Here is an 87,701-nt window from a genome sequence, read left to right on the forward strand (position 1 = left end):
TCTGCGGCAGCAATTTTATCAATTGTAGAATTTGTATCATCCTTATCGACGCATCCCTTAGAGCATTGACAGACACCACATCCCTTTTGATCAACTATACAACGAAATTTATGTTTGAAAAAAGAAGTAAAGAATTAGGAACATATATGCTTCTTGGCATTAAGAAAAAAGAAATTGCCCACTTAGTTGTAATTGAAAATATACTGTTGGGAATTTTAGCATTTGTATTAGCTATTCCTATTGGCTTTTTATTCAGCCAGTTTGTGTCGTTAGTAATTGTAAACTTACTGGGTATTCCAAAAACTCTCTTTATTTCTTTGAATTTCGTTTCTATTGGACTATTGATAATTTATTTTTTAACTATTTATGTTTTGGTTTTGCTTAATCTATTAAGAAGAATAAGTAAAATGACGATACGTGATTTTCTTTATTTTGACAAACAAAATGAAAAGAAAATGTTCCGTGACAGTAAAAAAAGAAATGTCATTTTTGTTTTAAGTATTATTCTTGGTGCGATTTCTCTTTTTCTCTGGAATTCACGTTGTACTATGGATAATTTTAATAAGCAAGAAACACTTACTTATTTGATGGTAAGCGTAATCATGTTGATTATCAGCATTTATGGTATATCTACAACTTGTGCAGATATGTTCTTGACTGTTATCTTAAAATTTTGTATAATAGGAATTGAAGTTAAATTAGATGCTAAAAATTTGTAATTAAGAAGGAGGGATTCGTCATGTTGGTATTCCAAATGCGTAATGTAGATAAAACATCTACTGTTTTGAAACAGACTAAAAACAGTGATTACGCAGATAAATAAATACGTTAGATTAATTCCTACCAGTGACTAATCTTATGACTTTTTAAACAGATAACTAAAATTACAAACAAATCGTTTAACTTCTGTATTTATTTACAGATGTAATCACTTCAGGAGTGATTACATGAACAAAAATATAAAATATTCTCAAAACTTTTTAACGAGTGAAAAAGTACTCAACCAAATAATAAAACAATTGAATTTAAAAGAAACCGATACCGTTTACGAAATTGGAACAGGTAAAGGGCATTTAACGACGAAACTGGCTAAAATAAGTAAACAGGTAACGTCTATTGAATTAGACAGTCATCTATTCAACTTATCGTCAGAAAAATTAAAACTGAATACTCGTGTCACTTTAATTCACCAAGATATTCTACAGTTTCAATTCCCTAACAAACAGAGGTATAAAATTGTTGGGAATATTCCTTACCATTTAAGCACACAAATTATTAAAAAAGTGGTTTTTGAAAGCCGTGCGTCTGACATCTATCTGATTGTTGAAGAAGGATTCTACAAGCGTACCTTGGATATTCACCGAACACTAGGGTTGCTCTTGCACACTCAAGTCTCGATTCAGCAATTGCTTAAGCTGCCAGCGGAATGCTTTCATCCTAAACCAAAAGTAAACAGTGTCTTAATAAAACTTACCCGCCATACCACAGATGTTCCAGATAAATATTGGAAGCTATATACGTACTTTGTTTCAAAATGGGTCAATCGAGAATATCGTCAACTGTTTACTAAAAATCAGTTTCATCAAGCAATGAAACACGCCAAAGTAAACAATTTAAGTACCATTACTTATGAGCAAGTATTGTCTATTTTTAATAGTTATCTATTAGTTAACGGGAGGAAATAATTCTATGAGTCGCTTTTTTAAATTTGGAAAGTTACACGTTACTAAAGGGAATGGAGATAAATTATTAGATATACTACTGACAGCTTCCAAGAAGCTAAAGAGGTCCCTAGCGCCTACGGGGAATTTGTATCGATAAGGGGTACAAATTCCCACTAAGCGCTCGGGACCCCTTGTAGGAAAATGTCCTAAGTGTGGCAACAATATTGTATTAAAAAAATCGTTTTATGGTTGTTCAAATTATCCTGAATGTAAGTTTACTTTAGCTGAACATTTTAGAAAGAAAAAACTAACCAAAACGAATGTAAAAGAATTACTGGAGGGAAAAGAAACCCTGGTAAAAGGAATCAAAAACAAAGAGAAAAAGCCCTACAATGCCGTTGTAAAAATTGGGGAAAAGGGATATATTGATTTTATCTCTTTTTCAAAATAAACATAAAAGCCCTTTAAAGAGGGCTTTTCAGACTGTAGACAAAGTCCCGGCATTGCCGGGATTTTCTATTGTATACACCGTTTTTCTGGTATAATGATCTTATCAGAAAGGCGGTGTTTTTTATGATGACAAAAAATGCAGATAAAAAACGTGAACAGATGATGATGTTTAGCATGGATGACATGGTGCCACAAAATCATATGCTTCGTTTGATAGATAAAGCAATCAACTGGAACTTTATTTATGATCTGGTAGAAGAAAAATACTGTCTGGATAATGGTCGTCCCAGTATGGATCCGGTCATGCTGATAAAGATACCTTTTATTCAGTATCTTTATGGAATAAAAAGTATGCGTCAGACCATAAAAGAGATTGAAGTAAACGTTGCTTACCGCTGGTTTCTTGGACTGGATATGCTGGATCCTGTTCCTCATTTTTCTACATTTGGAAAAAATTACACCCGCCGTTTCAAAGATACAGATCTTTTTGAGCAGATCTTTTCAAAGATTCTGGAAGACTGCATGAAATACAAACTTGTAAATACAGATCAGATTTTTGTTGATGCAACACATATAAAAGCCTGTGCAAACAGCAAAAAAATGCGCAAAAGAATTGCACGTGAACAGGCTCTCTGGTATGAGGAAGAGCTAAATAAAGAAATCGAAAAAGATCGTCTGGCGCATGGAAAAAGGCCACTAAAGAAAAAAGATGATAATCAGCCGCCAACATCAGGAGGTGCTGGAGGTGCTGGAACTGCCCCACTTTCGGAACCAGAAGAAATCCCAGAAGGTGTGAAAACACAAAAATGCAGTACCAGTGATCCGGAAAGCGGGTGGTTTCGAAAAGGTGAGCATAAACATGTTTTTGCGTATGCGGTAGAAACTGCCTGTGATAAGCATGGCTGGATTCTTGGTTACACAGTACATCCTGGAAATGAACATGACAGCCGCACTTTTAAAACTTTATACGATAAGTTGAATAAATTAAACCCGCAAATGATAGTTGCAGATGCAGGGTATAAAACACCGGCAATCGCTCATCGATTGCTGGAAGATGGGATTAAGCCGCTGTTCCCGTATAGCTGTCCCAAAACAAAAGATGGATTTTTGAAGAAACACGAATTCGCGTATGATGAGTACTATGATTGTTACATATGTCCAGCATCACAAATATTAACTTATAGCACGACAAACAGAAACGGATATAAAGAGTATAAAAGTTGTGGCGAAAAGTGTGCCGGATGTCAATATCTTTCACAATGTACTGAAAGCAAAGATCATGTAAAGCTGGTTACACGTCATGTGTGGGAAGAATATATGGAGGCAGCGGAGGACATCCGGCATACGATCGGGAACAGACAGATCTATCAATTAAGGAAAGAAACCATAGAGCGGATTTTTGGCACAGCCAAAGAACAGCATGGATTTCGTTATACACAATATACAGGTAAAGCACGGATGGAAATGAAAGCCGGGCTTACCTTCGCGTGCATGAATTTGAAGAAGCTGGCAAAAATACTGGAAAAACGAGGCTGGAATACAGCCGGATTTTTGGCTTTTTTAAGAAAAATAAAAAAGGAATTGATTATTAGCGAAAAATGGTGCTGGGCATAAGACCCAACACCAAGTTTGTCTACAGTCTGAAAAGCCCTTTAAAGAGGGCTTTTATATATTAATCACAAATCACTTATCACAAATCACAAGTGATTAATCACAAATCACTTGTGATTTGTGATTCTTAATGATACAATATTACTATGTTTTAGCTTTAAAGGCTCGTACAGACTATATGTTTTGTGCGGGCTTTTTTCATACCCGAAAAAATTTAAAAAATTTTTCAAAAGAGGTCATTAAATCACACCTAGCTGTCCTTATATGGTGCGGAAAGAGGGATAAACACTTTTCAAATCATAAAGGAAAGGAGGTGAGATTGATGAAACCGTCTGACTTCCAGAAAACAGTTCAATGTCGTTTTGAAAGTTGTTTAAAGAAAGTTGTCCGTAGTGTCGTGAAAGATTATTACAAGGAATTAAACCGTCGTAAGAATAAAGAAATATCTTTCAGCGAATTGCCAGATGTCCTTGTTGATAAAATGGCTGTTTGGGACGACTACGAAACAGATTATACAATCTTTTCAGTATGTGGCATTGATATTCGTGTCCTTGATGATGAATTGGCAGAAGCCTTGAAGAAACTTCCAGAAAGAAAACGCAATACTCTGTTGATGTATTACTTCTTGGAAATGACAGAAAGTGAAATTGCCAACTTGCAGAAAATCACGCAAAGCGGTGTATTTAGAAACCGACATCACGCTTTGGAAACTATGAAAAAAATACTCAAGGAGGAACATTAGAAAATGAAACAGTTATTTAAGAAACCGTCTTATTACTTGATTTCATCAGCTATGGACGGAAACGAAAAAGCGATTGAAAAATTACTGGCATTTTATGACCCTTACATATCAAAGTGCTGTTTGCGTTCACTTTATGATGAATACAACTAAAGGAATCAGACCCATCCAATCGGTAATCGTATAAATTGTCATATTAACATTTGTTAAACGATGAAACCAGCAATTGAATGTTGCAAATCCAATATTCGTTGCATTCTGCCCCAGTGGCTGCACGTCTACCATCTGGATCAAAGCTGTCCATATTGCAAACGCTATAATAAATATACCTCCTAAAAATAAAACTTGTTTTCCATTCTTTTTCATCATTATACGTCCTTTCTATATTGGTTTGTCTTTTCGACGATTTCACCTTATCAAAAAGCGTAAAATGACGTAAGAATCGCTCTTTCACATGTATGACACGATTCGTATCATCCCCACAAATGCGTGATTTTCTGTATATTTTCCGGAATACCTATTCCTACAAATTTCGATTTCTATTTTTGTTTCCATAGCATGGTGTATTCTTTTTCACCAGTAGCTTCATCCAAACCTTCACATTGAATAATGAACCCTTCTCTTTGGTAAAAAGAAATTGCTCTGGCATTCTTCTGATATACATTTAATTGTAATCTAACTTTTTTATCCTTAATATAATCCAATAAAAGCTTACCGATGCCGCACGACTGCATTTCATCAGAGACAAAAATACCTTCGATATATTCATCATTTAATCCTACAAATCCTTGAATCATTTTATCATCTTCATACACATAGACTTCGGATTGTAACATCATTTCTTTCACTAATTCATAATTACTTTTCCAGTATTGATTGGAAATAAAATAATGTGTTTTCAGATTTGTCTTTAACCATATGTCAGCAACTCTATCGATATCTCCGTTCAGTAATTTTCTAATCATAACAAATATTCTCCACAACTACATACTTTATGCTTTTCTCTTTTTTTCATTCTATCACAAGCTCACCATTAATCATTAATTTTTTGATATTTTTTCTTTTCCCCCACTGTAAAACAGTCTCTGAGCGTTTCGTTATATAGAGGGATAAAAATAAGAGCAAGATCCACCCGTGTTTAACAGTATTGCCACTTGGCATCCTGTTCTCCTATGGGTTTTATCTTGATGGGGATCTCCCCATACCCTCTTCATAACAGACGTTTCACTTGTCTGTTGGTTTCACCTAAAGGTGTTCACAGCACTATTTCTAATATCGGAAGGGACAGCCGATATTGAAATACGTGGACTCCCAGTGGGCGGAATAGTAGCAACGGAAGGAGGAGTATGAGAACAAAAAACAAAGATAAAGAACTAAATCACAGACATTTTGTTGCAGTACGACTGACAGATGTCGAACTCAATTTGCTGGATCAAGGAGCTACTTGTTTTTCAATCTCACGATCTGAATATCTGAGAAAACTTCTGCTTGAGAAGCAAATCAATCATCAGATTAAAGTTGTTGCAGACATGAACGATCTCAGAAAACTGGTCAGTGAATATGGAAAGATTGGATCGAATCTCAATCAGATTGCCAAGCATTTTAACAGTGGTGGCAGTCAGTCACGTGCTATAGAAAATGAGATTCATCAGTGCATCACGGACTTATTCCTATTAAGAAAAGAGGTACTGAAACTGGCAGGTGGTATGAATGGCAATCGTAAAACACATTAAAAGCAGAAATGCAAATTACTCGGCTGCTATCAATTATCTTCTGTTTGAACATGATGAAAAAACCGGGAAAAAGATTGTAGATGAATCCGGACGAAGCATCCTGCGAAAAGAGTTTTATATGGATGGACTGAACTGTGATCCGATGTCTTTTGACAAGGAATGCGAACTGACAAATGCTCATTTTCACAAAAATAAGAAACGTGAAGATATCAAAAGTCACCACTACATTATCAGCTACGATCCAGCCGATGTTACAGAAAATGGACTTACCGGCGAGAGAGCACAAGCAATCAGTTTGGAACTTGCAAAGCAGATGTTTCTTGGATATCAGGCACTGGTAGTTACTCACACCGATGGCCACAATGAATCCGGAAATATCCATACTCACATCGTCATCAACAGTGTGAGGAAGACTGCAGTGGAAAGGCAGCCTTATATGGATAAACCACATGAAGAAGTTGCCGGATACAAGCATCGTTCCACGGATAAATTCATGAACACTTTTAAGAAAACTGTCATGGATCGTTGCCTACAGGAAGGACTTCACCAGATAGATCTTCTTGCTCCGGCTGAAAGAAAAATCACTCAGAAAGAGTATATGGCACAGAAACACGGCCAGCAAACAATAGATGAGATCAATCGGAAAATTATCGAAGATGGTCTCAAACCAACATCCACCGTATTCCTTACGCAGAAAGAATATTTGCGACAAGCGATTGATGAATGTGCTGTCACTTCCAGTAATTTTGATGAATTCCAATCTAAACTTCTGGAACTATTTCAGATCTCTGTGATTGAGCATCGTGGCAGATACAGCTATCTTCATCCTGATCGACAGAAGCGGATTTCTGAACGTGCACTTGGAACACGATATGGAAAAGAACACCTGGAACAGACCTTCTTACGCAAGGATCCATTGGCCATTCTCTACGTCAGATCTCACCTGTGCCTGGTTGTAAATCTCCAGACAAATGTGAAAGCAATGCAGAGCCCGGCTTATGCTCATCGGGTAAAACTTTCTAATCTGCAGCAAATGGCAAATACCATTATCTATGTGCAGGAACATGGATTTGATACGCAGTCAGATTTGAAAAACACACTGCTTGCATCAAAGCAGGAATTGAAAGAAATGCAGACACAGTTTGCTCAGCATCGGTCCAATCTAAGGACTCTCAATGATCAGATCCGCTACACCGGACAGTACTATGCAAACAAGGAAGTTTATTCCCAATTTTCAAATGCAAAGTACAAAGGAAAGTACCGGAAAGAACATGCGAAAGAAATTCAGAAATATGAAGAAGCCAGAGATTGGCTGAGATCCTTTTATCAGGATGGAAAGATGACAAGCCTAAAAACCCTGACTTTACAAAAAGAAAAACTGCAACAGCAGATAGCTTCCGAAGAAGAAGCAATAAGCAGCTTGAAAGAAAAATTAAAAGATCTGGACACTGCCGATCAGAATGTTGATGCCATTCTTCAGATGCAGATTCCAGAACCAGTGAAATCAAAAACCAAAGATCTCGAACGATAACTATTACAAAACAAAGGAGGAACTATCACATGACACAAGAAGAATTTAATGTTGTATTTGAACTTCAGATGAGAAAGTGTGCCGATATTCTGGCACATAAAAAGAAAGAATATACCGGTGATAATATTGACCGCCTCAGTGCATTCAAGATTGCTGCCGCTTTACAGAACTGTGATCCAAAAGCAGCACTGGCCGGCATGATGTCGAAACATGTCGTATCCCTTTACGATATGTGTTATTCCACTCTGTTACATTTTGACATGGAACAGTGGGATGAAAAAATCACAGACTGCATCAATTATCTGATCCTTTTAAAAGCTCTGGTAAAGGAGGAACAGGCCTATGGATCACATTGAAACAGCTATCTTAAACTGCTATGGAATCCGGGAAGCAGAACAAAATATGGTCTTTGCTGCCAGGCTCACACAACACGGTCATACGATTCAGAGCATGGCAGATCTGATGGACCTTTACCATCAATCCTACAGTCAGAAGACCGTAGAAAACATTGCGGGGCTTCCACATCCAACCGTACAGAAATTCATGGTCATTACCGTGGCTGTTGTTGGTGCAAGCAGACGCTTCCTGGCACAGATCACAAGGCATCAGAACGAAGTAAAGTACATGAGTGCATCTCTGCAGTACAGCAATTATTCCGGTCATGCTGCATTTGCTATTCCATATGGGATCATGAAAGCAGATAAAGAAATCCAGGATATTTACAAAAAAAGCTGTCAGTCAGATCTGGACCACTATACAGAACTCTGTGCCTTAGGCATTGATCATGATTCAGCCGGATATGCCACACCTCAGGGACTTCGAAACGTACTGATCATCAGTGCAACGCCTTACCAGTGGAAGCATATGATCGGTCAGAGAACCTGCAGAAGAAATACGGATGAAACAAGGATTGTGATGCTACAGATCTGGCAGAGATTGTACAAATTAAGCCCGATTCTTTTTGCACCGGATCTGACCGGTCCATTCTGTCAGAGAGGAAGCTGTATGGAAAAACAGATGTCCTGCCAGAATCCTATTTCAAAACTTTGGATACCGTCAGATATCTTAAAAGCAGATTATCCATTGCTCATCAGAAGGGAGGTGAGCAGCCATAAAGATTAAACTGATTGACTTTGGTCTGAAAGCAGATCATTATCCCTTCCGGCCACATGAAAATGATGCCGGTGCTGATGTATTCATGCCTTATGATTGCGTATTAAAACCAGGTGAGGTTGCAAGAATTCCACTTGGATTTGGTCTCATCATCCCCGATGGATTTGCCGGATATGTCTTTCCACGAAGCAGCATGGCAGCAAAAGGACTGGTATGCGAACTTCCACCGATCGACTCCGGTTACCGTGGTGAGATCCATGCCATTATCAGCAACGTAAGCACATCTTCTCAGACCATTCATAAAGACACACGCGTCGGTCAGCTGGTGATTACACCAGTCGTGATCGCAGATTTTGTCCTGGACCTTGGTAATGAACGAGGAACCGGGGCTTTTGGAAGTACAGGAGAATAATACTATGATTACATTTGGAAGAAAATTAAAACACTTAAGACAGAAAAATCATCTCACCCAGAAAGAACTCGGCATGGCTGTTGGATTTCCAGAAAGCTGTGCTGATGTCCGGATTTCTCACTATGAAAGCGATGTCCGAACACCGAAAGAGGATCTTATGAAACTCTTCGCATCAAAACTCGGTGTTCCGGTTGAACTCTTTACCGTACCGGTACTCTCAGAACCCAGGGAGTATGAGGCAGCGGAGTATTGGAGGTATGAGTTAGGGGCAGAACTAGATTAAGTGTCATAATACTGAAATGAGGCAACGGCTTTTCCGCTGCCTCTCTCTTATCATTTTTTGGGGTAATAATTGAAAATATCCTGCGTTGAGCAATCCTCTTTTTCTGCGCTTTATCTGCATATCTATATATTTCATTTTATTTCTGTTCCATCGATAAAAAGAACATATTTATCTAGATTATGAACAATATCATAATCTTTTCCATATTCAATCGGTCTAAATTCTATCTGCATAATGGATTTTCCATTTTCGATATCTTCTTTCCAAGAATATACGGTCATATCAAGGCTGGTTGCATATCCATGATCTGTAGAAAATTTTATTGAATGAAATGAATTCTCTTTGTACATTTTTAAAAGCAGTCTTGCAAATGCTTCTTTATCAGAAATATTTTTTCTGTTAGCAACTACTGTAAGATTTTCATCTCTATTCATAGAAAAACTGCCAACTACATCTGGCTCACCTTCTTTATACTTTAATAAGCTTTTTCCAATTATCATTCCAACAATAATCGAAAAAACGATAGCAACAAATACAAGTGTTATATTATTTTTCTTCATTTTATTAAGTTCCTCAGAATTATATATAAGTCTTTAGAACTACTATATCATATTTTCACGTTAAACCAAATAAAAAAGAAGAGCAATAAGCCCTTCCATCTTCTTATTCATGTATTTATTCCACCAATGCCCTCACCGCATTGATAATTCTCTGTTGCTTTTCTTTAGGTAGTTTCTCTATCATTTCAGATAATTCATTCGTAACGCCAGTAACCGAATGTGTCACAACATCAATCAATAGTGTATCTGCTGAAACATCTAATGCATTTGCAATCGCAATAAAGGTATCAAGTTTTGTTACTTTCAGTCCTCTCTCTATAACACTTACATGAGTTGGACTTAAGCTTACCAGTGCTGCCAATTCTTCTTGTGTAAGATTCTTAGCTTCCCTTGCAGCTTTTATTCTCTGACCAACCGCCTTTAAATCCATTGTGACACCTCCTTTAGAACGATAATTCGGTCTAAAACTAGTATAACGATTGATCTTTAAAACATACAGAATCTACAGATTGTTAACTTGTTCTTTAGAACTATTTTAAATTAAAAAGGCCCAAAAGGGCACTTTCCCTTTTGAGCCTATACACTTTATCAACTAACGTATTTTGCTTTCATTTTTCCTCATGGTCATGAGGCTTTTTTCTCTTAAATCGCATTCTATGAATCCTTTGATTGTTCTTTCTGTTCTTCAATAATTCGTTCGGTTGCTTTATGAATCCTATCCTTGGAATAGGGTGGTCTTAAATTCAATGATAACCGTCCCTTTCTGATCATATACGTTTCACTGCCATCTTCCGAAGCTCCTTTCAACCAGCAATCATCCGGACACTTCTCAGCAAAGGATCTCAACCGTTTCTGCAAGCTCTGATTGAAGGTATACACATCATAGAATCCGTCATCTTCATTGGTCAGAATAATCGTTTCTTTTTCACACTTTAACCTTCGCATATTCTACCCCCGCTTTCTTTCCATTTCCTGATCCAGGTACTTTGGTATCGGCTTTCCGGACCGACGAGCAATAGCAATCTGTTTCTGATGCAGTCGTTTAATCACGGATCTTCGTTTCTTAGGTTTGCCATCCTGTTGATTTCTGGGAGTCTGTTTGTTGCTGCGGGCATTAGAGATCTTTTCTGGATTCTTCTTCTGATTATTTACCAGACCGTCCACCATATCATAATTGGCTTCGGTACCGGATTCTCTGCTTCGTTCATAAGTGCCGTTCTGGTAGAACTTCTGGTAATGTTCCAGACGGATTTTACCATCTTGTTTTAACTGTTCGACTGAATTTAGCGGTGCCTGCTGTTGAATGTAATTATGGATCTTTTGTTTTGTTTTTTCGTCGAATTTCTTACATTCTTCGACAACCATTTTTCCATAGGCATCCAGGATAACACCTTGAGCCTGATCCCGGTATACTTGATGCTCCATCAGATAAAACTGTTTCCCGTTGATGATGATGGTGTCTGTTGCAATCCAGTTCCCTTTTTTTCCGTCAATTTGATAATTCTCAGTCTCCATAGTGATCAGTGCGCCCGATGTATTGATACGAATGAATCCGGCCAGATACTGTGGATAGTTCTCATCTACATAGTAGCAGTTGATTTCTCCATCCCTGTTCAGTACAAGTACGTCACTGACTTCGCATTGCTTTTTCATTCGTTTCCAGATGTCAGCGACTTTTTCTTCTTCCTGCATTTCATGAATCGAGATTACTCGGTAATTTTCGACAGTAATCGACACATTCTGCTGTCTTGCCTCTTGATATGGCAGATGCCACAGTGCTTTTCCTGCTGTCTGCTGATCTACTCGGTAGACTGCAAATTGATTAAGCTTCATAGGCATCGTCCTCCAAGTTATTCAGATAATAATTCAGATCCAGAGAATAGTAGTATTTGTCTTCGATCTGCTGTAATTTTCCAACTGTAGAATTGATGATCTCAATCATTTCATCATTCTCAGGATCACTTTCTTCCTGTTCCAAAACTTCCAAAGCTTCTTTCAGTGTTTGGATTGTTTCTTCCTTTGTGTGCTGCTGGAAGATAGCAGTAATAGTCAGTTCGTTTTCTTCCAGGTTTACATTTCTCATAGGCTCATTTCCCCCCTTTTCTTTTTCGCTATTGGTTTCATCTGTATATTCAGCTCCTTCTCGTTTTTTTCTTCGCTTATATTTTTTTCGTTATCCACTTTCTTATTGGATTTCGGAGGATTTTCCACATTTGGATGTCTTTCTTCCAAGTACTTTTCCACACGACTGATTGCATTTTGCACATAAGAGTTTTCTCTAAATCCAGGAATCGAATTCAAAAATTCTTTCTGTATTTTTCCTTCAATCATCAGGCTCTGCATCCCTTCATAATCACTTCCGTCTTTCAAATCAAAGCCAACACATTTCAGTCCATGCATACGTTCTGATGGGATTTTCTCATAAGCTTCCAAGGCTTCCGGTAATGTCAGGTCATAATGTACTTCACCCATTACAGGAAATTCAGCACATTCAGCCGCATAAAAGCTGATACATGTAAGATCATTTTCATAATCCACATTTTCTATTTCCGGGACAATATCGAGTATTTTTTCTCTTTGTGCTGCAAACTCTGAAAGTTCTGCAAATCCAAATCGATCCACGTAATATGCCTGCATATCCCCACCACGGTTTGTAATGATAACATCACTGACCGACATAGAATGTGCTTTATAATCTGCCGGTGGATTATCGTTGAATACGGCATACAAATCATCCAGCTTTTCATTTTCATGTAATCTGCCAGAATAGACACACTTATAATTTGCTGCATCGATTGTAATGCCATCTTCTTTGACCATTGCCATATTCATAAATAAATGTTGTTTTCCCGGTGTGTCTTCATCCACATGATAAATCGCATAGCGGTCACCATTACCTCTGAACATTTCTTCCTCTAGGGTATAATCAAACTTAAATGGATACAAAGCCCGATCAACTCTTTCCGAAATATCCGTTCCTTCTGCAATCGTATCTTCCAGCCAATCTTTGATATCTTCCCATGATTCAAACTGCAAATACCCAGCAATTTCATGTGTCCCATCCGGTGCCAGTACAATATGTCCCGGTTTGCTTTCCCGATAATCATAGCGGTATCCGGCTGCTTCCAGTGCATCTACCAGAATGCCGTATTTTTCATGTAATTCTGTTTTTTGTTTTTCTTCAAGAATGATTTCCAGTTCTTCTGTAAGCTGATCGATCATTTCACCGGCTGTCTTGCGGATCACATCCATAGATGCTTTCATTTCCTTCATTTCCCGGCTGCTGCTCCAACCTGCAATATAAGGAAAACTGTAATCCGATGTATCCAAACCAAAGGAAGAACACACACAGTAAGCAACGGATTCTGCTTCAACCTCTTTTGTCAGACGGTCTTTTTCTACACCCAGGCTTTCCATGATTTCCTTGTCATGCAGTTTAGCATGGGCTGTTTCATGAATAGTAGTCTTTAAGGTCTGACTTTCACTGAGCCCTTTTTTGATCACGATTTCCTTGTCTGCATTGTGATAATATCCATTGGCATTGCCATCGATCTCATCGAATCGAATCGGCACTGGGGATATTTTCTGAATAGCCTGCATGAAAGAATCAAAATCCTGTACAGCTGCAGTCAGTAATTCCGGTGCTAGTGTCTGGATTGGTTCCCCGGATGTCTGAGCAATATCAAAGACGGTAACTGCTTTAAAATGTGGAACTGTAACTTCCACTTTTTCAGTCTTAGGTTTTCCATCAGTTCCCATGATTGGTCGCTGATTTTCATCCAGAACCTCTTTTTCCTTCATTTTCTTATATGGTGCCGGTGCAATGATTGTAATTCCTTTTTCCCCTTTCATGACCTGTCTACCCATGGACTGCCAGTTTTTGTAACTGGTAACAAGTGTGGCATCCGGTCGTTGCATGGCGATCAGCATTGTATTATTAAAGGAATAATTGTGAAACTTTGCCATGGTTTTAAGAAATTCCTGATAGCGGTTACTTGTAAAAAGTTCTTCCACACCGGATTCCAGTGACTGCATAATGCTGTCCATATCTTTTCCCTGGACCGGCAGTGGAATAGTAGTAGTTTTTTTTTGTTCTGTCATAATACTCCTTTCCAAAAACGCCCTACGACATTGTGCTTATGCCGCAGGGCTTTTTATTAGTTGATGAGATGATTATTTTTTATTAGAGTTCCATATCGTGCTTCTTTGTTTTCGGTTTCTGATCCGGCTGTTCTTTTCCAACTTTCTCTGTTTTTGCAACCTGCGCTTCTTTTTCTTTCTGACGTTCTGTGAACCTGTCTGCCTTTTCAAAGACGTGATCCTTTGTGTCAAAGTGATATACATCATTGGTAAGGCGTTCTGCTGGTGCTACCTGAGTGGCATTAACTTCTTTTACCATATCTCTTAACATTTCCGCATCCACTTGACCGTCATCCGGCAAGATCAGCATTTGATGGATGGATGATGGCAAAATGAAGAAATCATTTCCCAGAAGTTCCCCCATGTTATCCATGAATTCCGGATAAAAGATCACACCGGCTCCATCAATTCTTTCTGTATTCGTAACAACAAAGAATGTCGGCATCTCGCTTGACTCCTGCAATGTTTCTAGCAGCATTTCACGTTCATCTGGTGTCAGCATGAGAATATTTTTCTGATATATTTCATCTATCAGTACACCTATACTTGATACCTCTGGGACCATGACACGCGGTGAACTTTTCATAGCGTCTTCATGAATCTGCTCCTGTGTCACTCCATATTCCTTCATCATTTCATTTGTAATCAGCATGGAACTTAATCCATCCTGATTCTTGCCTACTGCCACATGATAGGTAATTGCAAGATCTTCCTTTAACTGGTGTGGCACAATTTCGAGGACTTCCTTATTTGCTTCGGCTGATGACACACGGATAAACAGCTTGTCCTTCACATCTTCATAGTTTAAAATAGCTTTCAGATCAACCTGTATCGGTGCCTCAATAACTATATCTGCAATCTTTCTGCATACAGTTTCCATTGTTACGCCAGGCTGTGCTTTATATGCTTCATACAGCCGGTTAAGATTGATCGTCGGGGTAAGCATCTCACCTTCTTTTCTCACCATCAGTCCCGTATAGGCACGGTTCAGTTTCTGACACTCCATCGTTGATACCTCTGCATTCTCATAATCCCTTGGTAAAAAGAGTTTGATATTGTCCTTTACTTCATTTACAAATTCATTAAAATTCATTCTTCGTTTCCTCCTCTAATCTGTTTTCTTATTTCTTTTTGCTTTTGTTTTTTGGTTTCTTTTTGGGAAAGGATAAAGAAAAATTCACCTTTCCGGTTTCATCTGTATCCATATGGAGATCTGCCTCAAAGTACATATTTTTCTTTCTGGAATACAGGTCTTTCACATGCACACTTCCGTTTTTTAGAAGTTCTGCAGCCATCTTTTTATCCATGGTTTTTTCCATGCTCTGCAGATAGCGGTTGTCTTTCCAGAGAGCAAAGTGACAATCATGGTTGCTGCAATAGAAGTTGGTTTTACTTTCATATACCAGGCTTCCACATACCGGACAGGTTCCAATGCTTTCTCTGGTCTGAAATCTTCTTGTTTCTTCTTCGGAAATCGCATCGCATCCATTCAGCATCATGGTCAGCATGTTTTTGATCCCAGTCATAAACTGTTCCGGTGCAATCTCTCCATGCTCCATCAAAAGCAACTGGTTTTCCCATTCTGCAGTCATACTTGCAGATTTCAGGAAGTCTGGCAGGATCTCCACAAGGACTTTTCCATCATCTGTTGGAAGGATCTGTTTTCCTTTTCGGGTGGCATATTGGGAATAGATCAGTTTCTCGATGATACCGGCTCTTGTTGCCGGAGTTCCTAATCCTTTCTTTTCCGTATCTTCATCGAATTCCTTATTTCCAGCTGTTTCCATTGCCGCAAGGAGAGTATCTTCGCTATATGGTTTTGGTGGGGACGTAAAATGTTCTGTCTTTTCTGCAGCTACAGCATAGAAAGTCTGTCCCTGGGTTACTTTCGGCATTCTCTCTTTCATTTCCTGATCCGGATCTACGATTGCCATGCGATCCTTATTTTTGAAGCAGTTTTCAAAGAGTTTCCATCCATCCTGCAGAACAATCTTTCCTTTTGCTTTGAAGATTTCTCCCTGGCATTCCACTTCAATCTCTGTTTCCTGGTAAATGTGATCCTTACTCATTGCCATGACCGTATGGACTGCAATTAGAAACAGTATCTTTTCTTCCCAGGATTTCAGTTCATCCAGATGACAGGATGCAAGCTCCATCGTTGGGATGATTGCATGGTGATCTGTCACTTTGCTGTTATTCATGACCTTCTTCACATCCGGCTGTTCCGGCTGATCAAACGGACCTGTCAGTTGATATTTCTCATAAATCTGACGAACCACATTTCTTGCGGTCTGTTCCATATCTTCGGTCAGATACTGGCTGTCCGTTCTTGGATAAGTGATCAGTTTCTTTTCATACAGGCTCTGGGCGGTATCCAGTGTCTGTTTGGCTGTCATTCCGTAGATACGGTTTGCTTCTCTCTGCAGTGTGGTCAGATCATAAAGCTTTGGTGCTTTTACTTTCTTTTCCGTTTCTTTTACTGCTGTGACAATAGCTTCACTTCCTTGGCATCTGCTTCTTAACTGTTCCGCCTCATCCGGATCAAAGATCTTTGGCTTTACAGCCGGAATTCCATCACAATCGAGTTCCACATTGAAATACTTTTCTTTCTGGAAATTGCTGATCTGTCCGGCACGTTCCACCAACATGGCAAGTGTCGGTGTCTGAACCCTTCCAACGGTCAGCTTTTTGAAGTACTTTGTGGTGTAAGCTCTGGTTGCATTCATTCCTACCAGCCAGTCAGCCTGAGAACGGCATACAGCAGCTTCGGCCAGATGTCGGTATTCCTCTGCGGATCTCAGATGCTGCATTCCATCAAGGATTGCTGAATCTTCCAGAGAACTGATCCATAATCGTTTCACCGGCTTTTTACTTCCGGATAAGTCATAGACATGTTTGAAGATTAATTCTCCTTCACGTCCGGCATCACAGGCATTTACGACGTATTCAATTTCCGGACTGTTGAGCAGTCTTTTTAAGATATAGAACTGATCTTTCTTATCTTCTGAGACTGTAACTTTCCAGTCTTTCGGGATGATCGGGAGATCTTCATATCTCCACTGGCTAAATTTCTCATCGTAGACATCCGGTGAAACATACTCGACCAGATGTCCGAAGCACCAGCTGACCATACAGTCGGTTCCTCTTAAATATCCGTCTTCTCGTTCCTGTGCTCCAATCACTTCTGCGATTGCTCTTGATACACTTGGTTTTTCTGCAATTACTAAATACATGATGTATTACCTCCTTCATATAACGAAACGGAGAGAGCATATTTTACAGCCCCCTCCACTAAAAAAGTTTATTTATTTTTCATTTTCTTCAAAATCTTCGTCTTCAGACTCTTCCTCATCCGAAATTTCTTCCAGTCCATCTGTTTCCAAACCTTCCGGCTGATCATCCTCATCTTCCTCTTTTTTAGGCTTATAGATCTTGAAGTAGTAGTAAGCTGCCACACCGCCGAGAGCCAAAATCAGGATTGTTGCCATTGCACCCATATTGGTTTTGGTAGATGCTGTTTTCTCCGGATCAACGGTAGCTTCCTTGTCTACATCCTCATTATTTGTTTCATCCAACACTACCTTTGATGTATCCGGCTGTGGTGTTACGACAGTAGAAGTGCTGTCTTTATCCAGAAATTCAGACAGATCATTCTCATCAATCTGGGATAACATATAGACATTCTGGGATGTGGCACTGCGGTCGATCACGATATAGAAAGTGTTATTATTCTTCGTTGTAACCGTAAGAAATTCCTTTGTGGAATCATCGGTAATGTCATCCTTGACTTCGCCATTTCCTGGTGTCGTAAAGGCAGTTCCCTTGTCTGTTCCATCTTCCGGCAGCACCTCACTTGTACTTGCCACCTCATCCTTTTTGTCATCTTTTTTCTCTTCTTTGTCTGTTGACTGCTCTGTCTGAGTTGTCTCTACTTTGGATGCCTCTGCTGATTCATCCACATAGGCAAATGCTGTGGTTGATGCTGTAAAAAGCATCATGACTCCCAACAACAGTCCTGCCATTTTCTTATTCATTTTCTTCCATTTCACCATTCTGATTTTCCTCCTTATTTTTTTCTGTGAATACAAAGGAGCCTGAACCTTCTTCGTCAGACTCCCTGCTTACCTGAAATTTAACTGTTCCACTCTGGATACCATCCAAAAGATCATATAACTGATCATTATCCATCTTCATACCACGGATGCACCTGATCATCTCATTGTCCTCTTCCTGCTTTAATGCAGCCTGGACACCCCTAAGATATTGCTGCAGATCCGCGATCTTTTTCTCTGTCTTGACAATCTCATCCAGATATTTTTTAATCTTTTTATTCAAACTTTCACCTCCCTTCGTTCACCCCTTTATGGCAGTCTTCCAAAGCACATGAAATGTTGCTGCCAGTAGGATGTGCTGATATTTGAGTAATGGATCGGATCCCCGCAATGGATCATCATATTGTTACCGACATAGATACCCACATGGCTTGCACCGGATGTGTTATACGTTCCCTGGAAGAAAATCAGATCTCCTGGTTTTGCTTCTCCCGGTGATACATAAGTACATACGCCTCTTAATCCTTCTGCGGTCAACCGTCCATAGTTCCAGCCATTACCACAATGGTTAATGACATAGGATACGAAACCTGAGCAGTCAAATCCAGATGGAGAGTAGCCACCCCATACATAAGGTACTCCCAGATATTTTTCTGCTTCTCGGATCATCCGGGCAAATTCTTCATCCTGCAGTGCTTCCGGTGGAATCTCATAACTCATTCCATTACCGCCTGATCCACTGGTCACATTGTTTACATCCCACAGATAATTTCTGTTTCCATAGGTCGTATTTAATGCATTATAGATGATCAGCTGCTCCGCATTCAGATTGGCTCTTGCCACAGCGTCAAAGCTTCCATTTGTCAGTGTCACATATAGAATCTTCTTAGTGCTTGTACTGGTAACCGTTACTTCCTGACTGCCATTGTCATCTGCGATATAGGCTTCCCAGGTCTGATGTCCATGAGCAGAAGCGGCAGCATGGTTATCATAGTAAACGTCAAACTGCACACCATATCGTGCAAAGGCTCCGGTATCCTCAACTGTGTATTCCACACCATTCATTACTACCTTAGTGCCAATCGGCACAAATGGATTGGAAGCATCTACAGCAATGGTATGGTTTGCAGTTGGATATGCACCACTAGCAGTTGGACCTCCGGACCATACACCACAACAGATTCGACAGTTACAATATCCGCTGGTCACTACCTGTCCTAATGATTCTCCGACTCGAACATTTCTGGTTTCTGTCACCGTTTCTGTTCGACCTTCCGTATTCAGATGATATTGTGCTTCAAAAAGAGCTTGCAGCTCGTTTTCAACATCTGCGTACGTCCAGTCCCCATATTTTGCGGTAAGATACGAGATAAGATGGTATGGATTATGGCCGATCTCAGCAATGTTGTACTGATACTCGTCATAATTCGGATGTCTTCGTTCCATCTCATTGATCTGCTGGTTCAAGGCACTTTCCAAAGCAGCATATCTGTTTTCAGCAGCATAGATATCCTCATCCGAACTTGGATACGTTGTAATACCGATCACAGATCCAGCTCCCTCTATAGAGGCACTGCAGCTCCCCAGGGATACCGCTATGACAAGAAAAAGAAGCGCAAAAATACCGATGCCTGCGAACATGGCACGATTACGCTTTATGATCTCTTTCAAGGCGATCTTTGCTTTTACCGTCATGTTCTCGACACCGGCAATGGTTGTTGCTCCACCCAGACTGCCAGCGGATTTTCCGGCTCTGGCTGCTCGGTAAGCATCCTTATATCGTTTTTTCTGGAAGAAGCGGTTATAGAAATGTCTCTTTTGTTCGGCTTTCTTTACCGTTTCTGCATTCTTGACTCCTTCCATACTTTCTGCAGAACCAAATTTCAGTTTCTTTTCTACAGTAGCCTCACGATAACCTCTGCGATGGGTTTTCACATCCGTCCGTTTGCTGCGGATCTGAGCATGACGCAGACCACGTAACGCATCTTCTGTTTCACGCTCTACAAGTCTGGCACTTTCCACACCTGCATTTTCATCTGTTTCTTCCTCTTCGGAAGAGACTGCTTTCATGCCAGATATAACAGCTTGTGTAGCAATGTATTTCCCGGCTGTCCCTCCCGGTTTCATGCCAGCACCTTTCACCATCTGATTTCCTTCATCATCAAAAGATAATCTTCCAGCTTTTGCCTGTTCTTTGGTCATCTGTTTTTGCAACTGTTTCTTCCGAATGGATTTCTTTTGGCTGTTCAGATTATTATCATCATCCGGGATTTTTTCATAACGATGCAGTTTCTTTCGATATCCGGATACTTTTTCTTCCGGTGTAACTTCAACTGTATCCTCAACAGCTTCCTGCCGGACAGAAGATTTACGGACTTTCTCCATCTGCAGTCGTTTTCCTTTTCCCGATTTTGAATCTTCATTCTCAGCCTTTTTCCGTTCCCGTTCAGGAACAAATTCTTCTTTAGTTTCCGGTCGCCCACGGCTCCTGTGACTGATATCTTTTACACTACCATCATGGAGATTTTCTTCTGTCAGACCATCTCTGGTCATCTTTGCGACCTTTTTATCTTTGCCTTTAAATTCTTTTCCAGCTATAGGTCATCACCTCCTGGCACAACTTTTCTTTCTGTACTCATTCAGTTCCTGGCGTCCTATAATCGGGATACCAGGATAACCATCTGCCTGTGTCCTGATTGCTGGAGAGCTCGCCTGAATATGAAATACCCAGTTCAATTCACTCGGATCTCTCGGCCAGAAACCATTGATCAGCATAGCCTCCTTGAACTGATTGTTGTGCAGATGGATCTGGGTACGTTTATACAAAACTTCTTTCAGATCATCACTGGTAAGATGCGGATAGATTTTCTGTGCCGGATAAAAATTCCAGAATACCCAGTCAAGGATAATATTCTGTGTTTCCAGCGGAAGTTCATACAGATGATGATCATCATTGACTGTATGAACACGGTATCCTGGCTGCACATTTTCCAGATTTTTCATCTGAATGTAAGGATTATCCTGGTTCCACTGCCTGATTCGGATCTTATCGATTTCCTTCATGTTTTTCCGCCTCCATTTCTTTCTCTCGTTTTTCAACTTCTTCCGGTTTTGTAGTCATCAAACTGTACAGCTTCAAGGTCTTATCGAACTTGTCCTTAAATGGAATAATTGTTGTTCCATAGAAAAGAAGTCCTTCTCCTTCCCCGGAATTCGTCACATAAGACAACTGATATGGGGAAATATTCAGCTGTTTTGCGAGGATCTGTCTGTCACCTGCCGCCTGGTTCAGCATCAGGATAAAATCACTGTTCTCAAAGATATTTTCAATCTCCCTGCTGGCAAGAAGATCCTTAATGTTCTGAGTGATACCAGTCGGTACACCTCCCCATTTACGGAATCTCTTCCAGATTTCTACGGAATAAGCTGCTGTCTGTTCTTCTTTGAGCAGAAGGTGGAACTCATCGATGTAGTACCTGGTGGATTTGATGCCACGGTTGATCGTAACTCTGTTCCATACCTGATCCTGGACGATGAGCATTCCGATTTTCTTCAGCTGCTTTCCAAGCTCTTTGATATCAAAACAGACAATTCGATTATTCAGTTCCACATTGGTTCTATGGTTGAATACTTTCAGTGATCCATTTACATAGATTTCCAGTGCTGTTGCAATTCTCTGGGCCTGTGGTTCTTTCTGCTTTCTGAGGCAGTCATACAGGTCACCGAGGACCGGCATGTTTTCCGGTTTTGGATCTGCAAAGTACTTCTGATACACCAGTGGAAGACAACGGTCGATCACTGATTTTTCCTCTGCTTCAATACCATCCCTGCTTCCCATGATCAGCTCACATAAGGACAGGACAAAATCAGATTTCACACCAAGTGGATTGTCATCATCGGAATAATCCATATTGATATCCATCGGATTGATATAATCCTTACTGGTTGGTGAGATGTGTACTACCTGTCCGCCAAGTGCATGGACCAGCGGGTAATACTCGCCCTCCGGATCTCCGATGATAATGTCATCCTTCGTAACAAAGAACGCATTGGTGATCTCTCTTTTTGCTGCAAAGGATTTACCGGATCCAGGTGTACCAAGGATCAATCCATTCGGGTTTTTCAGCTTTTTACGATCCACCATAATCATGTTGTTACTAAGGGCATTCAATCCGTAATATAAGGATTCTCCCGCCATAAATAGTTCCTGTGTCGTAAATGGAACAAAGATTGCTGTGCTGGTAGTCGTAAGAGCCCGCTTGATCGGGATATGATTTACTCCCAACGGAACACTACTCATAAGTCCTTCTTCCTGCTGATAATCCAGACGTTTCAGTACACAGTTATATTTCTGGGCGATACCGGCAGTCTGGAAGATGGCATTATCCAGTGCCTGCTTTGTCTTTGCGGTATTTAAAAAGAGCGCTGTTACAAGGAACATACGCTCATTTCGTGACTGCAGGTCTTCCAGAAGCCTTTTCGCTTCTCCGCCATACGTGTTCAGATCCGATGGGATAATATCCATATCATATCCGGCCCGGACTGCTTTTTTCTGTTCTTCGATTTTCATACGATTGATATCCGTCACTTTGCTTTTTACCAGCTTGATTGCCTTCATCTGATCCACCGACTGCACATGCAGGTTGACGATCAGGTTCTTATCAATATCCAGAAATTCTGCCAGCATCTTATCCGTAAGCTCCGGCGCCAGGATCTGCAGATAGGAGACAGCCCCGATGGTATTTCCCATCTGGAATGTATTTCTGTCCCGGAACACAAAACTGGTCGGTGCCACATAATCCTTTGTATTGAGTCCTGTCCGGATCATGGATCCATAGTCAAACTGGAAATCTGTCATCACATCCGGATTGAATGTCTCATATAGGATCTGCAGACGTTCCACGCCATTCAGCGGATATGCCGGAACTCCCAGGATCTTAAAGTTATTCAGGATATCCGACTCGATACGTTCCAGCTTTGGTTTTGCCTCCCGGATATTTTCTGCTTCAATGGCAAATGTGATATATTTTGACTTCACCAGACCGTTGTTTCCTTTTGCCAACTGCTGTTTCAACATCTTTGCATATTCCATGCGAACATCATCAAAAGCATCCTCCTGTGGCCGGATCTGGATCACCTGCTCAAACTCCTTCATGCTGCTCTTATGATTGATAAAGCTCAGCTGAAAATGGATACTGGCATCAAAGTAATTGAGGAAATCACACCAGTTTTCAAAGATTGCATTTTTATCTTCATTCTGAGCCAGCTGGTAGTTGATGTCATAAAAGCGGATACACTTAGAATAAGTTTTTCCCTGTACCCTGCAGATTCCATCTCTTCCCATTTCCTTATAAGCGATCGACTGCTGGACGGACAGTTTTTTCTGCCTGCGTTTCTCTTCCTGCTTTTCTTTTTTCTTTTTCTCTTTTCTGTCTACTTTTTTGTATCCGGTATCTGCGACAGTTTTCTTATTTTTCTTTTTTCGCAACCGTTTTTCCTCCTTTCGATTTTCCTGCATCCGGAGACTGTCTGATCTGTTCCGGATCTGTCTCATAATAGTTTTCAGTTTCATATTTTCTGACGGGCGGACGAAGAAACTTCACCCGGATCATATGCATCAGAACATCTTCCAGATGCATCCCGTCTTTTTCGTACATGGCAAATAAAAATGGCGGTAACATTAAAAGCACCATGACCGTTGCTGCATTACTGTTTCCCATCACATTACGCAAGAGAAAATAGCTTGGAATTCCCATTGCAGCACCTATCCCGATACAGATCAGCTGTCTTTTGGTCAGGTTAAATGCTACTTTATTCTTTACCTTCGTTAAATCTTTCGGTACGCTGACATATGCCATGATTTTCACTCCTTCCTGTAATTTAGTGCGCGTTAAATATCGACTTACTTAAGGATGCCGTCTTAAAGAGGCTGTAACATAAGATCACCGTGTAAGCCATAACGCCAAATAATGAAGAACTCAGATTATCTGAATACTGGATACCTGCAACAAGCACTGCATAGATTGCAACGCATACCATCATCAGAAATGCCTGGAAAGCCAGGGCAAAGAGTCCTCTGAAATAATTCGTGCCGATCTGTCCCCATTCTCTGTTACTCATAGTTGCGAATGGAATCGGCGCAACTGAGGTATATAGGTAAATCTCTATCATACGTCCATACATAATCACTGTGATCAGTACAGACAGGATTCTCATACAGAAGCCGGCAATAAGGGTTTCTAACGCCAATACAACAAGTTCTCCGATTTCCATACTTTCCAGGGTTGCGGAAAGATCCGTCAATGCTGAAGAAATATCAATGGCGGTACTTCCTGTGATAACACCGGCCGCAGAATTAACTACGTGCTGGCCCACATCGAATACCGCCATTGTGATCGTAAATGTGTTACTCACCAGATATACAGCGATCCACATTTTTACGAAGTACTTGAAAAACATCCAGGTATCAATATCATGCATGTTGTTGCGCTCGGTCAGCATAGAAATCAATTCATAACAGAGTACGAGTGTGATAATAATACCTGCGATCGGCATGATCACAGAATCCGATAGGTTCCGGATCATACTGAATATGCTGCCGTTCCACCCTTGCGGGGTCTGTCCAACCTGGGTGGCGATCTCACCGGTCTTTTGATTGACATCAGTAAACATCGTATCTAGATTGGAAGTGATCATCCCGGTTAAGAGTTCCCTCATCCATTCCTCAATCGCATCAAAAATCTGACTGAACATGGATCTCTACTCCTTTCTCTTAACCAAATAATCCACTCAGAAGCGGGATCAGCTGTGTTCCGATCAGGATAACACCACCACCGCTCATCAGCTGCTTAATTCCCTGGGATTTTGCTTATGTGTGATAAAGAAGTAATAGAAGTGTAAAAAATTTTGCCTTTCCTATCCGATACTCAGCTCTGGTATCGGATAGGGCAGGCGGTCATTCGGGCAAGTCCACCTTGCCGACGAAAGAATAGTAAATCTCAATATCCTGTCTGCGTGTGCCGTTTTCATCGTAGCTGCACTCATGCACAACGATTTTCTCTACAAACTCACGTAAGAGGGTGTGGGTCAGTTCTTCAAAGTTCATGTGCTTGCGGACAATGTTCATAAACTTTTCTGCGTTTACGGTAGCTTCCTGTGCTTTGGAAAGCTCCGCCTGTATTCTGGCAACACGCTCTTTCAATTCCTGCTGTTCGGCTTCATAGTCTGCCGAAAGCTCCGTGAAACGCTCGTCAGAAATGCGACCGCTTACGCTGTCCTCATACAGCCGCTTGAAAATAGCGGAAAGTTCACCGATACGCTTTTCGGCAGCTTCCAGTTCCTTTTTCTTGGCGGCGTTCCGGCGTTTGCCGCCGTCCTCGTTCTGCTCGATCAGCAGCTTCATAAAACGGGCTTCATGCTTTGCCGCATAGCTCGTCACTTTCCGTAGATTGGAGAGAACGCCCGCAGTCAAAAGGTCGGTGCGGATAAAATGTGCGGTGCAGTCATGGGTGCGCTTCTTGTAGTTCCCGCAGATATAGCAGTCCTGTTTCCGCTTATCGGTCTGGTAACGCTGCTGATACATGACGCTGCCGCAGTCCGCGCAAAAGAGCATACCAGAGAACAAGCCCACTTCATCATAGCGGTTCGGACGCTTGCGCTGTTTGCGTAATTCCTGCACACGCTCCCATGTCTGGGTGTCGATGATAGGCTCATGGTGGTTCTCGAAAACTGCCTGTTTCTCAATGGGATTTTCTATGCTGTGCTTGGTCTTGTAGGACGGTTTCTCCGTCTTGAAGTTCACCAAACAGCCCATGTACTCCCGGTTTTCAAGGATATGCACCACGGTATTTGTCGCCCATTTGCACTCATAGCCGGGGTGATAGCGGCGTGTGCTGCCCGTCCTGCGGTATTCCAGCGTTCCCGGCGTTGGGATTTCCTGCTCGGTCAGCATACGGGCTATCTTGGTCGGACCGTTCCCGGCAAGGCACAGACGGTATATCTGCTTGACCACGGGTGCGGCTTCCTCGTCAATGATGAAGTTTTCGTCCTCGTCCATGAGGTAGCCGTACACGGGTTTGCTCGTAACAGGCTTGCCGCTCATGCCTTTTGACCGTTTTACAGCTTTGATTTTCTTACTCGTATCTCTCACCAGCCATTCGTTGAAAATGTTCCGCAGAGGGGCAAAATCATTATCGCCCTGTGCGCTGTCCACTCCATCGTTAATTGCGATAAAGCGGACGCCTTTTTGTGGGAAAATCATCTCGGTATACATTCCCACCTGCAGGTAGTTTCGCCCTAACCGTGACATATCCTTTACGATAACGGTAGCCACTTTCCCGGCTTCAATGTCCGCAAGCATGGATTGAAAGCCCGGTCTTTGGAAGTTCGCACCAGAATAGCCATCGTCCGTGTACCAGCGCAGATTGGAAAAGCCGTTCTGCTTTGCGTAGGTTTCAAGGATACGCTTCTGGTTGGAAATGGAATTACTTTCGCCTTGCAGCTCGTCCTCATGGGATAGTCTTGGATAAAGGGCAGTGATTTTCTGGGTGGTCTGTCTTAACATAAAATCCTCCGTTTCCGACAGCCAGCCCCACTATTCCGTATTTCGATTATACCACATGGGGCGGCTGTCTGTATAGCGGCTTCTGCTTCTTTACCGCCCGGTAAAATGACGATTTTTCTGTGCGGCTTGTAGCGTTAGGGCGAAAGCTGGGCTTTGTGTCCTGCGGCGGCTTCCGCCTCCAGCACTTTCATCATCTTATCGGCTGCGGTGTCGGTGGTATCTTTTTTGAAAAATCCGGAAACGACAAGGACGGTGTTGCCCATGCGGATCTCTGTCACGCAGTCCGGGCGGCGTTCCGGGGTGGTGTTCTGCTTGTTCTCTGCCATAGGCAACTCCTTTCATTTCATCAATTCTTTTAGTCTGTTCAGCTTGGCTTGCGCCGTTTCACGGCGGAAGTTCTCTCCCGTAAAGAGGATAGGGGCGCACATTTCCAAAAGGCGGTCATAAATCCGGGCATGGGCGGTGTCCAGCGGATTTTGCAGGCTGTCCAATGTCAGATTGGTGGTAACGATTAAGGGCTTGCGGCTGCGGTAGCGGCTGTCAATCACATTGTAGACCTGTTCTAAACCGTACTCTGTGCCGCGCTCCATTCCAAAATCATCAATGATAAGCAGAGGAAAACGGCAAAGACGCCCGATATACTCGTTGCGCCCCTCAAAGCTGGCGGTCAGGTCATTCAAAATCGCAGAGAAGTTCGTCATGCGGACAGCGACTTCCTGCTCCATGAGGGCATTAGCGATACACCCGGCAAAATAGCTTTTTCCTGTGCCGACCTTGCCCCATAGCAGATAGCCGATATTTTCCTCGCGCATGGTTTCCCAATGCTCCACATAGAAGTGTGCAATCTCTATTTGCGGGCATTTCCCGTTGTCGTTGGCGAAAGTCCATTCCTGCATGGTAGGATTGGTAAATCCCCGGCGCTTCAAGTCCTCCACGGTGTCAAGGTGCTTTCTGCGCTGTTCGGCGGCTTCACGCTCCAAACGCTGGGCTTTCTGGCAGTCACATTCTGCCGGGTGGCGGTCACGCCCAAACAGGGCGGCTTGCTTTTCCGGGAAGTAGGCTTCTTTCGGAGTGTAACACTTGCCGCAGTAAAGCAGTCCGTCCTCGCCCGTGTAGTCCTCCGGCTGTGGGGTAACAGCCGCCATATTCAAAACTCGTTCTGTAAACAGATTACTCATAAGCTCTCGCCCTCCTTGCAGGTGTATTCGGGTATGCCCTGTTTCGGGGCAGCCTTTGCGGTATCGTCTGCCGCCCATCTGCGGATAGTGGCGGCGTGGTTTTTATATTTCTTGCCCGTGGACGCGATATAGCCGGAAAGCCGCTCAATGTAGTACGCCCATTTTTCGGGCAGCTCCGCTTGCAGTTCGGAAAGCTCCGTATCAGTCAGAAATACATTCTCATATCTGCCATAGCTGCGGGCGATGGCTTGTCCCTTTAACTCTCCCTCTTTTTCTAACTCTATATCTATCTCTTTCTTTATCTCTATCTCTGGTGGACGAATGTCGGACAAATGTCCGCCATTTGTCCGCGGCGGCAAAAGTGCCTTATTTTCAAGCCTTGCGGCGCGTTTCCGTTCCGCTTCGGTAGAGGATTGACCGATCATCAGCTCGATGTCGGTCATATAAAGCAGCCCGCAGTCAAGCTGCTCCACAAGCCCTAACTGCTGGAAGATGGCTAATGCCCGTTCCACCGTCCCGATTTGGTGACGGGTCAGCGTGGCTATCATCTGGGCGGTATAGGGGATATGCTCGTCAAGCTGCAATCTGCCGCCATTTTTCAGCGATTTTAAGTACAGCTTCAAGAGGATATTGGAATACAAAATCCCGTCTTTCATGTCCTCCAACAGCACAATGGAATCGCTGTCGAAGAAGTTTTCTTTCAGTTTGAGGTAGTAATATTTGCGGTTATCTGCCATTGGCGGTGTCCTCCCTGTGTTTCCATCTCTTAGAGAAATACCGGGGGCAGAGGACGATAATCGCCCGGAAGCTCTGCTTGCAGCCGTGTGTGCAGCCCCGGCAAAGGTCATTGTAGGTAATACGGTTTCGGTGGTTGAGGAAAAAGCTCCATTCCAACCGCCGCTTTTTGCTCATGCGTGGCATTTCTCGCTCCTTTCTGCCGTTTCCGCTGGTATAAGCGGATAGGTCGGTAAAAATGTAGTTTCTCGGTGTCATTTTCGGGGATTTCCTGCGCTGTGCGCCCCGTTTCAAAGGTGGGCAGTATTGCGGATAGGGTGCAGGGCATATCCCCGTTTTGGTATCGTTTCGGGGCGGTTTTTAACGCTCATGTTCGTGCTTTTTCTCTCTGTCTTTCTCGCCTTGCAGGATTTGAGAAAGATTGCTTTTCACGGTATGCAGCTCCTTGACACGGGCTTTTTTCTCCCGGTATTCGTTGTAATGGGCGTTCTTTTCGGCGGTAAGCTGCTCGATTTCCGCTTGCAGGGCTTTATGGCTTGGCAGCTTGGAAACGCCATGCGCCCGAAAATAACGGGTGGCTGCGTCCGCTATGATAAAATCGCTTTCGTGCCGTTCCCGGTAGGCGCTGCGGGCTTTTTCCGTTTTCTGCGCTTTCAGACCGTCACGGGCAGGCTTGGTCTTGGCATAGGCAAGCACCTGTGTCTGAAGTTCCTTTTTCTCCCGGATAGCAGCGTCCAGGGCTTTCAGCTTGGCGGTGCTGTCCTGTAAATCCGCATTGGCGGATACAAGGGCTGCGTCCAGCTCCTCCGGCGAATAGCCGTACTGCCCGTAGGCGGCAACGGTAGCCGCCATTTGTTTCAGATTGTGGACTGCCGCCCAGCGGTCATAGCCCGCGCCCTTTCCCTCCGCTCGCTTCGCTGCCCGGTCAACCATGCGCTGAATACCGTCCTTTTCCGGGGTGGTTTGGACAGCTTTTTTGCCCTGCAAACGCTCCCTTATGTTGCGGGGGTATTCGGGTACGGTTGCGGTCTGCTCGGCGGCTCTGTGGGCGTTCTGTTCCAAAAGGGCAAGAACGGCAGCGCGGTCAAAATCATCTCCCAGCTTGCGGGCGGTAATGGGCTTTGTCCTGTCCGGCGTGAGGTAGGATAGCCGCCATCGGCTCTCCTTGACAGTCACGCCCTGTTGCAAGAGAACGGCGGCGAACTCGCCATAGCTTGCGGCAGAGGACAGCGCGGTGCGTATGGCCTGCCGCAATTTTTCCTTGTCTGTTTCAAACTTCGTGGGCTTGGCTGGCTGCTCCTCGGCTGGCAAGGCGGCAGCTTCCTTGTCCAGCTTTACCTGCCCTTTCCGCTGCGCCCAATACTCACGCTCGGTAATGCGGCTTTTGCTGCCATGCAAAAGGTCGATTTGATAGAGATTTTCCCGGTGGCACAGCTCCATGACTTCGGCTTTGAAGTATTCCATCGCCGCGTCTGTGCAGCGGTGTTTGCACCCGGCGCGGGTGTCTGCCGGTCTGTCCATATAGGGCAAGAATGGAACTTCGGCTATCCGCAGAGAATTGATAACGATATGCACATGGATATTGCCGCTGTGGTTGTGTCCGTCCGGGTGGGTGCAGACAATGGCTTGGTGTCCAGGAAACTGCTTCCGGCAAAATTCCTCGCCCAACGCCTGCGCCCGGTCTACGGTCAAACCGTTGTCCACCGCGTCCCGTGGGTCAAAGCTGATAATGTAGTGGTGGCTTTTTACATCTTCCCGCTTCTGGTTCTTCCCATAGCGGAGATTGGAGCGCATACAGGCAACGGCAAAATCCTCGTCGCCGCAGTTCAGCGTGGCTATTCGATAGTCCTCCCTGAGCATGAGCCGCCCGTTTTCATCAAGGGTGGGCTTCATGGTAAACTCGTCATGTTCAAAGGTGAGGTACTGCTCGGCTGCGCCATAGTCCGCATTTTTAGAGCTGATATGTTTGAATGTTGCCAACAGCGTCACCTACCTTTCGCAGGACTTCAAACTTCAAGGCAGCAAGGTCAGAAATGGCGGCGCGGACTTCAACGGACAGGGCGTTGTATGGTGTGCCGTACTCGTTGAGGGCGCGGGCAATCTGATTGAGGTTGCCACCGATTTTTCCATATTCGGCGGTCAGCCTGCCAACGGCGGACAACAGTTCATCATTGACCGGGGAAACGGTAACGATGGGGCGAATGGTCGCCCGTGTAATGGCTTGCCGGATAAATTCGGCTTGGCTCATGTCATAGTGTTTCAGCCGCTCGGTAAAGTCGGCGTATTCTTCCTCGGTCATGCGGGTTTTGACCACATGGCAGCGGTGGGGCGTGTTGTATTTTTTCTTCAAGCGTTGACCTCCTTTCTCGCCCGACAGGGCGCATGAGCAGGGTTTGGGGAAGGCACTCCCCAACAAGATTTACCAAAGGGGGCAAAACCGCAGATATGCGGATTTTGGCACCGTGGTAGAATCTTGCTCTAAAAAACTACCGCTTTCCTCGGCGGCTCTGGTTTGCGGATATACTGGCTTGCTCCACCAATATAGCGATTGCGGCGGCGTGTTCTGCCCGCTGTTCACCACTACAACGGTGAAAAGGGGTCGTTTTGGCAAACGCAGCGGAAATTTTTTTGTTTTTCCTGTCTGCTCCCTACAACAATCCGGCGGTGTGGTTTGCCAAAGATTTTTGAAAATGGGCGCAAAAAAAGCAGTAAACCTTTTCAAGATTTACTGCTTATCTGCCGCTGTGATGGGCGGCGGTATTAAATTGTCAGCCGTTTTTCAAATGGAATTTATCTGCAATCGCTTTCTTTCCGCTTTCCAATTCCTTTTCTGTAATCTTCCATAATCCTAACGCAATGATCTGCTATCTTTTGCATTCCGAGTTCTTCAAAAAAGGCAATTTGTATTTTCATCAGTTCTTCACAAACAGTCAACTTCTGCTCATCCATATTGCTAATAGCAAGCCATGGGAACGCTTTATATTTCTTAGTGTCCCCAATGAGAAAATTGTACCCTATCAACTCATTTTCACGGAAAACGAAATAGAATTGTGGGCCTGAACCTGGAACTGACTTTTCCATAATTTGCTGCATTGTTCTCACGCCGCCGTATGCCGGAAAAAAACCTATTCGCTCAAGAGCATTTAATATGTCAATCCTTTTATCTGTGGGTATGTCTCTATAATTGATAATCTGTTCCATTTGCTCTACCCTCATTGAAGTTTAATTTGTCAGGCTCTAATTATACAACTTTTCTGTTTAGCGGTCAAAGCGGAACTTCAACAGGCTTTCTATCAGTTGCCTGACGATATGCTCCTGCATATCCGTGTTAATCTGTCCGTCCATTTTCGCACAAGAGCGGACATATCCCGCATAATGGGATAGGACGGCGGCAACAGCTTCCGGGTCGCCCTCGCTTGCCTTAACGATTGTCTCATAGGGAAGTAGCTGGCTCATAGGACAAACCCTCCAACTCTGCCCGTAGCCGCCGTAAAATCATCTGAATACGCCGCCCGGTTGTGTTGCCAGCCCGTCCATATCTCCGTCCAATCTCCCTATGCGTCAATCGTTGGAAGTAGTACAAGAAAATGATTTCCTGTTCCATCTGTGATAGTGCGGACAGGGCTGCGGCAAGCTCTGGACTTTCCAAAAGCACCATCTGACCACAGACGAAAAGCGGATAGCTGGTCATGCCGGATTGCTCCGCAAAGTATTTATCTGTGGTACTGAATGGATAGTGTTTTTCTTCTATCAGATATTCAAGCGAGATTTCCCGCTTGCGGCGGCTCCGTATGCTCCGGGCTGCGTCTATGGCAGCGTGGCGAATAACAGTCTTGCAAAAGGCATCGTGTGTATGCCGGATATGTTCTTGATACTTTTCGTGTTCGGTCATGGAAAATCCCCCTTTCTGAATAATGGCAGAGGGCGGCAGCGTCTTGTGCTGTCGCCCTCTTGATTACCGAACAGCAAAGACGGGCGGGGCTGTCAACGGCGGCACATTTCCGCCGTTCATCTTGACCGTTGACAGGCTCGGCTGGATTTGCTATTTATTTCCTCACCATTCCTGTGTCTTGGCTTCCTTCCGGATTTTCATTATCTGTATTTGATATATACTGCCAGGAATTACAGAAACCAACGCAAAAATACCAAAGATTATAGACTGCTTTGTAACTGCGAATAGTGCAAACATGAGCAGTAGAAATAGCCACGGATTGCGTAAGTTGCGATAATATTTTTCTTTATCGTCATAAGAGGTATGGAGTTCAAAAGGCTTTCCATCATTTGCTTTTTCCACAATCAAGATTTCTCGATTAAAAGTTGTTGTGTTTGTCGCAATACGACCGCCCCTTTCTGCCCATGGGCGCCAGCGAACTTTTCCAACAGAATAGTTTAGATTGATATTTTTAAAAAACACCTTATATCCCATATCCTCCAAAAAATTAGCATAATCTATTGAACTCTCTTTTGATTTTTCTCCGATAAACTCTACACAATAGGTCACTTCATCGGGCTTACATTTTTCAAATTCGTATAACAGTTTTCCTGTCCGAACAAGTCGATAACCCTTTTCAGACATTTTGTTTAGCCATTTTTCCTGCGTATTTAGCAATCCGCCAAAAAAGCGATAACATTTTTTACTCATACTGCACCTCCAATAATTTCACTTGCAATGCTTACAAGTTCATTTAGTCTTGCAAGCTCTTTTTCTGCAATTTCTTTTCCCTGTGCTGTAATATGGTATTCTTTTTTTCTTCCCTCACTATCTCCATAAGGTTCAATCCACTTCTTGTCCTGCAAAGAGTTTAATGCTCCATATAAAGTGCCTGCGCCTAACGAAAGCCGCCCGCCCGTTTTTTCTTCAACAAACTGCATAACGGCGTATCCGTGTTTTGGTGTATAAAGAGAGAGTAAAATATAAAAGGTCACTTCTGTAAGTGCGCCACTTTTTGCATTGTCTCTCATAGTCCAGCCTCCTTATTACGGTTACTGTAATAAATATATCACTAACCGTAATATAAGTCAAGCAGATTCAAGGAATTTATTTAAGGGGCATGAAAATGGAGCAGCAACATTTTCGTGTTACTGCTCCACTTGATACAGAATAGTAGGGTACGCTGTTCTCAATTTGTGTTGTTGCTTCTTTACCGTATATGAGCATTTGCACCCGGGTTGTCGTTTCCATAACCTTCCATCAGGTTGATTACGCCCCAGACACCAAGACCGGCACCGATTGCAACGACCAGTGTCTGAAGGATATTGATTGCACTGCTAAAAAAAGCCATAATCAAATGTATGAACAAACGCTTTTCTTATGGTCTGTAAGCGTTTGGCTCTACTCCTTTCCCTTTTATTCAGACCTTTTTGTATCCTTATCAGTAGTAGCAGGGTGCTCGAATTCTTTCTTTCATATCAGTCCTCACCTTCCTCAGCTTCAATCGCTGATACGTCTTCTTGTGTTACAGTTACTTCATACATTTCAAATTCTGTATCTTCGGACATCACCAGTCGGTGTGCCAGATACTTTTCGACATCAAACGCATTATTCTTATTAAAATCGGCAAGCTCTTTGTACCGTTTATGCTTTGTGATGTCATATTTGTTGCTTAAAAACGGCCGGACTCCACGAAGCTGTAAGATACATTTTTCTCCATCCATGACCGCCAGCTCATCTCTACTCATCAGTTCTTTTCCAGTCTTTTGATAATTCAGCCCATAGGACCGGTTGCTGCCTCTGGTGTCTGATGTGTTGTAAAGATCTATGGTTTCCTTTCCCAGGGTTTCTGATATTTCTTTCAGTGTGGAACTTTCCTTTCCACCCAGGAAAAGAACGGTGTCACAGTTACCCGTGATCGTCTCAGCCGCATCCTTATAGATTGTTTTCAGCTGAGATTGTGACTGCAGAATGATAGAAGCGGAGATTTCCCTGCTTCGGATCGTAGCAATCAATTTGTCGAATTTTGGGATCTGTCCGATATTGCTGAACTCATCAAGAAGCAGTCGTACATGATAGGGAAGCCTGCCTCCATGCTCATCATCCGCTTTATCACAAAGCAGGTTAAAGAGCTGGGTGTACATGATTGCTACCACAAAGTTGAATGTGTCATCTGTATCACTGATGATGACAAACATAGCTGTTCTCTGATCACCGATCATATCCAGTTCCATCTCGTCATAGGACATGATTTCTCTTAGTTCCTGAATATCAAATGGTGCAAGTCTGGCACCACAGGAAATCAAAATCGATTTTGCAGTTTTGCCGGCAGCAAGCTTGTACTTGCGATATTGCCTTACTGCAAAGTGTTCTGGATTTTCTGCTTCCAGCTCTTCAAACAATTCATCCACTGCATTTTTAAATTCTTCATCATCCTCCCTGGTCTCACTGGCATTGATAAATTCCAACAGAGTAGAAAAGTTCTGTTCTTCCTCTGGTGCCTCATACCAGATGTATCCGATCAGTGCAGAATACAAGAGACGTTCCGCTTTGACCCAGAAATCTTCATTGGATTTTTCGCCCTCACCCTTGGTATTCGCGATAATGGTATTGACCAGCTTCAAGATGTCTTTTTCACTCCGGATATAATGGAACGGATTGTAATGCATGGACTTTTTAAAGTTGATCGTATTTAATACCTTGATCCGGTATCCTCCATTTACTAGCATCTTCCCGCATTCAACGATGATCGTACCCTTTGGATCAGTGACCACATAGGATACGTGGTCCGTCATCTGCATAAGGTTGGGCTTCACATAGAATCTTGTCTTACCAGATCCGGAACCACCGATGACAATCACATTCTTATTTCGGGCATACTTTGGTGCTTTTGGTCTGCTGTTCATGGTCAGACGTTCCGTTTCTGTGAGGATGACATTGTTTTCAAAGACCGGATCCATGAAGGGTTCGATATCTTTTCTATTTCCCCATCTGGCCGATCCATACTCCACACCTTGTCGGAACTTCTTTGCATTTTTTGAACGATAGTAGACCACCAGTTTTAATGCACCTGCAACCAGAACACCTACTGCAAGGTCCTGCAAAGCGACACTTGGCAGCCAGCTTAAAAATGCCAGTCGGAAATTGACTAACATCACGCCAAGTCTCTGGACCATGCTTTCTCCCAGGCAATGCCGGTACAGCCAGGATCCTTTATCTGCTACATAGAAAATAAAGAAATATGGGAGATTTAAGACCACCAGCCGTTTGACCTGGATCTTCTGTAATTTTTCCCTAATCATCGTTCCTGACCTCTGGATTTTTGTCTCTGCTTCACACGCTGGCGGTGCTTTGCTTTTCTTTCTACAGATTTCTGCAGTTTCTTTCTGACAGATGGTTTCTTCACCTGTTTCTTTTTCAGTTCTACTCCGGCATATTCCCGGAAAGCCGCTGTCATCACATCCACGTCTTTTGCCTTAAAGAAGACCAGATATTTCGGTGGATCAGCACCAACTTCTTTCTTCAAGCTGTAATCAATGCCGTATTTTCTTGCCACACGGTCAAAGGATTTGATATTTTCATCTGTGATCTTTAAGTTGGAAAGCTGTACTCCCTGTGCATTCAGCTGCTTGATGGTCTGCTTTCCATGCGGCTTTTTCTTTTCAATCTTTTTTCGGGCTTTTTCCCTTCCTTTCTCCTGAGCCCGTCCGGTCTTTTCTGCCATTTTCACCTGCGTTGCTTTCTGTTTCCTGCGGTTGTCCATTTCCAGGAACTTCCGAAGGGCTGCTTTTAGCACACTGGCAGTGATCTTGACTCCCTGGATGCTCAGGCTGATCACTTTCTGATTTACTTCTTCCTGCAATTACCCACGTCCTTTCTTTCCTTTCATCTCAGAATAAAGACGGGCAATACAATATCCGATGCATGGAACATGTTTTCCATACGGACAGCCACCACATGGTGTTGTTTTTACTGCTTTTTTCTTTTCCGGAAGCAGATAGTGGCACTGTTTCAAGCTACAGCCTTTCTTTTTGCCTCCCCACCAGTAACAGTACTTGCAGGACCATGGCTTTTCTTCGCTGTACTTTCTTCCCTCAATAGCTGCATTTGGTTCTATGATCAGATCTTTATTAGTCTTCATTCTGTTCTTCCTCTTTTCTCATGATTTCTGTCAGTTTTTTCTCTGCCTGACTTCCGGCAGCAATGAGACAATACAAAACTGTAAATATTGCCGCTGCTCCCAGAAGAGCAACAAAAATAATGATATTTCTCATGGTTTCTCCCATCTAAAAAAGCGTCCACAGATTCCTTTCGGTTTCCATGAACGCTCATTCTTATTTAATTAGTGTTTCTTTTTTCTCATAAATGCAAGGGCTCCTGTACCAGTCGCACCAATGCCGAGAAGCATAAACCACAGCCACAGATTGGTGTTATCCCCAGTCTTTGGTGAATCACTGACAGGTTTTCCACCTTCCGGTGTCTTTTCTGCCGGTTTTTCCTCATCCACCATGGTTACATGCTGTACTACACTGGTATCCTTTACTTTGAATTCCACATCTTTTGCAACCAGATAGCCATCCGGTGCTGTTTCTTCACGGAGAGTGTATTTTCCGATCGGAAGCATTTCGATGTAATGTGCTTTCTCTGTACTGGTCCAGCTTTCCACAACTTTTCCATCCTGATCAAGGATTGTGAGTTTCGCTCCCGGAAGTTCTTTTCCGGCGATATCCTGTTTGGAGATTTTCACCTTCGTTACATCATCCTTCATCTCAACTTTCTGCACATCGGCAGTATCTTTGATCGTGAACTTCACGCTTTCAGCTGTCACGTAACCATCAGCAGGTTTTGTTTCAACCAGTGTGTATTCTTTTCCGACAGTCAGCTCACGGATCACATGTGCTTCTTTACCGGAAGTCCATTCATCCACGATATTTCCATCAGCATCTACCACTTTCAGCTTACATCCTGGAAGTTCTTTTCCGGTTGTCAGACTGGATTTGGTAAATTCTACAATGGTTGGCTGATTCTCAAAGGTAAAATCATAGGTTACAGTCGGCTGATCCTCACCTGCATACTCAAACGTAAATTCCTTTACTTCATCGTTGGTTACGAATCCGTCCGGTGCATAGAGCTCTTTTACATAGTAAGTTGCTCCTATTGGAAGATCTGCAACAAATGTGATCTTTCCTTCTTCATCCGTAGATTTCAGTTCAATGATCTCATCGGCTTCAATCAGGACTTTACCTGTTGTCTCAGACTTAATGTCTTCTTTGGCAAATAATCCAAAGATAGCGCCTTCCAATGTACGGTCAGAATCTTTTTCTTTCTTAAGTACAGTGACTTCTACTCTCTGGCGGTTGTTCTGCCAGTCTTTGTCATAGACTACAACTGGTGTATTCTGATCCACGTAAGTCAGATCTACATGACGGATCTCACCATCCAGTACATGACCGTAAGCAGTTCCTGTTTCTTTCACATAGTATTTACCAAGTGGAAGATTTTCCAGTTTTGCAATACCGGTTTCATCTGTCTTGATCGTTGCGATCAGTTCATCCTTTTTATAGTAATCGTCACTGACGCCATCGGCAGCCTTAATGTCTTCCTCAGCATAGACTTCAAACGTAACATCTGTCAGCTTTCCGGTTACATAGTTGAAAATGTGTTCCACCACACCTTTGACCTTATCGGCCAGTGTAACAGAATCCAGGAATTCTCCCTTTTTGTTGATGATGAGTTCACCAACCGGTACCTCGTCCTTCATTTCCACTTTCTGAACTTCTCCGGTATCTTTGACTGTGAATGTCACATTATTGGCTACCAGATAACCATGCGGTGCAAACTCTTCATGTAGGGTATAAGTCTCACCCACTTTCAGATATTTGATCACATGCGGTGCATCTTTGGAAGATGTCCAGCTATCTACTACATTTCCATCTTTATCCGTTACTTTCAGATAAGCTCCATCCAGTTCTACACCGGTTGTTGCATCTGATTTTGTGATCTCAACAGTTGTCGGCTGGTTCTTCACTGCAGATTTCAGTTTCACTGTCTGTACTTCCTGACCCTGATAAGAAGCATCAAATCTCAATACTTCCTCAGATAATACAAATCCGTCCGGTGCTTTCAGTTCTTTTACATAATAGCTTCCAAGTGGTAGATCCAGCGTACAAGCTGCCTGACCTTTTTCATCAGAAGTCATTTCCTGTAAAAGAGTATCTGCTTTGACGATCACGTTTCCATCTTTTGTCTGGATGTCTTTTGCGTTATAAATACCGAATACTGCTCCGGCTACTGTATTGCCTGTCTCGACATCCTGTTTTTCGACAGTAATCGATACTTTCTGTCGTTCATCTGTGACAGAGATTTCTTTCTCGATCACTGCAGTATCCTGATCCGCATAAGCAAATTCGACATTTTCCGACACAGTATTTAACACATAAGTGTCCGGTGCATTCTTCTCTTTGACATAGTATCTACCAAGCGGAAGATTCTTTACGGTTGCATAACCATCTGCATTGGTTGTGACGGTTGCTACCAGTGCATCCTTTGCAAAATACAGAGTTCTCTGTCCATCTGCATCTACCTGATGATCGGCAGTATAGATATCCTCTGCCGCATAGACTTCAAATTCTGCACCTGCAAGGCCAGCCATTTCATACTGGAAATCCTTCTCAAATCCCTTTAACACTTCACCCTGTTTATAGATCTTTAACTGACCTTTGACCGGGGCATTGGTATATTCCACATCAATGACTGCATCTCCTGTGACAGGATCTGTCAGATAAGCAGTATCTGTATCAACAGCGACTGTCACATAGTTTTTGGATATTGTGTACCCATCGGGTGCCGTCACTTCCTCAATCCGGTAGTTGCCAGGTTTCAGATTCTTTGGCAGTACCAGGTATCCTTCCTCATTTGTGAAATAGGATTTGTGTACCGTTGGCTTCGGATAGGATGTTGTCTGTTCCACATATTTTTGGTTATCCAGGTCGTATACCTTGAACTCAGTATTGGCCAGGAGTACCGATTTCTGTGTTTCTGCATCCTTTTTGATGATCTTTAATTTTGCTTTGAATTCTTTATCCAACAGCACTCGCCATGTCTGCGGTGTATCCGGATGATTCTCTGTGATCTTCACTACAAAATCATCAACCGATGCATAGTTGTGTTTGCTTGTGGTTTCTCTTACCACATAAGTTCCATATGGAAGCGGAATCGATCTTGCATATCCTTTTTCATCGGTAAACATTTCTGTCTGACCATCTGCAGTCAGTACAACTGGTCTGGCTGAGTCAAAATCATAACTTCCATCTGCTTTTACTTTCAGATCACTAACAAGCCATGCTGAAAAACCGACTCCCTGCAGAAGATCTGCATCGGTCTTTCCATTGTTTGCGGCTTTAATGATCTGGAACGGCTGCTTAATGACTGTTTCTTTACATACAGAAGTTCTTTCTACTGTCGGAACAGTAGCACCTTCGTAAGTACAGTCCACCTCATGTTCTGTCGGATCCAGTACGTATCCCACCGGAGCACTAAGCTCTTTCAGATAATACTTTCCAAGATAGAGATCTGATACAGAAGCTTCGCCATTCTTATCCGTTGTCAGGGATGTGATCAGGCTGTCTTTCTTATGGATTGTTCCGGTTCTTCCATCCGGATGAACAATATCTTCCCTTGCATAAAGACCATATACTGCACCTTCCAGCGTTGCATCACCCTGTGCTGCATTCCCTGTCTCAGCATCCTGTTTTGCAATGTTGAGCTTTGCATTTACACGTTTGTCTGTTACATTTTTGGTCGTTGTCTTTCCGATAGCAAGAGTCACATTATAAGACTTTGTATCGATCTGATATCCTGTTGGAACAGAGATTTCTTTCAGATAAACAACTTCCTGTGTCTTTTCCATTGTGAGCTGTGAAGCACCATTCTGATCTGTTGCAGGCATCTCTGCAATCAGCTTTGTACATGCAGCATCGGAATAGATCCCGTACACTGCACCAGCCAGTGCATTTCCTGTATCCTGGTCTTTCTTTACAATGGATACCTTGCATTCTTTTGTCCAGGTTACTTTAAAATCCACATATTTCTCATTTCCGACACCTTCACCGAAAACAAGAGCCAGGTCCTGTGTTCCGGATCCTGTTACAATCTTGTAAGCAGAGTATTCTTTATCAATGCTTCCCTTCATCCGAGAAGAAAATGTAACACTGACGCTCTCTGCCTGATCAAGTGGTGCTGTCAGATAAAACTGTGTACCTCCACTGATTTCTACACTTGCTCCTGCAGCACTGGTTTTACCGGTTGTCACATTTACAAGCTTTACACCGCTTGGCAACTTAAATGTGATTGTCTGCAGTTTATCTGCTTTGAATGTGATCACGCTTGTTCGCTGGCTGTTTCCTTCCACATAAGCCTTTACATTAGATTCGGAAAAGCTCATATCTACAGACGGAATGTCCGGCATATTTACACAATAATTGTAAAGTTCCATTGCCAGGTTCTTTCCTGTTGCATTGGTTCCGGATGCCCAGTCACTGGATCCATTTGCATAAGCTGCTGCAAGATGGGTAATGATGAATCTCTTTCCTGCCGGAAAATCCGGATGTTTCTCATCGAAGAAACCATTCTCATCACTTGCTTTTGTTCCGTAATAGCAGACCTTTGCAAGTGTCTTTCCATCGGCAAGTTTCTGGATCGTATAAGTTCCATTTCCCGGTCCTTTTTTCGATGGTTCAACACAGTATGCTGTCGCATTGATGCTTCCCCATTTCACATAATATGGACAAGTCAGATAAGAACCTAATCCATAGTCTGCATAATAGTACCAGGAACCAGCTGTAACAGTGACTGATTTTGTTCCTGTCTCACCAGAAGCAAGCATCATTGGCATATCGAAAGTAATACTTTCGCCTGCTTCAAGATCTGCAAGAGCAACATCCTGGTCAACAGCTTCCTGCATAACCTCTGAGAGTGTAATCCCTGTTTCCGGATCAACGGTCTCCTGATCCTCCGTTTCTTCGATCTCTGCATCAAATTCTTTTTCTGTCAGTTCTGTTTTGCTCTCCGTGTCAGCCGCATCAGTTTCCTCTGTAGACGAGTCAGCCTCAGAATCCTCTGTTTCTGTCTTATCGGAAGAACCAGTATCCTGATCAGAAGAACTTTCTGACTGCGAATCTTTCTGTTGATCCGCTTCTTTTACCACGATCTTTCGATTGATCTGGTAGGTTGGGTGATTCGTTGTCTGTGGTTCTACATAATAGACTGCCTTATAGGAATTGGCATAATCGGTAGAAAAATCATTCCCGTCCGTATCTTTTGCTTCCTGAAATGTAACTTTTACTTTGCTGTCATCCTGGATCGTAAGACCGGTATAATCATTCTTTACATCGAAATTGTCTCCAACCTTGATCTCATAATCCTTTGCAGTTACCACTTCATTTTCATCCAGCTGATCCTTGATCTCTTCATAATGCGGAATCTTTTTTACAGATCCAGCATCATCAGAAGCATAGGCAACAGCGGGAGAGAGTACCGTCGATAGAACCGTTACTGCAGTCAGTAAACCGGACATCACCCTGCGTGCTTTCTTTTTCACGTTCATTCTCTTAAATCCTTCCTTTCTGATTCTTTTGTGTATGGTTATCTGTTAGTTTCTGCATATTATCTTTTATACGAAGATAATCACCTCCTTTCTTGAAATTTGCGCTATTTGGGACAGTCAGCACAAGCTGAGATAACAGCACAAATATATGGCGGTACCTGTTTGTCACAAATACCGCCACATGATTTCTACTGTCATCCTCTTTTTAGATTCAGACATTTTATTTTGATTTAAGATTTAAGCGTTTTCCTGTTTTCTTTCCCAGATCCGTTCCTATATCAGTTTCCATCTCTGATACGTTTTCTTCTGGCAGACACGCAGCTTTTCGCTCTATGCATGTTCAAACCAAATATCACTCCGGGCAGGCTATTCATTTTTCAAGGTACATAAAGGTGTTCTATGCAAACCCTTCATATAACGAAACGCTCAGAGCCTGTTTTACAGTGGTCTAATTCAATTTTTTTAAAATTCTTCGTTTTCAGCCTTTTTTTTCATCGTTTTTAATGCCCTGTTCAGGAGGTCATTTACACTCTGCTGTTTGATTCCCAGATAATCTGCGACATCCTGCTGGCGCATTTCTTCGAAATAAATCAGATTGAGTACCGTCTTTTGCCTCTCTGTCAATTCCTTGATCAGCGCATTCAGAATTTCTCTGTCGATAACATCGTCAACAAAATCTTTTGAAGATCCTCTCATAATCTCCGCATCATCTGTAACATCGCTGTTAGAAAATACACCATGATTGGTGCTGATTTTGCTCTGGCTGTATGCCATACGGTCTTCAGCCTCCATCAGCAGACGGATATACCAGTTTTCATTATCAAAGAACTCTTTATTGAATTCCTTGTTATCGCCAGTTACACTCACATATTCATAGTCATCACAACTATGAAGCGGAAATACGGTTGATTGATTTCCCGCTGTATAAAGCACATATCCGTGATCATAAACAGAGATCGTTGTATCTGCATTGATCATTTCTTTTACTACAACTTTGTGTTCTTTCAAGGATTTCATGCTTGGGATTCTTTTCTCCATATCAGCAACCTTCACGATCTTCTTCAGTTCTTTTAATGTCAACATAATGACCACCTTTCTGCCTTTCGGCTCCGGGTGGTTCTTTCCATCTTTTATGAAATTTCTGCACAGACATAAAGAACTGCAGCACAAGAGGTCACGAACTCACCCGTTTTTTTTGAACGGGAGTCCGCGACTCCTTGATAACGCATAATCTGCTTACATAATTAGTATGTTAGATTACTGCTCATTTTGGGATTTGCACTGAATGCACTCTGATTTATTCTCTGTTTGCTGTTTGCGGAACATGGAATAATCGCCCATAGCATCGTAAGGACAACGCCTTACAAATTCCTGGTATTCGATTTCAGTCATCTTTGCTTCCTCCTTTGTGTCATATTATCAAAATCTCTATTTACAATTATTTTTGCAAAAAAGAATTCAACCTCTATATAACGAAACGCTGAGAGCCTGTTTTACAGTGGTGTACGACAAAAAAATTTAAAAATTTTTCGAAATACGTCAAAAAAGCCCGACAAAACAAATACTTCAACAATCTCCAAAACCAGAAAATACTTCTGATCTTGCAGTGTATCCGTAAATGTTTTGCCGGGCTCTTAGTGATTCCAGTCAGGTTCAGCTCCTTGACAAACTCTTGCTGTCTGGTGCGTTCTTGATGGTTCCTGCCAAATCCAACGCTTACTACAGACAGCTCATTCTATTCTGTTATGATCCCTGATTCATCATCTTTCGGGAATACGTCCGCATCCTGGACTTTAATTGTTCATCTCGGATGTGGATCGGACGAACCGACACCATATCATCCTTTACAAATATCTCCAATGTACTGCGACATTTTTTGCACTCCACTTCTGAATCGCTTTGTGCGCTCTTTTCAATAAATGCTCCACATACAGAGCAGTGTACATGCCATTTAATAGCACCTGATCCCATATAGGCTTCCTCCTTTAAGCAATAAGATATTTCTCCATTTATTACTCAACGGACCAAAGGGAAATCAAATCCGCCTTATGAGCATCATGCCATCCATTCCGTAAGTGCCAAAGCTACACGAACAGCACGATTTCTATTCTGATCAGATCTGCTTTGTCGATCTGTGCATCCTTTTTTATCCTTTCACCAGCTACCACTCACTCTTTCCGGTATAAAAAATTCCGCTGTGATTCATTAACATGATATTTCAATAGTTTCAAATACATCACCAGTCAGATCACAGATGTCCTGGATCTGAATCTCGGTATCATCAATCCGTAAGTGGACTGATGGATCAAAAAATTCTACGGTTCCAGATAATGTATGGTACTGACCAATTAATGGATCCTTCCATGACTTTTGAAAATAAGTTGCCTGTATCTTCATTCCATATGCCAGGATCCTTAATTTCATATCCAGCTCATTTTTCTTTTCCTCAGATAAATCTCTTTTTGGTTCGTAAATGATTTCCTGTTGCCGGATCGTTTCATCCAGTCCACGAAGTGCCGCAAATGGAGCAAACTGTTTTGCCCTGCGTCCTACGTCCATGGGATGTCTCCTGGAAACCGGTCTTGGTAAATATAAATACGGTTGATATGCACTTGCCAGCACTATTCGCACCTCCTCTAAGCACGGTGTCCTCCAACCTGTTCATTGCGTTCTCTATAGGTGGAACACTCCAGCAGATTGGATCCACGCATGATCGCATTCTTTCCATAACGCTGCTTTACATTCAATACTGCTTCCTGTAAATGCCGTTCTTTATCGGTCTGTTTGGGATCATCAAACAGGCTGTACTGCACATAACTTTCAGGAGCAACCCTGTTCGCACACACCTCGATTCTTCGGATTCCGGTATATCTATCCGCAATCCTGAGATATAAATCTTCCACTGCATCCATGATCTTTTTGGAACTGTTACTTCCTTTTTCGAGTTTTATGGTTCCTTTAGATGCCTCATGCTCATACCTGTGGTCGTATGCAATCCATAAGGTGATAGAACTTGTCACCAGTCCCTTTTCAAACAAATCCAGGACCAAGTTGTCTGTCATTTCCCTTACGATCACGAGTGCTTCATCAAAAGAATAATTTCGCATCAGCACCTGACCATTTGAAAGGCTGTGTTCCTCCGAATGATAGTTCTTGATGTCACTCATCCGGCATGTTTCATAGCCCCATGCATGATCGATCAACAGCTCTGCATCAATCCCAAACATCTTATACAGCCAGTCTTCGGATCTTAAAGAAGCCATTGCGATATCGCCCATCGTATGGATTCCATAACCGGCCAGTTTTTTTTCAGTCCGGGATCCAATCCTCCAGAAGTCACTTAATGGTTTATGATCCCATAGCTTCTCTCTGTAAGAGAATTCATCCAGGATTCCGATATGGTCATCCACATGCTTTGCTACGATATCCATTGCGATCTTAGCAAGATACAGATTGGTTCCCACACCTGCAGTTGCAGTGATGCCAGTTTCCTCCATGACTGCCTGCATAAGCTTTACCGCCATTTCTTTTGCAGTGAGATGATAAAGCTGCAGATAGTTTGTCACATCAATAAAACACTCATCGACACTGTACACATGGATATCTTCTTTTGAGACGTACCGCAGATAGATTCCATAGATCTTTGCGGAATAATCCATATACAGCTGCATCCTTGGCATGGCTGTGATGTACTTTACACAATCCGGTATCTCATGGATCCGGCACCGGTTCTTGATGCCAAGAGACTTCATAGCCGGAGTGATTGCCAGGCAGATTGTTGACTTTGATCTGGTCGGATCTGCAACCACCAGGTTTGTTTTAAATGGATTCAGCCCACGTTCTACGCATTCTACAGAAGCATAAAAGGACTTCAGATCAATACAGATAATAGAAGTCTGATCCTGACTCACATTGCCACCTCCCATACGTCTTTCCTCTTTTTGTAACATGTATCCCATTTTGACTATCAATGATTGTCTATCCTTCCTGTTTTCATTGAATTACAGGAAATTCATTTCACATATCCATTGACAAAAGAGGAAATATTGTGTATCTTATAGGAAAGATGTTTCCCTTATCTGTGATTCACATTATAGGAGAGATATTTCCCTTTGTCAAGATTAATTTTTAATTTTCAGGAGACACATTTCCCGTTTTGCCTTGAGGCGGCTAATGAAACTTATAAGACAAGGCTTAGAAAGAGGTATGTTTATGACATTCGGTGAAAAAGTAAGATCATTAAGAAAAGAAAAAAAGATGAGTCAGCAGGAACTGGCCAGTATGGTTGATGTTTCATATAGGACCATTCGATCCTGGGAAGTAGAAGGACGTTTTCCAAAACAAAATGTTCTGTATCAGAAACTGGCAGATGCATTACAGTGTGACGTTTCTTATCTCATGAGTGAGGATGAAGCTTTTATCACAGAAGCATCCGAACAGTTTGGTAACCGTGGTGCCAAACAGGCTCAGCAGATCCTGGAACAGGCTGCAGCTATGTTTGCTGGTGGATCACTGACAGACGAAGATAAAATAGCTTTTATGGATGAGATCCAGAGCCTTTATCTGGATTCCAAAAGACGTGCAAAGAAATTTACACCGAAAAAATATCTGAAAAACCAAGAGGAAAAATAATAGAAGGCGGGATTATTGTACACCTAATCTGTTACCTTATAGTTACAAGGATATTTCTGCCCTTTTTATTTTTTACTTTTGAGGTGATTTATTTGAGAAACACTTACATATATACAGAAACAAAGAAATTAATCAAGAAATATGGCACCAGGGATCCCTTTGAGATCATGGATCAGATGAACATTGTTGTCGGGGAAACTTCCAGATATAAGACACTGAAAGGATATTGTTTTATGAGCTGCAAGACGATCTATGTCATGATCAGCAGTTTCCTTTCAGAAGAAGAAAAGATGATCGTTGCCGCCCATGAATTAGGGCATATCATCCTGCATCGTTCCCAGCTGAAAATGGCTCCGATGCAAGATGATACACTCTACAATATGACGGATAATACAGAATACCAGGCCAATCTGTTTGCTGCCGATCTTCTGATTGATGATGAGGAGATCGAAGATATGGTTCAGAACGAAGACCTGGATTATTTCGGACTCTGCAGTTCTCTGAATGCAACTCCGGAACTCATGAGCTTTAAACTATACAGCCTGACAAAACGAGGCCAGGCTTATCATATGCCGATGGAGATTCAGAGTAATTTCCTGGCAAAATAATAAAGGATAAGCGCATTCTACAATAAGAAAACTATAGATTTATCTCACTGAAAGGAGGAACATTTATGTCAAGACATCATATTGAAAAAGTAACTTGTCCTTCCTGCCATCATGAGGGGGATTTTGAGCTCTGGGACAGTATTAATACTGCACTGGATCCTGAAATGAAAGAGAAGGTACTTAATAAATCTATTTTCCTTTATACTTGCCCGAGCTGTGGAGAGACCTTTCGTTTAAACTATCCTACACTCTATCACCAGATGGAAGATCTTATCATGATTTATCTGGTTTCTGAATCAGAAGTAGAAAAGACATATGAAATGTTTTATGGTGAAAATGCTTTGTTTGATTTTCGTACTGAAAAATATTTATCCCGAATCGTAACGTCACCAAATCAGCTCGTTGAAAAGATACAGATTTTTGATGCAGGTAAAGATGACAGGATAATGGAACTTGTTAAATTACTTGTGACAGATTCTCTTCACGAGAATAATCCTGATAAAGAATTTGATGAACTGCGCTTTGCTGTCGACGACGACGGAACAAATATTCTTGTAATCATTAATAAGGGTGAGATCACTGGTGCAGTTGACATTGACAATATGTATGAATTTGCTTCTTCACACTGCACTGATTTCAAAGATCTCCGCGATGATGAGGATATTGTTATCAATAGGGAGTGGATCCTTAACAAACTTACCGAAGAACAAAATTAATAATATATTTGGTGGCTACACCCCCAAGCCCCTGTAGAATAAATAACGCCAGTACTGGATATCAAAAATCCCGCACCGGCGTTATTTATTAAAATATTTTGTTTTTTAATCTTCAACACTCTCTACTGAAACTTCTTTTTTTTCCTACTTTTACCAGAAATCATCTTGTGTCCTGTATAAATAGCCATAATCATGCAAAGCAAAGAACTTGCTGCAAAGTACTTATGGCCTTCTTTTGATCCCCTATAACCTGTATAAAAAGTTCCAAGCATTGTAATCAGTGCACCGATAGACCAATATTTATGTGCTTTCATTCAGATACCTCCTGCCGTTTTTCTTAATCATATACCTTTTAAAAGATATATACAAACTGTTAAGGAAACAATCGGAGTTGGTGTAAACGAAAAAGCAGCCTTGAGATTTTTCGTTTGCACCACCTTCGATTCTTTCCTTAACGATTTTCTCAATCTTATGTTATCTAAAATGCTCTTTTGCTCATCAATCAAGAGTATTATCTTCTCATTTTCTCCCGCATATTCCCGCATATGTTCTAGTCCTACCAGTGCAGCGTAAATCTGTTCATCTTCCTCCTCTTCTTCTTTCCAAATCCTCTGTTCTTGAAACTTTAATTCCTCTTTATTTTTCTCCATCTTCTTCAAATGTGCCCGAAGTTCTTCCTCAGACATGCAATTAACCTCATTCACATAATACCTCCTTTATTTTTGTTGCAACAATTTATTAAGCTTCCTTATTTTCTGTATTCTTTTTTAAAGCAATCCATAAAACTATAAAAAAAGCCACATACACAACCATCCCCATCATAGTCGATTCCCTAGCATACTTTGTTGACAAATTTAATATACCCTGCTCTTTCCCAATTTCTTTTACCACATCCAAACCAGAAAATTTTTCCATCCAATGTTTGAGTTGCCATAAATAATAGACAATTACAGCAAAATATATACCTATAATTCCGCCTAATCCCAAAGTATAATTTTTCATAGATTTATTCCATAAAATTTCTTTCTTCGCTACATAAATATATAAAGCAAAGATAATGATACTCCCTAAAATAAGGATTCCCATTTCCATCATAAAGGCTGTAATAATCAAATTACTTGCAGACTTTGCAAATTGTTCTATAATAGCATCTACACCCATTTTTAAACATGCTACCGCTAAACCAAACATTACTCCAACAAATCCAATTTTTAAATAATTTTCATTTTTTCTGTTTTCTATTTTAATAGCTACATACAGCGCAGCACTATAAAATGTCCACAAAATAAATGCTGCTATAAACAATTGATCAAAATATCCCCATGCCATATATGGAACTCCAACTAATATCTTAGAAGCACCTCCGAAAATAAGCGTTGCAATTATTACAATCAAAATATCTTTATTCTTCTCCATCATTCATTTTCCCCTTTCAATAATTCTTCTAATAATTTCTGACTATCCTCGTCCGCAAAAGATGGTGTAGATAATTTATCACTAAAATCTAAAATTTGTGTTCGGCCAAACTCCATAAACCCATCAACAGATTCAATATATGCTTTATCACCAGAATAGGTTAACGGTGTATACATTAATTTTCCATCCGTTGAATATGATAAATAACCCGAAATATTTGTATCTTTATGTCTTTCATCCAAAGTGCCCGTTATCGTATAAGTTCCGTCTGGATTTGGAACATCTTTTCCCGAAGCTATTTTATATATTCCTGCTGCATAATCTGATGCCCATATTTTTCCAATGCCAGGTTCTGAGTCTCTATATGTATCCATTGGAATATTATAATTCCAGTTCTGAAAAGTTGCTCTATCTTCTGAATTTCCAACACAAATAGTGCCTCTATTTCCACCTTCTGAAGACTGGAAAATAACTGTCACTTCGCTTTTGGATAATGAAGAAAGTGTAAATTGCGTTAACCCTAATAACGCACTCAAACCTGCTGCTGCCTTTACATTTGGATCTGTTGAAGATAATTCTCCTGATAATACCTTATGTCCAGATGTTGTATATATATCTTCTTTAGGTATTTCTTCCAAACTAAATCCTAAAATTCCCTCTAATGCATCAAACTCCATTGCTGAGATTTCTTTTTTCCCATCCAACTTCCAAATAGGTTGAAAAGATATTTCATTATCTGGAACATAAATAGGATATATCTCTCCTTTATAAAACAACGCTTTTTTATCTTTTGAAAGAAATACTAATTCTGTTCCTTCTGTACGTTTTATACACGCAATATCCATTGTCGTTAAAACAATTCCTTTTTGTTTCAAATACTCAGTTTCTGATTCGCTTAATTTTAATTCCTCTTTAGCTTTCAACCACGATTCCAGCTTTAAGCATTCCACCTCCATAATTTTTTTCCAATCGAAACCTGTTCTGGGTATGTATGTTCCACTTTGAAATCGTCCGCTCATACTATTAAGTGCAGTTGTGATAGCTTCACGCAGACTACTTGTCGTTGAAAACAATATACTTGTACTACCTTCAATTTCATCATATTTATCTGATTTGCTTTTCCATTCATCATACAACTTCTGACTAGATTCAGCCAATCGTTTATAGTCATTTACCTTCCAACTATAATATAAATCTATGATAGAATTAGAAGTCTCTTTTTTCATTTCATACTCATCTGCTTTTTCCAAATAAAACTCCTTGTTATCAAGTGCTTTTTTCATTTGGCTTTGAATATTCGCCCCATCAAGAACTTCATCTCCTACCAAATCTTTTAGTGTTGAAAATTCTGCAATATCATACGCATTCGCCGACTTTATTGCATCAATTACAGTTATATAATCGGCCAACTGTTGCTTTAAATTCTCAAAAGAAACGCTTTTAATTTCATTATCTGTAGAAAATGCAGTTACACTCTTAGAAACAATATCCAGAGTCTCATTATCATTTTCGAGCTTATGGATTGCCTGATCACATTGGCTTTTTATATCATTCGGGTTTAAATAATCACTTTCTTTCATAAACTTTCCTCCCTAGTCATCGGCGGCTTTAATCACTGGATATCTAGTTCCATGTTGTGCAAGTTTCCCCATCATCTCATCAAACTGCGAAAAACTAAGATTCAGACTTCTTATATTGTGAACATCACCATCTAAGGTCTGCCCTAATAATTCAATTCCTTGCTGTGCATATCCGTATGCCTCTTTACTTTTACTGTTCGCTGAAATTGTTGTCTTAGAATCCTGTGGAACTAACGGAACATGACGAAAATAACTTTTAGCCGTTTCAATTTGAGTTGCAACTTCGTTTACATGCCCATTATTTACTTTTATTCCTTTTGACATCGTCACCATCTCCTTTACTAAATTTATAAACATGCACTCTTATATTTAATACTACTTTATTTACCATAACATTCAGCATAAAAACTTTATTATTATTTTCATAAATAATATTTCCATTTAAACCTAATGTTTTTATATAATTTCCTACTTCTATATTTGTGACACTTGTGTCAAGTTTTATATTATTTTCTTGATTATTCTGTATATCTGCTATCACCTTAATTATAGTAGCATAAGTCGAATTTATTGCCTTCTCAATCCCAGATAGTAGTAAAGATGAAGCCACTTTTTCTTGTAGTACTTCTGCATCAGTTTTCTTTTCTCCAGCTATCTCTAAAATAGTTTTTTTACCTAAATTGTGTTCTATAAAATAAGAATTTCTCCACGATAGTATTTCAAATCTTTGATTTCTTTTAGCATTCTGGTTACTTTCAATTACAACACCTAACGGGTTGTAATAATTAATAAAATCTGTATGTGTTAACTTAACAATATACTTTTTGCATTCTTCCTCCCAAGAAATAGTAACATATTTTCCATGCATCATTGTTCCCAGATCTTTCATTCTACAAATATAGGAGATAATAGCAGAAATCGTACAATGATTCTTTAGATTTTCTTGTTCCTGATTCATATAATCTAACATTCTACTTTGAGCAATAACCGCTGTTATTTCTGAATATCTTTTTAGAAAGTCCTATAAAAAAGGACTTAATTTAGCATCTCCATTGAACCATCTACAGCTTCTTCAAATATAGCAACACTAAATAAAACTGCCAAAAGTACAGATGATACAATTCCATAGATATTCAATTTTTCATATCTATTTCATGATCCTACTTTCTTCTTTATTCTGCCTCATTAATTGGTTTTTTCATAATATCATCATTGATTTGATATGATGGATCGTCTGCTTTTTTCATTATTTCTTTTAGCTTTTCGTACGAAAATGACTTGACATCCTGATTTGGAAAGTCATTCCCCTCCCTAACATAATTGAGCACAATCTCTGATAGGCGTGTCCAATACCGTTCTATCTGATGTTCGCCTTCAAAGTCCATACCAGTATCTGTAATAACTCTTTTACGATACCATTCAATGTAATCATGCACTTTATTATTTTTATTTAGGACATATAAATTCCCTTCCTCATCAAACTCACTTGATAAATACTTTTTTACATCCTCTAATGTGACCTTTTCTTTACAACGGTCAGACATATTATAAACATGTAACGCAACAAACAACTCCTTTTCATCAATATGTTCATATGAACTATATTCATATAAATGAAGCGGACCATCCTTGCGAATTAATGCATCATTTTGTCTTCTATAAGCTATACAAATCTCCCATTCTCTTTCTTCCGCTTCCTTCTTTTGAAATTGCAGATATCGCAGATATAAAATAGAGCCTATTGCTATAAAGCAACATATTAACACACCAACTTTCACTATTTTTTTCATAATCAATCCTCCATTATCGAATCCTTAATAACATACCACGAATTTTCTTTTTTCTTTATCAATTCCCTTAACTGTTCTTCCGAAAGTGATTCCAGATTTGTAAGCTTTATTTCAGGGTGTTCATTCGCATAGTTTTGCATAATACTCCTTAAATCTCCCAAATACTCCTCTACTTTTGATTTTCCAGCCATTCCAACATCATCCGGCGATTTAAACCACTTTGTATACTCATCTAAAACTTTAACTTCATTACTATTCTTTTCGTCAAGACCAGCAACTAATTGTTCAATTGTTATATCAGCATTTGTTTTATTATAAACATGTACTCTTATATTTAATTCTACTTTATTTATCATAACATTCTGCATAAAAACTTTATTATTATTTTCATAAATAATATTTCCATTTAAACCTAATGCTTTTATATAATTTCCTACTTCTATATTTGTGATACTTGTGTCAAGTTTTATATTATTTTCTTGATTATTTTGTATATCAGCTACCATCTCAATTACGGTAGCATAAGTGGAATTGAACATCAAATCGTTTTCTTTATTCTATCACAGCTTCTATTGATCCGCCATCAATCTTTCAAACCAAGTGTCCATAGCAAGGATGAACTGACTTGCTCCTGCCCATTCTTCTAGCATCTCATCCAAGGTCTTGTGTTTTACATATTTCTGCACATACACCCAGGTGGCTATACCACTGGCCTCAGAAATAATTCCTGTTATGATCTTACGCATGATGTCCTCAAATTCTGCGATTTCCTCTTTTGGAACGATGTCATAGAGATTAGGAATCTGAAAATCTTCTTTCCCACAGTTCTCATGTACATTAATCAGCTCTGCTTTCACCCTCTTTCTGGATTCCTCGGGTAATTTCAAATATTGCCAGATCATTGAGACCACTTCGGAAGGTGTGTCTTTTTTGATCGGTGGTAACTGAATAAAATCATTCTTTTCGCTCATTTTCATATCCTCCTCAAGATAAAATAAAATCAATAATAGATTCTCTTGTCATGTCCAATACAGTATCTACGAAGACTCCTGCAAAAAGGATCAGATACAGAATTACACTCAGCGAAAACAGAAATGCAACCTGTACCCAGTCATGGTAACAGTATGCAGTCGCTATAATCAACAAAGTGAATATAAACCCAAGGATCCCTCTGACAACCGCATAAGTCTGTACTGTCATCTTTACTGCCAGTCCGATCACAAAAAGGATCAGCCATACCGGCAGTAATAATATTTTCCCAGCAAGTTTTAAAATAAACATGTGCACCTCCTATCTTACCAGTCCTGGCATATCATGGTTCACCTCTGCCTGATAATACCCGTTCATCGTAGACGATGCATTAAACAGGGCTGCTAATAAATATTTCTTGATGTTCTTCACTTTGGTGGTGTTACCACGCATACAGTGTAAGACATACTCGATATGTGAATAGGTCAGCATCAGAAATTTTTTCTTCACCAGTGATGCCGGATACCAGTTGCTGGCAATCAAGATCTTGTCATTTTTACACATCACAGTTTCTACGATCAGGTTCACGATTTCATCTACCTGTCGCATATCGTCATGATGGGTTACTTCCAGTGATTCATAATCAATGGTCTCTTTGACAAGGTTTTCATAAGCCTGATAATCCTCAGAGCGGTTATCGCTATCAAATCTTTTCTCATCCACAGATATGATAGGATTAGATTTATTATCATTCATTTCAGTATCACTAAGATTAGTATTATTAGGGTTTGAAATGTAAACTTCTTGAAGTTTGTTTTCGGGACTTCTAGAAGTTTGATTTTGGGACTTCATGAAGTTTAAATTGTAAACTTCTACAGGCTCTTCAATTTCCACAGAAGTTTGTTTTTTAAACTTCTCTAATTCCTCTCCAAATTTTTTCTCATCTGTTTTCTCAGGCATAAAGGTTTTTACGTAGATAACATTCACCTTTCCAAATCCCTGCCTGCGTTTCTCAATCAGACCAATTCCTGTTTCGTCATCCAGCTCTCTCATGGATTTGATGGCTTTATTTCTGCCACAGTTCAGTAATTCCATGATATCTTCGATGGAAAAGTAGATATATGCTCTGTTTTTGTCGTCAAACCACTGATTTTTGATGGAAAGAGACATTCGATCCAACATCAGTCCATATAAAATTTTAGCATCGCTTGATAAATCTTTAAAATAGCTGTCTGTAAATAATGCTTTTGGTATGCGGTAGAAGCTGAACTGATCAGCTTCGGTACCGTAAAAATAATTAAATGTCATTTTTTTCTCCATAATTTCCTCCTTTCGTTTTCTGCTAAGAAGTCCTCTTTTTAAACTTCTTTGACTTTGTTTTCTTAGCTTTTTCTATCCTTAACAGGACTGTTCCTGCATCCATTTTTCTAATAATGATTCAATTACCTGTTCCATATCTTTGGCTGTATAATCATCCGGAAAATACTTTGTCAGTTTCTTTTCTGAGAAAGTAAGAGACCGGGATACTTTCTTTGCCATTACACAATTATTGAAAATCGATAACATCTGGATCTGATTGATTGGTCCATCATTCAGCTGATTTCTAAGTGCTGCAATCTGTTTTGGTTTGATAAATCCTGTGTCGCAGATATATTCGTAAATCCATCCCTGTACTTCCTTATCGATGTAGGAGATATCAACAGCGACCGTGAATTGAAGCTTTTTGTTATCTACCAGATCAAGAAGTTCCGGAATAAGCTCTGTCAGTCGGATATAACGCTGAATCTGTTTAGAGCTTTCGCCTACTTGATCTGCAAGAATATTTCTTGATATTACTGGTTTCAACTTCTGGTCAATTTGACCAGAAGTTATATCTGTCCGACTTCCCTGTCTTTTCATTGCATCAAGTTTCATCTTATACGCAAAAGCTTTCTCACTCGGTAACAGCTCCTCTCGTTGAATGTTAGCGTCCACCATAGCCACAATGGCATCATCATCGGATAATTCCCTTACGATTGCCGGAATTGTTGTAAGACCTGCCAGCTGTGCTGCATGCATTCTTCTGTGACCGGATACCATTTCGTAATCTTCGTTTTCATCCATACGGAGAAGTACCGGTGTCAGCACTCCATTGATCTTTACGCTCTCTACCAGATCCTGCATCTTTTCATCGTCCAACACCTTGAACGGATGATTCTTAAACGGATGGATCTTACTGATCTCTATCTCCATTGCAGATTCTTCATTTACTACTCCGAGCAGTTCATCAATACTTGCCAGCTTAATCTTTTCACCACTTCTATTTTTCATTCTTCAAAACCTCCTGTGTTAAATTCATATATGCCTCAGCAACTTTTCCTTTTGGACAATGCATGTAGATACTTTTTCCCTCTGCACTGGTCTCAGCAGCTTTTACGGACATCGGAATCACATTTTCAAATACCTCAATCTGGCTTCCATAGGTTGTATGTACTCTTGATGCAATGTCCCTTGCGTAATTGGTTCTGAAATCTACCATAGTCAGGAGAATGCCCTCAATCGCCAGTTTCCGATTCAATCTTTTCTTTACTGTAAGAATGGTCTTAATCAGCTGTTGAAGTCCTTTAACAGGCAGATATGCGGCCTGTACAGGTATCAGCACGGAATCGGAAGAAACCAGTGCATTGATCGTCATCATACCAAGGCTTGGCATACAGTCGATCAGGATATAATCGTATCGGGATCTTATCGCATCGATATATTCTTTCATGATCATTTCTCTGCTCATAACATTTCCCATCGTTACTTCCAGTGCGGAAAGTTCAATGTTTGCTGGAAGCAGATCTACATTTTCCTGATGATGTAAGATACCATCTTCTAGATTAATTTCTTCTTCATTGATAACATCCATCATGATCGTTGCCAGTGTAATTCGAAGATCATCCGGTTCTTCATATCCAAGACTTGCTGTTAAACTTCCCTGTGGATCCGCGTCGATCAGCAACACTTTCTTTCCTTCTCTTGCCAGTCCAATACCTACATTTACGGTTGTGGTGGTCTTGCCGACTCCACCTTTCTGGTTTACTACGGATATAACTTTACACATGATTTCTTCCTCCTTTAACTTTCCCATGATTCTTTTTTCCATAATTTTAGCAGTGCCAGTATTTCCCGTTTCATCATTGCCGGTGTATAAGAATTTGGAAAATACTTGTGTAGTTGCTCATTGGTAAATGCTACTCTGGTGATCTCACCTTTTTTAACTTCACTCATGATTTCTTCCATCTTTTCTAACGATAACTGTTTTTCTTTACTCAGCTGCTTTATCCGCTGAGCCTGTGAGAGTGACGGAATCGCCTGTGCATAATCCATTGCTTTAAGCAGTTCTCTTTGTTCATTTTCTTTCAATGCAGCAATCTCTACTGCCGGACAAAAAGAAATAATCTCATCATCCAGTTTCTGCAACATTTCCGGTATAAGCTTTGTCAGTGATATATAACGCTGCACTTGTTTTGGGCTATCACCACAATCCTCACTGATAATATCTATCGATCGTTTTCTTGGTGTTTTGTGGTCAACTTGGCTCTTTTTTCGACCACTTTTTCTTTTTAGTACGTCATTCTTCAGTTTGTAAGCAAAAGCTTTTTCGCTGTAGCTGATCCGTTCTCTGTGAAGATTAGAATCCACCATACTTAAAATGGAATCATCTTCACTTAATACCCGGATAATCACCGGTACTTTACGGTATCCCAGTTTCTCCGCAGCATGTTTTCTTCTGTGGCCGGATATGATCTCATAGTAGCCATCCGGTACTGGTCTGACGATCAGCGGATTTAAAATGCCATACTTCTCAATGCTTTCCTGCAGAAGAAACATTTCCTTATCATCTTTTACTTGAAAGGGATGTTCCTTAAAAGGACGAAGACGCTCAATCTCAATTTCTATGATTCTTTCTTCTTTTTCTCCTGATTGTCTGTTTGGCTCAGTCATCTTGACTCCTTTCCTCCAGGATTCAGGAACTAAAAAATGCCTGCCTGGAACTTTTATAGATAGTAAAGTTCCAAACAGACATTGCTGTTTGACCATTAGCTGTAGCTAATAGAATTGAATACTGTTTCAGCTAATTTATGTTTGCAGGTTTGGGAGAGATTGTTTCTTTTCCCGCCTTTTCTCTGATTTACATCCCCGAATAAGGGGTGACAACGGAGCGGAACCCAAATGTTAGCTGGACTTCCTAAAACCCATGTTTGCAAACCGGCAATTTTGATTAGCTGTCAGCTAACAAAAATCGGATTGCGTTAGCTGGAAATTGATCATTTTGAATGGAATTTCGTGTCACGAACGTGATTTGAAAATAACAAAAGCGTTCGTTGTCAGCTAATCCAGCTAACATTTTCGAACGCTTTGAAGCCCGTCGCCAAGAGGATTTGAACCTCCGACCCCTCGCTTAGGAGTTCTCCCTGCAATTCGGTAGCACTTGGTATCCTCTGATACCAGATGACCGCTTGACGCTGTAACTACGGGCATTCTACGAATTAAGCAGATGCTTCCTTCTGTCCTAACCGGTACTCCATATCCACTTGTGGAACGGTATCTGTTAGCAGAATGTTAGCAACTTAAAGTTCGTAAAATCGTCTAGTCATTCCAACGCTCTCGTTGGAGAATTGGATACTCGAATGAATCAACACTAGACACTAAGGAGTCAATATCAAAAGGCTCTGCGAGCTGACAACCCGCAGAGCCATAAAACCGTGAACCTATTTATGCGGCTAACTATCTTGCCGCTGTTGTGCTTGCGAGCCAGCTCTTTACGGTTTCAATATTTACTTTTATAACCTCGGCAATATCCTCAACGCTCATTTTCTTTTCAGCGAGGGAGTAAGCCACATTCTTCTTCGTTTCAAGTTCTCTTTCATCGCAAAGCTGCTCCATTTCCTTGCACATATGCTCCACCCCTTTCTCGGTCTCTTTCAGTTCGTGCACGCGGTCGGCCAAGGCTCCCGCCTGCATCTCCTTCACTTCCTTCACACGGAAGTCGTGCATCAGTCTTCCAAGCTCGCCGCCATCGTCCTTGCTGGAATCCACGTAGATGAAGTGCTCCTCGTCCCCGAACTCCTTGCCGTTCTCGCGGATTATCCGGTCGATATGGGCTATCGGGAGTCCGCATCCAAGCGCGTCCTTCAAGGTGACAAATATCACGTAGGTCTCCGGGAGCTTATCGAAGTTCTTTCCCGTATCCAGCACATTTGAGTCCATCATCCCAAGATGGTATCTGGCACGTTTCGGGTGCGCTCCCTCATCATCCTGCTGTATCTCGACGTTGAAGACGCGTCCGCTTCCATCCTTTGCCACGCAGTCCAACACGACGCCCCTGCCGTGCATGTTTCTGAAATCCATCTGCGTCTCATTGTCGATGACGGTCAGTTCTTTGTCTTCCAGAATAATTCTAAGGACATACTCGCAGGCATTCTTATCTTTGAATACGTTCCGCGCGAGAATATCGCTCATCACGGTCAGGTTCTTAATCGTTTCCTTGTATCTCTCCTTATGCAAAAGCATCGTTTCTTCCTGATTCATCGGTGTTAACCACCTCCTGTTCGACTCACAAGAAGGTATCAACCATCTTGCTATATATATATTTTACAAGAAAGCCGGTAAACATTCAAGACTTGTATTTTCCCCGCCGAAAGGACAAAATCCTGCGGCTTGCGCGGAGTGGCCGGGGTTTGGGGCAGCGCCCCATTTCAGCAATCTCCGTGCATATAATGAGCGGTCGCGGTGCCCGACGGGAAAGCCCCTCGCTTTTCCTGCGTCCGGCGCATCGCGGCAGCGAAGGCGAATGCACGGGAGTCGGAGCCGGTCAACTTTTCCGTTCCAAATGTTTCCGTCAATCCGCCTGCGGATTTATGAAAGATTTGTGGGCGGGATGGTTGAGGGGCGAATCCCTCTACCGGACGAGAAAAGGGTCAACGTTCGCAAATAGGCGCAAATGGGTTCATTTGATGCTAAATGGTGTCTTTTTCTATCATCGGCATCCGTGCATTTGGCAGCTTCTACCTGCATGTTCGTGTATAGGGCAGAGGGATAGAAAAATAGCCTGTGTTATAATCTGTCCCCAAGGAGACGGCATTCTTGCCGCTTCAAAAAGCAGGAAATCGGAAAAGAAAGGATGATGCCACATGGCTCAGGATTTCGGCGATGACATGGGAAACGCCCTCCTAAACTTCGTCACAAGGCAGACGGAGAACTACTTGCGGTTCGGACGTGGCAGGGAACGTGCTTTTGACTGGTGGCAGCGCCATTATAAGAAGGAGGGGAACACTCCCGAAGCCGCAAAAGCAATGGCTGAGAAGCAATCCTCTCGTGAGCAGGTGGTCGTGCCCTTTGGTACTTCCGAGGAAGCCGCCTACTATGCGCAGGTATGCCGCGAGAATGGTACCTATGCCGCCGCCTACACGGACAAACAGGGAAACGGATTCCTTGCCTTTGCCAAGGAGGATGCTAAGACCGTCGCAGGGTATGCCCCGCAATTTAAGGACGTAATGGCGCGTCTCGATGAGCAGCGTATCACCGACGCGCTGAATCACGCGGAACCCCTAAATAAGAAGACCATGGATTCCCTCACGGAGTTGACAGGCTATCCCGACCTTCCGGCGGAAGACGTAACGGTCATTCCGGTCACCATCCGTTACAAGGATGCGCCAGACAAGACTTACGATGTGCTCTTTAGCGAGCAGGATACCGAAAACCTCAATATCGACGATTCAATTTGCTTCTCCGGATACTCCCACAAGGAGCTTACCGAGATGGTTGGTCGTGAGACCCATGAGGATTTCGATGTGATTGCTGTCAGTGCCCCCTACAAGGTTCACGCGACGCAGGTGAAAACGGATGCCCCGGAAAAGGCTTATGGCGTGCCGGGAAAGGATGCACCTGCCCGCAGCGATAGGGTTGCCACTCTTCGCGCCGAGGACACCGCCATTCATACCCAGAACATCCGAAACGCTGCCCAAAAGGCAAGGGAAGACTGCACGGACTTTTCCGACTTCGAGCGCAAGATGAACGCGCAGGGCTTCGGCGTGACCGAAACCAGCAAGGGCGAGGTCATGGCCTACGAGCCTGCAAGCCTGAATAAGGACGGTTCGGTACCGGCGTATGAGCGCGGTCGCGACTGGCCGGTCTCTGCGGAGACGTTAAAGAACCGGTACGACCTCGATGTGACCCACAACTGGTTCGAGCAGAATACCCCGAAGGACGCTGGCACCCTCCCGGATGGAGACCTTGCCATGCAGAATGCGCGTCTGGCGCAGGAGCAGATGCGTGACGAACAACAGATGCTAGAGCCGGTTGCATCCGACGGTTCCATGGATAACGACGGGCGCACGCCCGACCCGAACTCCGGCATTGAGAGCCACGATGGCGCAGATACCGATTCCCGCACCGCCGTCATGGATGCGGAGCAGACCGGAAGCGAGATTCGCCCCTCCGATATTCGCAAGGAGCAGCAATATGATTCCGAGTCCTATTCCCTCACGGGGGAAGCACGCGATATGACCGCTGCCAAGAACCAGATGGATACGGAGACGAAGGCGCAGGAAACCACGCGGGAGCATGGTTCGAGCCTGCCCGTTATACCCATTAACGGCGAAGACGTATTGTAAGGAGATAGACCATGACACTCAAAGACAAATTGCCGGACAGGCTGAAATGCTCCCCGCTTCTTACCATGGAGTCGGACAGCGATATCGAGACCATCGCGGAATCCATCGTGAACCTTTCCGATTCAGATGGGGACTTCTTTAAGAAGACGGAAAAACTCCTTCTGATGGCCTGCCTTGGATATTTAAGGGACTGGTGCGAGCCTTCCCAGCGTACCATCGGGAACCTCATCTCCCTTCTTGATGCCGCCCTGCCAAAGGACAACGAGACCCATACCACCCTCGACAACCTTTTCTATGAAATGAAGTCCGGGTGCAAGCGCGTGAAATCGGAAGATGGCATCACAACCCTCTGGGAGCCTTCCGCCCTTTCCCGTTGCGACGGTCTCACTCCGCGCGATTCCAACGGTATTGATGTGTCCGAGGATTTTTCGCTCACCTGCTATGAAGGATTCCGCCACGCGGCCACGCGGGAGACGCGCACGAGTATTGTGACCACGCTCCTGCTTGTGCTGGAAGAAGTGGAAAAGGAGGATGCATATGGCAAATAGCGCGAACCCGGAAATCAATAAGAAGATTGCCACCTCGGCGCTCGGCACCCTCGTCATCGCCACGGTCTTCTTCTATCTCGGTGACCGTTATGCCGAAACCCTCGTCACCTATCCGGGGCAGATTTTCGACCATCTGGGCGATGCCATGCTCACCATGTGGGAGACCATAAGGGTCTCGCCCTTCACCCTCGATATGACCAGTAACTCCCTGCTGTTTGGCGGGGCTTGCTTTCTCATTATCTGGATGATTTGGCTTCGCTACGTGGCGTTCATCGGAAACTATCGTTCCGGCGAAGAATCCGGTTCCGCCCGCTGGGGCACTGTGAAGGAAGGAAAGAAGTTCAAGGACTTGCAGACCGAAGACAACAATCTTCTCTTCACCAAGAACTTCGGCCTTGCCCTGCACCGTCCCAAGTTCGACCCGGAATATGACCGCAACCTAAACGTCCTCGTGGTCGGCGGCTCTGGCTCCGGTAAGACCCTTAACTACGTGACCCCGAACATCTGCCAGCTCAACACCAGCTACTTTGTCACCGACCCAAAAGGCACCCTTCTTAAGGATGCCGGATACCTGTTCACGGACAACGGCTATAAGCTCAAGAGCTTCAATACCATCAACCTTGATGAGTCCATGCACTACAACCCGTTAAAGTACGTGAAGACGGATACCGATATCCTCTCCTTCGTGAACTGCTTCATTATGAACACGAACCCCGAGGGGAAATCGAGCGGTGACCCGTTCTGGGAGAACGCCGAAAAGATGCTCTACACGGCGCTCATCGCCTTGTTGCGCGATTGGTTCCCGGCAAAGGACTACAACATGTCCTCGCTTCTCACGCTCCTCTCCCTTGCGGAAGCACGAGAGAACGATGAGAACTTCAAGTCCGCTCTTGACCTCATGTTCCTCCAAATCGAGGAGGGCAAGAAGTACAAGCAAAACGACGGCTCTTCTCCTGACGCTGCGGGAAATGCCGGTCTCTCAAGGAGCTTTGGCACCAAACAGGCAGATAACGGCTGGTCTTGGGTGCCCAGTAAGTTCAAGCGCAACTCCGACGGCGTGAAGCCCGCCGACTGCGGGGGACTTTCCGCCGACGAGGACTTCGCCCTGATGAACTACAAGAACTTCAAGGTGGCCGCAGGCAAGACCTTAAAATCCATCCTCATTTCCTGCAACGTGCGCCTTGCGCCCATCGCGACGGATGGCGTGCGCGAGCTTTTGACCTATGACGAGATGGAGATTGACACCCTTGGTGACCCGGATGCGAAGGTGGCGATTTTCGGCATCCTCTCCGATACCGACAAGACCCTCAGTTTCCTGTTCGCCATCCTCATGTGGCAGACCATCGACCAACTGTGCCGAAAAGCACTTTCGGATTATGGCGGGAAACTCCCGACCCCGGTGCATTTCATCTTCGACGAGTTCGCCAACATCGGCACCATCCCGCAGATTGAGGAGACCATCGCGGTCACACGTTCCCGTAACATCGGCATCACCATCATCCTGCAATCCATGAGCCAGCTGGAAAGCAAGTACGATAAGAAGGCGCAGACCATCATCGACTGCTGCGACTCGACGCTCTTCCTCGGTGGCAAGTCTAACTCCACCAACAAGGAGATTGCGGAGATGATTGGCAAGCAGACCATCCATCAGATGACTTATAACGAGTCCACGGGACAATCCTCAAGCGCCAGTAAGAACTTGCAGATTCAGGGTCGTGACCTTATCGACGCAGCAGAAATCGGCAAGATGAGCCGCCTAAAGGCAATCCTGCTCATCGCCGGTACCAACCCGCTCATGGATGATAAGTATGACCCCCACGCCCATAAGCGATACCGCTATATCGTGGATAAGCGCAACTGGAAGCGTTTGCATAAGAACTCCTTCGATTTCGAGCGGTATCTGAAAAACGGCTGCGAGCCGTACACCCCCGATGAGGATATGGGTGCGGAGTTCACGGCATGGAAATGGGCGGCATGGAAAAAATCAAGGAAGGGGCTTCTGGGCATATTGCTAAACCGGTAGTCACTTATAATTAAGAGAAATGCCACGCGAAAAAGGCAGAAAGGGGACGAATGGAGGAAGGAACTTGGAAACACTCGTCAAACTCGCCGCCCCGGCGATAGGAACCGCTGCGGGCGCATTCACCGTCGTGGGAATCATCTATCTTGGGATGACCCTCGCGGGACTTCTTCGCGGCGGGGGCGGGGAGATACGCAAAGCCGTAGCAATCATCGTCGCGGGACTTACCTGTATCGCCTTTGCCCATCTGTACGGTTACTAGAAAACAAGTAAACAAGAAAGGAATCAACCATGCTGGAAAACGTGAAAAACCTTCTCTCTGATGGTGTGACCGCCCTCGGCGGCATCCTCATCGTCTTCGGCCTTGTGAACCTTGGTCTTACCATCAAGGACGGTATGCAGGGCGGCGGCGGTCAGCTCTCCGGTGCCCTCGCCATGATTATCGGCGGTGCCATCGTCGTGGGTGCTGCCGTGTACTTCAAGACCGGTATCAACTGGGGTTCCCTCGCGGGTTAGAAAGGAGCGATATCTAACATGCTCTCTGTAGCAGTACACAAGGATATCGCCGAGTATCAGCCCAAAATCGTAGGCAAGATGACCATGCGCACCCTGGTATCCATCACGGGTGCGCTTTCTGTCTCGGTACTTGCCGGACTTTACATCTACTTCGTTTTGGGGCTGAACGTCAGCGATTGCACCTATTTTATCTACGCCGTCTCGTTGCCGTTTTGGTGCGTGGGCTTCGTGAAGCCCTGCGGGATGCCCTTCGAGCAGTTTGCGCCGCTTTGGCTTAAGGCAAACTTCACGAACGACCGCATCTTCTACAAGCCGTCCATGCGTCTTGCGGGACTTCTCTCTGAGTCGGAAAACAGCAAGCAGAAAGGAACTATCTATGGAAAACACTACCGAAAGCAGGGAAACCTTCGCGGCATCGAATCCTACTCCCCAAGGGCAGGACGGGTCATCTCTTAACGCCGCATTTGACGTGGACGCGTTCGTCCACGCATCCGGTGACGGGTTCGGGAACACCGCGCCCCTGCGCTCCGATACCGGCGCTATCGACATGGATGCCATCTCTCAGGTCGCACACGTCACGCAGGGTGCCGGAAAGCTGACCCGAAAGGAGAAGAAGCACGCCAAGCGCGAGATGAAGCGCAGGAAAAAGGAAGCCAAGAAGGCCGAGAAGGAAGCGAAAAAGACCTACAGCTCCATCAAGTCCCAGTTAAAGGACAGGGACAAGGAGCTGTCCGATAAGATGGCCGATGCCAGAAAGAAGCGCGACTCCGCGAAAGACGTGGTGAACTACATCGGCTACAACAAGATGTATCAGGACGGCATCTGTGAGGTGGAGGAGGGAATGTTTTCCTCTTCCATCGCCTTCGATGACACCAGTTACCACTCGGTGCGCGATGAGCAGCAGAAAGCTATGTTCTCCGCCATCACCCGCCTTTACGACCAGTTCGGTGCGGATACGCTCGTGCAGATGAGCGTCATCAACACGCCGCTCCTCAAGGAAGAGGTCGGCCACCGCAAGTTCTTCGACCCGGAGCGTCAGGCAAACGATGCTGCAAGGAACGACGCGCAGGTATTCAACAACATCCTGAACGATAAGGTGAAGGAGGGGGTCAGCAACATCCGCAGGAACCGCTACCTCACCTATTCCGTGACGGCAGACACCGCAGAAGATGCAGCGCGTCAGCTCTCCCGTATCGAGGTCGAATCCTCCCGCATCCTAAACTCCATCGGCAGCAAGGCACACCTTATGAACGGCACCCAGCGCCTTTCTGTCATCCATTCACTCTTAAACCCCTATAAGCCGTTCCTGTTCGATTACCAGCGCGATATTTCCGCCAAGCGCTTACAGACTACCAAGGACTGCATCGCACCGACGCAGATTGATTTCCGCCCGGACGGCCACTATAACGACTGCGTAAAACTCGATAACGGGGTCTACGCACAGGTACTCGTGATGAAGAAGTTCGGCTCGGAACTTTCCGACCGCGCACTTGCCGACATGGCAGACCTTCCTATCCCCATGGCTATCACGTGGTACGTGCAGCCCATGGATAAATCCAAGGCTATCAATTACGTGCGCACCCGTTCCGCATGGATTGACAAGGAAATCATCGAGGAACAGCGCTCGGCAGTGAACAAAGGCTATGACTTCTCCATCCTCCCGCAGGAGCTGAAATACTCCAAGGAGGAGACGGAGGACGTGCTCGACCACTTGCAGAACAAGAACCAGCGTCTCTATGTCTTCACGGGGCTTGTCTACACTTACGCGGAGAGCAAGGAAGCGCTGGATACGCAGGTACTTCGCATCATCTCCACGGCACGTCAGAACTCCATCGAGCTTGACACCTATGACTATCGCCAGCGTCAGGGACTTAATTCCATCCTCCCGCTCGGCCATAACCACGTGGAAATCTCCCGCATGTTCACCACGGCGCAGGTTTCCATCCTCGTTCCGTTTGCCACGCAGGAGCTTGACGATGCGGGCGGCAACTTCTACGGCCAGAACAAGCACAGCCGCAACCTCGTGGTCTGCAACCGCAAGAAGCTCACCTCGCCGATGGGCTTCGTCTGCGGCAAGACCGGCTCCGGTAAGGGTATGTTCACCAAGACCGAGATGACGGGCACCATCTTCTCCAATCCGACGGACGAGATTTACGTCATCGACCGCGCAGGCGAGTACACCGCTATCGCCGAACGCTACGGCGGTAGCACCTACCACTTCGGCGTGGGTACCGGAACCCATCTGAACCCCTTCGATACGGTATCCGTGGAACACATGACGAGAAACGAGCAGATTGCGTTCAAGGTGGACGCGATGTTAGCTCAGGCGGGCGCTTCCGCTGCCGAAGCCGGGTCGAACTTCTCTGAGGTTGACCAGTCGCTCGTACAGCGCTGCACCGAGCTTGCCTTCCAGAAGGCCGCAGAGCGCGGAGACAATCTTCCGCCGACCTTACAGGACTTCTACGATGCCGCGAACGAGCAGCCGGAGGAGCAGGCACAGGTCATCGCACTCCGTTACGAGCGATTCGTGAAGGGTTCCATGAACTTCTTCAACCATCAGAGCAACGTCGATTTCAACACCCGCATCGTGGACTTCAACCTGAAAGACCTGCCGGATTCCATGCTGGTCTTCGCCCTCATCAATGTCTGCGAAGCCGTCCGCAACCGCATGTACTTCAATGCAAAGCGAAACGTCCGCACATGGCTCTACGTCGAGGAGATGCAGAGTATGTTCGCGTACCCGACGGTACTTAACTACTTCTCCCGCTTCTCGAATGAGGGTCGAAAGTTCGGACTTTTGCTGACAGGTATCAGTCAGAACGCCACGGCGATGCTCGCCAACGAAGCGGCGCGAAATATCGTCCTTAACGCGGACTTCCTCATGCTTCTCAAGCAGTCCCCGCTCGACCGCATGAAGTGGGCGGAACTTCTGAACCTGTCCGAGCAGGAGGAGGAATGCATCGACGAGTCCGCAGAGCCGGGTGACGGCCTGCTCATCGCAGGTAACGCCCGCGTGCCGATTCGCGGCAAGTTCCCGTCCGGCAACGTCCTCTACGACCTGTTCTCCACGAACCCCAATGAGACGAAGAAGACGGGGCTTGGGGACAAGAAAGATGCAAAACCCGTTATCTAGCAACCCAGTAAGAAGACCCCGGAAAGGACGGTGAACGTCAGATGAAGGCTTCGGATTTCACGACCGGCGGAAACGACCGTGAGAAAGCCATGAGTAATCTCCTCAAGACCGAAAAGACGGATGCCGTCAATACCGGTCTGGTGGAAAAGGCAGATAAGAGCGCCAAAGCCTTAAAGGGTGACCTCTATTCCGTCGGCAAGAAGGGCACGCACGGCGCGGGAAGTACCGCCCTCGATGCCATCGCAAGGAAACGTAAGAAGACTTCCGCCGCCGATGCCCTTGACGGAAAATCCCGTAGCCAGCTAACCGGAAAAAATGCCCTCACGAAAAAGATGCAGTCTCGCCACAATCTGAATAAGAGCCTGAAACTCGGTGCAAAGGGTGTAGCCGCAAAAGCTGCCCACAACGCTCTCAAAGACTCCGAGCTGGAAGGCACGGACGATTTGGTCGCAACCACGCACACCGGCGCGAAACTTGCCGGAAAGGCGAGAAAGCACCTTCGTTCCGGTAAGGATGCACTTGAAAAGAAAGACTCTCTCGGTGCCCTCTCGGAAAAGAAATACCGCACCGAGAAACTGGATAAAAAAGCTGTCCAGAAGCGGATGCAGTTCTCCAAATACTTCCATAGGAACGTCTACGAGAATGCTGCGGCGCAAGCGGGAAAGAAAAAGGCGCTCACGATTCTTTCCGGTGGCATCAAGGGAATGCTTTCATCACTTGCCGGTGCCGTCTCCCAATTCTTTCCACTCATCATTGCCTTCATCTTGGCCTTCGGCCTGATTTCCGTTGTCGGTGGAGGTGCCGCCGATGAGGAGCAAAAGAGCGCATCGCTTGACGGGATGCCCGCATGGGTCACCTACGACCTCGTGCTCGCGTGCCTGAACGCCCACGAGCAGTACGGATATCCCGCTTCGGCACTCCTAGGCCAGATGATGATTGAGAACGGCACCTCGGACTCCGGTTCCGACCTCGGGCGGCTGTACCACAACTACGGCGGCGTGAAATATGCCGGTTATGACTACGGCGGACTCATCACGGGTTCCGTTAAAATGCTCACCACCGAATACAGTGCTTCCGGCTCTGCCTACAAGACCTACGCGGATTTCGCCGTCTTCAAAGACGATGATTCGTACATGAAATACCGGTGCGAGCATCTGTATAAACAATCCAACTACACCCGTGTCCCTAACTACCAGAAGGCCATCGACACCAACAACTCCGAACTCTTTTTACGTGCCCTCGGCGAGGGTGGGTACTACACCGCGTCGCAGGACAGCTATATCGCCCAGTACCGTTCCATCTGCCAAGCCTATCCGCTCGTTGCGCAGCTCGATTCCATGACCGCAGAGGAGTTCAAGAACCAATACTCCGGCACCACCCTCATTCCCGGTGGCGGGCAGGACTACCAGAGCGCCGACCAGTGGCAGAAGGATATCGTGAATGCCTGCTCGCAGACTCCGTGGCCGGGAGCCAACCTTTGCGCCACATGGACAACAAGGGTCTATGCAAGAGCCGGTCATCCCGTCGGCGGCAACGGCAATACGCAGCTCGGCAATCAGGGATACGGTGCCAATTACAGCCAGAAACGCGCCACCACCGACCTCTCCCAGATAAAGGTAGGAATGCTCATCTCCGCCCAATACGGCTCCAATACCGCCGCCGGTAACGCTTACGGGCACGTCGGCATCTATATCGGTGACGGCAAGGTCATGGATAGCATTTACTCCGGTCTGCGCACCATCTCCCTGTCCGATTGGGTTTCCCAAAACGGAAGAGGATGGGTTGTCTGCGGCTATCCATGGGACTGGCGCTAGGAAACCAGAAAGGATACCTGCTATGAAGAAACTGAAAGCATGGATGGCGGAACACAAGAAGTTTTCCGTCATCGCCCTGTGCCTGCTCCTGATGTTCACCTGCGGCTCTGCCATGAGCGCCATCAACGTGTCGCATCACCGCGCGGAAACCGCAAAGGAGCAGAACGCAGGAAATGACACGGACACTACCACAGCCGCTGAGAAGAAGACGAAGGAGGAAACCGGGAAAGTGGAGCTTACCGATGCCCAGAAGGAAATCATCAAGGGATACGATACCGATGCCAAGGAACTCATCGACACCCTCTCCTCTTCCGTCTGGTCGGTAAGCGAGGGGCGCTACACCCTCAAGTTTGCCGATGACTCCTACGTGGAAACGGTGAACGGAACTCCGACCGTCCATAGTTACGCCATCTCCCGCGTGGAAAAGACCTCCGATGGGTACGGCGGTTATCTCTATACCATCGTCTTCGAGACCGATACCGGCACCCATATCGTGACCTACACGGACGGCAGTGGCGCTGCGGTGAACTCCGATTCTAAGACCCCCGGTGAGAACACCATCTCCACCCTTACAAGCTCTACGATGTTCGCTCAGAAAAACACCGCATACGAGCGTGCCGAAGCGGTGGCAAACATTACCGTGAAGGGCATGAACAGCGAGGTCACGAAACTCTTCGGCGGGGATGAGAAGGCCGTCATCACCGCCCTCTCCAAGTGGTGCGCCGTCCATTACCCTTCTGTCACCGAAGCTACATGGCAGAAAGTCGTGAACCTCGATTATGAGAACGGGGTCATCACCACGGACTTCAAGCTCAACGACACAAACTCTGTTTCCGTCACCTGCGTTTACGAGCAGTCCACGGGCGAGTTCTCCTTCGAGGGCTAGGGCAGCGTCGCCATGCAGGCAGAAAGGAATCTCTATGAATGAACAACTGACTTTACAATCCACACAGCGGGAGGAGACGAAGACGGTTCCCCTGCGCAGGAGAAAGGCTTGTCTTATGGGCACGTTCGCGCTCTTCGCCGCCTGCGCACTCGTGCTCCTCATTCCCCATCCGGCCTACGCGGGTGTCATCGGGGACTTCCTTGATATCCCCAACATGATTAAAACGTGGCTTCTCCAAATCGCTGCCACGCTCTTCAACACCTATTTCGGTGTCATCAACCAGACGCTTGATGCGAGGTTCATTTCCGGGCCGTTCAACGAGCTTTTCGGAACAACCGAGCCGTATGGCGTGATAAAGGACTTTTATCAAGCCGGGGTCATCCCCGTTGCCCATGCCATCCTGGGTCTCTTCATGCTGATGCAACTCATCAAGATTAGCCAGCGCATCGACGCGACGAGCACCCTTCCCGCCGTGAAGGATATCGTGTTCCTCGTGGTGACCTACTGCATCCTCAGCTACTTCATCGACAACGCCCTCGACCTTGTTTCTGCCATCTACGGCATCTTCAACGACCTCGTTGGTAACGTGTCGGACAAGCTGCAATCGAAAAACTGGTATGAACCCGGAATCGAGATGACCAAGGATGATGTAGCCGATGCTACGCTCGGCGGATGCTTCCTCCTTTCGATTTTCGGACTCATTTCATGGGTGGTCGGACTCGTTTTCTATGCCATTTCGATGGTCGTTGCCCTCGGCCGTTCCGTTCAGCTCTATGTCTATGCCGCCTTCTCTCCGATTCCCATTTCCCTTCTCGGCTTCGAGGAGACGAAGCAAATCGGAATCGGTTACCTCAAGAACTTTGCGGCAGCAGCCCTCGCAGGCGTGGTCATGGTTCTCATCCTCTACCTCTACCCGCATCTTGTGACCGCCCTCGCGGTTTCCGGTGGATTGGGAAAGGCTGAGATGCTTGGTCTCGCACGGGGCGTAGAAACATTCGACTCGTTCGGTGTCATCATCAAGACTATCGCCGTTCTCATCACGACCATGATGGGGCTTGTAAAGTCCGGCTCTTGGGCGAAGGAAATCCTCGGCGCGTAGACGCTTACCGAAAACCTGCTACCGCTCACCGAAGGGGCGTGCCGAAACCGGTGCGCCCCTTCCCCTTAATAAGTTATTATTGGGAGCCAAGCATCGGCTTCCGATGGAAAGGAACGCGCTATGGCATACGACACTACGGAAGCAGTGGCTAAGTTTCTGTCCGGCTTCCAGATGAAGATTACGAACCGGGAAAGGGACACCGTTGCCCCAGACTACTACGTGAAATACTCGCTCACCCTCTCCAAAGGCGGAAAGGACTTCTCCACCACCTTCGTATCTGACCCGAGGGCTTTTGGGGAGCCGACCGTCACGCAGGTCTTCTCCGCCCTCGCAGACGATGCCCTCACCTTGCGAAAATACTCCACTGACGAGTTTGTGGACAAGCTCTACGCACAGGGGGTAAAGCCATCTGCCGCCCTCCGTGCTTACGACTCCTGCAAGGAGACGAATTTGTGGATGCAGGACGAGCTGTACCTCTCCGGCTGGGAAATCGAAGAGATATCGAAAACCCTGACAAAGCATGGGGACGAGGTAAACACTCTGGTCGAGAAGGCCGCATCCGAGCGTGCCGCGCGGTACGCCTATGACCACCCGAAGCTGCCGAAGGGTTTCGTTACTATCGAGCAGCTTCAAGGAGACCTTGACCTCGGGGACTTGCGCGACGAGGTGGAGGATTTTGATTTCGACGGTGACCTCACCGTCGCGTTCAGTGAAACTGCCGATTATAAGGTCGATGACAACTATCATGCCCTTCTCTCGTGGCTTCCAGACCACACGGAGTGGTTGGAACAAGCCGAGTTCGACGGCCTTCTCGAAGGCTGCAAGGGCGATATCTACAAGATGGTTCAGATGGCGCAGTACGAGTGCTTCAAGTCCGACCTCTACGACCATCGTGAGGATATCTCCCGTTACGGCACCCTCGACCAGCTAAGGGATATGGGGGTCTATGCCATCCGGGAAAGCCTTGCAGACGAAATCTTAAACGACCTCTCCTATGATGAGGATTATGCACCGACCGATGACGCGAAGGATACCATCATGGGTGCCGTAAACGCCGCGTTCGAGGAGCGGTACGGGGAGGACTTCGCCGAAGTCGCGACCGACTTTGGGCAGGATATCGACGATATCGCAGGTCGCGCAAATCCTTATGTCCTGAGTGTGGATACGGTACGCGCCGTGAACGAAAAGGGATACGACGCGGTGTTTGCCGAGCAGTGGAAGGCCGAGCTTTCTGAGTGTGATATCGACCCGGAAGCGGTTTCCGTTGACAGCGAAGCGCACGATATGGAAAACGGCAGGGATGGGCTTGATGATAACGCCCCGGAAAAGGATGCCCCGGAAAAGGACGATAGAGATGCACAGCCGCCTGTAGACACCGACAACCGTTAGAAATATGCATGGAAACGGGTGAGGGCAAGGCTCCGCCCGTTTTCTGCTGAAAGGAGACTCTATGGAACCGAAACCGAAAGAGCGTATCGTCTTCGACGAAGACTCCTACTACGGAGACGAAGGTGCGGAATGGGCGGTAAACGACCTTATGGAACGTAAAGGTCTGACCGAGGATGAGGTGCGCGAGAGCTTCACCGACGATGAGGTTTTCCAACACGCGATGAAGCTGCGCGACTTCGATTACGAGGAGGAGATGCGGGCGCTTGCCGCCTTCTTCGATGGGAAGAAGTCAGACATGTCGGATTTCATCAACCCTTACGGCGGCAACCACATTTTTGTTGCTGGCAGCGTAGAACGTTGGGATGACACAATCCCCGTTATCACCGTCTACAAGGACTTCGATGCCGCCACCGATTGCTCTCCGTCCCGTTTCGGTCGGGGCAACGTTTTCGCCGACTGCGAGATTCAGAAGGTCTGGGACGAGAACGGCACGCTTTACCTTGCCGGTGCCCACCATGACGGGCGCGTATCCGTCGAGATGCGTCAGCTCACCGATGAGGGCGAACGCCTTTGGGGACAGCTCGATTACGAGGATTATCTGCCCCTCGAAGGGCTTACCGCCATGGGAAAGCACTATGAGCTTGGCGATGAGAAGCAGTTCATCCACGACCTCTATAACAGCCCGGAACTCTGCGCCGCCCCCCGTTACATGGAGCAGTCCTTCGGATGCCCTTCTGAGGAATACGAGAAAGAGGAAGTGACACTCCCTCACGACTTCACCACCGGCAAATGGCGTGTGCATCTTATCTACCCCGGAGAGCGTTACGGTCTCGATGGTTGCCTGACCTATGAGTTAAATGCTTACTCTGGCGTACCTGCCGCCGCCCATCGCGCGTCCTACCCCCTTGTGGAGTTCTACGATACCTCGCAGGATGCCGCACGCTTCCCGGGCGGGCAGTTCGTCTCTCGTTACTACATGACCGACCTGCTTGAGGACGATTCTATTGCCGTCTCCCTCGACACGATGCTCAAGAACGGGAACCAGTTCTCCCTTGATGGCGGTATTCCCGCTTGGACGGTTGAAGGCGATGACCTTGCGAAGGTGAACGACTTTCTCAAGAAAAGCTGCATGGAGTTCTGCGGCTCCCTTCCCGGTGACGATAGGGGGGAGGACGGCTATTCCCTTTCGGGGGAAGCAAGGGATGCTGCCACCTCCCGCAATGGTTTGAACGAGAACCGGAAATCCGTTGCGGAGATGATTCAGGAATGTTTCGATTCCATCGAGAACAACGGAGATACCATTTAGCATGAAGCGTAAGAAGACAAAGAACTTTAACTATGCCTGCCCACGCGAGTTCACTACCGGCAGGTGGCGCGTGCATCTCGTCTATCCCGGTGAACCCCGCGCGGATGGCGGCTTACCAAAAAGCGAGAATGAAAATCCCCCCTGCGGTGACACGATGGTCGAGTTCTACGATACCGAGGATAACGGGCAGTTCGTAGCCAGTTTCCACATGAACACCCTGCTCGGCTACCCTTGGAACGGAATGGTCGGTGCCGACCTCGACGGCCTTGAAGCGTATGGATTCGCTTATCCACTCAGCACACAAGCCGCGACCGACTGGCTTGAGGGCGATGACCTTGCGAAGGTGAATGCTTTCCTCAAGGAGACCTGCAAGGAGGTCTTCGGCATCCTGCCCGGTGCGGACGATGGCGGCTATTCCCTTTCGGGGGAAGCGAGAGAAGCCGCCCTATCGCGCTTCGCTCTCCCGGAGAACAGGAAAGCCGCCCTCAATATGATTCGGAAACTGAATGAGTCGAGAGACAGCAACGAAAACGCCCTTTAGGCGTTTTTGGCAAGAAAGGAGAAATGAACATGGCAGAAGATTTCGGTGACAGCACGGGAAGCGGCCTTGTGAATACCGCAGGGCAGGCCGCAAAAGAGGTCGTTCAGGCCGTCGTGACAAAGGGTGCGGGCATCGGAGGAAAGGGCGGTGGCGGCATCTCCCTCTCCGGGGAAGCCAAGGACATGATGGCAGCTTCCAAACAGCTTGCAGGCGCATCTGCCGCACCTTCCCGCGAGCATCTGGTCGCAAAGCCCGACCTCTCCCGTTAGATAGAACCACAGAAAACCAGCAAACCGCACAACTAGAAACACAGAAAGGATGATTGCCATGCCAGATAACGACTTCTGGATTGGGCAGGAGCAGATTCCCGTTGACCTCTCCCTCCTGCTCACCTACTCCAACGATGAGGACTATTGGTACGTTCCGGGGGAGTATGCGCTCAGGGTCTATACCGTCGATACCCTGAACACCAACTTCGCCCGCCCCTGCTTCGCGCTCGGTGAGCGCACGTCCGACCCGGAGATGGAGGATGTTTCCGGTGCTATCGAGAACACCCTCCACGAACTTCTCGATTCCGGTGCGACCCCCGAGGACGTGTACCGCATCATGGGACTCGTTAAGGAGAGCGAACTTTCCCCCGAGACCAAGGAAGCTGGCACCTATCTCCCCATCGACCTCGGCTATTGCATCGACGGAAATATCGTCTCCTATGAAGCGGTGCCGGAGAGTGTTGCGACGGTACCTGAAAACGTAGACTACCCGCGTTACGCGGAAGCGATGGAGAGCCATGTGCCGCTTCCCATCGCTACGCAGATTGCTAATCATGACTTCTCCCACGGACAGGCGGATATCCTCATGGAAGCCGCCCGTAACCCTCGCGTCTCGTCAGAGACGCTTGAGACGATAGCCGACAAGACCCTTTCGTCCGGTAAGATGCGCAGTCTTCTGGATATCGCTTCTGTCGGCAAGAACCCCCTCGATTTTCGCAATATGGATGAGCAGACACTTAAGGCGGCTGTTTCCGTGCTGTTCCACGGCGGCAAAGACCTCCCCGTGACGGAGCTTGACCTTGCGCAGTTGCGTTCGGTAGACCTTGCGCTGATGGACGGGGCTTCCCCCGCCGAAGCCATGCGTGCAGCCGAGAAGTCTACATCCGCCGAGCCGGAAGCGACTGCCGCATCCCTCGCATCCGAAGCCCGCGACGCGAAGGCTGCTCGCACCGAACTCGATAGCCAGTCGGAGACGAAGGATTCCCCGACACGCGCGGAAAAGGCAGATGGCTCCCTGTGACAAAGCCGTTTCATGAGCAGAAAGGAGGACACCTATGACACCTGACGGAAAAACATTCGACCCGGAAACCGTTACCGACAAACAGCTCGTTCAGTACGAACAGGCCATTGACCGTGGCCTAACCGAAGCCGACGCGCTGCGCCTTGCTGAACACGAGTACAACGGCTTTCAGGCCAATGCCATCATCGCCGCCGCGCTGAACCCGGCGGTGGGAGAAGACGTGCTGGATGCTCTCGCGACCCCCAAGTACACCGCAGCCCAGATGACGGCCATTGCGAAAATCGCTATCAGGGGCGGAGACTTCGCACGCTTCCTAGACCCGCAGATGGACGCACGGCGCATGGAAGCCGCCTATCTGGTCGTGGCACACGGGGGGAGCGATTTGCCTGTGGAACGTCTCTCCCGCTCCCAGCTGCTTACCATCAACAATATCCTTCTGCAAGGCCATGTCCCCTATGAGACCGTCCGCGCCATCGCGAAGCCTGCATTTACCCCTGAGAGCATGGAGGTCATTGCTGCCGCCATGGAAAACGCATGTCACGACCCCTACACTGGGGAGAACTCCATGACCAAGGCGCAGGTGGCGCGTATCATGAACCCGGACTACAAGCCGGGACAGCAAATCGCCCTCCTTACCGCCATGCGCGGGCAGTCCCCGGTTGCCGACCTGAGCGATGCGGACTTTGCGGAACTGTTCCCGGCTTCCCTCTCCGCAGAGCAAATGAGCGCCTGCGCCTATGCCGTGAACCGGTGCGGATATAACGCGCCGCTTCTTATGATGACCATGCAGGTGTGCGCAGGGATGAACGCGCAACAGCTCATGTCCGTCTTCGATGCGACAGCGGCAGAGCTTTCCGATGCCAATATGGCAAAGGTTTCCACAATCCTTATGTACACCCCAGCCCTTACGTCCCAGCAGATGCGCTATCTGCTGGCGGAAGCCAAGGACGGCACCCCGCTTTCGGCTCTGGAATCCATGAAGGAGCATCTGCTGGCACAGGCGGAACCCGAGAAGGCACAAGTTACCGAAACCGGTGTCAAGTCCGAATCCCGTGACATGGCATCCGGCAAGGAAGCGCTTGCGGAGCGGGCGGGACTTGATGGCACCCCGAAAATCAATCAGAACAAGGAGATGGAATAGATGTTTAACAACATATCGAATCCCAAATGGTTCGGCGATTGGAGCCGTTTGGAAGATGAATATCTCGACAACAACTTTACGGAGATTCAAGACAACTTCGCTTTCTCAAAGAGGAAAAAAACCAATGGACTTTTTGGTGCCATCGTCAGTCTGGCTACCGCATTTCCAGTCCGCGACCCGGAGACCGGACATGCCACCGGCGCTTGGAAGGTGGCCTGCGAGTCCATCGACCTTGACGAGGTGCCGCTTTCCGATATCGCGGACATGATTTCCTGCTTTGGCAGCAAGACCATAACCGATTTCCGGCTGTACAACAGGGAAGTCGATATCACCCCATGGCAGCAAGCCCTCGGCGAGCTTTTACTGCGCGGGCGCGTACAGAAGGACGATTACCCATGGATACAGTGCCCCAACTCCGACTCCGCCTTGAACATGATGAACATGGTCATGGGTGCGAACTTGCCAAAGGACTTCTTCGATGATTGCACCCTTGGCGATGAGGAATATGGATGCGGCGAGGAAGCACATGAAATGGCTTCTGCACGGAAGGAAATCGACACCCAGACAGAGACCAAGGATGAACCGGAAGTTGACCCGGACAAGGAGGTGAAATAGATGACTGATAATTTCAAGGAGATAGGTTCCCTGTTCGGCAGGGAAGGCTCGGGCGCAGGTTTCGTCAAACAGACGGATAAGGAGTCCTTCACCTATGCCTTCGCTTGGCCGGAGGGGGATACTTGGGCAACCCTCACCGGATATCTGAATTTCGATGAGCAACCGGAGGAGTACGTGCGCCGCGTGCTGCAAGATGGCGGATTCCGCTCCGATTGGGGCAACCCGGACTACGACCCCATCGGTGATTTCAAGGAGACAGCCGGTGACGAATATCGGATTCCTCTCCTGAAAGTCCTGCTCCGGGAGCAGCTGGAAAGCCGCTACGAGGTCGCAAACCATTTTTCGACGATGAACCGCGCCCGCGTGGAGCTTTCCGCCTTTATCCAGAATGAGGGCGGCGCACCGCTTCCCGAAGACGCACTGGGTACTCCCGAAGAGCAGGGTATCCGTGCCATGCTCATCGCCACCGGCGAACCTCCGCGCGAGGTGACCCTTCTGCCGGATAAAAACGGCTCCACCTTGAAATCGCTGCAAGCACTGGTGGGTGGAAATATCGAGACTTTCGATATCGCTTTCGGCGAGGAGGTTCCCCTTTACGTGAACAAGGAGTGTCTGTTCACCTGCCCGCCAAACCGTGCCATCTTCGCCACCGAGGAGATGGCAAAAGCCGGGTATCTCTCCCAGTTCGATTACTCGAAGGTCGTGAAGATGGGGGACTTCTACACCGTCCTGAACGGCGATATCGTAGCCGTGGGCTTCGACCCGGAGACGGGGGAGAGCCGGTCGCTCACGAATGGGGAGACTGCCCGCGTGGAAGGTTACTTCACCGTTATCAGTAAACCCGGAAGCGGGGCGAAGGCTGTCGATGATATCCGGCACGGTATCACTCCGGGCGGCTACGACATTTCCGTGGAGATTCACGACTGCACCTCCGGCAGGAACGCGCTCGCGGCGGATGCGCCTGCAATGGATGCGCCCGGAAAGGATGACCAGAACATCGAATAGAACCCAAAGTGACAAAAAATTGAAAGACAGGATGCCGCATCCCGTATGGGAGCGGCATCTCCACAAATGCGAAAAAGAACGGGAGGTGCGAATGATGAAAGCAGAAAAAGGCTCCGAGATTATCACGACCATCTGCGAGTACGAGAACTCCGTGGCAATGCCGGATAATGAACGCCTAACCTATCTCGACACGTGCGGCATCGCCCGCCTTAAGGATGGGAACGGAAATGTAAAAGCACAAGAAGCCTATGCAAACAGATGCAGCGAGTACCTGCGGTTCGGACACGAAGTTGACCTTGCCGCCTGCGGCGTATACAGCCCCTACGATGCCCTGAAAGTCTGCGACACGCCGGAGATATTCTTGAAGACCGGGTTCGAGCAGCGCCCCATGCTCTACACGCAGAAGCATCTCTTTCAGGCTCTCACACCGAAATCCGATTACAACCCCCACCGGCACGGCTTCTCCATCGAACAGGTAAAGCGTTTTCCCGAGCTTCTTGCTTCCCCGGTGGTTCTCGCCAACAGCCCGACCAGGGATGATGTTCTGCTTGCCATCCTTCTCGCGACCGATGCCTACGACACCCCGCTCATCGCGGGCATCAAGCCGGACGGCACGGGAAACTACGGGGAGCGCGAAGTTGAGACGAATATGGTTTTGAGCGTCTACAGCAGGCAAAACTTCATCCGTTACTTCGCCCTGTTACGGGATATGAATGCCTTCGTGTTCGTAAGCGGCAGGAAAATCGAAGCGCTCGAAGACCTATCCGGGCTTCTGCTTGCGGGAAATTGCTCCGGTCTCGATATTGACAGGATTCTGCAACGCCCGAAGTGCCTTGGATAGATACGCAGGCCGTTAACGATTACCGGCTGGATAGGGGATATTAACCTTCGCCCCTTGAATGAAGCAGAAAGGAGAAAACCATATGAGCAAATTAGTCATCGCGGAGAAGCCGATGCTCGCCCGCGATATCGCCCGCGCCATCACGGGAAAAGAGGTGTCCGAAAGCGCCCACCTTCCCATCTCGGGAAACGGCTACACGGTCTGTGCCTGCGCCGGTCACCTTTTGGAACTGGTAAAACCGGATACCATCGACCCAAAATGGGGAATGCCTTGGAGCCTTGATGTACTCCCTATCGAGGTTCACGACTGGCCGAAGGAACCGGCGGTCGATAAGAAGACCGGAGAGAGCAAGAAGCCCCTCATAGACCAGATTGCGGGACTCCTTAAAACTTGCGATTCCGTCATCGCCGCCGGTGACCCGGACGATGAGGGGCAGCTTATCGTGGACGAGCTTTTGGATTACCTCGGCTACGCCGGTAAGGTTGAGCGCGTCTACGTGAATGACAACATCGAGAAGAACATCGTGAGGGCGTTCGACAAGCTCGTGCCCAACGACTCCTGCCGGGGTGCCGGGAACGCCGCCTATGCCCGACAGATGGCGGATATGTGCTTCGGCGTGAACGAGACGAGACTCGCCACCAAGCGTCTCGACGGCCTGTTCACCGTCGGACGCGTGCAGACACCGACGCTGGGGCTTGTGGTGAAACGCGACGAAGCCATCGCCCACCACGTCACCCGAAAGTTCTACGAGCTGTTTGCAAGCGGTGATTCGGATGCCGGAGAACTCTCCTTCAAGTATCTGCCGGGAAAGGAGCTGCTTGCCGGTGAGAAGCATCTGTTCGAGCGGCATATGCTGGAAGCCCTTAAGGAAAAGCTCGACGGACGCGACCTGCACTTTGAAACGACCGTATCGAAAAAGCAGGAGAACCCGCCGCTTCCCTACAACTTGACCGTGCTGCTTTCCGACATGAGCGAGCGCTTCGGCTTCACTGCCGCCGAGACTCAGCAAATCACGCAGGATTTGCGTGATAAGTACAAAGCCATCACCTACAACCGCTCCGATTCCCAATACCTCAAGGAAGAGCACCGAGAGCAGGCACCGGCAGTCCTTGCGCAGGCGATGAAGAACCTCGGTGTGCGCTGGCCTTTGGATTACCGGCTCCATTCCAAGGCGTTCAACGATGGGAACGTGACCGCCCACCACGGCATCATCCCGCAGGAAGCGGATGCGCCCGTGTCCGCGATGGAACCGGACGAAGCCAAGGTCTACACCGCCATCTGCGAGCGCTATGCGATGCAATTTCTTCCTCCCGCCGTGTACGACGTGAGCGAGAGCACGGTAAGCGTGGACGGCGGAACGCTTAAGCTCACAGCGAAGCGCCTTTCGGACGCGGGGTTCACGGCTGTCTTCCCGAACGTCTCGAACAGCCGTGTCAGAGAGGATTCCGATACAGGGAACCCATGGGTTCCCGCAGGAAGCCACACCCTTGCCGGTATCTCTTGCTCAATCACGGAAGGGGAGACCACCCCGCCCGCACCCTATACGGAGGGCACCCTCATCACAGACATGGCATCCATCGCGAAGTACGTCAAAGACCCGGAAATCCGGGAAATCCTTAAGCGTAAGGATGACGGCAAGAAGGGCGAACACGGCGGTATCGGAACGACGGCCACCCGCTCCTCCATCATCGAGGGTCTGAAAACCCGTGGCTACCTTGAGGAACGAAAGGGAAAGGTTCGAGCAACCGATAAGGCCAAGGCGTTCTACGCACTCCTCCCGCCGGAGATTCGCGGTGCAGACGTGACCGCAAGATGGTGGCTCATCCAACAGGATATCGCAGACGGTAAGGCGGACGTGAACGCCCTGCAAGATTCCGTCATCGAGGTCTTCAATCACCACCGCGAGACCGCCTACGTGGGCGCATCCATCGCAGGTACCGGAAAGACCGTAGTGGGCAAGTGTCCGAGGTGCGGCAAGGACGTTATAAAGACCGGCTCCATCTACGCCTGCTCCTCCATCAAGAACGAGAAGCAGGAAGACGGCACTTGGAAGGAGGTCGCGGGCTGCGGGTTCAAGCTGTTTGGCTTCTGCACCAAGAAGTTCACCGAGAAGCAGGCCGCATCCCTTCTTGACGGGAAGGCGGTCTCGCTAAGGGGCTGCAAGTCCAAGGCCGGAAAGACCTTCGATTGCACAGTCGTTCTTCAAAAGGACGGGTCGGTAGAACCTATTTTCACACCGAGAAAACCCACGAAGAAAGGCCGCAGGTAGCGGCAGAAAGGAAGGAATGACATGGCAACACTCCTATCACCGGATATGCTTCCCGAGGATATTCGGAACATGGATTTCGGGCAGGCTTCCATGCCCCACGCGCCCGAAGCCCAGACCCCGGAAGCGCCCTACGATACGACCACATCCGCACCAGACCGCCCTGCCATACCACTCTCCCCGGACATGCTTTCCGGGAACCTGCAAGGAAACGACAGTGAGAAATCGGGCATCGAGTTCTCCTTCGATGCCTTCGGATACACCCAGCAGGTCGAACTCGTCAGGGAGTCCTATGCGGACGGCAACCTTGCAGTGACCGCCTATCTCTCCGACCCAACCGAGGAATCGTTCGGACAGCCTTGGAGCAGCGTCACCGTAAACTTCGGTTCCCCACTGCAACAGGACGCGACCGTTTTCCTAGACACCAATAACATGGGAGAAGCGATGCTCTCGAAAATCTCCCAGCTCGGAGCCTTCACCGGCCAGTTCATGCGTTCGGGGTTCTGCTCCTACCCGGCCTTCACCTTCGATACCGAAGTCATGGGCAACATGCGTGACTTAAACGAGTTCGCATCGGCAGACCACAGCAGCCTTGCCAAAATGCAGGATGCGTGCCACGCGGCACTCGAAAACGTATACGGCAGCGAGTTCACGGATGCCTTGGAAAGCGGTTACGACCTGAACGCCGAATCCCATGACTGCGCTTCCGGAAGCGCCGTACTCGAAACCTGCGATACGACCCGCGCGGAACAACCCACGAACCATGTGAAGGGGGTGCGATAGGCATGAGCCGCTTTCACTCGAACCGGACTTGCATCCGTTCGCCGACAGCTATCCCAAGCAGCCAAAACACACCATTGTGCTAAAATCGGGTACCGTATACACACCGCGCGGGACTACCCGTTCCGCACAGACAGAAAGGATGAAAAAACATGCCCAAGAAGACACTGGAGCCAGAGCAGGCTCCCAAGGCAGACAACTACGCCAAAATCAACATGCCCGCCGCCTTCCTCACGCCCCACGACATTCAGACAAGTGACGGGCGCACCTTCGAGAAGTGCTTCGTTTCCTTCCCCAAGGGGACGAAGGTGAACGGCATCGACGTGAGCGGCTTCTCAACCGATGTGTTCCTCTCCGACTACATGAAGAAGGACATGCTTGAGAAGGGACGCGCCACGGTCTCGTTCAAGAAGGACGAGCCGGTGCCCATCTGGACGGGGAAGAAGGACGATGCCGAGCACCCGTATCAGCGCTACGAGGTGAAGGCCACCGACCTCACCCACGCACTCAAGGTGGCGCAGGATACCTATAAGGCCGGAAAAGCCGCAGAGCGTGCCGCCGCCAAGGACGGCGTGAGCCTTGCGGGGGAAGCACGCGACATGGAGACCGGGAAGGACGCGCTCGCAGGCGATGACCCCGCCAAGTCCACCAAGTCGCGAACCGGGCAGGATATCGCCCAGTAGTACAGAGGAAAGAGGTGACAGTTCATGGTAATCGAGGTGCTCTACAAGTCCTTCCGCTACGAGAAGTTCGACTCATCCGCCCAGACGAACTCCGAGCCGTTCCGCGCGAAGGGAACGAACATCCTTACCGACTGGAACCTCTACCTCGGTGCCCTTGAGGAAAACGGCATCATTCTCGCAGAGCACTGGTATGACGGAAATCCGCAGCACGCAGGCGGACAGGTGACCCTTGAGGGCACCAAGGTTCCCGCCGCCACCCGTCAGGTCGGGAGCGCCATGCTCCTCGTCTCGCCAGATGAGCTGGACGATGTAGTCTGGCTCAAGAAGGACGGCGAAAAGCTCCTGTGGCGGGAGGGCGATGAGCTGATAAACGGCGAGCGGTTCTTCGCCATGGAGCAGCTGTGTTACTCCGATGCCACAGTGCAATCCGTCAACCGCCGCGCCATCGCCGTGTTCGACTACTTGAAACATGCGCACCCGACATACTCGGATGATGAGATTGCCCGCATCATGGGCTACACCGAATCCGCCATCGAGCGCATCCGCGATGCAGAAATCTCTCAGGACGAGGGCTTCGCAGACGATGATGGGGAAGGGCAAAACGAGGAAAACAACACCGGGGCTATCGGCGGATATGACTTCGGTTAGAGATAAAACGCAACGAGAAACGCAGTTCAAACGAACCACCAACGAAGCTACAGAAAACCACGCAAACAAAGGAAGGAGAAAGAACACATGAAGATTCTCGGACGAATCAAGAAATCTAAGGTGCTCACTGCGGTCATGACCGCAGTGCTCATCTTCCAATCGGCGTGCCCTGCGGGGCTTGCCTACGCCGCGCAGAAATCGGGTGTTAGCACCTATGCTGCCGGTCAGACCATCGACCAAGCACTCGGTGCCACCAAGACGGTCGAGTCCGTGCTCTCCCAGCACGAGAACGACGAGTATTACCTCACCACACCTTACGGCAACAAAGGACCTCATGGCGAGGACGGTGCAATCAACACTTGGGACTGCTGGAAACCGAAGGGTGAGTACGGTAGCGGTGCCTATATGAACTGCGCCGGTTTTGTGGTTGCCGTCCTCCGTGCCTGCGGAGCGAACACATCCATCATCGGAAACTATACCGCCAAGGACGGCTACAACAGGGGCAACGAAGCGAACGCCTCTAAATGGGAAGAGTATTGTCGCGACAACAATGCCGTCAGCTACACGTTCAGCTCCAAAGAGCAGATGCTCGCGTCCGGCATCCTTGAGAAGGGCGATATCATCTACATGGAGCCGGTGGACTGGAATCATAGCAATTCAGACTGCCATATCGGCTTCTTCTGGGGTAGCAGCAGCTCGGAAGACCTTTACTGGCACTCTTCCAGCCACGCGGACGGAATTGTAAAGGGCTATTTTCCGAACTCCGCAGGCGGCAACGTGATTTCCAAAATCACGCCCAAGTATCCCGTTAGCTACTACCGAGTCATCAAAACGTTGCACAAGGGATATCTGACGCTGCATAAGGACTCCTCAAATAAGACCCTTACCGACACCAATGACTGCTACTCCCTCGCAGGTGCCGAATATGGGGTCTACACTGACTCCAACTGCTCGAACAAGGTAGCGACCCTTACGACGAACGCAAGCGGGAACGCGAACACCGTCTCGCTCAATCCCGGACGCTACTATGTGAAGGAGACCAAGGCTCCCAAGGGATATTTCACCGATTCGCAGGTTTACACCGCAGATGTTTCCGGCGCGAATCGCGAATCCTCGCCTGTGAAGCTCTCAGTCAGCGACAATCCCGCAAATGACCCTATGAGTATGCTTCTCGGTAAATTCGACGGCCAGAAGACCTATAACGGCGCCGGTAACCTCCCGCAGGGTTCCGCTACCCTTGCAGGTGCCGAGTTCACCGTCGATTACTACGCCACCCTTGACTACAAGAGCTACGATGACCTTAAGAACGCCGACGTGAAGCCGATGCGTTCTTGGACGTTTAGTACAGACTCCAACGGTTTCTGTAGCTTTGACATTGCTCATTTTGTCTCTGGCGATGCCTTCTGGTATCGACTTGATGGGACTCCTGCACTTCCACGTGGCACCGTTGTCATACGTGAGACTAAAGCCCCAATGGGCTACGTAAAGTCTGATGAAGTGTCTTTCCAGAAGATTCAGGAAAACAATTCCGTTGAAGGTGTTATCACCTACAATGCCCCGGAGGTTGCCGAGCAGGTCTACCGTTCCGATATCGAGTTCACTAAGAAATCCGACAACGGTTCCGACCGCCTTGCAGGCGTGCCCTTCAAGGTGACCTCCCTCACTACCGGCGAGTCCCACATCGCCGTGACCGACGAGAACGGCTATTTCAGCTCCGCGTCCTCTTGGAACGCGCATGACTCGAACACCAACGCGAACGATTGGGCGCTGACCGCAAGCGACACCATCGACAGCACGAAGCTCGATGCTAACGCCGGTTTCTGGTTCGGCAACAACAGCGTGCTCGATGGGAACGGCACCACTTCCACCTCCGATGCCGTCAAGGCGGACAACAAGCTCGGTGCCCTGCCCTTTGACACCTATTCCGTCGAAGAGCTTCGCTGCTCCGCTAATGAGGGCTATGCGCTCATCAACACGACTGTTACTGTGACCCGTGATGCCAAGACCATCGACCTCGGCACCTTCGATGACCCGGAGCCGGAAATCCACACCACCGCCTACGACGCTTCTGATAGCGACCATTACGTTGGGGTCGGCACCGTCAAGATTTCCGACAAGGTAGAGTACAGCCATCTCGTCGCGGGTAAGACCTACACCGTCATCGGTGAGCTGCATGATGCCGCTACCGGCGATGCCGTCACGGTTAACGGTCAGGCTATCACTGCCGAGAAGACCTTCACGGCTGAGGACTCCGCAGGTTCCGTCACGCTTGACTACGCTTTCGATTCCTACGACCTCAAGGGGAAGACCCTCGTGGTCTATGAGACGCTTACCGATGCAAAGGGTGCGAAGCTCGCCGAGCATAGGGATAAATCCGACGTTTCCCAGCAGGTGACCGTGCTCACGCCGAAGCTCTCGACAAGCGCCGTGGGCGATGCGGACAATAGCAAGTCCGTCACCGCTGAGGATGATGTTACCGTTACCGATTATGTCCGTTACACCGGGCTTACCGCCGGGCAGACCTACACGCTCACGGGAACCCTTATGGACAAGTCCACCAAGAAGGCTTTCATGGATGCCGACGGCACCCCCGTCACCGCGACTGCGGAGTTCACGGCGGAAGCCGAAAGCGGTACCACGACCGTGACCTTCACCTTCGATGCCAGCGGCATCAAGACCGGCACCAAGCTCGTCGCCTTCGAGACTGTTGCCACGAACGGTATCGAGATTGCCGACCACAAGGATATCAACGACATTGACCAGACCGTTACCGTGAAGGCTCCCGTTATCGGCACCACCGCCGTCGATGCTGCCGACGGTGACAAGACGGTCACGGGTGAGGAAAATGTCGCTGTCCGCGATACTGTCCACTACAACAACGTGACCCCCGGTAAGACCTACAAGGTCACCGGTACCCTCTATGAGAAGGTTCTTGACAAGAACGGAAAGGTCACGAAGAAGGTATTCAAAGACAAGAACGGTACCCCCGTCACTGCGGAAGCAAACTTCACCGCAGAGGACTCCTACGGAAACGTCGATGTGACCTTCTACTTCGATGGCAGTTCGCTCAAGGAAGGTACCTCTCTCGTTGCCTTCGAGTCCCTGTCCCACAACGACAAGGAGATTGCTTCCCATGCCGACGTGAATGATTCCGGCCAGACTGTCATCATCACGAAGCCCAAGCTCTCCACTACCGCAACGGATGCCCTTGATGGTGATAAGAACCTCATCGGCGAGGATAATGCCACCATCGTCGATACCGTCCATTACATGAACGTCACTCCCGGCAAGACCTACAAGGTTTCCGGCACCCTCTACGAGAAGGTCACCGACAAGGACGGCAAGGTCTCCAAGAAGCAGCTCCTCGATGCCGACGGCAACCCTGTCACAGCCGAGACCGAGTTCATTCCCGAAACCGCTTTCGGTGATGTGGACGTTACCTTCACCTTCGACGCGTCTGACCTCAAGGCCAAGGACAAGGTGGTCGCTTTCGAGTCCCTGTCCCTGAACGGCAAGGAACTCGCGAGCCA

The 87,701-nt window shown here is 46.1% G+C and carries 94 protein-coding genes and 3 pseudogenes; 41 read left to right on the forward strand and 56 right to left on the reverse strand.

The features are described from left to right. Window positions 1-86, reverse strand: a pseudogene (locus tag DWZ93_RS15290) (flavodoxin family protein); the annotation flags it as partial. Between the two features lie 24 nt (window positions 87-110). On the opposite strand from DWZ93_RS15290, the gene DWZ93_RS11230 reads away from it, so the two are divergent. From DWZ93_RS11230 to DWZ93_RS11265, 7 genes and pseudogenes are all read left to right on the forward strand, one after another. Next, entirely contained in the window at window positions 111-719 is a 609-nt protein-coding gene (locus tag DWZ93_RS11230) for an FtsX-like permease family protein (protein WP_242998790.1), read from the forward strand. 20 nt (window positions 720-739) lie between these two features. Continuing rightward, window positions 740-823 carry a 23S rRNA methyltransferase attenuation leader peptide gene (locus DWZ93_RS11235; protein ID WP_001814874.1) on the forward strand — a complete coding sequence of 28 codons (84 nt, stop codon included), beginning with the start codon at window positions 740-742 and terminating at the stop codon, window positions 821-823. A gap of 124 nt (window positions 824-947) precedes the next feature. Further along, entirely contained in the window at window positions 948-1,685 is a 738-nt protein-coding gene (gene erm(B) / locus DWZ93_RS11240) for a 23S rRNA (adenine(2058)-N(6))-methyltransferase Erm(B) (protein WP_118453010.1), read from the forward strand. A gap of 145 nt (window positions 1,686-1,830) precedes the next feature. Next, complete coding sequence (locus DWZ93_RS11250) at window positions 1,831-2,115, forward strand: topoisomerase C-terminal repeat-containing protein (protein ID WP_002326770.1); 285 nt, start codon at window positions 1,831-1,833, stop codon at window positions 2,113-2,115. Window positions 2,116-2,237: 122 nt separating this feature from the next. After that, window positions 2,238-3,825 (forward strand): annotated as a pseudogene (locus DWZ93_RS11255) (IS1182 family transposase). A 222-nt stretch (window positions 3,826-4,047) separates the two neighbouring features. Beyond that, window positions 4,048-4,467: an RNA polymerase sigma factor gene (locus DWZ93_RS11260; RefSeq protein ID WP_003061815.1), complete on the forward strand. Its 420-nt coding sequence runs from the start codon at window positions 4,048-4,050 to the stop codon at window positions 4,465-4,467. A 3-nt stretch (window positions 4,468-4,470) separates the two neighbouring features. Further along, window positions 4,471-4,617 carry a helix-turn-helix domain-containing protein gene (locus DWZ93_RS11265; RefSeq protein WP_442873182.1) on the forward strand — a complete coding sequence of 49 codons (147 nt, stop codon included), beginning with the start codon at window positions 4,471-4,473 and terminating at the stop codon, window positions 4,615-4,617. A gap of 386 nt (window positions 4,618-5,003) precedes the next feature. On the opposite strand, the gene DWZ93_RS11275 is transcribed toward DWZ93_RS11265, so the two are convergent. Continuing rightward, window positions 5,004-5,429 (reverse strand): GNAT family N-acetyltransferase, encoded by a 426-nt coding sequence (locus DWZ93_RS11275; RefSeq protein WP_005423693.1) that lies wholly within the window; start codon window positions 5,427-5,429, stop codon window positions 5,004-5,006. Between the two features lie 381 nt (window positions 5,430-5,810). Between DWZ93_RS11275 and DWZ93_RS11280 the strand changes: the two genes are divergently transcribed. Genes DWZ93_RS11280 through DWZ93_RS11305 form a run of 6 tightly spaced genes read left to right on the forward strand, consistent with a single transcriptional unit; the run spans window position 5,811 to window position 9,536 of the window. Next, entirely contained in the window at window positions 5,811-6,197 is a 387-nt protein-coding gene (locus DWZ93_RS11280) for a plasmid mobilization protein (RefSeq protein ID WP_029471621.1), read from the forward strand. Continuing rightward, window positions 6,175-7,728, forward strand: a complete 1,554-nt coding sequence (locus DWZ93_RS11285; protein ID WP_118453011.1) for a relaxase/mobilization nuclease domain-containing protein — start codon at window positions 6,175-6,177, stop codon at window positions 7,726-7,728. The genes DWZ93_RS11280 and DWZ93_RS11285 overlap by 23 nt, the downstream gene beginning before the upstream one ends. Window positions 7,729-7,757: 29 nt before the next feature. Then, a complete protein-coding gene (locus DWZ93_RS11290) occupies window positions 7,758-8,084 on the forward strand; it encodes a hypothetical protein (protein WP_029471619.1) in 327 nt (108 codons plus the stop codon). Then, complete coding sequence (locus DWZ93_RS11295; RefSeq protein ID WP_029471618.1) at window positions 8,071-8,850, forward strand: FAD-dependent thymidylate synthase; 780 nt, start codon at window positions 8,071-8,073, stop codon at window positions 8,848-8,850. Before DWZ93_RS11290 ends, DWZ93_RS11295 begins: the two co-directional genes overlap by 14 nt. Before the next feature lie 16 nt (window positions 8,851-8,866). Beyond that, a complete protein-coding gene (locus DWZ93_RS11300) occupies window positions 8,867-9,253 on the forward strand; it encodes a dUTP diphosphatase (protein WP_255494011.1) in 387 nt (128 codons plus the stop codon). A 4-nt stretch (window positions 9,254-9,257) separates the two neighbouring features. Next, window positions 9,258-9,536 carry a helix-turn-helix domain-containing protein gene (locus DWZ93_RS11305; RefSeq protein WP_118453012.1) on the forward strand — a complete coding sequence of 93 codons (279 nt, stop codon included), beginning with the start codon at window positions 9,258-9,260 and terminating at the stop codon, window positions 9,534-9,536. A gap of 131 nt (window positions 9,537-9,667) precedes the next feature. On the opposite strand, the gene DWZ93_RS11310 is transcribed toward DWZ93_RS11305, so the two are convergent. The 23 genes and pseudogenes from DWZ93_RS11310 to DWZ93_RS11420 all read right to left on the reverse strand — a co-directional run bounded on the left by DWZ93_RS11310 (window position 9,668) and on the right by DWZ93_RS11420 (window position 31,114). After that, window positions 9,668-10,096, reverse strand: coding sequence for a hypothetical protein (locus DWZ93_RS11310; RefSeq protein ID WP_029471615.1), 429 nt, complete (start codon window positions 10,094-10,096; stop codon window positions 9,668-9,670). A gap of 115 nt (window positions 10,097-10,211) precedes the next feature. After that, window positions 10,212-10,526 carry a helix-turn-helix domain-containing protein gene (locus DWZ93_RS11315; RefSeq protein ID WP_029471614.1) on the reverse strand — a complete coding sequence of 105 codons (315 nt, stop codon included), beginning with the start codon at window positions 10,524-10,526 and terminating at the stop codon, window positions 10,212-10,214. A gap of 224 nt (window positions 10,527-10,750) precedes the next feature. Beyond that, window positions 10,751-11,041 carry a hypothetical protein gene (locus DWZ93_RS11320; protein WP_029471613.1) on the reverse strand — a complete coding sequence of 97 codons (291 nt, stop codon included), beginning with the start codon at window positions 11,039-11,041 and terminating at the stop codon, window positions 10,751-10,753. 3 nt (window positions 11,042-11,044) lie between these two features. Beyond that, window positions 11,045-11,929: a DUF4316 domain-containing protein gene (locus tag DWZ93_RS11325; RefSeq protein WP_117788201.1), complete on the reverse strand. Its 885-nt coding sequence runs from the start codon at window positions 11,927-11,929 to the stop codon at window positions 11,045-11,047. After that, window positions 11,919-12,179: a transposon-transfer assisting family protein gene (locus tag DWZ93_RS11330; RefSeq protein WP_005423594.1), complete on the reverse strand. Its 261-nt coding sequence runs from the start codon at window positions 12,177-12,179 to the stop codon at window positions 11,919-11,921. The genes DWZ93_RS11325 and DWZ93_RS11330 overlap by 11 nt, the downstream gene beginning before the upstream one ends. Beyond that, a complete protein-coding gene (locus DWZ93_RS11335; protein ID WP_118453013.1) occupies window positions 12,176-14,197 on the reverse strand; it encodes a YodL domain-containing protein in 2,022 nt (673 codons plus the stop codon). Before DWZ93_RS11335 ends, DWZ93_RS11330 begins: the two co-directional genes overlap by 4 nt. A gap of 82 nt (window positions 14,198-14,279) precedes the next feature. Next, window positions 14,280-15,329, reverse strand: coding sequence for a DUF5688 family protein (locus tag DWZ93_RS11340; RefSeq protein WP_118453014.1), 1,050 nt, complete (start codon window positions 15,327-15,329; stop codon window positions 14,280-14,282). Between the two features lie 28 nt (window positions 15,330-15,357). Continuing rightward, window positions 15,358-17,469 carry a DNA topoisomerase 3 gene (locus DWZ93_RS11345; RefSeq protein ID WP_118358493.1) on the reverse strand — a complete coding sequence of 704 codons (2,112 nt, stop codon included), beginning with the start codon at window positions 17,467-17,469 and terminating at the stop codon, window positions 15,358-15,360. A gap of 72 nt (window positions 17,470-17,541) precedes the next feature. Then, on the reverse strand, window positions 17,542-18,288 hold the full coding sequence (locus DWZ93_RS11350; protein WP_003864570.1) for a CD1107 family mobile element protein: 747 nt from the start codon (window positions 18,286-18,288) through the stop codon (window positions 17,542-17,544). Next, on the reverse strand, window positions 18,263-18,571 hold the full coding sequence (locus tag DWZ93_RS11355; protein WP_117788196.1) for a DUF4315 family protein: 309 nt from the start codon (window positions 18,569-18,571) through the stop codon (window positions 18,263-18,265). The genes DWZ93_RS11350 and DWZ93_RS11355 overlap by 26 nt, the downstream gene beginning before the upstream one ends. 26 nt (window positions 18,572-18,597) lie before the next feature. Beyond that, a complete protein-coding gene (locus DWZ93_RS11360) occupies window positions 18,598-20,841 on the reverse strand; it encodes a C40 family peptidase (RefSeq protein WP_118453015.1) in 2,244 nt (747 codons plus the stop codon). 51 nt (window positions 20,842-20,892) lie between these two features. Continuing rightward, complete coding sequence (locus DWZ93_RS11365) at window positions 20,893-21,351, reverse strand: hypothetical protein (RefSeq protein WP_114100251.1); 459 nt, start codon at window positions 21,349-21,351, stop codon at window positions 20,893-20,895. Then, window positions 21,335-23,806: a VirB4-like conjugal transfer ATPase, CD1110 family gene (locus tag DWZ93_RS11370; protein ID WP_117499804.1), complete on the reverse strand. Its 2,472-nt coding sequence runs from the start codon at window positions 23,804-23,806 to the stop codon at window positions 21,335-21,337. Before DWZ93_RS11370 ends, DWZ93_RS11365 begins: the two co-directional genes overlap by 17 nt. Continuing rightward, window positions 23,757-24,146, reverse strand: coding sequence for a PrgI family protein (locus tag DWZ93_RS11375; protein ID WP_118453016.1), 390 nt, complete (start codon window positions 24,144-24,146; stop codon window positions 23,757-23,759). Before DWZ93_RS11375 ends, DWZ93_RS11370 begins: the two co-directional genes overlap by 50 nt. A gap of 22 nt (window positions 24,147-24,168) precedes the next feature. Continuing rightward, the gene (locus DWZ93_RS11380; protein ID WP_015514791.1) at window positions 24,169-25,041 is read right to left on the reverse strand and encodes a VirB6/TrbL-like conjugal transfer protein, CD1112 family; all 873 of its coding nucleotides are present in this window, start codon (window positions 25,039-25,041) and stop codon (window positions 24,169-24,171) included. 19 nt (window positions 25,042-25,060) lie between these two features. Then, window positions 25,061-25,156 (reverse strand): annotated as a pseudogene (locus DWZ93_RS11385) (Maff2 family mobile element protein); the annotation flags it as partial. Between the two features lie 87 nt (window positions 25,157-25,243). Then, window positions 25,244-26,851, reverse strand: a complete 1,608-nt coding sequence (locus DWZ93_RS11390) for a recombinase family protein (RefSeq protein ID WP_006573559.1) — start codon at window positions 26,849-26,851, stop codon at window positions 25,244-25,246. A 134-nt stretch (window positions 26,852-26,985) separates the two neighbouring features. Next, window positions 26,986-27,177 (reverse strand): transposon-encoded TnpW family protein, encoded by a 192-nt coding sequence (locus DWZ93_RS11395; protein WP_005946147.1) that lies wholly within the window; start codon window positions 27,175-27,177, stop codon window positions 26,986-26,988. 12 nt (window positions 27,178-27,189) lie between these two features. Then, entirely contained in the window at window positions 27,190-28,029 is an 840-nt protein-coding gene (locus DWZ93_RS11400; RefSeq protein ID WP_117930462.1) for an ATP-binding protein, read from the reverse strand. After that, window positions 28,026-28,766: a phage replisome organizer N-terminal domain-containing protein gene (locus tag DWZ93_RS11405; RefSeq protein ID WP_117733642.1), complete on the reverse strand. Its 741-nt coding sequence runs from the start codon at window positions 28,764-28,766 to the stop codon at window positions 28,026-28,028. The genes DWZ93_RS11400 and DWZ93_RS11405 overlap by 4 nt, the downstream gene beginning before the upstream one ends. Next, window positions 28,756-28,950 carry a hypothetical protein gene (locus DWZ93_RS15015; protein WP_006573562.1) on the reverse strand — a complete coding sequence of 65 codons (195 nt, stop codon included), beginning with the start codon at window positions 28,948-28,950 and terminating at the stop codon, window positions 28,756-28,758. The genes DWZ93_RS11405 and DWZ93_RS15015 overlap by 11 nt, the downstream gene beginning before the upstream one ends. A 174-nt stretch (window positions 28,951-29,124) precedes the next feature. Next, window positions 29,125-30,744, reverse strand: coding sequence for a relaxase/mobilization nuclease domain-containing protein (locus DWZ93_RS11415; RefSeq protein ID WP_182400593.1), 1,620 nt, complete (start codon window positions 30,742-30,744; stop codon window positions 29,125-29,127). After that, entirely contained in the window at window positions 30,716-31,114 is a 399-nt protein-coding gene (locus DWZ93_RS11420; RefSeq protein ID WP_040647222.1) for a plasmid mobilization protein, read from the reverse strand. Before DWZ93_RS11420 ends, DWZ93_RS11415 begins: the two co-directional genes overlap by 29 nt. 43 nt (window positions 31,115-31,157) lie before the next feature. Between DWZ93_RS11420 and DWZ93_RS14870 the strand changes: the two genes are divergently transcribed. Continuing rightward, window positions 31,158-31,610 (forward strand): hypothetical protein, encoded by a 453-nt coding sequence (locus tag DWZ93_RS14870; RefSeq protein WP_173792342.1) that lies wholly within the window; start codon window positions 31,158-31,160, stop codon window positions 31,608-31,610. On the opposite strand, the gene DWZ93_RS11430 is transcribed toward DWZ93_RS14870, so the two are convergent. The 16 genes from DWZ93_RS11430 to DWZ93_RS11500 all read right to left on the reverse strand — a co-directional run bounded on the left by DWZ93_RS11430 (window position 31,555) and on the right by DWZ93_RS11500 (window position 46,225). Next, window positions 31,555-31,965 (reverse strand): hypothetical protein, encoded by a 411-nt coding sequence (locus DWZ93_RS11430; RefSeq protein ID WP_015527903.1) that lies wholly within the window; start codon window positions 31,963-31,965, stop codon window positions 31,555-31,557. The genes DWZ93_RS14870 and DWZ93_RS11430 overlap by 56 nt on opposite strands. A 57-nt stretch (window positions 31,966-32,022) precedes the next feature. Further along, window positions 32,023-32,220, reverse strand: coding sequence for a helix-turn-helix domain-containing protein (locus DWZ93_RS11435; protein WP_005921293.1), 198 nt, complete (start codon window positions 32,218-32,220; stop codon window positions 32,023-32,025). Then, on the reverse strand, window positions 32,198-32,656 hold the full coding sequence (locus tag DWZ93_RS11440) for an RNA polymerase sigma factor (RefSeq protein ID WP_023921375.1): 459 nt from the start codon (window positions 32,654-32,656) through the stop codon (window positions 32,198-32,200). The genes DWZ93_RS11435 and DWZ93_RS11440 overlap by 23 nt, the downstream gene beginning before the upstream one ends. A 162-nt stretch (window positions 32,657-32,818) precedes the next feature. Further along, entirely contained in the window at window positions 32,819-33,406 is a 588-nt protein-coding gene (locus DWZ93_RS11450) for a DUF2812 domain-containing protein (RefSeq protein ID WP_005927795.1), read from the reverse strand. Beyond that, window positions 33,403-33,726 carry a PadR family transcriptional regulator gene (locus DWZ93_RS11455; RefSeq protein ID WP_005927798.1) on the reverse strand — a complete coding sequence of 108 codons (324 nt, stop codon included), beginning with the start codon at window positions 33,724-33,726 and terminating at the stop codon, window positions 33,403-33,405. The genes DWZ93_RS11450 and DWZ93_RS11455 overlap by 4 nt, the downstream gene beginning before the upstream one ends. 179 nt (window positions 33,727-33,905) lie before the next feature. Then, window positions 33,906-34,046, reverse strand: a complete 141-nt coding sequence (locus DWZ93_RS11460; RefSeq protein ID WP_118453018.1) for a Maff2 family mobile element protein — start codon at window positions 34,044-34,046, stop codon at window positions 33,906-33,908. A gap of 127 nt (window positions 34,047-34,173) precedes the next feature. Continuing rightward, entirely contained in the window at window positions 34,174-35,997 is a 1,824-nt protein-coding gene (locus DWZ93_RS11465) for a VirD4-like conjugal transfer protein, CD1115 family (RefSeq protein WP_118358487.1), read from the reverse strand. Next, a complete protein-coding gene (locus DWZ93_RS11470; protein WP_114100248.1) occupies window positions 35,994-36,557 on the reverse strand; it encodes a PcfB family protein in 564 nt (187 codons plus the stop codon). Before DWZ93_RS11470 ends, DWZ93_RS11465 begins: the two co-directional genes overlap by 4 nt. Then, complete coding sequence (locus DWZ93_RS11475) at window positions 36,558-36,836, reverse strand: hypothetical protein (protein ID WP_005423569.1); 279 nt, start codon at window positions 36,834-36,836, stop codon at window positions 36,558-36,560. Continuing rightward, window positions 36,826-36,969, reverse strand: coding sequence for a hypothetical protein (locus DWZ93_RS14875; RefSeq protein ID WP_164492145.1), 144 nt, complete (start codon window positions 36,967-36,969; stop codon window positions 36,826-36,828). The genes DWZ93_RS11475 and DWZ93_RS14875 overlap by 11 nt, the downstream gene beginning before the upstream one ends. Before the next feature lie 68 nt (window positions 36,970-37,037). After that, window positions 37,038-42,299, reverse strand: a complete 5,262-nt coding sequence (locus DWZ93_RS11480; RefSeq protein ID WP_118453019.1) for a SpaA isopeptide-forming pilin-related protein — start codon at window positions 42,297-42,299, stop codon at window positions 37,038-37,040. Between the two features lie 462 nt (window positions 42,300-42,761). Beyond that, a complete protein-coding gene (locus DWZ93_RS11485) occupies window positions 42,762-43,382 on the reverse strand; it encodes a sigma-70 family RNA polymerase sigma factor (RefSeq protein ID WP_118453020.1) in 621 nt (206 codons plus the stop codon). A gap of 174 nt (window positions 43,383-43,556) precedes the next feature. After that, a complete protein-coding gene (locus DWZ93_RS15105; RefSeq protein ID WP_255785577.1) occupies window positions 43,557-43,691 on the reverse strand; it encodes a hypothetical protein in 135 nt (44 codons plus the stop codon). A 351-nt stretch (window positions 43,692-44,042) separates the two neighbouring features. Then, a complete protein-coding gene (locus tag DWZ93_RS11490; protein WP_005334838.1) occupies window positions 44,043-44,270 on the reverse strand; it encodes a hypothetical protein in 228 nt (75 codons plus the stop codon). A gap of 234 nt (window positions 44,271-44,504) precedes the next feature. Next, window positions 44,505-44,858 (reverse strand): hypothetical protein, encoded by a 354-nt coding sequence (locus tag DWZ93_RS11495; protein WP_096240143.1) that lies wholly within the window; start codon window positions 44,856-44,858, stop codon window positions 44,505-44,507. 77 nt (window positions 44,859-44,935) lie between these two features. After that, the gene (locus DWZ93_RS11500; protein WP_442873183.1) at window positions 44,936-46,225 is read right to left on the reverse strand and encodes a Y-family DNA polymerase; all 1,290 of its coding nucleotides are present in this window, start codon (window positions 46,223-46,225) and stop codon (window positions 44,936-44,938) included. 247 nt (window positions 46,226-46,472) lie between these two features. Between DWZ93_RS11500 and DWZ93_RS11505 the strand changes: the two genes are divergently transcribed. From DWZ93_RS11505 to DWZ93_RS11515, 3 genes are all read left to right on the forward strand, one after another. Next, a complete protein-coding gene (locus tag DWZ93_RS11505; RefSeq protein ID WP_118358480.1) occupies window positions 46,473-46,931 on the forward strand; it encodes a helix-turn-helix domain-containing protein in 459 nt (152 codons plus the stop codon). Window positions 46,932-47,014: 83 nt separating this feature from the next. Further along, entirely contained in the window at window positions 47,015-47,539 is a 525-nt protein-coding gene (locus DWZ93_RS11510; RefSeq protein ID WP_005334847.1) for an ImmA/IrrE family metallo-endopeptidase, read from the forward strand. A 65-nt stretch (window positions 47,540-47,604) separates the two neighbouring features. Then, complete coding sequence (locus DWZ93_RS11515; protein ID WP_117739577.1) at window positions 47,605-48,255, forward strand: CpXC domain-containing protein; 651 nt, start codon at window positions 47,605-47,607, stop codon at window positions 48,253-48,255. Window positions 48,256-48,377: 122 nt separating this feature from the next. Here DWZ93_RS11515 and DWZ93_RS11520 read toward each other — a convergent pair whose 3' ends face one another. From DWZ93_RS11520 to DWZ93_RS11595, 15 genes are all read right to left on the reverse strand, one after another. Beyond that, window positions 48,378-48,569, reverse strand: a complete 192-nt coding sequence (locus DWZ93_RS11520) for a DUF6219 family protein (protein WP_117739578.1) — start codon at window positions 48,567-48,569, stop codon at window positions 48,378-48,380. Between the two features lie 27 nt (window positions 48,570-48,596). After that, a complete protein-coding gene (locus tag DWZ93_RS11525; protein ID WP_117739579.1) occupies window positions 48,597-48,959 on the reverse strand; it encodes a hypothetical protein in 363 nt (120 codons plus the stop codon). Between the two features lie 34 nt (window positions 48,960-48,993). Beyond that, entirely contained in the window at window positions 48,994-49,674 is a 681-nt protein-coding gene (locus tag DWZ93_RS11530) for a hypothetical protein (RefSeq protein WP_004614749.1), read from the reverse strand. After that, on the reverse strand, window positions 49,671-51,251 hold the full coding sequence (locus DWZ93_RS11535) for a hypothetical protein (RefSeq protein ID WP_004614750.1): 1,581 nt from the start codon (window positions 51,249-51,251) through the stop codon (window positions 49,671-49,673). Before DWZ93_RS11535 ends, DWZ93_RS11530 begins: the two co-directional genes overlap by 4 nt. A 12-nt stretch (window positions 51,252-51,263) precedes the next feature. Then, window positions 51,264-51,575: a TIGR04197 family type VII secretion effector gene (locus DWZ93_RS11540; RefSeq protein ID WP_158551238.1), complete on the reverse strand. Its 312-nt coding sequence runs from the start codon at window positions 51,573-51,575 to the stop codon at window positions 51,264-51,266. After that, on the reverse strand, window positions 51,550-52,209 hold the full coding sequence (locus DWZ93_RS11545) for a hypothetical protein (protein WP_044988162.1): 660 nt from the start codon (window positions 52,207-52,209) through the stop codon (window positions 51,550-51,552). The genes DWZ93_RS11540 and DWZ93_RS11545 overlap by 26 nt, the downstream gene beginning before the upstream one ends. Window positions 52,210-52,423: 214 nt before the next feature. Further along, window positions 52,424-53,041: a hypothetical protein gene (locus DWZ93_RS11550; protein WP_004614753.1), complete on the reverse strand. Its 618-nt coding sequence runs from the start codon at window positions 53,039-53,041 to the stop codon at window positions 52,424-52,426. Window positions 53,042-53,043: 2 nt separating this feature from the next. Then, window positions 53,044-53,580 (reverse strand): hypothetical protein, encoded by a 537-nt coding sequence (locus tag DWZ93_RS11555; protein ID WP_117739580.1) that lies wholly within the window; start codon window positions 53,578-53,580, stop codon window positions 53,044-53,046. A 30-nt stretch (window positions 53,581-53,610) separates the two neighbouring features. Continuing rightward, entirely contained in the window at window positions 53,611-54,012 is a 402-nt protein-coding gene (locus DWZ93_RS11560; protein WP_181977218.1) for a hypothetical protein, read from the reverse strand. A 13-nt stretch (window positions 54,013-54,025) separates the two neighbouring features. After that, a complete protein-coding gene (locus tag DWZ93_RS11565) occupies window positions 54,026-54,322 on the reverse strand; it encodes a hypothetical protein (protein WP_015514766.1) in 297 nt (98 codons plus the stop codon). A 9-nt stretch (window positions 54,323-54,331) separates the two neighbouring features. Further along, window positions 54,332-55,330, reverse strand: coding sequence for a DUF6017 domain-containing protein (locus tag DWZ93_RS11570; RefSeq protein WP_118453021.1), 999 nt, complete (start codon window positions 55,328-55,330; stop codon window positions 54,332-54,334). A gap of 78 nt (window positions 55,331-55,408) precedes the next feature. Continuing rightward, the gene (locus DWZ93_RS11575) at window positions 55,409-56,320 is read right to left on the reverse strand and encodes a ParB/RepB/Spo0J family partition protein (RefSeq protein ID WP_117649599.1); all 912 of its coding nucleotides are present in this window, start codon (window positions 56,318-56,320) and stop codon (window positions 55,409-55,411) included. Continuing rightward, window positions 56,310-57,095 carry a ParA family protein gene (locus DWZ93_RS11580; RefSeq protein WP_015535366.1) on the reverse strand — a complete coding sequence of 262 codons (786 nt, stop codon included), beginning with the start codon at window positions 57,093-57,095 and terminating at the stop codon, window positions 56,310-56,312. The genes DWZ93_RS11575 and DWZ93_RS11580 overlap by 11 nt, the downstream gene beginning before the upstream one ends. A 14-nt stretch (window positions 57,096-57,109) precedes the next feature. After that, window positions 57,110-58,075, reverse strand: a complete 966-nt coding sequence (locus tag DWZ93_RS11585) for a ParB/RepB/Spo0J family partition protein (RefSeq protein WP_092072350.1) — start codon at window positions 58,073-58,075, stop codon at window positions 57,110-57,112. Window positions 58,076-58,762: 687 nt separating this feature from the next. Further along, window positions 58,763-59,566: a PD-(D/E)XK nuclease family transposase gene (locus DWZ93_RS11595; protein WP_242991770.1), complete on the reverse strand. Its 804-nt coding sequence runs from the start codon at window positions 59,564-59,566 to the stop codon at window positions 58,763-58,765. A 602-nt stretch (window positions 59,567-60,168) separates the two neighbouring features. Here DWZ93_RS11595 and DWZ93_RS11600 point away from each other — a divergent pair. The 24 genes from DWZ93_RS11600 to DWZ93_RS11715 all read left to right on the forward strand — a co-directional run. Then, complete coding sequence (locus tag DWZ93_RS11600) at window positions 60,169-61,650, forward strand: hypothetical protein (RefSeq protein WP_118453022.1); 1,482 nt, start codon at window positions 60,169-60,171, stop codon at window positions 61,648-61,650. 11 nt (window positions 61,651-61,661) lie between these two features. Beyond that, a complete protein-coding gene (locus DWZ93_RS11605) occupies window positions 61,662-62,198 on the forward strand; it encodes a hypothetical protein (RefSeq protein WP_055168121.1) in 537 nt (178 codons plus the stop codon). After that, on the forward strand, window positions 62,188-64,221 hold the full coding sequence (locus DWZ93_RS11610; RefSeq protein ID WP_158574313.1) for a VirD4-like conjugal transfer protein, CD1115 family: 2,034 nt from the start codon (window positions 62,188-62,190) through the stop codon (window positions 64,219-64,221). Before DWZ93_RS11605 ends, DWZ93_RS11610 begins: the two co-directional genes overlap by 11 nt. Before the next feature lie 64 nt (window positions 64,222-64,285). Further along, window positions 64,286-64,480 carry a hypothetical protein gene (locus tag DWZ93_RS11615; RefSeq protein WP_117527907.1) on the forward strand — a complete coding sequence of 65 codons (195 nt, stop codon included), beginning with the start codon at window positions 64,286-64,288 and terminating at the stop codon, window positions 64,478-64,480. 29 nt (window positions 64,481-64,509) lie between these two features. Next, window positions 64,510-64,734 carry a hypothetical protein gene (locus tag DWZ93_RS11620; RefSeq protein WP_082421059.1) on the forward strand — a complete coding sequence of 75 codons (225 nt, stop codon included), beginning with the start codon at window positions 64,510-64,512 and terminating at the stop codon, window positions 64,732-64,734. A gap of 18 nt (window positions 64,735-64,752) precedes the next feature. Next, entirely contained in the window at window positions 64,753-65,190 is a 438-nt protein-coding gene (locus DWZ93_RS11625) for a PrgI family protein (protein ID WP_082430262.1), read from the forward strand. Next, a complete protein-coding gene (locus DWZ93_RS11630) occupies window positions 65,111-67,867 on the forward strand; it encodes a VirB4-like conjugal transfer ATPase, CD1110 family (RefSeq protein ID WP_147344057.1) in 2,757 nt (918 codons plus the stop codon). Before DWZ93_RS11625 ends, DWZ93_RS11630 begins: the two co-directional genes overlap by 80 nt. A gap of 41 nt (window positions 67,868-67,908) precedes the next feature. Beyond that, the gene (locus DWZ93_RS11635; RefSeq protein WP_118453024.1) at window positions 67,909-69,681 is read left to right on the forward strand and encodes a glucosaminidase domain-containing protein; all 1,773 of its coding nucleotides are present in this window, start codon (window positions 67,909-67,911) and stop codon (window positions 69,679-69,681) included. Window positions 69,682-69,703: 22 nt separating this feature from the next. Next, window positions 69,704-70,567 (forward strand): hypothetical protein, encoded by an 864-nt coding sequence (locus DWZ93_RS11640; protein ID WP_118453025.1) that lies wholly within the window; start codon window positions 69,704-69,706, stop codon window positions 70,565-70,567. Between the two features lie 34 nt (window positions 70,568-70,601). Next, window positions 70,602-71,666 carry a type IV secretion system protein gene (locus DWZ93_RS11645; protein WP_158574314.1) on the forward strand — a complete coding sequence of 355 codons (1,065 nt, stop codon included), beginning with the start codon at window positions 70,602-70,604 and terminating at the stop codon, window positions 71,664-71,666. 120 nt (window positions 71,667-71,786) lie between these two features. Further along, complete coding sequence (locus DWZ93_RS11650; RefSeq protein ID WP_118453027.1) at window positions 71,787-73,055, forward strand: hypothetical protein; 1,269 nt, start codon at window positions 71,787-71,789, stop codon at window positions 73,053-73,055. Window positions 73,056-73,116: 61 nt separating this feature from the next. Then, on the forward strand, window positions 73,117-74,361 hold the full coding sequence (locus tag DWZ93_RS11655; RefSeq protein ID WP_118453028.1) for a hypothetical protein: 1,245 nt from the start codon (window positions 73,117-73,119) through the stop codon (window positions 74,359-74,361). Between the two features lies 1 nt (window position 74,362). Further along, window positions 74,363-74,902 (forward strand): hypothetical protein, encoded by a 540-nt coding sequence (locus DWZ93_RS11660; protein WP_118453029.1) that lies wholly within the window; start codon window positions 74,363-74,365, stop codon window positions 74,900-74,902. A 29-nt stretch (window positions 74,903-74,931) separates the two neighbouring features. Continuing rightward, entirely contained in the window at window positions 74,932-75,171 is a 240-nt protein-coding gene (locus DWZ93_RS11665; protein WP_055155928.1) for a hypothetical protein, read from the forward strand. A 58-nt stretch (window positions 75,172-75,229) separates the two neighbouring features. Next, window positions 75,230-76,192, forward strand: coding sequence for a hypothetical protein (locus DWZ93_RS11670; protein WP_118453030.1), 963 nt, complete (start codon window positions 75,230-75,232; stop codon window positions 76,190-76,192). Window positions 76,193-76,226: 34 nt separating this feature from the next. Beyond that, window positions 76,227-77,333, forward strand: coding sequence for a hypothetical protein (locus tag DWZ93_RS11675; RefSeq protein WP_118453031.1), 1,107 nt, complete (start codon window positions 76,227-76,229; stop codon window positions 77,331-77,333). Continuing rightward, window positions 77,334-77,948, forward strand: a complete 615-nt coding sequence (locus tag DWZ93_RS11680; RefSeq protein ID WP_118453032.1) for a hypothetical protein — start codon at window positions 77,334-77,336, stop codon at window positions 77,946-77,948. Next, window positions 77,949-78,953, forward strand: a complete 1,005-nt coding sequence (locus tag DWZ93_RS11685; protein WP_118453033.1) for a DUF3846 domain-containing protein — start codon at window positions 77,949-77,951, stop codon at window positions 78,951-78,953. A 91-nt stretch (window positions 78,954-79,044) separates the two neighbouring features. Further along, the gene (locus DWZ93_RS11690) at window positions 79,045-79,794 is read left to right on the forward strand and encodes a MuF-C-terminal domain-containing protein (protein ID WP_147364667.1); all 750 of its coding nucleotides are present in this window, start codon (window positions 79,045-79,047) and stop codon (window positions 79,792-79,794) included. Window positions 79,795-79,876: 82 nt separating this feature from the next. Continuing rightward, window positions 79,877-82,063 (forward strand): type IA DNA topoisomerase, encoded by a 2,187-nt coding sequence (locus tag DWZ93_RS11695; protein ID WP_158574315.1) that lies wholly within the window; start codon window positions 79,877-79,879, stop codon window positions 82,061-82,063. 21 nt (window positions 82,064-82,084) lie between these two features. Beyond that, complete coding sequence (locus DWZ93_RS11700; protein WP_118453036.1) at window positions 82,085-82,843, forward strand: DUF4313 domain-containing protein; 759 nt, start codon at window positions 82,085-82,087, stop codon at window positions 82,841-82,843. 149 nt (window positions 82,844-82,992) lie between these two features. Then, window positions 82,993-83,523, forward strand: a complete 531-nt coding sequence (locus tag DWZ93_RS11705; RefSeq protein ID WP_118453037.1) for a hypothetical protein — start codon at window positions 82,993-82,995, stop codon at window positions 83,521-83,523. 24 nt (window positions 83,524-83,547) lie between these two features. Then, window positions 83,548-84,171 carry a hypothetical protein gene (locus tag DWZ93_RS11710; protein ID WP_118453038.1) on the forward strand — a complete coding sequence of 208 codons (624 nt, stop codon included), beginning with the start codon at window positions 83,548-83,550 and terminating at the stop codon, window positions 84,169-84,171. An 87-nt stretch (window positions 84,172-84,258) separates the two neighbouring features. Further along, on the forward strand, window positions 84,259-87,701 hold a 3,443-nt coding region (locus DWZ93_RS11715), incomplete at its 3' end, for a VaFE repeat-containing surface-anchored protein (RefSeq protein WP_118453039.1).

Origin of the sequence: Dorea sp. AF36-15AT, assembly GCF_003477705.1 — a bacterium.
GTDB classification, from domain to species: Bacteria; Bacillota; Clostridia; order Lachnospirales; family Lachnospiraceae; genus Claveliimonas; species Claveliimonas ammoniilytica.

Excerpts from the sequence above, each read along its gene's own strand:
- DWZ93_RS11230 (WP_242998790.1), top strand. The coding sequence starts at position 111 with ATGTTTGAAAAAAGAAGTAAAGAATTAGGAACATATATGCTTCTTGGC.
- DWZ93_RS11235 (WP_001814874.1), top strand. The coding sequence starts at position 740 with ATGTTGGTATTCCAAATGCGTAATGTAGATAAAACATCTACTGTTTTG.
- DWZ93_RS11260 (WP_003061815.1), top strand. The coding sequence starts at position 4,048 with ATGAAACCGTCTGACTTCCAGAAAACAGTTCAATGTCGTTTTGAAAGT.
- DWZ93_RS11265 (WP_442873182.1), top strand. The coding sequence starts at position 4,471 with ATGAAACAGTTATTTAAGAAACCGTCTTATTACTTGATTTCATCAGCT.
- DWZ93_RS11275 (WP_005423693.1), bottom strand. The coding sequence starts at position 5,429 with ATGATTAGAAAATTACTGAACGGAGATATCGATAGAGTTGCTGACATA.
- DWZ93_RS11280 (WP_029471621.1), top strand. The coding sequence starts at position 5,811 with ATGAGAACAAAAAACAAAGATAAAGAACTAAATCACAGACATTTTGTT.
- DWZ93_RS11285 (WP_118453011.1), top strand. The coding sequence starts at position 6,175 with ATGGCAATCGTAAAACACATTAAAAGCAGAAATGCAAATTACTCGGCT.
- DWZ93_RS11290 (WP_029471619.1), top strand. The coding sequence starts at position 7,758 with ATGACACAAGAAGAATTTAATGTTGTATTTGAACTTCAGATGAGAAAG.
- DWZ93_RS11295 (WP_029471618.1), top strand. The coding sequence starts at position 8,071 with ATGGATCACATTGAAACAGCTATCTTAAACTGCTATGGAATCCGGGAA.
- DWZ93_RS11305 (WP_118453012.1), top strand. The coding sequence starts at position 9,258 with ATGATTACATTTGGAAGAAAATTAAAACACTTAAGACAGAAAAATCAT.
- DWZ93_RS11310 (WP_029471615.1), bottom strand. The coding sequence starts at position 10,096 with ATGAAGAAAAATAATATAACACTTGTATTTGTTGCTATCGTTTTTTCG.
- DWZ93_RS11315 (WP_029471614.1), bottom strand. The coding sequence starts at position 10,526 with ATGGATTTAAAGGCGGTTGGTCAGAGAATAAAAGCTGCAAGGGAAGCT.
- DWZ93_RS11320 (WP_029471613.1), bottom strand. The coding sequence starts at position 11,041 with ATGCGAAGGTTAAAGTGTGAAAAAGAAACGATTATTCTGACCAATGAA.
- DWZ93_RS11325 (WP_117788201.1), bottom strand. The coding sequence starts at position 11,929 with ATGAAGCTTAATCAATTTGCAGTCTACCGAGTAGATCAGCAGACAGCA.
- DWZ93_RS11330 (WP_005423594.1), bottom strand. The coding sequence starts at position 12,179 with ATGAGAAATGTAAACCTGGAAGAAAACGAACTGACTATTACTGCTATC.
- DWZ93_RS11335 (WP_118453013.1), bottom strand. The coding sequence starts at position 14,197 with ATGACAGAACAAAAAAAAACTACTACTATTCCACTGCCGGTCCAGGGA.
- DWZ93_RS11340 (WP_118453014.1), bottom strand. The coding sequence starts at position 15,329 with ATGAATTTTAATGAATTTGTAAATGAAGTAAAGGACAATATCAAACTC.
- DWZ93_RS11345 (WP_118358493.1), bottom strand. The coding sequence starts at position 17,469 with ATGTATTTAGTAATTGCAGAAAAACCAAGTGTATCAAGAGCAATCGCA.
- DWZ93_RS11350 (WP_003864570.1), bottom strand. The coding sequence starts at position 18,288 with ATGGTGAAATGGAAGAAAATGAATAAGAAAATGGCAGGACTGTTGTTG.
- DWZ93_RS11360 (WP_118453015.1), bottom strand. The coding sequence starts at position 20,841 with ATGACCAGAGATGGTCTGACAGAAGAAAATCTCCATGATGGTAGTGTA.
- DWZ93_RS11365 (WP_114100251.1), bottom strand. The coding sequence starts at position 21,351 with ATGAAGGAAATCGATAAGATCCGAATCAGGCAGTGGAACCAGGATAAT.
- DWZ93_RS11370 (WP_117499804.1), bottom strand. The coding sequence starts at position 23,806 with ATGCAGGAAAATCGAAAGGAGGAAAAACGGTTGCGAAAAAAGAAAAAT.
- DWZ93_RS11375 (WP_118453016.1), bottom strand. The coding sequence starts at position 24,146 with ATGGCATATGTCAGCGTACCGAAAGATTTAACGAAGGTAAAGAATAAA.
- DWZ93_RS11380 (WP_015514791.1), bottom strand. The coding sequence starts at position 25,041 with ATGTTCAGTCAGATTTTTGATGCGATTGAGGAATGGATGAGGGAACTC.
- DWZ93_RS11390 (WP_006573559.1), bottom strand. The coding sequence starts at position 26,851 with ATGTTAAGACAGACCACCCAGAAAATCACTGCCCTTTATCCAAGACTA.
- DWZ93_RS11395 (WP_005946147.1), bottom strand. The coding sequence starts at position 27,177 with ATGGCAGAGAACAAGCAGAACACCACCCCGGAACGCCGCCCGGACTGC.
- DWZ93_RS11400 (WP_117930462.1), bottom strand. The coding sequence starts at position 28,029 with ATGAGTAATCTGTTTACAGAACGAGTTTTGAATATGGCGGCTGTTACC.
- DWZ93_RS11405 (WP_117733642.1), bottom strand. The coding sequence starts at position 28,766 with ATGGCAGATAACCGCAAATATTACTACCTCAAACTGAAAGAAAACTTC.
- DWZ93_RS15015 (WP_006573562.1), bottom strand. The coding sequence starts at position 28,950 with ATGCCACGCATGAGCAAAAAGCGGCGGTTGGAATGGAGCTTTTTCCTC.
- DWZ93_RS11430 (WP_015527903.1), bottom strand. The coding sequence starts at position 31,965 with ATGGAACAGATTATCAATTATAGAGACATACCCACAGATAAAAGGATT.
- DWZ93_RS11435 (WP_005921293.1), bottom strand. The coding sequence starts at position 32,220 with ATGAGCCAGCTACTTCCCTATGAGACAATCGTTAAGGCAAGCGAGGGC.
- DWZ93_RS11440 (WP_023921375.1), bottom strand. The coding sequence starts at position 32,656 with ATGACCGAACACGAAAAGTATCAAGAACATATCCGGCATACACACGAT.
- DWZ93_RS11450 (WP_005927795.1), bottom strand. The coding sequence starts at position 33,406 with ATGAGTAAAAAATGTTATCGCTTTTTTGGCGGATTGCTAAATACGCAG.
- DWZ93_RS11455 (WP_005927798.1), bottom strand. The coding sequence starts at position 33,726 with ATGAGAGACAATGCAAAAAGTGGCGCACTTACAGAAGTGACCTTTTAT.
- DWZ93_RS11460 (WP_118453018.1), bottom strand. The coding sequence starts at position 34,046 with ATGGCTTTTTTTAGCAGTGCAATCAATATCCTTCAGACACTGGTCGTT.
- DWZ93_RS11465 (WP_118358487.1), bottom strand. The coding sequence starts at position 35,997 with ATGATTAGGGAAAAATTACAGAAGATCCAGGTCAAACGGCTGGTGGTC.
- DWZ93_RS11475 (WP_005423569.1), bottom strand. The coding sequence starts at position 36,836 with ATGAAGACTAATAAAGATCTGATCATAGAACCAAATGCAGCTATTGAG.
- DWZ93_RS14875 (WP_164492145.1), bottom strand. The coding sequence starts at position 36,969 with ATGAGAAATATCATTATTTTTGTTGCTCTTCTGGGAGCAGCGGCAATA.
- DWZ93_RS11480 (WP_118453019.1), bottom strand. The coding sequence starts at position 42,299 with ATGAACGTGAAAAAGAAAGCACGCAGGGTGATGTCCGGTTTACTGACT.
- DWZ93_RS11485 (WP_118453020.1), bottom strand. The coding sequence starts at position 43,382 with ATGTTGACATTAAAAGAACTGAAGAAGATCGTGAAGGTTGCTGATATG.
- DWZ93_RS15105 (WP_255785577.1), bottom strand. The coding sequence starts at position 43,691 with ATGACTGAAATCGAATACCAGGAATTTGTAAGGCGTTGTCCTTACGAT.
- DWZ93_RS11490 (WP_005334838.1), bottom strand. The coding sequence starts at position 44,270 with ATGGGATCAGGTGCTATTAAATGGCATGTACACTGCTCTGTATGTGGA.
- DWZ93_RS11495 (WP_096240143.1), bottom strand. The coding sequence starts at position 44,858 with ATGGACGTAGGACGCAGGGCAAAACAGTTTGCTCCATTTGCGGCACTT.
- DWZ93_RS11500 (WP_442873183.1), bottom strand. The coding sequence starts at position 46,225 with ATGGGAGGTGGCAATGTGAGTCAGGATCAGACTTCTATTATCTGTATT.
- DWZ93_RS11505 (WP_118358480.1), top strand. The coding sequence starts at position 46,473 with ATGAAACTTATAAGACAAGGCTTAGAAAGAGGTATGTTTATGACATTC.
- DWZ93_RS11515 (WP_117739577.1), top strand. The coding sequence starts at position 47,605 with ATGTCAAGACATCATATTGAAAAAGTAACTTGTCCTTCCTGCCATCAT.
- DWZ93_RS11520 (WP_117739578.1), bottom strand. The coding sequence starts at position 48,569 with ATGAAAGCACATAAATATTGGTCTATCGGTGCACTGATTACAATGCTT.
- DWZ93_RS11530 (WP_004614749.1), bottom strand. The coding sequence starts at position 49,674 with ATGATGGAGAAGAATAAAGATATTTTGATTGTAATAATTGCAACGCTT.
- DWZ93_RS11535 (WP_004614750.1), bottom strand. The coding sequence starts at position 51,251 with ATGAAAGAAAGTGATTATTTAAACCCGAATGATATAAAAAGCCAATGT.
- DWZ93_RS11540 (WP_158551238.1), bottom strand. The coding sequence starts at position 51,575 with ATGTCAAAAGGAATAAAAGTAAATAATGGGCATGTAAACGAAGTTGCA.
- DWZ93_RS11545 (WP_044988162.1), bottom strand. The coding sequence starts at position 52,209 with ATGAATCAGGAACAAGAAAATCTAAAGAATCATTGTACGATTTCTGCT.
- DWZ93_RS11550 (WP_004614753.1), bottom strand. The coding sequence starts at position 53,041 with ATGAAAAAAATAGTGAAAGTTGGTGTGTTAATATGTTGCTTTATAGCA.
- DWZ93_RS11555 (WP_117739580.1), bottom strand. The coding sequence starts at position 53,580 with ATGTTCAATTCCACTTATGCTACCGTAATTGAGATGGTAGCTGATATA.
- DWZ93_RS11560 (WP_181977218.1), bottom strand. The coding sequence starts at position 54,012 with ATGAGCGAAAAGAATGATTTTATTCAGTTACCACCGATCAAAAAAGAC.
- DWZ93_RS11565 (WP_015514766.1), bottom strand. The coding sequence starts at position 54,322 with ATGTTTATTTTAAAACTTGCTGGGAAAATATTATTACTGCCGGTATGG.
- DWZ93_RS11570 (WP_118453021.1), bottom strand. The coding sequence starts at position 55,330 with ATGGAGAAAAAAATGACATTTAATTATTTTTACGGTACCGAAGCTGAT.
- DWZ93_RS11575 (WP_117649599.1), bottom strand. The coding sequence starts at position 56,320 with ATGAAAAATAGAAGTGGTGAAAAGATTAAGCTGGCAAGTATTGATGAA.
- DWZ93_RS11580 (WP_015535366.1), bottom strand. The coding sequence starts at position 57,095 with ATGTGTAAAGTTATATCCGTAGTAAACCAGAAAGGTGGAGTCGGCAAG.
- DWZ93_RS11585 (WP_092072350.1), bottom strand. The coding sequence starts at position 58,075 with ATGGTCAAACAGCAATGTCTGTTTGGAACTTTACTATCTATAAAAGTT.
- DWZ93_RS11595 (WP_242991770.1), bottom strand. The coding sequence starts at position 59,566 with ATGAATCAGGAAGAAACGATGCTTTTGCATAAGGAGAGATACAAGGAA.
- DWZ93_RS11600 (WP_118453022.1), top strand. The coding sequence starts at position 60,169 with ATGGCTCAGGATTTCGGCGATGACATGGGAAACGCCCTCCTAAACTTC.
- DWZ93_RS11605 (WP_055168121.1), top strand. The coding sequence starts at position 61,662 with ATGACACTCAAAGACAAATTGCCGGACAGGCTGAAATGCTCCCCGCTT.
- DWZ93_RS11610 (WP_158574313.1), top strand. The coding sequence starts at position 62,188 with ATGGCAAATAGCGCGAACCCGGAAATCAATAAGAAGATTGCCACCTCG.
- DWZ93_RS11620 (WP_082421059.1), top strand. The coding sequence starts at position 64,510 with ATGCTGGAAAACGTGAAAAACCTTCTCTCTGATGGTGTGACCGCCCTC.
- DWZ93_RS11625 (WP_082430262.1), top strand. The coding sequence starts at position 64,753 with ATGCTCTCTGTAGCAGTACACAAGGATATCGCCGAGTATCAGCCCAAA.
- DWZ93_RS11630 (WP_147344057.1), top strand. The coding sequence starts at position 65,111 with ATGGAAAACACTACCGAAAGCAGGGAAACCTTCGCGGCATCGAATCCT.
- DWZ93_RS11635 (WP_118453024.1), top strand. The coding sequence starts at position 67,909 with ATGAAGGCTTCGGATTTCACGACCGGCGGAAACGACCGTGAGAAAGCC.
- DWZ93_RS11640 (WP_118453025.1), top strand. The coding sequence starts at position 69,704 with ATGAAGAAACTGAAAGCATGGATGGCGGAACACAAGAAGTTTTCCGTC.
- DWZ93_RS11645 (WP_158574314.1), top strand. The coding sequence starts at position 70,602 with ATGAATGAACAACTGACTTTACAATCCACACAGCGGGAGGAGACGAAG.
- DWZ93_RS11650 (WP_118453027.1), top strand. The coding sequence starts at position 71,787 with ATGGCATACGACACTACGGAAGCAGTGGCTAAGTTTCTGTCCGGCTTC.
- DWZ93_RS11655 (WP_118453028.1), top strand. The coding sequence starts at position 73,117 with ATGGAACCGAAACCGAAAGAGCGTATCGTCTTCGACGAAGACTCCTAC.
- DWZ93_RS11660 (WP_118453029.1), top strand. The coding sequence starts at position 74,363 with ATGAAGCGTAAGAAGACAAAGAACTTTAACTATGCCTGCCCACGCGAG.
- DWZ93_RS11665 (WP_055155928.1), top strand. The coding sequence starts at position 74,932 with ATGGCAGAAGATTTCGGTGACAGCACGGGAAGCGGCCTTGTGAATACC.
- DWZ93_RS11670 (WP_118453030.1), top strand. The coding sequence starts at position 75,230 with ATGCCAGATAACGACTTCTGGATTGGGCAGGAGCAGATTCCCGTTGAC.
- DWZ93_RS11675 (WP_118453031.1), top strand. The coding sequence starts at position 76,227 with ATGACACCTGACGGAAAAACATTCGACCCGGAAACCGTTACCGACAAA.
- DWZ93_RS11680 (WP_118453032.1), top strand. The coding sequence starts at position 77,334 with ATGTTTAACAACATATCGAATCCCAAATGGTTCGGCGATTGGAGCCGT.
- DWZ93_RS11685 (WP_118453033.1), top strand. The coding sequence starts at position 77,949 with ATGACTGATAATTTCAAGGAGATAGGTTCCCTGTTCGGCAGGGAAGGC.
- DWZ93_RS11690 (WP_147364667.1), top strand. The coding sequence starts at position 79,045 with ATGATGAAAGCAGAAAAAGGCTCCGAGATTATCACGACCATCTGCGAG.
- DWZ93_RS11695 (WP_158574315.1), top strand. The coding sequence starts at position 79,877 with ATGAGCAAATTAGTCATCGCGGAGAAGCCGATGCTCGCCCGCGATATC.
- DWZ93_RS11700 (WP_118453036.1), top strand. The coding sequence starts at position 82,085 with ATGGCAACACTCCTATCACCGGATATGCTTCCCGAGGATATTCGGAAC.
- DWZ93_RS11705 (WP_118453037.1), top strand. The coding sequence starts at position 82,993 with ATGCCCAAGAAGACACTGGAGCCAGAGCAGGCTCCCAAGGCAGACAAC.
- DWZ93_RS11710 (WP_118453038.1), top strand. The coding sequence starts at position 83,548 with ATGGTAATCGAGGTGCTCTACAAGTCCTTCCGCTACGAGAAGTTCGAC.